Source organism: Brucella sp. LJL56 (assembly GCF_054871705.1).
The window spans coordinates 115,343-230,685 of record NZ_JBTXLQ010000003.1 but is presented as its reverse complement, the minus strand read 5'-3'; the positions used below and the strand labels follow the sequence as shown (position 1 = coordinate 230,685).

The following is a 115,343-nucleotide window of genomic DNA, read 5'->3' as shown; positions in this document are numbered from 1 at the left end:
TGCCGAGCGCACTGATCGTGACCAGTCAGGATCATTATACGCGTGCCATGATTTCCGCGCTGGAAACCACAGGCTATTATCGTTTCGACCACGTCGTGCAAAGTGCTGCGGAAGCCGAAGCCTTGATTGCCAACGGCACCGTTTCCTTCGTGGTGACGATACCATCGGATTTTGCAAGACGTGTCGATGCAGGGGAGCAGCCGCAGATATTGATCGAGGCCGATGCGACGGACCCGTCGGTGGCAAGCGGTGCGATTTCTACGCTTGGAACGGTCGCAAGTCAGGCGCTCCTGCGTGAACAGGGCAAGCAGGCTGAAGCTGCAGATGCTGCGCGAAGCCAGCTCCAGGTCGTCGTGCATCGCCGTTACAACCCGGAAGGCGTGTCGCAATATAATATCGTTCCCGGCCTGCTGGGCGTCATCCTGCAAATGACGATGGTGATGATGACGGCCATGGCACTGACCCGTGAGACCGAACGCGGCACGATGGAAAACCTGCTTGCGATGCCCGCCACACCTGCTGAAATCATGCTGGGCAAGGTTCTGCCATTTCTGGTCGTCGGCGGCGTGCAGGTTGTGGTCGTGCTGGTCGCGGCCAAGCTTTTGTTCGGGGTGCCCTTTGTCGGTTCGCTGGCGCTGCTTTTGACCTGCGTGCTGATCTTCGTCCTGTCGCTGGTCCTGCTCGGCTATACGATCTCGACGGCGTCGCGCACGCAGATGCAGGCCATGCAGCTTACCTTTTTCTTCTTCCTGCCGTCGCTGATGCTGTCCGGTTTCATGTTTCCGTTTCGGGGCATGCCCGACTGGGCGCAAGCACTGGGCGAGATTTTTCCGCTGACGCATTTTCTGCGGATCGTCCGCGCGGTCATGTTGAAAGGCGCCCATCTTTCCGACATTGCCGGAGAGGTGAACGCCCTCATATTTTTCGTAATCCTGTTCGCATCGCTGGCGCTTCTGCGATTCCGGAGAACGTTGGATTAGCTTGCCGCTACCTCAGCAGGCTGATGAGGCCAGCGCCGCTTTCGGGCGGCGGGACAGTGTGAACAACAGCCCGGCTGCTGCAAGAAGACCGCCCGCGACCGGAATGGCCGCATAGCCATAGCCCGCGCTGATGACACCGCCGCCAAGGGCTGCACCCACCGCATTGCCAAGGTTGAATGCGCCGATATTGATCGAGGATGCAAGTCCCGGCGCTTCCGATGCAGCCAACATCACGCGGGTCTGTACCGGCGGAACGACGGCGAATGCCGCAGCCCCCCAGGCGACAAGGCCGATTGCCGCGCCGATATGGCTGCCCAGCAGGAGCGGCAGTACCAGGCTGATGATTGCGAGCGCTGCGAGAAATATCCGCGTTGCGCCATTGAGTGACCAATCGGCCAGACGCCCGCCGAGCATATTGCCGATGGTGAAGCCCACGCCGATGAGAACGAGCGCCAGCGTTACGAACCCTTCCGAGGCGCTGGTAAGGTCAGCCAGCACGGGCGCCACATAGGTGTAGAGCGTGAACATGGCGCCCGCACCCATGACGGTTGTTGCGAGCGACATGAGCACGGTCGGGCGCATCAGGACGCCGACCTCCCGGCGGATGTCGGGCATCTTGCCGGCCTCGCCGCGCGGCAGCGAAAGCCAGAGCGCACTGATGGCGAGCAGACCCAGAACAGCAGTACCGGCGAACGACATGCGCCAGCCGATCTGCTGGCCGATCCAAGTCGCGGCCGGGACACCACCGATATTGGCAATCGTCAGGCCCATGAACATGGTGGCAACGGCGCTTGCCCGCTTTTCAGGCGGCACGACACTGGCCGCGACGACGGAACCGAGGCCGAAAAACGCCCCATGATTGAGGCTCGTCACCAGACGGGCTGCAAGCAGCGTCCAGTAATCCGGAGCAAGCGCCGAGAGGATGTTGCCCAGCGTGAAAATGCCCATCAGCAGCATCAAGGCCGTGCGCTTGCCGAAGCGCCCGAAGGCGAGCGTCATGATCGGAGCGCCGATCGTCACGCCGATGGCATAGGCGCTGACTAGAAGACCTGCCGTCGGGATAGACACATCGACACCGTCGGCAATGACCGGCAGCAGGCCCATAGGTGCAAATTCCGTGGTGCCGATACCGAAGGCACCGATTGCAAGCGCCAGAAGCGGCCAGTTGAAACCGGCCGCCTTCGCTGCGCTGTCGTGAGACGTCATCGTGCTCATCATAGTCTCCGTTATTTATCCCAGACGGGAGCCAGACCTTCGGGGCTGACGATGCGACCGTCGGGACGGGCAAGCTTTGCGATAGCGGCCATGTCTTCCGCATTCAGTTCAAAGTCGAACAGGTTGAAGTTTTCCGACACGCGCTCCGGCTTGGCCGTCTTGGAAAGAGCAATAAAGCCGCGTTCGATCAGCCAGCGCAGGCCGACCTGGGCAGCAGTCTTGCCGTATTTCGCACCAATGGCCTGCAAGACGGGATCGCGCGGCACTGCGCCATCAGCCATGCCGTAATAGGCGGTGATGGCAACACCTGCCGCTTTCGCAGCGTCGGCTACGGTATTTTGATCGATATACGGATGCACCTCGATCTGGTTGGTGACGATGGGCGCCGCACTGCGAAGAATAGACTCTTTCATTTGCGCGACATTCTGATTGCTCACACCGATGAAACGCGTCTTGCCCGCTGCCTTTACCGCGTTGAGCCTGTCGATCTGATCAGCAATCGCCACCTTGTCGGCAGGCCAATGCAGGAGCAGGAGGTCAATCTGATCGACTTTCAGCTTGTCGAGACTTTCATCGACGGATGCGCTGAATTTTTCGAGGTCATAATTATCGACCCAGACTTTCGTGGTGAGGAACAGGTCTTCGCGGCGTGCGCCTGCCTTTTCAAGAGCACGACCGAGGGCAGCCTCATTTTGATAGATCTGGGCCGTATCGAAATGGCGGAAGCCCGCTTCCAGCGCAGCCGGGATGACGCTTTCCACTTCCGCATCCGTCATGCGGAAAACACCGAAGCCGAGCGCGGGTATAGACGCACCGTGTGCGTTTACGATTTTCATATCATCTCCTGTCGATTGGCCCTCGGCGTTTTCGCGTCAGTTGCGCGAGCTTGGGAGGCTCATGCTTCGGGCCGTCAATTTATGGATTCTGATCCTGTTCCGGATAATCTTCGGTCAGGTTCGATCTCGTGATGCAGAAATAGGACAGTCGCGCGGGCTTGAAAATCCGCTGGGAATCCACATTATCTGTGAAACAGTTTCACAGATGGAGCAGGCGATGGATAATCGCGTCGGCGAAATGCAGGTCTTTCTGCGGGTTGTGGAAGCGGGCAGCTTTTCCGAAGCGGCCCGCCTCTTGCGCATGAACCCTTCGACTATCAGCAAGCTCATATCCCGTATCGAAGCAAGGCTCGGCGTGCGGCTTCTGGAGCGCTCGTCGCGGCGCCTGTCGCTGACAACCGAGGGGCAGATTTATTATGAGCGCAGTCAGGGACTGCTGCGCGATTTCGAGGAAGTCGAACGCGAGCTTTCACAAGGTTCTGCAAGTACGGGCGGTACCGTGCGCGTCAACGCTTCTGTGGCATTGGGCACGCTGGCGCTGGAGCCGCTATTACCTGAATTTTTGTCGGCCTATCCGAATATCGTAATCGATCTATCCCTGTCGGATGAACTGGTCGATCTTTATCTGGACCGCACCGACGTGGCTTTCCGTATCGGCACCTTGCCCAATTCCAGCATGATGGCGCGCAAGCTTGGGACCGCCCGGCGCAAGATCGTAGCGGCTCCCGCCTATCTTGAACGTCACGGCACACCGTTGACGGTCGACGATCTTGCCGATCACAATTGCATCGGGTTCAATTTCCGCCGCGCGGCACCTGTCTGGCCGCTCAAGGAAAGCGGGCGTATTGTGGATCGTGCCGTTTCCGGTTCGCTGCTGGCCAATAATGGGGAAACCGTTCGGCGCATGGCGGTCGCGGGGCTGGGGCTTGCCCGGATCGGCGATTATCACGCGCGGAACGATCTTGCATCCGGCGCATTGGTGGAGGTTCTGGCCACGGCGGTCGAGAACGATATAGAAGAGGTTCACGCCGTGTTCCTTGGTGGTGCGCGACTGCCGCAACGGGTACGGGTTTTCCTCGATTATGTGGTGCCCCGCTTGCAGAACTATCTCTCGACCCAATAAGGGGCGCGGTCGAATCAGCGGCAAGGTTCTTCCGAGAACACCGAATTTCCGGCGCGAAACGGGCGCTTCATCCAAAATAATTAGGTTTCCGATAGGCTAACGATTTCAGATTGTTGCTGACGCATACTCGTTCGATCACGACTTGGTGCTCCGCTTTTGTGTTGACTATTAACACTCCGTTAACCACAGTTTGTTGCAATATGTTACAAAGCGTTATCATCCTAATGCCAGAACGAGGTGTGTATTGAGCAAAAACCGGCAGACCAGACAGCAATCCTTGCAGGCAAGGGGGAGGTCTGCCGTGGCTGACATGACGTCGTTCTGGGGGCTGATGCGCGCCTATTGGGTTTCCGACCGTTGGAAGGAAGCCTGGGTTCTCACCATCGCAATCTTCCTGATGACGGCCTTTGTGAGCAAGACCACCGTATGGGTGGCCGAGGCTTCGGGCCTGCTGATGAATTCCATCGTCAACGTCAATACTGCTCCTGTTCAGCATCCTCTCATGACGATTGCCGCCAATGCGGGCATTCTTGTTCTGCTGATGCTGGCAAAGGACGTGATGCTGGTCGGGTCCCGCCATTTCCTGTCCACCACGCTGCATCGCAAATGGCGCAGGTGGCTGAATGACCAGTTCTCCACTGCGCTGCTGAATGGCAAGCACACGCATTTCCATCTGCAACAGGGCAGGGGCAAGGATCAGCCCGACAATATCGATCAGCGTTTGCAGGAATCAATCAAGGGCATGACCGGCGGCGCCATCGGCCTCGTCATGGGCATTGTCGGTGTGTTCCTGTCTGCTTTCTTCATCGGCCAGAAGCTGATCGAAATGTCCACGCATGTGGAGGGGCTGGATTTCCTCGGCAGCTATGGCAGCGCCGTCCTCGCCTTCATGGCAATCGTGGTCTATGTTCCGCTCGGAACGCTGGTCGCGATCAAGATCGGCAAGCGTCTGGAGCGTCTCAATCTCGGAATCCAGAAGGCCGAAGGCTCCTATCGTGGTGAATGGACTACGCTTCTGCGTCGCAGTTTCCAAATCTCGGCGTCCGGCGGCGAGGCCGTCCAGCGGTCGGTCAATGATAGACTGTACAAGGATGTCGACGGCACCTGGAACCGGCTCAATCGTTTCGATGCTGCCTATCTTGCCTTTTCCCAGGCCTATGGCTTTCTCTCTAACCGGATCGTTGCCTATATTCCTGGTCTTCTGCCCTATATGAGCGGTTCTGTCGGTTTCCGTAACTATGTGACGGGCGCGGAACTCGTTGCGGCGATGATCAACGATTGCTCGTGGTTCATTCAGGTTATGCCAGCGATTGCCAATCTGCGCGCCAATGCGGGCCGTGTGACCGGCCTCGCGCAGGCTATCGAGAATGTACAGGACCCCACGGATTTCTACAGCCGGTCGGGTATCAACCGCTTTGCTTTTGCTGAACAGCATCCACGCTTTGGCCTGTCGGTGCGCAATTTAACCCTCATGCAGGGACCGGATAGCGAAGCCCCGTTTCTGCGCTCGGGCGTGATCAATATTCGCTCCGGCGACTGGGTTTATATGCGCGGCGAATCCGGTTCGGGCAAAACATCTTTCGTGAAGGCGCTGAACGGCCTATGGCCTTATGGGACCGGCGATATCATCTATCCTCAGAATGCCACCTCGCTTTACGCGACCCAGGAGGCCAAATTCCCATCCGTCTCGCTGAAGCAGCTCGTCAGTCTGCCCGCCGATGAAAGTCTGTTCAGTGATCTCGCCGTTGCCGCCGTCCTGCACGAGGCGGGACTGGGCGAATTTATCGAGCGCATGAATGACGCCGATGCCGATGGCGCGCCATGGGACATGGTTCTCTCCGGCGGTCAGAAGCAGAAGATCGTGCTGGCACGTATTCTTCTGCACAAGCCGTCGATCATCTTCCTCGATGAGGCTACCGGTGCCCTCGATCCGGCCTCGAAAATGCGTTTCCACGAAGCGTTGAAGACGCGCTGCCCGCAAGCCATCGTCATCAGCATCATGCATGAGGACAAGCTGCCACTGCTCGAAAACGGCCACAACGTCTATTCGCATGTGCTGGATATACGCAACGGCTATGTCTCGCTGCGTCCGGTTCACTTCGATACAATGCCGGATGTGGCGGCTGAAACGCCTCTTATCGCCGCCGAGTGAAGCGTATTCTATTGGTCGAAACATCGTAGGGTTGCAAAAGTCCAAATTTGGACTATATTCTGATCTGGACGATCGGAGGCAATGATGGCCAGAAGCAATGCGGTGTTGAAGACAGTAGCAGGCAAGGGACCGGATATTCTCGATGCGACCCGTTTCTCTCCTCATTCGCGCAAGCGGCTGAGCGGGCCGGGCCTGCGCACCTTTCTGACCATCGCCGATCTGTGGGGGCTGGACGAACAGCAGCGTCTCATGGTGCTGGGACTGCCTTCAAGATCAACCTATTACAATTGGGTGAAGGCGGTGCGCGAACGCCGCGATATCACGCTGGATGTGGACGTGTTGATGCGCTTATCCGCTGTTCTTGGCATTCATCAGGCGCTGGGCGTGCTTTATCCCGATGAAAGAGCGGGCATCCGCTGGCTGCATACGCCCAATCGGGCAGGGGTCTTCGGCGGTCACCCACCATTGAAGCTGGTGACAAGCGGTCTGCAGGATGGCTTGTTGACCGTCCGCCGGTTTCTGGATGCGGCGCGCGGCGGCCTTTATATGGAGCCGAACGAACTGGATCGTGAGTTCCGGCCTTATCGCGATGAGGACGTGGTATTCTCGTGAAGCGCAACCCCGCTCCACAGCCAAGCTATCGCCTGATCCCGTCGCGCTTTCCGCCGATTGGTCTTTTTGACACGGTTGCCACGGCTGCCGATCTGGAAGCGGTGATGGAACTGGCAGGCTGGACGAATGATCGTCTTCTGACTGAGCGATTGCAGCGCCTTCCACATGAGGAATGGGTGTTCGGCAGGCCCAATTCCAGCATCGTCATGGCGACGTTTCTCCATGTGGCGCCGGGCGGCATGCGCTTCAACGGGCCGGAGCTTGGCGCGTGGTATGCAGCAGCGAGGTTGACTACATCCGTTATCGAGGTTGCCCATCACATGCGTCGCGAAACCGTCGCGACACATCAGGACAGCCTGGCGCGCACCTTTCGGGTCTATACGGCGAAACTGGAAGAGGATTTGATCGACATATGCGGGGAACAGGCAACGTTACCTGCCGTATACGATCCGATAGATTACGTCGCTTCACAGAAGTTCGGCGAGGAGATGCGCGAGAGCGGCGAATTCGGAATTCTGTTCGACAGCCTGCGTCACGAAGGCGGCATCAATGCCGTTGCTTTTCGCCCGAGCCGCATCGTGGAGGTGACGCAGAGCGATCATTACGAGATCACGGTTGAAAGAGCGTCTTCGCGCATTCAGGCGAAAAAGCTCAATACCTGAAGAGGCAGGCATTGCCGCCTGCCCCGGTTCGTCCGATCATGACCAGCCATATTCCTCATCGAGATCCTGAAACTTCTTCAGGTCAACGATTTCACAATATTGCTGATAGGTGATCATATCGCTGGCACGGGCCTTCGGTGTGCCGTCACGCTTGAGAACGGACAGCGTGTCGGTTACGGCCTTGACCGCCGAGAACAACGTTGAAAGGGCATAGAACACGACATTGAAACCCATCTGTTCGAGGTCGGCGGCTGTCAGAGCCACAGTTTCGTTGCCATCGACAATGCTGACGACCTTCGGCCCTTCAACGTGCCGCGCCACCGCTTCGACTTCCGCGATAGTCTTGATGCCATCGACAAAAACAAGATCGACACCCGTATCCTGATACATTTTCGCGCGGCGAATGGCTTCTTCCGCACCGGCTGCGGGCATGGCATCGGTGCGGGCGATGAGAAGGAGATCCTTGTCGCGTCGTGCCGCAATCGCGCATTTGAGACGACGCACATTTTCTTCAGCCGGGATCAGCCGGATACCGGCAAGCTGGCCGCAGCGCTTCGGGGCTAGCTGATCTTCCAGATGAATGGCGGCAACGCCTGACTGGATATACTCCTCCACAGTGCGCACGATATTGGCTGGGCCGCCGTAACCGGTATCGGCATCGGCGATGACCGGAATATCCACCACGCGCGTCATATCTCGCGCATGGGTTGTCATTTCGGTTTGTGTGAGAAGACCAAGATCGGGTGTGCCGAGACGACTTGCCGTTGCGCCAAACCCGGTCATGTAGATGGCCGGAAACCCTGCCTGCTGCACAAGGCGGGCGGTCAACGGATCGGGTGCGCCCGGTGCCTGAACGATGCGACCACTTTCGATGAGGTTTTTCAGGGCCTTTGCCTGTGTCATCATCATCTCCTTATCGTCCGCCTGAAACGTCAAGCACCACGCCGGTAATATAGGCGGCTCCCGGCGACAGCAGCCAGATCGCTGCGTCAGCAACCTCATCGGCAGTTCCCAGCCGCTTCAGCGGAATGAGGTCGGCCATTTTCGTAATATTGGCAGGGTCGGCAAAAACGTCTTTTTGGATTTCCGTGTCGATCACGCCTGGAGCCAACGCGTTGACGCGAATTTCCGGCGCTAGCTCCTTGGCAAGCGCATAGGTATAGGAAGCGATTGCTCCCTTGGTCGTCGCATAGGCGATATTGCCGACCATGCCGCCGGTACGACCGGCGATGGAGGACAGGCCGACGACGGATTTGTTGGGCTTCGCACCCAGATTGTTCAGATAGGCGCTGGAAACGTAGAACACGCTTTTCAGATTAACCGCCAGAACCCGGTCCAGTTCTTCGGCATCAAATTCCTTCACGGTCATGCGCTGGCCGATGATGCCTGCATTGTTGACGAGATGGTCGATACCGCCCCATTTTTCGGCAATATCCTGCGCTGCGCGATCAACCGCGGCCTTGTCTGAAACATCCACGATGGCTGTCAGAACCCGGTCACCATGCTTGTCCGCCATTTCCTGCAGGCGTGCGCCATTCACATCCCAAAGCACCACCTTGGCTTTAAGCGCGATCAGTTTCTCGGCAACGGCCTTGCCAATGCCCGATGCACCGCCGGTGACGAGCACTATCCGGTCTGCAAAAAAATCCGTTGGGAACGCGGTCGGAGCGTTGCTTGTGGTCATGAAATATTCCTCCTCGAAAATGAGCGCTGTGGCGCGCCCACGGGCTGCCGAAGAGAATCCGCAGACTCAACCATTCGGCAACATGGTTTTAAAAGCCACGTACGGGCACATCTGTCAATCTAAGGTACAAGATTTTGTATGCTACTTGTAAAGTAGTTGTTTGCACGCTAATCATTGCAATGGGAGAGAGACGATAACGGTCGGATCTGTGCTGATGGCCTGTCCGTGATCGGGATTGCCTATCTGTTGAAAGCGCGCCGGAATGGCCCCGGCTTTTTCCGCAGATAAAGCTCTGAGCGGGAGCACGCATTATCGTGTGACAGCTCCTGCAAAGATTATTGCATGCCGCTCATGCTGGAACGTGAGCGGAGACCTGGGAGGACAACGTGGTCAATTCCACTCTAACTGCGGTCGGCGCAACGCCCGACCTGCGCGACAGCACCATTCGCAAGCTTAATCTGCGGATCGTTCTGTTCTGCTTCATCTGCTTCATCGTCAACTATCTTGACCGTGTGAATATCGGCTACGCCGCGCTTCACATGAACAATGATATCGGCTTGACGCCTTATATGTTTGGCATCGGTGCAGGCATCTTCTTCATCGGTTACATGCTGTTCGAAGTGCCGAGCAACATGATGCTGCACAAACTGGGCTCACGTGTCTGGATTGCGCGCATCATGGTCACGTGGGGGCTCGTGTCATGCGCCATGGCTTTCGTGCAAGGCCCGGTTTCGTTCTACATCCTGCGCTTTCTGCTGGGCGTGGCGGAAGCCGGTTTTGCACCGGGCGTTCTGCTTTATCTCACCTATTGGTTCCCGGCCAAGGAGCGGGGTCGCGCAACGGCCCTCTTCATGACTGCAACCGTGCTGTCCATCGTCGTGGGTGCACCGTTTTCCGGCTGGCTGATGGATGCGGGCGAGGGGCTTTTCGGTTTGCATGGCTGGCAGGCGATGTTCATTCTCGAAGGGCTTCCCGCCGTGCTTCTCGGCGTCGTGACCTTCTTCTATCTGGTCGATAGTCCGGAAAAGGACAAGCGCTGGCTGACCGCCGACGAACGCGCATGGCTGATGGCCGAACTTGCCAAGGAAAATCAGGGCAAGCAGGCTGATACCCGTCATTCGCTGAAAGAAGTGTTCAGCGACTACCGCGTCTGGCTTCTGACGCTGGTCTATATGTTCAATGGTATCGCTGTTTACGGCGTCATCATGTGGCTGCCGCAGATCGTGAAGAGCCTCGGCGACTATACTGCGGCACAGACCGGGCTCATTTCGGCCATTCCGTTTGTGTTCGCAGCGATCGGGCTTGTCGTGATTTCGCGCAGTTCGGATCGGACCGGCGAGCGCAAGATCCACACGGCAATTGCCGGCCTGTTCGGTGGTATCTTCCTTGCCGCCAGCGCGCTGGCTCCGTCGCCGATCCTGAGCCTCGTGCTCCTGTCGGTCTGTGCGTTCTTCCTGTGGTCCTATCTCGGCGTGTTCTGGACGCTGCCGACGCAGTTCCTGTCGGGCGCGGCAGCGGCCGGCGGACTGGCCGCCATCAACGGTTTTGCGCAGCTTGGCGGTTTCACCGGGCCCTATCTCGTGGGCTGGGTTAAATCCACGACAGACAGTTTCTCGCTGTCGTTGCTGGCCCTGTCCGTGTTTCCGATTCTTGGCTTCTTCCTCTGCATGAGTCTGAAAGCCAAGCGGGACTGATCAAAATGACGGGCCCGGACTTCATCTGGGTCCGCCACCATTCACCGGTGCAATTTGAATGCGGTTTCAACCGCTCTATACGTCGCAGTAAGGCGTCTGTAAGATTCGGTCATGAGAGAGATTCGAGGCAAGAGCAAGAAGTCGCTGGCAAGCAGCATCGCCGAACGTATTCGCGGTGCGATTGTCGATGCAGAGTTTCAGTTCGGGGAGAATCTCTCCGAAGACATGCTCGCTGCGGCCTTTGATGTCAGCCGGACGCCGGTGCGCGAGGCGCTCAATATTCTCCAGATGCAGGAACTGGTTCACATCGTTCCGAAGTCCGGCACCTATGTTTTTACGCCGACGCAGGAAGACATTGCAGAGCTTTGCGATTTTCGGGTCGGCCTGGAAGATCAGGCCATGCGGCTTGCGCTTGGCAACAACCGCAAGAAACTTGTCTCGCAATTGAAAAAGCAGTTCGACCTCATGCGTGCGGCAATAGACGAAGACGACCTGCGCGCTTACGGGCGTTGCGATACAGAATTTCATCTGGCCTTCTTCCGTGTCTGCGGCAATCGTTATCTGGCGCGCGCCTATGACAGTATTCTAGGACGTGTCGCAGCCTTGCGAACGCATCTTGCTATCGGTGCGGAGGGCGAGCCTGCACGCTCCTTTGCCGACCATGCCGCCATTATCGGGCTTGCCGACGCCGAAAAACCAGAAGAATTGCGGGATATTCTGGAGGCGCATATCATGCGCACCAAGACCAATTATCTGAATGCTTTCAACCGGTTGCCTCGCCAACCAGGCGACAGTCGAACGATACGGCTGCGCCGACAGTTGTCGCTGACGAGCGAGTAAAGTTCCGGGCTAGACCGCCCACTCCACATCCGTGGTGAAGGCGATAGTCAGCCACCGGTCCGGTCCTTCACCGCCGAGTGCATCACCAACCTCGTCGCGCAACGCATCCCATTCTTCAAGCTTGCGTGGCGGAAGATCATGCGGAACGATGAAATAAAGCTCGATCTGCTTGCCACGCCCGACTTTGGCGACATAAGCGCGGTATGACAGAAAGCCGTGGCGCTTTACGACCCCTTCCGCAACCGTATCGACATGCTGTTTGAGATCAACGGGTGTAACCAGGAATATGTCGGCCAGAGCCTGTTTGATGGTGCCGATAGGCATGGGAATGATGACAAGACAAACGACCGCCAGAACTGCAGGATCAATATAGGGCGTCAGCCAGCCGAGTTCTGTTCCGTCAATGGCATAGCCGACGGAAAAGGCGACCAAAAGGGCGGCAGTGATACCGCCGGACATGATCCAGGCTTTGGCATCGAGTGCGACGAAGTCTGATTTCAACGTCCTATTTGCGCGCATTTCCAGCAGTGCCATGCCGAGACAAGCGATCAGCGCGACGACGGCATAAAAAATCGCATAACTGAATTCGAGATCGCGTCCGCCATCCATCAGGCTGCCGATTGCGTTGATGAGCGCGTAGATTGCAACGCCGGTGAGCATCATGCCGTTGAGGCCCAGCACCATCGGTTCCAGATGCCAGAAGCCCATTGTGAAGCGTTCGCGCAATTTTCCGCGCGGTTGTTCCGGCAAGGCAGAGAGTGCAATGAGACGTGAAACAAGGAGGGCAAGCCCGCTCATGGCAGCATCAGCCAGCATGTAAACGCCATCGAATACAATAGAGAATGAGCCGGATAAGAGGCCGAAAACAACACCGAAGCCAGCAACCAGAATAGTAACAGCTATTGAAATTTGAAGAATAGATTGTTCACTGCGCAATTTTTACTCCGATATAAACCGCATACAACGCGGTTTGGTTTCGGATGCGTTTCTTCAAGCATTGAACCAATTCCACGTTGCACGCCAAATCTACACTGACGGCGTGAAAGTGGCAAACAGGAACGATTTTTCTCTGCGAAGTTTGCGGCGCGAAGTCTACGGCTCAGGCCCATTCGGGTACGCGAGTTGCAGATTCCCGAAGGATCAGTTCCACGGGCCAGAGTTCGTGAATGTCGGTCGCGGCACGTCCGTCGAGTATATCCATCAAAAGATCGGCGCAACGTTGACCTGCGGCGCGCATCGAAGAGCGGGTCGCAGTCAGCGATGGAACCATATTGTCGGCGCTCAGGAACGAGATGACGTCATCATGGGCGATGACCGAAATATCCTTGCCGATTGTCAGGCCAGCAGAACGTGCGGCCCGATAGATACCCAGTGCCGTCATCATCGAACCGGCAACGAATGCTGTCGGGCGCGGGGCGCGCTCCAAAAGCTTGCGCGCAAGGCGATAACCGATCTCGTCGGTGAAATCGCCATGTTCCACCAGATCAGGGTCGAAAGGAATACCTCTGCTTTCGAGCGCCTTGCGATAGCCTTCGTCACGATGGAGCGAGAAAGTGAACCCGTATCGCCCGTTGATCATCGCAATACGCCGATGGCCGAGGTCGAGCAGATGGGCAGTCGAGCGGCAAACCGCTCCCTCATTATCGATATCGAGCCAGGCATGCGGAATGTCGGTTTCAGACCGCCCGTGCACGAGAAAGGGCATCCCCAATTCGTGCAGCATGCGGATGCGCTCGTCATTGGGCTTTGGAGATGTCACGATGATCGCGTCGACGCGATGGCTGGTGGCGAGGCGTCGGTAGAGTTGTACTTCGTCATCGGTGCCGTTGTTGGCAATCGGACTAACCAGAATATCGACCTCGTCCTGACTGAGCCGCTCCGCCATGCCGCGCATGAATTCGGCGAAATGAAATTCGCTGTTGCGACCCATCACGACGCCGATGGCACCCGCGCGCCCGGTAACCAGCCTGACTGCATTGACGTTAGGTCTGTAGCCGAGGCGCACAGCCTCATCCATGACACGTTTGCGCGTACTTTCCGCCACTTCGGGATAGCCGCTCAACGCCCGACTGACGGTCGTGGCAGAGAGGCCGAGATGTTGGGCGAATTCACGGAGTTTCATTTGGCTTTCGAGTTGTACAGGCAGGCAAGGTGGCGGAGTATAGCTGCTTCCTTGCGGTTAACAATTGGTTGGTTGCGTTCTCTGGTTTGCCGCAACACATAGTGTGCAATAAATCCAAACCGTTTTCAAGTTTGTTTGAAGTTTTGTGCGGGCATGGTTGAAACCATATGCCTCCGCAATGCTAATCAACAACCACCGTTAACTCTAAGTCATTGAATTATAGCGGTGTGAAGGCTGCAATTTTGTAAATAAAACAACGCGCTCAATCTGATGCTTGACAGAAATGCGGTCCTCTGCAACCTTTTTGTTATCCAAACCGTTTTCGATTTTAATAAACCGCATACAGAATGGATGGGAGGAGGGAACTATGAAGGCTTTTCAGGGTGTGCTCGCGGCTTGCGCGGCGTTTGGCCTGGCAACGGTGAGTGCTCATGCGGTGGAGATTTCCATCGCGGCCAATTCAACCGGCAATAATATCAAGTTTCTGCAGGAACAGATCGTCAAGTTCGAGAAAGATACTGGCAATAAGGTCAATATCGTTTCGATGCCACCGTCGAGTAGCGAGCAGTTCAGCCAGTATCGCCTGTGGCTTGCAGCCGGTAACGCCGATATCGACGTCTATCAGACGGACGTAGTCTGGGCACCGCAACTGTCCGATCAGTTTGTCGATCTCACGGAAGCCACCAAGGATGTCACGGGTACCCATTTCCCATCCATCATCGCGTCGCAGACCGTGAACGGAAAGCTGGTTGCGCTACCGTTCTATACCGACGCTCCCGCCCTTTTCTACCGCAAGGATCTTCTGGAAAAATACAACAAGCAGGTTCCGAAAACCTGGGATGAAATGACGGCGACCGCCAAGGAAATCATGGACAAGGAGCGGGCTGACGGTAAGTCCGATCTCTGGGGCTTTGTCTTTCAGGGTAACGCCTATGAAGGTTTGACCTGTAACGCACTTGAATGGGTCAAGTCGTCCGGTGGTGGTCAGATCGTCGAGGCGGACGGCGCGATCTCGATCAATAATGAGAAGGCAGCCGCTGCCATCGACCGTGCCAAAGGTTGGATCGGCTCGATTTCGCCACAGGGCGTGCTTGCCTATCAGGAAGAGGAGTCACGCGGCGTCTGGCAGACTGGCAATGCCGTCTTCATGCGCAACTGGCCCTATGCCTATGCGCTGGGCAACAGCGCGGATAGCGGCGTGAAGGGCAAGTTCGACGTGGCGCCATTGCCTGCCGGTGCCGATGGAGATGCGCCATCCTCGACGCTCGGTGGCTGGAACCTGGCCGTGTCCAAATATTCGACCAAACAGGATGCGGCCATCGCGCTCGTGAAATATCTGGCATCGCCGGAAGTGCAGAAGGTACAGGCGGTGGAGATTTCGCGCCTGCCGACCATTGAAGCGCTTTACGATGACAAGGAGATCACTGCCGCGCAGCCTTTCATGGCCAACTGGAAACCGATCTTCCAGAATGCCGTGCCGCGGCCATCGGCTGCAACGAAGGTCAAATATAACGAAGTGTCATCGAAATTCTGGACTGCGGTTCACAAGACCCTTTCGGGTAATGGAACGGCTGCAGAGAATCTCGAAATGCTTGAGGTCGAACTGACTGAGCTGGAAGGCTCTGGCTGGTAAGAACCGATCAAGCCGCGTTCGGGTTGTTCTCCCAAGCCCCCGCTGTCGGGCAATCCGAACGCTCAAATCCCTCTGAGCAGGACCAAGAGTGGGATCATGACGGAGACGTCTCTCGATATTTCGGGGAGCTCGGCCGGCAAACGCCGGGTTCAATCCGATCTGCGCGCGCAGCGAATGCGGTCGGCATGGGTATTCCTCGCACCGACACTGATCGTACTGGCGCTGGTGGCTGGCTGGCCGCTGCTTCGGACTATCTATTTCAGTTTCACCAATGCGTCCCTGACGAGCCTTGGCGCTGCGGAATTCGTTGGCTTCAACAATTATCTGTCGTGGGTGACGCTCAAGAGCGGACGCACAGTTTATCGCGGTCTTCTGGTTGATCCGGCCTGGTGGGGCGCGGTCTGGAACACGATCAGGTTCACTCTTCTGTCGGTCAGTCTGGAAACCATTTTCGGATTGATCGTCGCTCTGGTGCTGAACGCGAATTTCCGGGGGCGCGGACTTGTGCGCGCCGCAATCCTGATCCCATGGGCCATCCCAACGATTGTTTCGGCCAAGATGTGGGGTTGGATGCTCAACGACCAGTTCGGCATCCTCAACCATATCCTGCTCAATCTGGGTCTCATCAGCCAGAAGATCGCCTGGACGGCCAATCCCGACACCGCGATGGTTGCAATCCTGATCGTCGATGTCTGGAAGACGACGCCTTTTATGGCGCTGCTCATTCTGGCGGGCCTGCAAATGGTCCCATCCGACATTTATGAAGCGGCGAAGATCGATGGGGTGCATCCGGTCAGAGTATTCTGGCGGGTGACGCTGCCGTTGATCCGCCCGGCGCTGATGGTGGCGATCATTTTCCGTATGCTCGACGCATTGCGCATTTTCGATCTGATCTATGTGCTGACGCCGAATAACGCGCAGACCAAGACAATGTCGGTCTTTGCGCGTGAAAATCTCTTCGATTTTGACAAGTTTGCCTATGGTGCGGCGGCATCGACGATGTTGTTTCTCATCATTGCGGCCATCACCGTGCTCTACATGTTCTTCGGGCGCGTCAATGTCGGCAGCAGGGGAGAATAGCGCGATGCATTATGTGAAAACCCTGTGCTTTTATCTGCTGGTGGCACTGATCATTCTGATTGCAGTGTTCCCATTTTATTATGCGATCATCACCAGTCTCAAATCAGGAACTGCGCTGTTTCAGGTCGATTACTGGCCAAGCAGTTTCTCCCTCGAAAACTATACCGGTGTTCTCACACAGGGCAGCTTCCTGCGCAGCCTCGGCAATTCGCTGCTGGTGGCGACCGTAGTGGTGGCGATTTCGCTTCTGCTGGCGGTAACGGCGGCCTATGCGTTGGCGCGGGTGAATTTTCGCGGGCGGGGACTGTTGCTTCTCACCATTCTCTCGGTGTCCATGTTTCCACAGATTGCCGTTCTGGCGGGTCTGTTCGAGTTGATCCGCTTTCTAGGCATTTTCAATACGCCACTGGCGCTGATCTTCTCCTATATGATCTTCACGCTGCCGTTTACGGTGTGGGTGCTCACCACCTTCATGCGCGATCTGCCGGTCGAGATCGAAGAAGCGGCCATCGTGGATGGTGCTTCACCATGGGTCATCATCACGCGCGTTTTCATGCCGCTCATGTGGCCCGCACTGGTGACAACAGGTCTGCTTGCCTTCATCTCAGCATGGAACGAGTTCCTGTTCGCGCTCACTTTCACTTCGTCCGGCAGTCAGCGGACCGTGCCTGTGGCTATCGCGCTTCTGTCCGGCAGCAGTCAGTTTGAAATCCCCTGGGGCAACATCATGGCGGCTTCCGTCATCGTCACGGTTCCCCTCGTCATCCTCGTGCTCATCTTCCAGAGGCGGATCGTGTCCGGTCTGACGGCGGGTGGCGTAAAGGGCTAGGAGCCTTAACACATGGCAGAACTTCAGTTGCGCGATGTGCGCAAGTCTTTCGGCAATTTCGATGTCATCAAGGGCGTCGACATGGATATCCGTCCCGGCGAGTTCATGGTCTTTGTCGGCCCTTCCGGCTGTGGCAAGTCCACGCTGCTGCGCCTGATCGCGGGGCTGGAGGAAATTTCATCGGGTAGCCTCGCCATTGACGGAACCGTGGTCAACAGTTTCGCACCGTCGAAGCGCGGCATCGCAATGGTCTTCCAGTCCTATGCGCTTTACCCGCATATGACGGTCTATGAGAACATGGCCTTCGGTATGCAGCTTGCAGGCAAGAACAAGGATGAATGCAAGGCCCGCATTCATAAGGCTGCGGAGATGCTGCAACTGGTGCCCTATCTGGAGCGGCTGCCACGCCAGCTCTCCGGCGGTCAGCGCCAGCGCGTTGCGATTGGGCGCGCCATCGTGCGCGACCCCAAGGTTTTCCTGTTCGACGAACCCTTGTCCAACCTTGATGCGGCGCTACGTGTGGCTACAAGGCTTGAGATCGCCAGGCTCCACCAGAGCATGGAAGACACCACCATGATCTATGTGACGCACGATCAGGTGGAGGCGATGACACTGGCCGACCGCATCTGCGTGCTGCGCGATGGACGTGTGGAGCAGATCGGGACGCCGCTAGAGCTTTACGAAAAGCCGAATTCGCTTTTCGTCGCCGGGTTCATTGGGTCGCCGAAGATGAATTTCCTGACCGGCAAATATGCCGAGCCATACGGTGCTCATACAGTGGGTCTGCGTCCCGAACATCTCGCTATCGTTCCCGAAGGAGGCCACTGGACCGGTCACGTGATCCACACCGAAATTCTCGGTTCCGATACCTATGTCTATATCGATCTCGGCCTGGAGGAACCGCTGGTGGTCCGCGAAAGCGGCGTCGCGGTGCGCAAATCAGGCGAGACGCTCTCGGTTTCCCCGGCAGGGGACAGTGTTCATCGTTTCGATGAAAAGGGCCGCGCCGTTTGACGCCGACCTCCCAAGCTCAATGATACACGAGACAATCGGGCTTTGACGCCCGCAGCAAGGAGAATACCGTGCCTATTCGTACTATCGTCTGGGGTGAGAACATCCACGAACAGATCAACGAAACGGTGCGTTCGGTTTATCCGAACGGCATGCACAACACGATTGCCGACGCGCTGAATACCGACAGTGCCATTCAGGCGACGACCGCCACCTTGCAGGAACCCGAGCACGGCCTGACGGAAGCGCGCCTTGCCGAGACCGATGTGCTGGTCTGGTGGGGGCACAAGGATCATGGTGGCGTCAGCGACGAAGTCGTGGAGCGGGTGGCCAAGCGCGTCTTCGAAGGCATGGGGCTGATCGTGCTCCATTCAGGTCATTTCTCCAAAATCTTCAAGCGTGTGATGGGGACACCTTGCGCGCTCAAGTGGCGCGAGGCAGGCGAGCGGGAGCGTGTGTGGGTCGTCAATCGCGGCCACCCGATTGCCCAGGGGCTGGACGAGAATTTCGTGCTCGAGAATGAGGAAATGTATGGCGAACAGTTCTCCGTGCCGGAGCCGCTGGAAACCGTGTTCATTTCGTGGTTCGCGGGCGGCGAAGTGTTCCGCTCCGGCATGACCTGGCGACGCGGTGCGGGCAATGTGTTTTATTTCCGTCCCGGACATGAAACCTATCCGACCTATCACGATGCCAATGTGCAGACGGTTCTGCGTAATTCGGTCAAATGGGCCTACAATCCACAACCGGCATGGACGGGCATTCACACCGCGCCGAACGTTCCAGTCGAAAAGGCGCTGGAGCCGATTGTCGAGCGCGGGCCCAGGCTGCACAAGGCCGGTGAAGCCGGTTATCGCTGAGGTGCAAGATGCGTCTTCTTATTCTGGGTACTGGCGGCATGGCGAAAAACCATGCCGAAGCTTTCAAGGCGATCGACGGCGTCGAGGTGGTTGCAGCATGTGACGTCTCAGCGGAGCGTGTCGATGCTTTCTCTGAAAATCACGACATTCACAACCGCTTTACGCGGCTTGAGGACGCGCTGGAATGGGGCCGTTTCGATGCGGTCGCCAATGTCACGCCGGATGCCATCCACCACCCGACCACACTAGCGCTGATCGGCGCGGGCAAGCATGTGTTTTGCGAAAAGCCACTTGCTGAAAGCTATGAAAAAGCCGCCGAAATGGCGGAAGCGGCGGAGCAGGCGGGCATCATCAACATGGTCAATCTGACCTATCGCAATGTCGCGCCCCTGCAAAAGGCGCGCGAAATGGTGATGGCGGGCGAGATCGGCCAGGTGCGCCATTTCGAGGCATCCTATCTGCAAAGCTGGCTGGTGTCGAAGACGTGGGGTGACTGGAAGACCGAGAGCAAATGGCTCTGGCGTCTTTCCACCCGCCATGGTTCGAACGGCGTTCTGGGCGATGTCGGCATTCATATTCTCGATTTTGCCAGCTATGCCATCGGCAGCGATGTGGAACGGGCGTCTGCGCGCCTGAAAACTTTCGACAAGGCAGATAACAACCATATCGGTGAGTATGTGCTCGATGCGAATGACAGCTTCGTCATGATGGCGGAATATGCCAATGGCGCGCTGGGTGTCATTCATGCCAGCCGCTGGGCGACGGGTCACCTGAATGAGCTGCGGCTGCGCATCCATGGCGACAAGGGTGCACTGGAAATTCTTCATACGCCTACCGGTTCAAGCCTGCGCGGCTCTATTGGCGAAGATATTGAAACGCCGGTCTGGCGCGATATCGATGCCGGTACGGTGGAGACAAATTACCAGCGTTTCGCACGCGCTGTCGCCGACGGTGCGGAATTGGAGCCGAGTTTCCGTCATGCCGCCAATCTGCAGCGGGTGCTTGATCATGCTATGACCGTGGACAGGCCATTGCCGGAGGTCGTGAGCGGATAGAAAACCAGAAGCCCTCCCGGTCCTACCGGGAGGGCTATCGGTCAGTTGTCTTTGGTAAAGGTGTTGTCGACCTCGCCACGGAAGAAATCGCGGCCATATATCAAAAGGCAGAGGACGACGCCGGTCGCAAAAGCCCAGGCGGCGCCGCGCGTCGCAAGAACCGCTCCGACCACTCCGGCGATGCCGAGATCTCGCTGGGACCGTGCCTCAAGAATACCGACGCGAACCGAAACATATCCCTGAATGAGCAAGGTAAGTGCGAGTGCGACGCCGAGGATCGGCTGCACCAGCGTTACGATTGGCATCAGGAACAAGCCGGTGTTGGTTCCCCACCGGAAAGACCCCGCGCCACCGAAAAGCGAATGCATGGCCTTCTTGCCCTGCGAGAAACGCTCGGTAATGACTACATGCATGGCCGACCAGAGCGGGCCGCACATACATACGTCCGGCCCAAGGACACTCATGGCCGCGTTGCGTCCGCCAAAAATGAGATGAGCACGGTCAGGGCTGTAGTCTATCTTTTCGTCGGGGCGGGCTTCGTCGGCTTCCTTCAGGATTGCCCGGCTTTGCAAAACATCGCCGAAAAGAACGATATAGGCAGCGAACATGGTCGGAATAGCCGTAATGAACATCGACAGCGGCGGCAAGCCAAGTCCGAATACGGTATATTCACGCCAAAGCGTCGAGAAGTCGGGGCTGGTCAGCGACCATTCAAGCTTTGGCCAGGGTGCTTCGCCGAAGAGCGGAGCTATGATTACTGCGAGCAGGATAATCGGGAAAACACCCAGTTTCCCAATGAGGGCCAGTACCGGATTGCTATTTTTAATACGTGCGAACTGGCGCGAGAATATCACGTAGAAACCGAGGCCAACGGCAATGGTGATTGTGAACGGGAAGCTGTCGAAACGACCGCCAATCTGAAACACCGATATGACGGCGGCAAAGCCTGCACCAGCAATGATGCCAGCCTTGATCGCCGATGGGATCAGTTGCACGACGCGATGTGCAAGCCCTGACGCTCCTATGAAGATCGAGAATATGCCGAGCATCATCTGGAAGGCAACAAGTGCATGAACGCGCTCTGGCCCTTCTGGGAACGTGGCGCAATAGGCCATCAGAAGCGGAATGGCAGGTGTGATCCAGCCCGGAACGACGGGATCGCCGAGCAAATGGTGCGTCAGATAGAACAACCCGTTCAGGACGACCACGGCGAGCGCCACTTCGAAAGGCATGCCAAGGAGTTCAGTCATAAGCGGGATGGCGGACAGGTCCACCGCACACATCAGCAGGCCTTGAAAATAATCAGGCCATTCGAATTTATAGTGAACGAAAGGCAGGCGAATTTTGAACGGTCCGGCAGGCCAAAAAGGCTGCTCCTGACCGTCGATACGTTCAGTGCTCAATTTATTCTCCGCAGACATAGAGCCAAGCTGCGGAGAAGTGGCAGTCAGCTCACTTCTCCGGCGCTTGGTCCGTCAGTTCGTTATGTTTGATCAGAAAGCTTCGCGATAAAGCGCCAGAGCGTCGGCCTCAGTCACATCGACTGGATTGTTGCCCAGAAGCCGCGTTTGCAGCATCGCGTCGCGCGCCAGCATTTCAAGACTGTCTTCAGTCACGCCGACATCACGCAGGCGGCGCGGTGCGCCGGACTTGTTCATCAGTGCTTCCATATAGGTGACAAAGGCCGCTGAACGCTCTTCCGTCGTGCCTTCGGATTTCTCCAGCAGCAGATCGGCAAGCTCTGCATATAGCTTGGCTGCACCCGCCATATTGTAGCGCAGCACCGGACCAAGCATCAGCGCATTGGAAAGACCATGCGGCACATGGTAGTGGCCGCCAAGCGGGTAAGCCAGTGCATGAACAGCGCCGACTGGCGAGTTGGAAAAAGCCTGACCGGCATAGTTGGCACCAAGCAGCATGGCCTCGCGGGCATGGCGATCATTGCCGTTTTCGCAAGCCGCGATCAGGTTGGCCGAAAGAAGCTTCAGAGCTTCGCGAGCAAACGCGTCGGAGAGCGGGTTCTTCTTGATCCGGCTCGTATAGGCTTCGATGGCATGGACCATGGCGTCGATACCGGTCGCGGCCGTATGAAGCGCAGGCAGGCCGCAAGTCAGTTCCGCATCGAGGATCACGAAGTCGGCGTAAAGCTGACGGGCAACAACACCCATCTTCGTCGTCTCACCGGTGGTCAGAATGGTGATGTTGGTGACTTCCGACCCAGTTCCCGCCGTAGTCGGAATCTGGATCAGCGGCAGGCGGCTGCCCTGCACCTTGCCGATGCCGTACAGCTCGGAGAGTTCCTGTTCGGAGACAAGCAGTACGGCTGCAAGCTTGGCGATATCCATGGATGAACCGCCGCCCAGGCCAAGCACAAGGTTACAATCAGCAGCCTTGGCCTGTTCGACGCAGGCTAACAGCACGGATTCCGGTGGATCGGCCACCACATCATCGAAAACGCTGATGCCGAAACCGGCTTTTTCCAGCGAAGCCAGTGCATCATCGAGGACACCGGCCTTGTGCAGCCCCTTGTCCGTCACGATCAGAATCTTGCGTTCGGAAAACCGTTCGCCGAGGATTTCGCCGAGGCGCTTTGCGGCGCTCCATTCGACGAGCATCGAGCCGACCGTATCGAACGAAAATGGCTTGATCTTTGTTGTCATCATTCCACCCTTATCACTTTTACCAGCGCCGAGGTCTCTCATTTCCTCTCCGGCACACAACGCTGGGGCCTATTCCGGAAACGCTTCTGTCTTGGGAAGGAAGCGCCCCCTTATTCTCCGATGCAGCCGATGCATCGACAGCTCTGAATGGAAAGCCTTGGGAGAAGCCTTCGATCGTTCAATATACTGAACAATGTTCAAAACTGAACGATCGATACAGGATAAGAAGCTGAACTGTCAATTTCTCCCTTCGGCTAAGACGCTGAAAACATCTCCTGGAAGCTGACAGGTGAGACCTGCTGGAACATAAGCGGTTGAAAATGTTGCCAGTTATTCGTCGGTCACACGGTTTTGTGAATGCTTCATTCAAAGCAATTTACCGGGCTTCGCCTGATTGCCGTGCGTTATGGGCGAAGCGCATCGCCCGCGCCAGCGATAACACGTATCGCGGATCGACGGTCTGGTCATCGCCGTCATTCTATCGAGCAGGGTCTAAATCGCTGGACGTGCGGATTGTACAGCTTGTACCCTGCTTGTCTTATCGATAGGCAGGGAGGGCCTGGCATGGACGTGACGATCATAACGGGAGCATCAGATGGTATAGGCGCTGAAGCCGCACGGCAAATTGCCCGGCGCGACCGTACCAACGCTGCTCTTGTGCTTGCTGCGCGTAATGTCGAAAAGCTGGAAAATCTGGCCACCGAGTTACGACAACTGGGTAGTTCCGTTCTTGTGGTGCCGACCGATGTGAAAGATCGTGCTGCCTGTATCGCCCTGATCGGGAAGGCCGCTGCCGCTTTCGGTCGCATCGATACGCTGATCGTGAATGCGGGTATGTCAGCACATGCTAATTTCGCCGAGATCGAGCCGGATGACCTCAACTGGATGCATGAGTTGATGGAGTTGAACTACTGGGGCAGCGTCTGGCCCATTCATGCAGCGCTTCCCCATCTTGCCGCAAGCAAGGGGCGGATCGTGGCGGTGTCATCCGTCGCCGGATTGATCGGCGTGCCGGGTCGCACGGCCTATAGCGGAACGAAGTTCGCTCTTTCAGGTTTTTGTGAGGCGCTTCGCGCGGAACTACAGCCGAGCGGCATATCCGTCACCATCGTTTATCCGGGCGTCGTCAAAACCGACATTCGCAAGGTAGGTTACAGCGCAAGCGGCGGCGCACTGGCAACGAGCGGTGTGCGGGAAGATGACATGATGTCCGTCGAAGAAGCTGTACGGCTGATGCTGGAAGGTGTCCATGCGCGCAAGCGCGAAGTGCTGATGACCCGCCAGATGCGATTCGGACGCTGGCTCAAACTCATCGCTCCGGCGATGGTCGACCGTATGGCCCTGAAGGCCATCAAGCCGGAATTCAGACCAAAGCCTATTAGACCTGCAAATTAAGACTGCGCTGGTCCCAGCTAAGATGTTGCAGGCTGATTCAATCTACCTGTTGACCAGTTTTTAACTTAGACTACTATATATAGTGTTCTAGGTTCTTTCGATTCGTTGAGTCGAAAGCTAAGACGGGAATCCGGTGCGTTTCATCCATGACGGATGCGGCAATGCCGGAGCTGCCCCCGCAACTGTAAGCGGAGAGTTCTGTTCATCATGTCACTGGCATAGGCCGGGAAGGCGGGCAGAAACGTTGATCCGTGAGCCAGGAGACCTGCCTTGAACGAGTACGTCCACGGGCGGGGTGTCCGGTTGGCGCGCAATCTTGTGTGGCAAGCTATTGTCTTGCAGATTGCTGCCCCGAACTTCCCGCTCATAGCTTCGGGGTGAAGTCCATGTCCAGTCTGTTTAGTTTCGGTTCCGGTCCTCCCTTCGAGGCATAGTTTGTTGTGGTCAGACTGCTCGTCGTGGCGGCTGACCGGTTTCCTATCTTGTGCTTTTTGACGCGCATCTTGCGATGCGCGAACGGCTCTTTGCGTCTCCCAATCAGTGAGGAAGAAATGAACGTCACCGTTTACAGCAAGCCCGCCTGTGTCCAGTGCACCGCGACCACGCGTGCCCTCGATCGCCAGGGTATCGAATATGAAGTTATCGATATTTCCGCCAATGCCGGCGCTTTCGATCTCGTTCAGGGGATGGGCTATCGTCAGGTGCCGGTGGTCGTTGCCGGGGAATCCCATTGGGCGGGCTTCCGGCCCGATATGATCAGTGCTCTCGCCTGAGAGTTGCGATCTCATGAGCCTGATCGTCTATTTCTCCAGCCGGTCGGAAAATACGCACCGGTTTGTTGAGCGGCTTGGAATGCGGTCGAACCGTATCCCGATGGACGGTTCGGGCGGATGGCAGGTGCGCGAGCCATTTATACTGGTGACGCCCACATATGGCGGCGGCGGTTCCAAGGGCGCTGTTCCCAAGCCGGTAATCCGCTTCCTCAACGACGAGAACAATCGCTCTTTCATCCGCGGCGTCATCGCCGCGGGGAACAGCAATTTCGGCGAAGCCTTCTGTATCGCCGGCAATATTATCTCCGCCAAATGTCAGGTTCCCTATCTCTACCGCTTCGAGCTTCTGGGAACCGATGAGGACATTGGCAATGTCAAAAACGGGATGGAACGATTTTGGACACGGCAGACACGACCCTGATCCGGGAGCGCGAACCACGGCCAGTGGCGCAGGATGCGCCTCTAGCGGTGAATTCCAACAGCAACAAACCGTCAAAATTCTCGGACGGGCTGGATTATCACGCGCTCAACGCGATGTTGAACCTTTACGATGACGAGGGGAAAATCCAGCTTGATCGCGACCGGCAGGCCGCGCGGCAGTATTTCCTCCAGCACGTGAACCAGAACACTGTCTTTTTTCATAATCTGCGGGAAAAGCTCGATTATCTGGTGACGGAGGGATACTACGAACAGGAGGTGCTGGATCAGTATTCCTTCAATTTCGTGCGTGACCTTTTCGACGAAGCCTATGCGAGAAAATTTCGTTTTCCGACATTTCTAGGCGCGTTCAAGTATTATACCAGCTACACGCTGAAAACCTTCGACGGAAAGCGCTATCTGGAACGCTATGAAGACCGCGTCTGCATGGTGGCATTGGCGCTGGCGCGCGGTAGTGAACAGCTTGCGCGCGATCTGGTTGATGAGATCATTTCGGGCCGCTACCAGCCTGCGACACCCACATTCCTCAATGCAGGAAAGAAGCAGCGCGGCGAGCTTGTCTCCTGCTTTCTGCTGCGGGTCGAGGACAATATGGAGTCCATCGGCCGCTCCATCAATTCGGCCTTGCAATTGTCGAAGCGTGGCGGGGGTGTGGCGCTGAGCCTCACTAATATCCGTGAGACGGGCGCACCTATCAAGCAAATCCAGAACCAGTCATCCGGTATCATTCCGGTGATGAAACTTCTGGAGGATTCCTTTTCCTACGCCAATCAGCTTGGCGCGCGGCAGGGCGCTGGCGCAGTCTATCTGCACGCACATCACCCGGATATCATGCGATTTCTCGATACGAAACGCGAAAATGCAGACGAGAAAATTCGCATCAAAACCCTGTCTCTCGGCGTGGTCATACCGGACATTACCTTCGAGCTCGCGAAGAACAACGAGGATATGTACCTCTTCTCCCCCTATGATGTGGAGCGGGTTTACGGTGTGCCTCTCACAGAGGTTTCGGTCACGGAAAAATACCGCGAAATGGTCAACGATGCGCGGATTACCAAGAAGAAGATCAGCGCGCGAGAGTTCTTTCAGGTTCTGGCCGAAATCCAGTTCGAATCCGGCTACCCCTACATCATGTTCGAGGACACGGTGAACCGCGTCAATCCAATCGACGGGCGCATCACCATGAGCAACCTCTGTTCGGAAATCCTCCAGGTGAGCGAGGCGAGCATCTTCAGTGAAGATCTGTCCTACGATCATCTCGGCAAGGATATTTCGTGCAATCTGGGCTCACTCAACATTGCGGCAGCAATGGATTCCTCTGATTTCGGCAAGACCATCGAGGCCTCGATCCGTGCTCTTACCGCCGTTTCCGACATGAGCCACATCGGTTCCGTGCCATCGGTCGCCCGAGGCAATGATGAAAGCCATGCCATCGGTCTCGGCCAGATGAACCTGCATGGTTATCTTGCCCGCGAGCGGATTTACTATGGTTCGGACGAAGGTGTCGATTTCACGAATATCTATTTCTATACGGTGACCTATCATGCGATCCGCGCATCGAACCGGATCGCGGTGGAGATGGGGAAATCCTTCAAAGGTTTCGAGAAATCCAAATATGCGTCGGGCGAATATTTCGACAAATATACGGATCAGCTTTGGGAACCGGCGACAGAAAAGGTTCGCGAAATCTTTGAAAAGGCGGGCATTGCGATCCCGACACAGGACGACTGGCGCGATCTGAAGAATGCGGTGATGGAGGGGGGCCTTTATAACCAGAACCTTCAGGCCGTGCCGCCGACAGGTTCGATCTCCTACATCAATCATTCGACGTCATCGATTCATCCAATCGTGTCGAAGATTGAAATCCGCAAGGAGGGCAAGATCGGTCGCGTCTACTATCCGGCAGCTTTCATGACCAATGACAATCTCGATTACTATCAGGATGCCTATGAGATCGGCCCGGAGAAGATCATCGACACTTACGCGGCGGCAACGCAGCACGTCGATCAGGGCTTGTCTCTGACATTGTTCTTCCGCGATACCGCAACCACACGCGACATCAACCGCGCACAGATCTACGCGTGGAAGAAGGGCATCAAGACTATCTACTACATCCGCCTGCGCCAGATGGCGCTTTCCGGCACGGAAGTGCAGGGTTGCGTTTCCTGCGCCCTCTGACCACTGGTGATGACCATGAATACTCAAGTGAAGACCAAGAACCCGAAGCCTGCAGCCGTGCGCGCCATCAACTGGAACCGGATCGAAGATGAGAAAGACCTTGAGGTCTGGAATCGTCTGACCGGCAATTTCTGGCTGCCGGAGAAAGTACCGCTTTCCAATGACATTCAGTCATGGGAGACGCTGAAACCGCAGGAAAAGCAGCTGACGATCCGCGTTTTCACCGGACTGACGCTGCTCGATACGATCCAGAACGCGGTCGGTGCCGTGAAGCTGATGGATGATGCCGTGACGCCGCATGAAGAGGCGGTGCTGTCCAACATCTCCTTCATGGAAGCGGTTCACGCGCGCTCTTATTCGTCGATTTTCTCGACGCTGTGCCTGACGCCGGATGTTGACGATGCCTATCGTTGGTCGGAGGAAAACGAGTTTCTACAGCGCAAGTCTGTGCTGATCCTGGACCAGTATCGCGCGGATGATCCGCTGAAAAAGAAGATCGCCAGCGTCTTTCTGGAAAGCTTTTTGTTCTATTCTGGCTTTTATCTGCCCATGTACTGGTCGAGCCGGGCAAAGCTGACGAATACGGCCGATCTTATCCGGCTCATCATTCGGGATGAAGCCGTGCATGGCTATTACATTGGTTATAAATTCCAGCGCGGACTGGAGCGGCTGAACGAAGAGCAGAAGCAGACGATCAAGGATTTTGCTTTTGAGCTTCTGCTGGAACTTTACGACAATGAGGTTCGTTACACGGAAGCGCTCTACGACGGCGTTGGCCTGACCGAAGACGTCAAGAAGTTCCTGCACTACAACGCCAACAAGGCCCTCATGAACCTTGGCTATGAGGCACTCTTTCCGGCGGAGGCGTGTAAGGTCAATCCGGCGATCCTGTCCGCTCTTTCACCGAATGCAGACGAAAACCACGATTTCTTCTCCGGTTCCGGCTCGTCTTACGTCATCGGCAAGGCGGTCGCGACTGAGGATGAAGACTGGAGTTTCTGATGGCCTCTAGGCACCGCGTAACACTGGTGCCGACGTTTTCTGGTCTGGAGATGACGTTGACGTTGCGGTCTTGTTTTGCGACACATGAACGATGCAGACCGCTATCACAATCGATCAGGACTATCTTGTAACACGGCTCAAGGCGCTTCTTGCCATACCCAGCCCGACCGGGTTTACCGACGAAGCCGTCCGTTATGTTGCACGAGAGCTGGAGCATCTGGGGCTTGAGGTAATACTGACGCGCCGGGGTGCTATTCGTGCGCGCCGGGCAGGCGTAACGGAGCGACCAGCGCGCGGGATCGTATCGCATGTCGACACGCTGGGCGCGCAGGTAAAATATCTGAAGGAAAACGGGCGGCTGGAACTGGTTTCAATCGGTAACTGGTCCGCACGCTTCGCCGAAGGCGCCCGTGTTTCCATTTTCTCATCCAAGGGCATTTATCGTGGTTCGATTCTCCCGCTGAAGGCTTCCGGCCATACGTTCAATGAGGAAGTGGATACGCAGCCGGTTGGTTGGCCTTATGTTGAACTTCGCGTCGATGCGCTCGCGCGAAATCGAGATGATCTGCTGCAACTCGGTATCGATGTCGGCGACATCGTTGCCGTCGATCCGGCGCCAGAATTCATCGATAATGGCTTTATCGTATCGCGTCATCTAGATGACAAGGCAGGCGTCGCCATCATGCTTGCGGCTCTGGAAGCGATGCAGAGAGCAAATGTGGAAACGCCGGTCGACAGCTATTGGCTGTTTACCATCGGCGAGGAAGTGGGGGTCGGGGCTTCTGCGGTCGTCGTGCCCGATATTGCCTCGCTGGTCGCCATCGACAATGGCACGACTGCACCGGGCCAGAATTCATCGGAGTTCGGTGTCACACTTGCCATGGCGGATCAGACCGGGCCGTTCGATTATCATCTGACGAAGAAACTGTTCGAGCTTTGCGCAGAGCATGACATTCAGGTCCAGAAGGATGTTTTCCGCTATTACCGTTCTGATGCCGCGTCTGCGGTCGAGGCGGGGCATGACGTGCGTACGGCCTTGCTGACGTTCGGCGTCGATGCCTCGCATGGTTATGAGCGCATTCATCTGAGCGCGCTGACTTCTATTGCAAAACTTGCTGTTCACTACGCAATGAGCGAGGTCGAGATCAAGCGTGATGCCGAGGAAACTGCCAAGGGACTCAAGGGCTTCACGCATCAGAAATCGACCAAGGCCGAGCAGGACCTCAAGCCTGAAGATACACCTGCAGAATAAGCTTGGAACTTTCCGAAATCACAAGCGGGCTCAGGCCCGCTTTTTTTGTTTCGCTAAAATTAATTATGATAATTCATTGATGATCATAAATTTATGCCTATAAATTAGAGTCCGACGGATTTGACAAATGAAGGGGAACCCCATGAGAAGGTTATTCCGTGCCGTCCTGACTGCTATGGCGCTTTCGGTCGCCGGGGCGGGCACAGTCGCGCTGGCGCAAACGCCGCCCAATGTGCTGATTGTCGGACAGATTGCGGAGCCGCAATCGCTCGATCCGCATACAGTCACGGCCACCAACGATTTCCGCATTCTGGTCAACATTTACGATGGCTTGGTGCGTTACAAAGACGGGACGCTGGAAGTGGAGCCAGCTTTGGCCGAAAGCTGGACGATCTCGGATGACGGCAAGACCTATAGGTTCAAGCTGCGCCAGGGCGTGAAATTTCATGACGGATCGGATTTCAATGCCGAGGCGGTCAAATTCAACTTCGACAGAATGCTGAAGGAAGACCATCCGTTCTATAACACTGGCCCATTTCCGCTGTCGTTCAATTTCTCGTCTATCGATGCGGTGAATGTGCTTGACGAACACACTGTCGAATTCAAGCTGAAGGAGCCTTTTGCTCCGTTCCTGTCCAACCTGGCCTACCCAACAGGCCTGATCGTTTCACCGGAAGCGGTCAAGAAATACGGTAAGGAATTTGGCCGTCATCCATCGGGAACCGGTCCTTTCAAATTCGCAGAATGGCAATCCGGTCAGCGTGTGGTGGTGGAACGCAATCCCGATTATTGGGATAAGGCACCGGCACTGGAAGCAATCGTGTTCCGCCCAATCACAGATGCCAATACCCGCGTTGCGGAGATGATGGCGGGCGGGCTGGATGTCATGGTGGAAGTACCGCCGGACAATCTTGCCACATTCAAGCAGGACGCGAATTTCGCGGTCGCTGAACAGGCAGGTCCTCATGTCTGGTTCAGTATCCTGAATGCGAAGAGCGGTCCTTTTGCGGATAAGAAAGTGCGTCAGGCGGCGAATTATGCGGTCAACAAGCAGGGGCTTGTCGATAACGTACTGCAGGGTTCCGCAACCGTTGCTGCCGGACCTATCCCGCCCGCCTTCAACTGGGTCGAGAACAAGACCGAACCCTATCCATACGATCCCGAAAAGGCCAAGGCGCTTCTCACTGAGGCTGGAGCCAGCAACCCTGAAATCACCTTTTATGTAACGGAAGGCGGTTCGGGTATGCTCGATCCGATCACGATGGGGGCAGCAATCCAGGCCGATCTTCAAGCTGTGGGGTTCAAGGTCAAGATCGAAACCTACGAGTGGAACACGTTCTTGGGCAAGGTCAATCCGGGACTTGAGGGCAAGGCCGATATGGCCGAGATGGCATGGATGACCAATGATCCGGACACGGTGCCTTATCTGACACTGCGCAGTGACGCGCTGCCGGACAAGGGCGGCTTCAATTCCGGCTACTATTCCAATCCCAAAGTGGATGAGCTTCTGGAAAAGGCACGTTCGTCGACCGATCAGGCTGAACGCGGGAAGCTTTACGGTGAAGTGCAGGGTATCGTTCATGACGATGCGCCATGGCTTTTCGTGGCGAACTGGAAACAGAATGCGGTCACGACGGCCGGTGTCAAAGGGTTCAAGCTGCAGCCGTCCTTCCTGCTGCATTTGAAAGATGTAACCAAGGAATAAGCGAGGAGGGCTTTCATGCCAGCCTATATCCTCAAGCGACTTGTCGCCGTTGTTCCAGTGCTGCTCGGGATTTCGATCATCGTTTTTCTCGTTATGGCGATGATACCTGGCGATACGGCAACTGCATTGCTCGGATCGTATGCAACACCGGAAAATGTCGAACGGATCAATCGCGATCTCGGCCTCGACAAGCCGCTGGTGCAACAATATTTCGTCTGGATGGGCAACCTCCTGCACGGCGATTTCGGGCGCTCCTTCGTGCTCAATCGTCCGGTGCTGGATGAGGTTCTGGAACGTTTTCAGGCTACGCTCGTGCTTGCTGGTGTCGCACTGGTGCTCTGTTCTGTCTTCGGGCTGCTCGCAGGCATCGTTTCTGCAGTGCGCCAGTTCGGCTGGGCGGACAGGACGATCACTTTCATCGTGCTCGCGGGAATTTCAATCCCTTCATTCTGGTTGGGGCTGCTGCTGATTTATCTCTTCGCGGTCCATTGGCGCATCCTGCCAGCGTCCGGCATGTACGCCGTCTATGGTGGCGGCGACCTGAAGGACCTCCTCTGGCATCTGATCCTTCCCGCCACGACGCTCGCTGTGGTGGCAGCAGGCGTGATAGCGCGCCTGACTCGCAGCGCAATGCTGGAGGTCCTTCGTCAGGATTATATCCGGACTGCACGAGCCAAAGGCCTGAACGAACACCGCGTGATTTACGGCCACGCGTTTCGGGCCGCGCTTGTCAGCGTTATTCCAGTTATCGGTATTCAGGCGGGTTTCGTACTGGGCGGTGCTGTCTACATTGAGACGGTATTTCAGTGGCCTGGTATTGGCGCCATGCTGGTGAAGGCCATTTCCACCCGCGATATTCTGCTGGTGCAAGGCGGTGTGCTTGTGGTTGCCGCGAGTTACGTCCTCTTCAATCTGCTGGCTGATGTCATCCAGACCATGCTCGATCCAAGGATACGTTCATGAGCGCGCTTCCGGAACTGTCTGCCGCGCCAACGGCTGTCCGCATGTCTTCATGGCGTCTCCTGATGAGCAATCGCCTGGCTGCGTTCGGCTTATTTTTGCTCATCCTGATATGTCTCATTATTCTGCTGGCTCCCGTTCTTCCGCTTCCTGATCCCGACGCCACGTCGCCTGCAATGCGATTGAAGACCGTGTTCAGCGAGGGGCATCTTCTCGGCACAGATCAGCTCGGGCGCGATATATTGAGCCGTGTCATATGGGGCACGCGCGTTTCAGTGGCTGTTGGCTTTGCGGCGACACTGATTGCGGCAATTGTCGGTTCGGCTATCGGTCTTGTGGCTGGCTATGTGGGCGGACGAACCGACAATCTGATGATGCGCGGCATCGATATGCTGATGGCATTTCCCTATATTCTGCTCGCGTTGGCGATCGTGGCGGTACTTGGGCCGGGCCTGATGAACGCGCTCTATGCGATCGCGGTGGTCAATATTCCATTCTTCGCACGCAACGTTCGCGGCGTTACGCTTGGTCTCGCGCATCGCGAGTTCATCGACGCTGCCCGGCTTTCGGGAAAAAGCCCCGTTTCGATCCTGTTGAGCGAAGTGCTGCCCAATGTGCTGCCGGTTATCGTCATTACCATGTCGACGACGGCGGGCTGGATGATTCTCGAAACGGCAGGCTTGAGCTTCCTTGGCCTCGGCGCACAACCGCCACAGGCCGATCTTGGCTCCATGCTCGGTGAAGGCCGAGCGCAATTGTTCAATGCCCCGCATGTCTCCATCGTACCCGGATTGATGATCTTCCTGTTGGTCATCAGTCTCAACGTATTGGGAGACGGGGTGCGCGATGTCCTTGATCCGCGATTGCGATCCGGTGCATTGGGCCGACCGGGGGCAGTGACCGATATTGCCAAACAGCGGTCGTCGCCTGTGATCAAGGGCAGCGGAAAAGCGCTTTCCATTGCCGGGCTGGAAACAGGCTTTGTCAATGGTGGACGCTTCACACCCGCCGTCCGCAATGTTTCACTGGAACTGGAGCGTGGCGAATGCCTCGGCCTGATTGGGGAAAGCGGATCAGGCAAGAGCGTAACCGCCTTGTCGGTGATGGGGCTTGTGGCATCCCCGCCCGGTCTTATACGTAACGGCGCGATCTATCTGGGCGACCGGGATGTCCTTTCAATGTCTGAACCCGAGTTGACGGCGGTGCGGGGCGCGCGCGTTGCCTATGTGTTTCAGGATCCGTTGACGACCCTGCATCCGATGTATCCGGTCGGACGGCAAGTCGAGGAAGCGATTGCTGCCCATCGGCGGGTCGGAGCGACCGAACGGCGGCAACAGGCAATTGCCCTTCTCGACAAGGTTGGTATTCCGGATGTAGCGGAGCGGGCCAATCACTATCCGCACCAGCTTTCAGGTGGACAGCGGCAGCGCGTCGGCATCGCAATGGCTCTGGCCAACGATCCCGATATCATCATTGCTGATGAACCGACGACGGCGCTTGATGTCACCGTGCAGGCGCACATTCTCGAACTGCTGCGCGATCTTCAGCGCGAGCGTGGCATGGCACTCCTGTTCATCACGCATGATTTTGGAGTGGTTTCGGAGATTTGCGATCGTGTGGCGGTCATGAAAGATGGTGAAATAGTCGAGACAGGTACGACTGCGGAAGTTCTTTCCAATCCGCAGCATAGCTATACGAAGCGCTTGATCGCCTGTGTTCCCGAACTTGGGCAGGGAGCCGGCTTTCTGGACCGTGTGGCTGGTCTCTTCAGATACGAGAACGGGAAGGCGACAGGATGAGCGACAATGCGATCAGCGTGCGCGATCTCAGCAAAACCTTCGGTGGCGGGCGAACACTTCTGGGGAAGGAGCGTCACAAAGTCGAGGCCGTTAAACGTGTTTCGCTTGATCTCAGAAGCGGCGAGACGCTGGCTATTGTCGGCGAAAGCGGGTCGGGCAAAAGCACGCTCGCCAGAATGCTTGTCGGGTTGACCGAGCCGACGAACGGCACGATGACGATTGCGGGTCGGGATTCAAGCGAACTGCGGAATTCGGGCGCACAGGCATTCGGCAAGGTCATACAATATGTGTTTCAGGATCCTGTTGCTTCACTCAATCCCAGAAAGACGATCCGCCAGATACTGGAAACACCGCTCAAGCTTCTGGGCGGGCTGGATTCTGCACAACGCCGGCAGCGCATGATCCAATTGCTCGACGCCGTTCAGATGCCCAATGATACCTTGGAACGATATCCGCACGAGTTTTCCGGCGGACAGGCGCAACGCATCGCCATTGCCCGCACGCTGGCTGCGGAAGCGGAAATTGTCGTGCTCGATGAGCCGGTCAGCGCACTCGATGTGTCCGTTCAGGCGCAGGTTCTATTGCTTCTCGATCAACTGAAGAAGGAGTTTGGTCTCTCCTACCTCTTCATCAGCCACGATCTTGCTGTGGTGGAGGCCATCTCTGACAGGGTTGCCGTGATGTATTTCGGGGAAATAGTCGAGGAAGCGACCGCAAGCGATCTTTTTGCCAGGCCGGAACATGCCTATACACGACAACTCGTGGAAAGCGCTCCGCGCATCAGGAGAGAGTAACAGAGTATGGTCAGACCGGGCCGGAATTCCGATCACGAACCGCAACCGCGCGCGAGGGCGGTAAAAGCCCGTCGGCGGCCGGAGGAGATTGCCGATCGTATCAAGGATGTCATCCGTTCCGATGCATTGAAACCGGGAGACCGCTTGCCGCAGGAAAAGGAATTGATCGATCAGTTCAAAGCGGCCAAGGGCACCGTGCGCGAAGCGATGAAGGCGCTGGAAACACAAGGGCTGATTTTTACGCGCAGCGGCCCTGGCGGCGGCGCCTTTGTGGCCGAGCCTTCCGCTCAGCATGCAATGGAAATGCTTGGAAGCTATTTCTTTTTCGACCAGCCGAGCCTTGCCGAAGTCTATGCCATTCGCAAGCTTCTCGAACCGGAAGTCGCTACCTTGCTGTGCGGAAGACTGACCGGCGACGATATTGCGCGGCTGGAAAACACAATGCGGGTCTATGACCGTCCGCCGGTCGATCTTGATGATCAATACCACCAGCGCGTCGCGGAACTGGATTTCCATTCCTCGCTGGCGCAACTCTGTCCCGATCGGTTGCTGGGCTTCATCTGCGGGTTGACCCATAATCTGTTGCGAAGCCTGCCGATAGCGCGGGCGATCTATGCCGATCCGACACCGGCTTCGCGCGAAGAAGGACTTATTTTCCAGCACCGATTGCTTGCGGCGCTTGTTGAAGATCGTCGTGAAGATGCCCACCGCATTACGTATGAGCATATGGTTTCAGCCGAAAACTATATGCTTTCCAAGGCGAATACAGTCGGGAAAACCGCGTAACGAGAGCTAAAAAGTTGGGAACCATCCCGGCGCTCCCGCATTTGCAACTATGCAGGCCGCCGCCATAACAGATGCGACGGCCTCATTTTTTTATGAATGACAATGGAGGTTTCGACCCTTTTTATGTGTGGTATTTGCGGAGAAGTCAGGTTTGACGGCGGTTCGCCGTCAGTTTCGGCAGTCTCGAAAATGGCGGATGTACTCAGTCCTCGCGGACCGGATGCGTCCGGGATTGTGATCCGGGGCAATGTCGGCTTCGGGCACCGAAGACTAAGAATTCTCGATCTCTCCGAAAAATCGCAGCAGCCGATGATTGATGCGGACCTCGGTTTGACGCTGGTGTTCAACGGCTGCATCTACAATTTCCGAGAATTGCGCACTGAATTGGAACAGAAGGGCTACAAGTTCTTCTCCGATGGTGACACAGAAGTCATCCTCAAGGCATGGCACGCATGGGGCGAAAGCTGCGTATCGCGCTTCCTGGGTATGTTCGCCTTCGCCATTCACGAACGCGATACGGGCAGGATTATCCTCGCGCGTGACCGGTTCGGCATCAAGCCGCTCTATCTGGCCGAGGTGGACGGTGCATTGCGTTTTGCCTCGTCTTTGCCTGCTCTGGTCAAAGCGGGAGGTATCGACACGGCGATCGACCGTGCAGCCTTGCACAATTATATGAGCTTTCATGCTGTCGTGCCGCCGCCGCGCACGATTTACAAAGGTGTTCGAAAACTTCCTCCCGCGACGATGCGGGTTTACGAACCGAATGGCAGCTTTAGCGACCGTATCTACTGGCAGGCACCTTATCGCCGTCTGCCCGGTGATGGCGCCTTGAGCCGGGAGGAATGGCAGGAGCAATTGCTCGATATGCTTCGTGTAGCCGTCAAGCGCAGGATGATTTCTGACGTGCCGGTCGGTGTGCTTTTGTCCGGCGGTGTGGATTCGAGCCTGATCGTTGGATTGCTTGCCGAGGCTGGTCAATCGGGCCTGATGAGCTTTTCAGTCGGCTTTGAGGAAGCTAACGGGGAAAAAGGCGACGAGTTTGTCTATTCCGACCTGATCGCTAAACATTTCGGTACCGAGCATCATAAGATTTTTGTGCCCTCGGCAGACCTCATGGATGCCCTGCCGGGAACAATCGCCGCGATGTCGGAACCGATGGTGTCCTACGATAATGTCGGCTTCTATCTTCTTTCCAAGGAAGTTTCGAAACATATCAAGGTGGTCCAGTCGGGGCAGGGGGCTGATGAAGTCTTTGGCGGCTATCACTGGTATCCGCCACTGGTCGATTCCAACGATGTTGTCAGCGATTATGCCAAGGGATTTCGTGACCGCTCGCACAACGTGCTTGCCACGCAATTATCGCCGGAATGGATGCCGGAACGCGATTACAGTCAGGAGTTTCTGGAAGAGTACCTGTTGCAGGACGGTGCGGATACACCGGTCGACCGTGCATTGCGGCTCGACACGAATGTAATGCTGGTGGACGATCCGGTCAAACGCGTGGACAATATGACGATGGCCTGGGGACTTGAAGCGCGGGTGCCGTTTCTGGACCATGAACTGGTAGAGCTCGCGGCTCGCATTCCGCCGGAAGAGAAGCTGCGCGATGGCGGCAAAGGTATCCTCAAGGATGTGGCGAGGAAGGTCGTTCCAAGCGAAGTCATCGATCGCAAGAAGGGATACTTTCCGGTGCCACAGCTTAAATATATTGCAGGTCCCTATCTCGATATGTTGCGTGATGCTCTTTCGTCGCAAAAGGCGAGGGAACGCGGGCTTTTTCAACGCGACTACCTGGAAAGCCTGTTCGCGAAGCCGTCCGATCACATAACGCCATTACGTGGTTCGGAGCTATGGCAGGCTGGCCTTCTCGAAATGTGGCTGCAGGCGCAGGAGGCATGACATGAGGAAACCCGGTGAGGTGGATATGACCCGGCAGAAAGCGAGAGGTCGCAAGGCCTTTTCGCATCGTCTGACGCGCTTGCGCACGCCTGAAAGTGCAGGCTTTTATCAGGAACATATGTATGGCCATGACAGGGCGGGAACGGAAGGCCGCAAGCAGGATGTGGTCGTCGACTGTGGCTGGGGACGATTGCTCTTTGCACAGACCTTTGAAACCAATGAAGCCATTGTCGAGGCATTGCGGGCGGAAGCGCCGGCAAGCCGCGATATCGTCTTCTATGTAAGTGATCCTCATGTACTGCTGTCGCTTGCGCCACATGAAATATTTCTCGACCCGTCGCATACCTACCGCATCGAGCTTGCAACCTATCGTCCGGGCGGCCGGCGGACGCGTGGTGTCACCATTCGTCGCGCGGTATCGGAAGTAGACGCAGAAGGCATCAATGCCGTCTATGCGGCCTGCGGTATGGTTCAACTGCGGCCGGACTTTTTCTCGTCTGAGCGAGACAACCGGGCCGTTACCTATTTCGTGGCACAGGACGATGCCACAGGTGAAATCGTCGGCACGGTGACGGGTATCGACCATCAGCGTCTTTTCGATGATCCTGATTGCGGTGCTTCGCTCTGGTGCCTCGCCGTTCATCCGCAAGCACGGCAGCCGGGAATTGGCGAAAAACTGGTGCGAAAACTTGCCGAACATTTTCAGGCTCGCGGGCTAAGCCATATCGATCTTTCGGTTCTGCATGACAATGAGAACGCCATACGGCTCTATGAAAAATTGAAATTTCGCCGTGTCCCGCTTTTTGCGATTAAACGCAAGAATGCAATCAACGAGAAGTTTTTCGCCTCACATCTGGAATCCTTCGATGCACTGAATCCATATGCCCGCATCATCATCGATGAAGCAGTGCGCCGTGGTATTCAGGTTGATGTGACCGATGCCGAAGGCGGATTTTTCCGCCTCTCCTATGGCGGGCGTTCAGTTCATTGTCGCGAAAGTCTGTCTGAAATGACATCGGGCGTGGCGATGTCGATCTGTGACGACAAGGCCGTGACACGCCGTGTCGTTGAAACCGCTGGGCTGACGGTGCCGGAGCAGATCGCTGCCGAAGCGAGTGACGACGCGCTGGAAGCTTTTCTGAAACGCCATGGCAAGCTGGTTGTGAAACCGGCTCGGGGCGAACAGGGACGAGGAATTTCCGTCGGTATTTCGACCATCAAGGATCTGCGTGCTGCGATCAAACAGGCGCGATCCGTGTGCGACCGTGTGCTGCTGGAGGCGTGTTTTGAAGGCGAAGATCTCCGGCTGGTTATCATCGATTACCAGCTTGTCGCGGCTGCAGTTCGCCGTCCGCCGCGCGTGATCGGAGATGGGAAGTCAACGATCCGCAAACTTATTGAGACACAATCGCGCAGACGCGCTGCGGCGACCGGCGGAGAAAGCCGTATTCCGGTCGATGCGGAAACGAAAAGATGCCTTGAGGAACAGACTCTGTCACTCGACTCTGTTCTGGAGGACGGTCGCGAAATAACCGTGCGCAAGGCGGCCAATCTTCATGCGGGCGGCACGATCCATGACGTGACCGCCACGGTTCATGCAGACCTGGTCATTGCTGCCTGCAAGGCTGCCCAAGCAATTGGTATACCGGTTGTGGGCATTGACTTTATGGTCAAGCAGCCCGAAAAGCCGGACTATATCTTCGTTGAAGCCAACGAGCGTCCGGGGCTTGCCAATCATGAGCCGCAACCGACTGCCGCCAGATTTGTCGATTTGCTGTTCCCAGGTTCAAGATAGTATAAGTTAGCTATATCTAAATTACGAAATGTTCGCCGGATATTCTTTTCGGCGAACATGAAACTATGCAAGCTGCGAGCAATATGCTGTATTTTAGTTGTTGAGGAAATTTTAAGCAGAAATCGTATTCAACAAATCAATCATCGATTGTAACACGAATATTCATTTTTCATTTGGTTTCTGCCTCTATCCCTTTACGAGAGGGGGCTTGGGCGGAACAGGTTGATCGAACCGCATTCCTGCCTGAGCGGAAAAGGGCTGAAAATGGACACGCGGGGGCAGAACAACAAGGATGTGCCGCTTGCAGTCGATCTGGACGGAACTCTGGTTTCGACCGATCTGCTGTGGGAAGGTGTTTTTCTTCTTCTGAAGAAGAACATCCTGTTCGTCTTCATGCTGCCGGTGTGGTTATTTTCAGGCAAAGCATATCTCAAGCGACAGGTCGCAGAACGTGTAGCGCTGGATGCGTCGCGGCTTCCCTATCGAACAGAATTTCTGGAATTTCTGCGCGGCGAACATGCATCAGGGCGAGTATTGGTGCTGGCAACGGCTGCCGCTGAACCGATGGCCAAGGCCGTTGCGTCTGAGCTTGAGATTTTCAGCGCTGTCTATTCAACGTCCGGCACGACCAATCTTTCAGCAGAACGAAAGGCAAATTTGCTTGTCGAGCACTATGGACGACAGGGGTTCGACTATGCCGGAAACGATCGTGATGACCTGCCTGTTTTCGATGCAGCCCGACAGGCGATCGTTGTCGCACCTGATCGTGCAGCGGCACATTTCCAGCAACGGACCGGCTGTGAACTTTTCTGTGGCGAGAAACCTACCATCCGAACCTATGTTCGTATGCTGCGTGTTCATCAATGGTTGAAGAACCTACTTGTCTTCGTGCCTGCCATTCTGGCGCACGACATAATGAAACCCGACGTATTGATTGCGTCTTGTCTGGCATTCGTCGCCTTTTGTGCAACGGCGTCTGCGATCTATATCGTCAATGATATTGTCGACCTTCCGGTTGATCGAAAACATGTGCGAAAAAATCTGCGCCCCTTTGCGAGCGGACAGTTATCCATCCCTTTTGGGCTCAGCGTTACAGCTCTGCTGCTGCTTCTGGCGGGCCTGGTCTGTTTTTTTCTTCCACCGGCTTTCACGCTGGCAATTGTCACCTATCTGGTTTTCACGACCGCTTATACCTTTGCCATAAAGCGCATGTTGCTGGGTGACGTGATCTGCCTGGCGGGACTTTACAGCTTGCGGCTGTTGGGGGGCACGGCGGCATCTTACATTCCGCTATCGTTCTGGTTGATGGCCTTTGCCATGTTCTTTTTCCTCTCGCTCGCATTGGTGAAGCGTTATGTCGAGCTGCAGGGGGCGACAGTGACCGAAAAGGACCGGATCGCCGGACGCGGTTATCGTCCTGAAGATCGCGATGTTGTCGGGCAGTGCGGGGTGGCGGCGGCATTCACCGCGGCGTTGGTTCTGGCGCTCTATATCAATAGCGATGCCGTCAAGACGCTCTATACCTATCCATGGCTGATATGGCCACTTGGACCGATCGTCCTTTATATCAATGTGCGCGTGTGGATATTGGCCCATCGGGGCGATATGGATGACGATCCGGTCCTCTTCATTGCCAAGGATTGGCGCAGTCAGGTGGTTATTGCGCTCGGTGCGGTGCTGCTTCTTGTGGCTGGAATGCGCTGATGGAATACGCCTTCAACAGTTTCGGACGTATTGATCGGCGAAAGCGTCAGTTCCTTCCACTGGATGGGCTGGAGGCTGATTTCGCGCAGTTCCTGCCCAAAGACGCGAGCTTGTTGCCATTTGGAAATGGTCGTTCCTATGGGGATAGCTGTCATAACGATGCGGGCTTTCTTGTGCCTATGCAGGCGCGAAAGAGGATAGCGCACTTCAATCCCGATACGGGGTTGCTGACGGCTGAAAGCGGTATGCTTTTGAATGAAGTTATCGCCCATGTCGCGCCGCATGGTTATTTCCTTCCCGTCACACCAGGCACGCAGTTCGTGACTCTCGGCGGCGCCATTGCCAACGATGTGCATGGTAAAAACCACCACCGGCAGGGGACTTTCGGGTGTCACGTCGAAGGGCTGGATCTGCTTCGTTCGGATGGTGTTCATTACAAATGCTCCGATAAGGAGAACATCGATCTGTTCCGCGCCACAATCGGCGGATTAGGCCTGACGGGCTTGATCCTTCGCGCGACCATCCGGCTTATGCGGGTGGATGGTCTCGATGTGGAGGAGAAGGTTCTGCCATTCGCCAATCTCGATGAATATTTCGATATGGCCCAGGCCGAAGATCTTGAGAATGAATATGCCGTTGCCTGGGTCGACCAGCTCTCCGATGGCCGAGGTTTGCTGATTGTCGGCAATCATATTGCGGCGGCCCATAATTCTCATATGTCGGCGGTTGCGCGGTTTGGCGTGCCCTTTGAATTGCCGTTCTCCGTGTTGAACAAGGCAAGCCTGTCACTGTTTAATGCAGCTTATTTTCAGTGCAAAAAACTGCTGACGGCAGCACATAGAGTGCATTATCAAAAGTTCTTCTATCCACTTGATGGCCTCAGAAACTGGAACAGGCTTTACGGCACGTCAGGGCTTTACCAGCATCAAAGTGTCATGCCGTTCGATGCAGCCAGAGCGGTCATTCCCGCGATGCTTGAGGCGAGCCGAAACGCTGGGCAGGTTTCGTTCCTGACGGTGCTCAAACGTTTCGGAACAATGACATCTCCTGGCCTCATGTCATTCCCGATGCCTGGGTATACGCTGACCATGGATTTTCCCAATCGTGGCCGTGAGACGTTGAAATTGCTGGACCATCTGGATCGGATGACGGTGGAGGCCGGTGGCCGGGTCAATCCATATAAGGATCAGCGGATGAGCGCGGAAATATTTGCCGCTAGCTACCCGCACTGGCGCGATTTCGAACCTTTTCGCGACAAGGCTTTCAATTCGAATTTCTGGCGCCGAACGGCGTTGACGCTCGGTTCGGCAGGTTAGGAAAATGCGATGAAATATATTCCCTTCATCCTGTTTACGGTCATGACCAACGCTGCCGCGCAGTTGATGCTGAAATATGGCATGCTAACGCTCGGACCGATCAGCTTTTCAGCCGAAACATTGATCCAGCGCATGTTCCAGATTGTCTTCAATCCCTGGATTTTTGCCGGCTTGCTGACCTTCGTAATCTCCATGGCGTCACATCTTTACGTGTTGTCGAAAGTGGATCTTTCGTTTGCCTATCCGTTCCTCAGTCTCGCCTATGTAGCAGTCGCTCTGTTCGCATGGCTTTTGTTCAAGGAGGAGCTGGGTGCATACAAAATTGCAGGCATCGCGTTCATCTGCATTGGAACTGTGCTGATCGCGCAAAGCGGCAAGCCCTCCGAGCCGCAGGCGGATACGAACATGAACCAGCAGACACATCGTTAAACGGGGGACGCAATGAGACATATAATCTTCGGTGGCGATGGATTTGTCGGACGCTATCTCGCTCCAAAACTCCTTGCCGATGGTCACGAGGTCATTGTTGCAGATATCGTAAAAAGCGATCTGCCGCACTATGCCGACGCCGCCTTCATTGTGGCCGATGTAACCAATCCTGACGCAATCCGCAGACTTGGCATCCGCGCAGACGACATGATCTACAATTTGTCCGCCAAGATGCTTTCCCCAATTCAGGTCCGAGCGAAGCGGCACGATTTCTTCTTTCCCGTCAATTTCCACGGAACGGAGAACATCATCAAGGCTATGGATGCGGCTGGTGCCAACAAGCTCGTCCATTTCACCACCGATATGGTGTACGGGCACACGCATGTCTGGCCGCAGAAAGAGGAGCATCCGTGCAAACCGCTCGGGGAATACGGGCTATCCAAACTGAAAACCGAAGAACTCGCCATTGAATGGCGCGAGCGGGGCATGAATATTTCGCTGTTTCGCCCGCGTCTTATCATCGGTCCGGGACGTCTTGGTATTCTGGAAAAACTGTTCAAGCTGGTTGATCACAATCTACCGGTGCCAATGATCGGCTCGGGCAGAAATCCCTACCAGTTCATTTCGGTGTTCGACTGTGCGTCGGCGGCGCGTGCCGCTTTCAGCGCCGGTGTCCCCAACGAGGTCTACAACCTCGGTTCGCTCAACCCGCCTCCGGTTCGAAAACTGCTCGGTGATCTGATCAAGCATGCCGGATCAAAATCCGTCCTGTTGCCGACGCCCGCCTGGGCGGTGAAGCGCACGTTGGACCTGCTCGACTGGATGAACATGCCGATCATGGACCCGGAGCAATATCTTATAGCTGATGAAATGTGTGTACTCGATGTTTCGAAAGGCGAGCGCGAGCTTGGTTGGGTTCCCCAATACAGGGACGAGGACATGCTGATCGCGGCCTATAGCGAGTATCGCAGGAAGATTGGAGCCGCATCGCTGGATGCGCGGGCTTCGGAAGCGGCGTAGAGGCAGAAATGAACAAGATCAACACAACGCCAAAGCCGAAACTGCTCACCGTCAGCGAGGCGAAAGAGCTCGACCTGCCACGGATGACAGAGTTGTTCACCGCTCACCTCAATCCGGGTCAGCTTCACTTCATGAAGTTGCTCGGTTTTCACAAGGTGAAGATCGAACGTGCCGAAGGCATGTATTATTACGACCAGAACGGGCGCTCAATTCTCGACTTCTTCGGCGGTTTTGGATCGCTGGCTTTCGGTCACAATCATCCGCGTATTATCGAAGCACGGCGCCAATTCCAGGAAGAAATGCGTCACGAGATCGCAATCGCCTTCATGTCGCAATATGCGACCGCGCTCGCTTATGATATTGCGGCCTGCTCGCCGGGCGATCTCGACATGGTGTTTCTGGGATCTTCCGGTTCCGAGGCAATGGAGGCCGCTATCAAAGTGGCAGAGCGTGCTGCCGGTCCGAAAAAGCCCAAGATCGTCTATGCGGAAAATTCGTTCCACGGCAAGACCAAGGGCGTCCTGTCCATCACGGATGGTGGGCTATATCGTGGTGAATTCAAGCTTGTCGATAATACCCTGCGTGTGCCCTTCGGTGATATCGCGGCTATTGAGAACGCATTCCGCTCCGACCCTGAAATCGGGGTGATCGTGCTTGAAACGGTGCAAGGCGGTGGCGGCATCATTCAGGCTGATGCACAGTTCTGGCAGAAGCTGCGGAGCCTTTGCGACCAGTATGGTGTGATCTGGGTTGCCGATGAAGTGCAATGTGGATTGGGGCGAACCGGGAAATTCTATGCTTTCGAGCATTATGGTGTGATACCGGACGTTACCGCCTTGGCGAAGTCGCTGGGTGGTGGAAAGACGGCCATGGCTGCAATGATTGCCCGCCGCGATATCTATATAAAGGCCTACGGCACGCCCAAGACGGCAATGATACATGCCATGGCGACCTTTGGCGGTATCGGCGAGGCTTGTATCACGTCAATTGAAGCCTTGAATGTCCTTTATGATGAACACCTGATCGATAATGCAGCCGATGTTGGGGATTATCTTCTGGATAGGCTGCATGAGTTGCAGAGCCGGTATCCTGCGCTTTTGAAAGACGTGCGTGGCAAGGGAATGATGGTAGGGCTGGAGTTTCACGACTTCTCCCAAACCATGCCGATTGTGCTGAGGCCTGTCTTGGCGATGCTTGATGAAAAGCTGAAAGGCTCGCTTCCCGGTTTTATCGGCAGTCATCTGCTGCGCGATCACGGAGTTCTGGTCGCCTTTACCGAATATAATCGAAACGTCATCCGTCTTGAGCCGCCGCTGATCTGTGGACGCGAGCATGTGGATGCGTTCATCAAGGCGCTGGATGAGGTACTTTCACGCGGCATCGTCCGGATTGTGCGGGATTTCGTCAAGGCTCAGATCAAATGAGCCGTTTCTAATTACGGAACCAAGCCTGGACGAAGCAGCAAATCCCAACAGGGGTTCAAGGCGACGACGGCGCGACCCTCTAGTGCTTCGGCATATATTTTCTGCAAAGCGAGGCGGTTGGTCGTCGCCGGACATTTCGGGCGCAATATGCCGTCGGTTGCTTCCACAGCGGCTTTCGTTTCCTTGGACAGCGCCGGGACTGTGCGGAAGGGATCTGCGCCGATCTGGATATGCCGTGTCGCGTCGCGATCCAGTACCCACGCAAACGGATTGACGAAGTCGAGCGACATGATGCTTTGCAGGCGGATGTTGTTTCGTTTCTCGAAGGCTTGCAAATCCTCCACCATCTGTTCTGCAGAAACGAGCCAGTACACCTGGAAATCGATTTCTGAATAAAGCTGCCAGCTTGGGAGCTGACCCTTCGCCGCCAACGCGTCATAGGCTGCATTATTATCAGGGTAATGGGATTCGAAGAGCTCCGCTCGCTGCAGGAAATCACGCCGGGTCAACACCTGCCCCAAATTCTTCAATTCCGGCAAAGACGGTTGAATATAAGTCGGGGCGACAGCAACTGCACGCAAGGTCCGGTGCGCAACCTTGGTGAATGTCGGAATGACACAAAAGGCGGCCAACACAACGAAGGCGATCTTGATCCTCTCGTCACCTGCTTTCACGCGCTGAAAGATCATGAGCAGGATGGGCCAAAGGAATATGAATTCCTGGCTGCCGGTGTTCTGTGTTTCGAGGATGATGCCGCCGAGAAGCCCAATGGCAAGCCAGATCGAGCTTCGGTCGAAGAGACGACTTTGTTCGCCGAGTTGGTACTGTTCATTCCAGAAAAGAACAAGAATGAGGATCGCTGCCGGTAAAATGACATCGAGTTTCAGCGATATGACGGTAAGAAAACGCGAGAGCAGAGCCTCTTCGTTTAGCGCGATCAATGTCGTGATATCGCGAACATATGCGCTGATAATCCCGTTGTGCAGTTCGAGGAGGAGCAGAGCCCCGAGGGTCACGACGGTTGCCAGCGCGACATTGCGGATTGAGATACGTCCCGCCAGGAACGCCGCAAGACCGAATAAGCCGCCTGTAAGAAACCCGGTTACCTTCATCAAGAGCAGGGCGAGCATCGTTGCTGCGCAAAATAGTGCGAATTTCGTGCTGTTTCGCATGAACATCAGTCCACATGTCAACACGTACAGCAGGAGCGATGTATGGCGGTTATATATGCCGAACCCGTCCAGTCCAGGATAGGGATAAAAGCTTTGTGTGTTGGCTGGAGAGATCGCAAGAACCAGAAATGGAACGAGGAGAAGAAAGCCGATAGTCCTGTTATGAGACTGAAGTTCGGCTAATACGCATGCCATTAGAGGTGCTGCTATGGCCAGTATGGACCATTGGACGAGCAATAACGGTTGTGCGTTCGGGAATAATGAATGTCCCCATGCGAACAGATAATAACCAAGAGGCCCGACCGGCGTTGAAAAATCGACATTGGGAATCTGGCCTGTCTTGATGCGCTGTGCCGCATCGAAATAGATGTAGCTATCCCAATACATAGCCCCGATGGGGGCACTGAACCTGAAGGATAAAAGGGCGATCAGCAGAACGAGAACGCAAATCAGCCAGAACCAGGGAGAGCATAAGAGTGAAGATCTGACCGATCTGAAGATATTGCTAAAGAACATGGAACCCCGCTCCCTGCTGCGCTGTGCGCAAAAATACCCTGCAAAACCTAAAAACTACTGAAATAGCCGACAGGGTGCCGGGCTCGGTAAAAACTTGCAAAGCAACAAATGAGGATGAGGCGTGCCAGAAAAGAGAACGCCCACTGCACTGGGAGGAGGAGTGTGCAGTGGGCGGATCTGTAAAGCGCGATTGGGAGGAGGAGTATCGCGCTTTGTGCTCGGTTTTTGGGAGGAGGAGTAAAACCGAACAACGTGAAAATAGGAACACGAGCGGCCGCTTACAAGGGGCAATGCTGCAATGCAGATATGCATTTTTGGGTAGCTGAAAAAGAAACCGCCCCGCAGCGGTCTAGCGCGCTGGGGCGGTACTCCCTCCTCCAAGTGGGACGAACAATAACCGCGCTCATGTAGAAAGCAACCCCTTAATAAAACTACATAAATTTCAGAAATTACTGAAATTTATGTAGTTAACGAGGCAATGGTCTTTCAATTTCCACTTTCGGACAAGGCGTGGAAGAGCATATTGCGAGGCTGAAATGTACCAAATCTTTATCAATTCTCACAGAAAGGGCTGTGAACGCGTAAAGGTTTGATTGGTCAGAGAATTCTCAACCTTTGGACGATATTGTTCACCGGTTTTTCGAATGTTTGCGAACATTGTCTATTTATTTTCACTGAAGCTGTGAGTAAGTTCCATCATCTTCTTCGATTGGGGCTTTCGGAGGAGATATGCCGCCTCAGCGCGTTCATTCGCTGCGAGGCGGTTTCTATTTGGCTTGTTGAAACTGCATATCAGCAATGCAAGCTTGTAGATTGAGAGGGCAGGTCGGACGGAGTATTAAAAATGCGTCCGGTTTACTCCTCCTCCCAGGAACCGGACGCAAAGCGCGATACTCCTCCTCCCAATCGCGCTTACAGATTAAGCCCGCAATGCTCTCCTTCTCCCGAGCATTGCGGGCTTTTCTATATGTTGGTCACGTAATTTTTCAGACTGGAACGTATTGTTAGTTCCAGAATCGGAGCTAACGTTCCATTTTCCCTATGCGTGCACTCCTGAGAGCTCGCCCGCCTCGCGCCCCTAAGCCCCCCGCCCAAACGCGAGGCGGTTCCTTTGAGCGGAACCTCCCCAGATCCTGTATTCGAGTGATTCCAGCCGGAATTATTTCAACGCGAAACTGGCCGTGTTCGAAGAAGCAAGAAAGCGATTGAAATATAGCTGTCGCTTTGTTGGGGGTATATTCATCGTTTGCGCTGGTGAAGTTGCTCAATGTGATCTGGTGAATTTTTTAATGCACATTGTCTATCCAAATCTTGGGTTGGTGCAGATAAAGCCGCGGCAGTTTTCCAATTAATCTACGAAAGGGCGGTCATTACAATAAGCATACTTCAAAATGAATTATGATTAATCTCTCTATTTTCCTGACTCATCAAGATATTTTGTGTCTGTAAATAAATAAAAAAATATTATAAAATTATAATACATTACGTTGGGTCATATTTGATTGAAATTTAAGTTTATATTCTCTGCAGTGTCTTCTGTGGACGGATGAAGAAGCGACAATTTTCGATGGAAATATTCGTTTATAATCAAGGATAGGCTGAGTCGTTTCCGAACTGGAGGGACTTCGGTTATTCATGCGGGCACAATGTTGCGTTCTGTACCCGAAGGCTGATCCTGGGCCTGATAGTTGTGTCCTGATCGTCAAAAGGAACGGTTGTTCCAGCAATCGGGACTGCTCAGGCTCAGAAATTAACCATCTGTTAACCATTGCGCATATAGACCGGATAAACCGTTTTTTAACCAAGATGAATCAAGTGCTAACACAGTCCCGTCCAATCCGCTTGAAAGGGAGATCCTTTCTTGCGCTGGTGCTCTCGCCTGAACTGCCGCTCGATGGCTGGCTCGATAAGCTGGATGATCTCGCAGCACGTTCAGTAGGTTTTTTTCTGAATCGTCCGATCGTTCTCGATCTGGAGAACGTTTCGATTGAGCGCCCGCAACTGGTTCAGTTGCTTGAAGATCTGGTTAGTCGCGGCGTCTGGATTACGGGTTTCGAAAATGCGCGGCCTTCTCTGCTAGGCCCCGGCATGCCGCCGGCGATGCGTGGCGGACAGCCGGCCGCAGATTTCGACCCGGAAATTGCCGAGTCGAAACCGCAAGAGCGAACTCCGGCCGCGCCCACATCGGTGCAACTCGTCAAGGCCGTTCCTTCCATGATCGTTACCGAGCCCGTTCGGTCCGGCCAGTCCATCTATTTTCCTGATGGCGATGTAACGATCGTCGGTTCTGTTGCCTCTGGCGCAGAAGTGGTGGCTGGCGGCTCGATCCACGTCTACGGCGCATTGCGCGGTCGCGCGATGGCTGGGACCGCAGGAAATGCCGACGCACGCATTTTTTGTCGCAAGATGGAGGCAGAGCTTGTCGCTATCGACGGTCTCTACAAGACGGCCGAAGACATGGAGAGCAGATTGCGCGGGCAAGCCGTACAGCTTTGGCTCGATGGCGACTACATGATGGCCGAAACGCTGAATTAGAGCGCATCTCGAAAAGTGTGAAACGGTTTTCGGAACAAGATGTGTGTAAAAGCAAAAAGATAGAGCATTTCCAAATGATTCAAGCGAAACGGGAAATGCTCTAGTACGTCATTCTCAAAGGTTTCTGCCTTGAGAGAAACCAATATTGATCGAGATGTTAGGCACTTTTGAGTGCTGCGAAAGAAAAGCAGAGCATTTCAATTCCCGGGTAACGGATGCTCTGGAGGCGCGCGGGAGATACAGGAGACAAATATGGCAAAAGTAATTGTTGTAACTTCCGGCAAGGGTGGCGTTGGTAAAACGACATCAACTGCTGCAATCGGCGCTGCGCTGGCGCAACGCGGTGAGAAGACTGTCGTTATCGACTTCGATGTCGGTCTGCGTAACCTGGACCTCGTCATGGGGGCAGAGCGTCGCGTTGTGTTTGATCTGGTGAATGTCATTCAGGGCGACGCAAAGCTTCCGCAGGCTCTGATCCGCGACAAGCGCCTCGAGACGCTGTACCTGCTGCCTGCCTCCCAAACGCGCGATAAGGATAATCTGACTACCGACGGTGTCGACCGGGTCATGGAAGACCTCAAGAAAGAGTTCGACTGGATCATTTGCGATAGCCCGGCGGGAATCGAGCGCGGCGCTACGCTCGCCATGCGCCATGCGGATATGGCTGTGGTTGTGACGAACCCCGAAGTTTCGTCCGTGCGTGACTCCGATCGTATCATCGGCCTTTTGGACGCAAAAACGCTCAAGGCTGAGCGGGGCGAGCGCGTGGAAAAGCATCTCCTGCTCACTCGTTATGACCCTGTGCGTGCGGAGCGTGGCGATATGTTGAAGGTCGACGACGTGCTCGAAATTCTGTCCATCCCGCTTCTCGGCATCATTCCGGAAAGCCAGGACGTTCTGCGGGCATCCAATATTGGTTCGCCCGTGACACTTGCCGATCAGCGCAGTGCACCTGCATTGGCTTATCTCGACGCAGCCCGCCGCCTTGCCGGCGAAGAAGTGCCGATGACTGTTCCATCCGAAAAGCGCGGCCTTCTGGGTAAACTTTTCGGAAGGAGAGCGGCATGAGCCTGTTTCGTTTCTTCAGTAAGCCTGCCTCCGCGCCGCAAGCGCGTGAACGGTTGCAGGTTTTGCTTGCCCATGAAAGGGCGTCACACGAACATTCCGATCTTGTTGCGGTGCTGCGGGAGGAAATTCTCGCTGTCATAGCCAAGCATATCCAGATCGATCGCGACAAGGTCAGCGTGAAAATGGACCGGCGTGACCAGATGTCGACTCTCGAAGTCGATATCGAACTGCCGCTGAAAACCAAAGCGAAGGTGCGGGCAGCCTAATAAGAGCGCATCCCGAAAAGTGTGAAACGGTTTTCGGACAAGATGCGCGTCAAAACAAAAAGTTAGAGCGCTGATCTGATTCAATCAGATCGAAACAAGCTTTAACACCAATCTTGCGGATAGCCAGAAAGATGGAGGGAAAACCATGAACCGCGGTGCACTTCTCACCAGATTGAAGGAGCTTCAGGAGCTTCCAAAGTTCCAGAAGCGGGATATCTGTACCATAAGCGCTTTCCTGCAACTCGATGCACTGGCAGAGCATGTCAGGGTCTGTGAAGAGGCGGCAGGTGTTGCACAAACAGGGCAGGATCATTGATCCTGCCTTTCTTTCTATAAGGCTGCCTTTTCCTGCACTTGCCACGCCTGTTCATTTGCGGGCTGGCGGTGTGCTGATCAAAGTCATCATGCGTTCACGGTACGGCAAAAAACATCTGCAGATAGCAGCCGAGGACAACAAGGGCGACCAGCGCGGTGATCAGTAACAAGAGCTTCATTGTTCATGGATCGCTCAATCGCCGTTCACGTTCAAGAAAACAGATGGTGATTGACCGCAAGGGTAAAGAAAACTTTGCCCTAGCCTCTTGTTTTTACGAACTTTTGCGCGTTTATGGCGGTTTTATTTTTCCAGGAGGGGTGCAAGTTCCCGGCGCGCTGTTGTCAAGACCGTCTGTGTCAGGCCTGCAAGTGTGTCGGCTGCGAGGCGGTTAACTTGCCAGTACAAAGGAATATCGAGAGGCGCATCGGGTATCAGTTCAATAAGCTGCCCTGATTTCAAATGGTGGTCGACCAGTTGCACCGGATTCATGCCCCATCCCATACCCGACAAGCTCGCATCGACGAAAGCCTGTGTCGAAGGAAGCCAATGTGTTGGGCAAACTATGTCATTCCTCAGTGCGGCGCGTACCCATTGATCTTGTAATCTGTCTTTCTGGTTGAATGTCAGCGCTGGAGCCTTGGCAAGGGCATCACTAGTTATTCCGTTCGAAAAGTGCCGCGCGATAAAATCCGGAGAAGCTGTCGCCCGATATCGGAGAATGCCGAGCGGGGTCAGACGGCAGCCCTGAACGGGTTTGGACAGGGAGGTTACAGCGCCAACGACACGCCCGCGCCGCAGCCATTCGGCAGTATGATCTTGGTCGTCGACCGCTATATTGAAGAGATAATCCGATGTTGCACTGAAATGTGAGATCGCCTTGAGAAACCATGTGCCCAGACTGTCGGCGTTGGTTGCAATATGGAGCGTTACGCGCTGTACAGAGTTTTCACCACCGGATAGCGCGGGTAGTTCCGCCAAAAGTTCGCGCTCGAGCATGCCGACCTGCTCGATATGCCGGCATAACCAGTCACCCTTTTCGGTCGCTGTGCAGGGAGAGCCTCGCTCAATCAGGACAACTCCCAGCCTCTCCTCCAGATGCTTGACGCGTTGCGAGATCGCAGACGGGGTCACGTTCAGTGCCCGGGCGGCTTTCTCAAAACTGCCTGTCTGAACTACCATCGCCACTGCTCTCAGGGCAGAATAGTCGATCATTAGTTATCCTAAATTGGAATTATGAAGTTTAACTATTCTAACTCGCTGGATTTCAGTATCCAAGTGCTAACTTACTCCCAGACAGATAGCGACCACTCATGAATCCTTCAGTCTACGTAACCGGCCTAACTATGGGCCTCAGCCTTATTGTCGCCATTGGTGCGCAAAACGCTTTTGTTTTGCGGCAGGGTTTGCGCGATGAGCATGTGTTCGCCGTGAGCCTCGTTTGCGCCATATCGGATGCTATCCTTATTCTTGTCGGTGTAACGAGTTTCCAGAAAATCGCGACTATCATGCCAGCACTTGATCCCATCATGCGATATGGGGGTGCGGCATTTCTCATCTGGTATGGCGCGCGGAGCCTCTATTCTGCGTTCACTTCGTCTGCCGTTCTGGCGACGGCGAACGGCGCGTCTGTGAGTCTGACCAGGACACTCGCGACCTGTCTGGCGCTCACGTGGCTCAATCCGCATGTTTATCTGGATACTGTCATGCTGCTTGGAACAATCTCCACGCAGTTTCCAGGCTTCGAAACATCCTTCGCCGCGGGTGCAGTCACCGCCTCCTTTGTGTTTTTCTTTTCGCTTGGCTTTGGCGCCCGTTGGCTGCGCCCAATCTTTGTCCGCCCGTCGTCGTGGCGCATTCTTGAAGGCGTCATTGCCGTTACGATGTGGTCGATTGCACTGAAGCTCGTGGTCGGCATGTAACGATTTCAGGATAGCCAAACTAAAACGCCGGATGCGTTTGCTGCATTCGGCGTTTTAGTTTTTGAAAGTATGATACCTAAAGCCCCATGGCTTTCAGTTCCTGGAGCGGGGGGATCGTTTCATACATGACGGGATCGAGACGCTCCCAAATGATACCGCAAGTTGGCTTGTGCGGATCCTTTACCTCGATAGTACGGGTGGGCGTGAAGATGACGTCTGCAACCGTGTCATAGACATCCGGCGTGAGTTTTTCGCTCAACACCTGACAGTCGTGCACGACGGCCGCGGCTGGGGTTGCGGCCGTGATCCGGCCCAGACGATAGAGCATGCCCCATTCGGCATCGAAAAAGCCATGCCCCTTGCCGAAGCGGACGCCCTCGAGATTGATCGCGCCGGTACCGGTGACCATGTAGTCCACTACCGGCATGGCTGAAATGTCTTTCAGGGTTACCGGTTGTCCCACGCGCTCCATGCCGTCCAGCGTCGAGGCGTAAAGATAATAGTCCGGCGAAATCAACTTCGGATCGAGGACCCAGAAGCCGCGCTTTATCGAATAGGTGGTTATCAGAACGGTCTTTCCATCTTTCAATGCCTGCAGGCGCAGGCGGTCTAGACAGTTGTCAGGCGTAATGAAGATGAAGTCTGCATTCTGATAGTAATGGTGGTCGGTCAGACGGGCCACCGCATCCTCACCACCGTCGAAATCCGCGATGAATTCGCCGAAGTCGAAATGGAAACGACTGTCCGGTACAGCGACTTTGCGCAATTCGCTCCATACACGTTCGCGAACGGAAGCTTTGTGATCGGTGATTTCCATGGGGACTCCTTGCATTTTAGTCTGCCGGGCTCATGCCGCGGCGGGCGAGCACCTGACGCTCGCAGACGGCTACGATTTGATAGAAGAAAACAGACAGCATTACGGACACCACTGCGACGGCCCAGATCATGCCATAGTCGAGATATCCGCGTGATTGATTGAGCAGATTTCCGAGCCCTGTCCCCGTCGCCAGCCATTCTGCAATCATGACGCCGAGCAGAGCGCGGGGAACGGCAAGACGAATGGCTGCGAAGACGTAGGGCAGGGAGGCTGGCACTGACACTAGCCGGATCTGGGTCCAGACGCTCGCACCATATGCGCGGGGCACGTCGAGCGCTGCGCGCGGAACCAATGCCATGCCCTGCGCCATGGTCACGAAAGCAGGGAAGAATGTGACTGAAATCGTTATCCAGAGGATGACCGATGGTCCGCGTCCCAGCAACAGGACGAGCAGCGGCGTCAGGGCAACGAGCGGCATTGTCTGAGTGACAAGGGCGACAGGCATGAAGCCGCGTACGATGGCGGGTTTTGCAACGGAGGTAATGGCTAGGGCAAAGGCAAAGAGAATACCTGCAGCCATGCCGAGAAAAGTGAGCGGTAAAGTCTGCGAAAGAGCCGTCAGCAATTTTGCCTGCGCCGGGGCGGAGGATGGAGCGAGGAATAGATACTCGAACAATCCAACGGGGGTTTTGGCAATCATGGCTGGTGTTCCCATGGCGACAAGCAGCAGCCACCACAAGACGAAAGGAAGAGCTATCGAACAAATGACGAGAGCAATATTTAGGCCGCGGGACGCGCGGAATGCAGCGTTCGGAGCGCTGGCCGGGACGGTGATGGCCTTTGTGCTGCCTGTCAAAACCTTTGCAAGAATGGAAAAGAGTGCATAGGCCAGCCCTGCGAGCAGGGTGGCACATAACCCAATACCCCAGAGCCGGGCTGGTTCGGCTCTGCCAAGGGATCCGATCAGGTAAGCACCAAGACCGAAGCGGCCACCGCCACCAAACTCGGCCAGTATTGAGCCCAGAACCGCATTCGGAGCGGCAATGCGCAGACCGGCAAGGATGGACGGCAGAGCGGATCGAAACTGTGCCAGACACAGCACTTTCCATCGATTGCCTCCATAGGCGCGAACGATATCGACCATGCGGCGGTCTGTCTGGCTGATGCCGGTCACAGTAGCGGCCATGGTGATGAAATAGCAGCCAAGCGCCGCCAGCGTGATACGCGGCGTCATTCCTGAAAAAGTCAGAACCAGAATGGGAGAGATGGCAATCGGAGGCAGTGCGAAGATTGCAATATTGACGCCACGTCCCAGTTTCGCTGCGGTCGGAAACAACGCGAACAGGATACCGGCTGCAATGGCAATGAGATTGCCGATGATAAAGCCAGCACCCGCACCTTGAAGTGTCGCCAGTATATGGGGCGGATAGTCGGCGCGATCTGTCCAGAGGCGAGCGAGAATCGCCGAAGGTGCTGGCAAAGCACCTTCTGCGATCAGAGAAAAACGACCGCATATCTCCCAGACTGCCAGAAGGATGACCCAGTTGCGCAAGGTGGAGAGGTGGTCCGTTGGCGTGGTGTCAGCCATGCAGGGCCTCCGCGACGGCGTCCTCCAGCGCATGGAATTGCGACGTACTGAAGATTTCGGGGCTGCGTGGACGATCCAGCGGAATGTCGATGATCTGCGCGATGCGTCCGGGGCGGCTATGCATCACCACTATCCGGTCGGCGAGAAATACGGCCTCGTCAATTCCATGGGTAACAAGCAGGGTTGTCGCCTTGCTCTCAAGCCATATGCGTTGAAGTTCGATATTCATCTGACGACGCAATATCTGGTCGAGTGCGCCGAAAGGTTCATCGAGAAACAGAATGCGCGGATCTGTGACAAGAGAGCGGGCGATAGCGACACGCTGGCGCATGCCGCCGGAAAGCTCGCCGGGGAGTGCTTTCTCGAAGCCGGTGAGCCCGACAAGGGCGATTAGCTCGGCAATCCGGCCAGCTTTCGTGGAGCGCGAAAGGCCAAGAACATCCAGCGGCAACGCAATATTGTCTTCGACGCTGCGCCACGGCATGAGTGCTGCATCTTGAAAAGCCACGCCGGTCAGTCCGGCTTTCGCAGCCTCGACGGGGCTTTTGCCCATGACCGAAATTGATCCGCTATCAGGCTGGTCGAGACCGAGCGCCAGACGCAACATAGTGGACTTGCCGCAGCCGGACGGCCCGATGAGTGCCGTGAAGGAGCCTGTCGGGCATTCAAGCGAGACGTCGGAAAGTGCAATCACATTTGTGCCGCGCCCCGAAAAGGAGCGCGTCACATTTTCCAGTTTGATCCCGGACATATCAGGCATCAAATCTCTTCAAGAAGAGTTGTATCGAAATGATCGCGTTTGGCGGCGATGCCGATAGTGCCAAGGGCCTTGATTGTGTTCTCGATCGCTTCTTCGCTCATGGAAAATACACCGTTCGGCGACTCGATGAGTGGCTTCTGGGCTGTATTGAAATAGATTTCGTTTTCGATCGACCGACCTGTGCCCTTGAACCAGGTGTCGGCAAACTTTGGCGGATAGGCTGCCGGGTCCTTGAGGTTTTCGTCCCAGCCTTTGCGGCTTGCCCGAAGGAAAGCGACGATTTCCTTGCGTTTTGCCTTGAGTGTTTCTTCCGTCACGACAACCGTATCGTTGAAGATCGTAAAGCCGAAATCATAGAGCAGGAAGGAAACAGCGTCTTCGCCAGCCTGCTTGATGGTGAAAGGAACATTTGTAGTAAAATCGAGCGAAGCGTCGATCTCGCCTTTGATGAGCGGTGTCGGATCATAGGCGTAGGGAACGATATTGACCTGGGAAGGCTCAATGCCCGAAATCTTCAGCATGGCTTCGACCGAGATGACATTGACCGGCGGCACGGCGAGCGTCTTGCCGATCAGGTCCTTTGGCTCCTTGATCGGATTTTTGGCGAGCGAGATAATGCCGATAGGGTTCTTTTGGTATTGGGCGCCGATGATCTTGAAAGGCGCGCCCTGTTCGACGATGGCCTTTATCGTCGTATCGGGGGTGGTTAGGGTCAGGTCGGCCTTGCCCGCAATGATCGTGCTTTCGGGAATGACATCGGGTCCGCCAGATATGTAGTTCAGATCGACGCCTTCCTCGCGGTAGAAACCTTTATCGGCGGCGATGAAATAACCACTGAACTCCGCGTCATTGATCCATGAAGCCTGAAAGTTGAAAGGCGTATCCGCGGATGCAAAACGACTCATGGCGGGCAGGGCGGCTGCGGCGCTCATAAGTCCGAGAAAACGGCGGCGATCCAGGGCAATATTCATTGAAGCTTCCTTTTTGGTGCTGAATTGGTCAGGCAATGCCGCGTATGCGCGCAAGCTCACGCAGCGGCGGTATGGACTGGATTTCTTCGGCTGAAACGTCGCTCCAGCGAACACCGCGCGGTCGGCGACGGTTGCGCGTTATCTCGATCAGGCGGCTCGGCGTGGCAATGAAGTCGAGAGCAATGTCGCTCTCTGAAACGTTGAGGCGTTCTTCCACAATCTGCACGTCATGCACAGCAGCGGCAATCAGGGATTGCTCGTCCGCAAGTCCCAGATCGGTGAACATGCCCCATTCCAGATCGAAGAACGCATGGCCTTTGCCAAAGCGGACCCCGTCGATGGAAACAGCGGATGCGCCAGTCGCGATGACATCAAAACGACCGATATGGGTCAAGTCTTCGAGACTGACCGATCGGCCGAAATGTTCCATTCCGTCAAGCCAGGCTGCGGCTTTCTCCAGCCCCGGGGGAACGGATCCCGGTTCCAGCAGGAGAAAGCCGCGCTGCATGCCGTAGGTCGGCATGATGAATGGTGTACCCGACATGATCAGGCGACGGCGCAACTCGATCATGGAATTATCCGGTGTCACAAAAACCAATCTGGCTTTCGTTATCCCTTCCAGCGCCAGCAGACGATCCGTAGCTGCCTCGACACCTTCAAAATCCGGTATGAACTCCGAGAATTTGAAGTGGAAGCGTGCATCAGGGCGCGCGACATCTTTCAGTCGCTCCCAGATGCGCTGTCGTGTACTGCGGGAATACGCCATGGAGATTCCATGAATTTCAATGTTTCATTATCAATGAAACAAATGTTTCATTATTGCAAGAGCCGATGATAAGCTTTTTTAGTGCTAAGAGAGATTCGGAATAAACGCACATGGCTTCACGTCTGGTACTGCGCATACAGGAGCGCTACGCAAAGCTCACAGCAGGTGAGCAGAAAATCGCGCAGTTAATTCTTGAGCGGGAAGACGACATCCTGATCCATTCCGCTACCGAAATCGCGGAGATGGCAGGCGTATCCAAGGCGACCACGGCCCGCTTCTTTCAGCATCTGGGCTATGCCGATTTCAACGAAGCGAAACTTCAGGCGCGCGAAGAGCGCAACCGCACCGAACCTTACGATTACTCGAGTACCATGGACGAAGAAGTGCCGCTGGTGCGTACCATCAGTGCACATCTTGATCTGGAGATCGCCAATATAACCCGGACGTTCGAGGCGCTTCGCTCCGATAAGATGCGAGAAGCTGCCGAACTTATCGCAGAAGCGCCGCGTGTCTGGGTGGTGGGGATAGGCGACGAGGAAGGGTTCGCACGCTATGCACGGCTTTTGTTTTCGAGGCTGCGTCACAGCGTGATGATCCTTGGCATCAACCAGGGCTCGTGGGCTGAAGATCTGGCCATGACTGGCCCGAAGGATGTTTTGTTGCTGATAACGCTTCCGCCACACCGCGCTTTGCTGAAGCAAATTCTGGGTTACGCGGCGACGAGCCGGCTGAACATCGTAACCATTACAGATCGAGGATCCGTTCCGGAAGCACAGCGCTATGCGCGCGTCGTCCTGCCGTGTCATGTGGACAGTTTCGCGTTAGGTGTATCTTATACCGCTGTCAGTAGTGCAATCCGGCTTCTGGCATTGACCTATGCTTCGCATGCAGGAAAATCGGCGCAGCAGCGGTTGGAGATCGTCGCCGGTATTCACGACGAACTTGACGATATGGACTGAATCCGTCGTTCAGCGGTTGCGGATGTGTTCCGGGCGAAAGCCCATCCCGATCAGTCTGCCGGCCAGATGTGCGAGGACTGGCCATCGTGCGAGATGGCGCATGAATGCTGGTGGCCCATCGGGTTTAGAGTGTGTTTCGCGTTTGCGGCTATCACTTCGCATCATCAGTTGCAACTTCTGCGTTGCCTTTGCAGGAAAGCGGCGTCTTGCTTCGACGGCTGCAAGATACGGGGCTAAATTTTCGTTTCCCTTCAGCGGTACGGCCAGAATATTTGCTGCCGCAACGGCATCCTGAATTGCGAGATTGACTCCGAAGCCGCCGATGGGCGACATGGCGTGGGCAGCATCGCCGATGCACAGTAGCCCCGGCTTCCACCATGTTTTCAGCCGGTCGATGCGTACGCTCAGCAGGTGAACGTCATCCCATGTGCGTATTTCGTCCATCCGGTTCGCAGGCAATGGCGATACTTTTGCGACTGCTTCCCGGAATGCATCGAGCCCTCCTTCCTTCACATCGGCGAGAGTTTGTCGGCGAAGCACATAACCGCATTGCCAGTACTTGCCGCGATCGATCATGACGAAACCTTGTCGGGGCCCACCATGGCCCATCGTATAGGGCGGATCATCGGGAGCGTGAGACAATTTCATCCAGAGAATCTCGCTTGGCGAACCATAGCTTTCGACCTCCAGGCCAGCCTTCGTGCGCACCACAGAATTTCTTCCGTCCGCACCGACGACGAGTTTGGCATCAATTGTGATCGCCGTATCAGGTGTCGTTGCGAGGAGGCCGGTGACATTCCCATCCCGTTCGGTCAGCTCGGTCACGCTGGCTGACATAATGAGCCTGAAGTTTGGATACTTCGCGGCTTCGCGCGCGATATAGTCGAGAAATTCCCATTGCGGCATGAAAGCGATGAAGCGGCACTGAGCGGGAATTCTGGAAAAATCAGCTATCGTGATGTCCTTGCCGCCGATCTCCGCATTCAGCCGATGTGCCTTGGTATGAGGCAAGGCGAGGAGCCCGTCTAACAAGCCTAGTTCATGCATGATCTGCAGGGTGGATGGATGAATCGTGTCGCCGCGAAAATCACGCAGAAAATTGGAATGTTTTTCAAGAACGGTGACGTTCACGCCTGCGCGTGCCAGCAGAAGTCCCAGCATCAATCCTGCTGGACCTCCGCCCGCTATCACGCAATCGGTTTCGATATGGGTGCTATTCGATGTGACTGGCTGCGTCATGACATACCTGTTCGACCGCGCTTGTGTTTGCACAGGACATAAAAAGACCGGCGCTCTCGGTAGGTCAAGCGCCGGCTGGAAGTCTACGCGACCACTAGAGGTCGAAACATGAATTAAATTATCAAGATTAATCTGTCAAGTCAGTGCGCGCTGTTGTCTGACGAAGGCGACCACTCTCTTTGGTGAGCTGGCGGCTGAGACATGTTCTGCGGTATATTTCATGGAAACCCCGATCTGGATGGGCCGGGGTTTCTGGATAATAAAGACGTCGAAGATCATTCCCAGGCAGCTACTTCTGAATCTGTGCCGCCGATTGCTTGATCGCAGCCGTGATCTGCTGGCAGAACGGTTCCACACTCTTGCCTGATGTCTTGGCAAATTCTTCGACATCGGTTTCCTGACCCATCGACTGGACGACGCCTTTCTTTCCTGCTTCGAGGGTGGCGTCGAGCCCCGCCTTACCAGCCGGTGCCTGCATCAATTTCATGATCGACTGCTGGCCGTTAATGTCTTCCTGCGTGGCAAAACCCTTATCCTTACAGTATTCGACAATACCAAGCTGATTTGTTGCGGCCTTGTAAAGATCTTCAGGCGAAATTTGCGGCGAACTTTGGGCCATTGCGCCTCCGCTGGCAAGAACGGTCAGCATAAAGGTGCCTATGCCTGCATTTTTCATGATAAAAACCTTTCGATATTCGGTTAGGCCCCCGAATAGAAAGGCATAAAGATCATAAACCAAGACGTGAAATAAACTGGCGGAAAGCTCTTTAACATTTTTTGACTTATCCGCTCTTTCCATATCGAGTTTGTTACCTATCCAAGTGCTGGCGGCTTGCTTTTGCCGAGTTGCCGTTCGCGGAAGACCGAGAACAATCCGGCGCCAACGACGACAATCGCGCCAGCGACGATGTTCCATGTCAACTGTTCGTGGAAAACCGTGACCGCGATACATGCTCCGATAACAAGCTGCAGATAGGTGAGGGGCTGCACTTCTCCCGCCTCCAGAATGTTGTAGGCGCGGATGAGAAAGTAGTGGCTTGCGATACCACAGGCACAAAGAGCTGCCATCCAGAACCAGTCGCTTCGCACAATTGGCATCAGATAGAAACAGCCAACAAAGGTGAGGGCCACGGCTCCCGCTATGCCGGTGTAAAAGAAACTGGTCATGGCATCGTCACTCTTGCTGACGGCACGTGTCGCAACGGCATAAACGGCGAACATGACCATCGCGGCCACCGGCAGAAGTAGATTCGCGTCGAATTTCGCATTCACAGGATTGATAATCAGCAAAACGCCGATCAGTCCGACGACGATTGCCGTCCAACGTCGCCAGCCAACTTTTTCACCAAGGAACGGCACGGAGAGCATCGTCACTAATAAAGGTGCACCCTGAAAGATTGACTGCGCTGTTGCCATACCTGCGCGACTGAGAGCGAATATGAATGTAACGATTTCCGCAGCAAGCAAAATTCCGCGAAAAAGTTGCAGAAAGGGACGTTTCGTTGCTGCGGCTTTGGCGATGCCGCCGGAACGCATTGCAAGCAGAAGAACAAAGGCTGCAAAGACCCAATAGCGGATCATCGTTATCAGGATCGGCGAATAATGAGTGCCAAGGTATTTCGAAATACCGTCCTGCGTTGCAAAAATGGTAACTGCGAGAAGTGTGAAGAGGTAGCCTTGGCCTTTGCGTGTCATGGCGCACTCTTATCGATACAGCTTCGGAGGTGCCACCCAAAAAATCTGAAAAACGCGGATAGTATCGGCGTTCCCGCGTTCGTATGGTGAACATCAGGCTTGACGCGACGCTGGTGTTTCTGACCGCATCCGCCCCCTTTTGTCGAAACCGCCACTAAAGCCGAAAGCTAACGAAAGGCAAGCGTCCCTCGCGGCGCCTCTTACTTTTACCGCGCCGTATCTCCTTAATTTGGAAAGAGTTCCAATTTTATCGCCCGAAGAATTCCAGTCGAAGCTTTTTGAAGGATTGACACCCTGAAGTTCTCAGTTATTCTTTTATAAAAGGCTATATAACATAATTGTGGAACAAACTAAAAATGGGGATTATGCCTTGCGGATCAAATTAGCACTCCTTCTGGCTTCAGCCATGATTTTCAGTCCTGGCCTTTCGCTGGCGCAAGACAAGGGTGGCGTCATCAATGTCGCGACCATTGGCGAGCCGCCGACGCTCGACCCGATGGTATCCACTGCCGATCTTGTGGGCATTGTCACACAGCATATTTTTGAAACGCTCTATACGTTCGACAAGGAATGGAAACCGACGCCGCTACTGGCCGAGAGTCTGCCAGCAATCAGCGAAGACGGGAAAACCTATACGATAAAGCTGCGCTCTGGCATCAAATTCCATGACGGCAGTGACATGACATCGGAAGACGTCGTTGCGTCGTTGCAGCGTTGGACGAAGCTGGCATCACGCGGAAAGCAGGCGTCAGCCTTCATCGAAAATATTGCTGCGACTGATCCGGCTACAGTGACCATCACGCTCAAGCAGCCTTATGCGCCGCTGACTTCTCTGCTCGCTTTCAACAATTCTGCGGCGATCATCATCCCATCGGAAAAGCAGGCAGAGCCGATGAACGAGTTTATCGGTACCGGTCCCTACCTGCTCAAGGAACGCAAGGCGGATCAATACATTCAGCTCGTGCGTTTCGATGGTTACAAGTCGCGCGACGGCGAGAGTGACGGCTACGGTGGAGCGCGCCATCAATATCTCGACGAGATCCGGTTTGTTTCGGTTCCTGACGCAAATACCCGTGTTGAAGCGGCGGTTTCCGGACAATACGACTATGTCGATTCCATTCCGGTGGAATCATTTGACAAGATCAAGTCTTCGACTGCTTCACAGCCGCTGCTTCTGAAACCCTTCGGCTATCCTGTCTTTGTGTTCAACACCAAGGAAGGCGTGGCGTCAAGGCTGCCGGTGCGAAAGGCCGTGACGCAAGCACTGAGCATGGAAGACATGCTTGCGGCTGCATTTGGCAGTACGGAATTCTACGCCCTGGACGGTGCATTCTATCCCTCCAACTTTGTCTGGAATACGGAAGCTGGTGTCGAAGGAAACTATAATGTCGCCCAGCCCGAGGCGGCGGCAGAAGCATTGAAGGCTGCGGGCTACAACGGCGAACCGTTGCGTATCCTGACCAGCCGCCAATATGAGTTCCATTATAAGATGGCGCAGGTGGCTGCCGAATACCTTAAACTTGCTGGGTTCAAGGTGGACCTGCAGGTTGTCGACTGGGCGACACTGACGCAGCGCCGTGCTGATCCCAAGCTTTGGGATATTTACATAACGCACAGCCCTTTCCTGCCCGAACCTGCTTTGATCGGCTCTTTGTCGACCAGTTCGCCGGGTTGGTGGGATACGCCTGCGCGTAAAACCGTGGTCGATGCCTTCACATCCGAATCTAATCCAGAAAAGCGTGTTGCGCTGTGGGCAGATGTCCAGAAGACCATCTATGACGAACTGCCCTTGATCAAGATCGGTGACTTCAACGCTGTTGCGGCCATGTCGACCAAACTCGAGGGTGTCGATCCGGCTCCGTGGCCTTATTTCTGGAACGCTTCGCTGAAAAAGTAACTTCCTGCCATTGCGAATGCCGATCGGATGGTCGGCATTCGCTACAGCATCGGCCCAAAAATCGGAATCGATTTTTGGAAGGCACGATGCGTAGCTTCAATAAGCTGGAGCGACCTTTGTGCGTCCAAATGGACGCACGGCGCTCTAAACGGATCAATCTGGAGAATATGATCGCATGGTGCGCTACATCCTTCAGCGGTTTGTCGGCATGGCTGTCGTCATGTTTCTGGTCGTCACGATTGTATTCGTGATCGTTCGGGTGACACCCGGCGATCCTGCGGCCGTCATGCTTGGACCGGATGCATCGGCGCAGGACATTGCTGATCTGCGCGCCCGGCTCGGACTTGATCAATCGCTGGTCATTCAGTACTTCTACTATATCGGTCAGCTCTTGAAGGGTGATCTCGGTCAGTCGATTTTTCTCAACATGCCGGTTGGCGCAGCGTTGCTCGATCGAGCCGAACCGACATTCTTTCTGACTGTTCTTTCTCTTCTGATCGCCTGCATCATTGCTTTGCCGGTCGGGATCTACGCCGCTTACCGGCGCGGTTCCTTTGTCGATCAGGCGGCGACAACGGTTGCCATGCTCGCAGCAAGCATACCGAGCTTCTGGCTCGGGCTCATCCTCATGCAGTTTTTTGCAGTCCGGTTGAACCTATTTCCGGTATCCGGCTATGGCGGGCCTGGTTCGAGCTTTATGGACCGAATGTACCATCTGATCCTGCCAGCTTTCGCACTGGGACTGGTTTCCTCTGCCCTGATCCTGCGTTTCACGCGTGCCTCGATGCTCGACGTCCTTGGCGATGATTATATTCGCACAGCGCGCGCAAAAGGGTTGATCGAGCGGCGCGTGATTATGAAACATGCTTTGAAAAACGCTTTGATCCCGATCCTGACAGTCATCGGCCTGACCGCAGCCGTCCTGATCTCTGGCGCAGTGGTGACGGAAACTGTGTTTGGTGTGCCGGGGGTCGGAAATCTTGTCGTGTCTGCCGTCCTGCGACGGGACTATCCGGTAATTCAGGGGGCTCTGCTCGTCATTGCAGGACTCTATGTCCTGATCAATTTCATCATCGACATGCTTTATCTGTTCGTGGATCCGAGAGTTCGTTACTGATGGCCGATCTTGTTACGACCACACAAAAAGCACCTTCGGAACGCGCGTTGTTCATGCGTCGATTGTTCAAGCGTAAGACCGTGGCGGCAGGCATTATCGTTCTGATTGTCTTCGTTATCCTCGCGCTGCTCGCGCCCTGGATTGCGCCTTATTCACCGTCGAAGCTTTCCATCGTCAATCGTCTTAAGCCACCGAGCGAGATGTTCTGGTTCGGTACGGATGAGTTCGGACGCGATGTCTTTTCGCGCACGATCTATGCCGGACGGTTGTCACTGATGGTTGGAGCGGCGGTTGTTGTCCTGTCAACGATCATAGGGGTTACGCTCGGATTGCTCGCTGGTTTCTTTCAGCGTCTGGACACGCCGATTGCCCGCCTGATCGATGCGATGATGGCTTTCCCTGATATTCTTTTGGCCATTGCATTGGTTGCTGCGCTCGGCCCCTCGCTGGCGACGGTCATCGTCGCGCTGTCGGTGGTTTATTCACCAAGGCTGGCGCGTATCGTGCGTGCCTCGACATTGGTGATCCGTGAATTGCCCTATGTTGAAGCCGCTCAATCGCTTGGAATTTCGACATTCCACATCATGACGCGGCACGTGCTAAGGAACCTGATCTCGCCCATTATCGTGCAGTGCACTTTCCTGTTTGCGAGCGCAATGCTCGCCGAAGCGGGCCTCTCGTTCCTCGGTCTTGGCGTCAGCCCTGAAATTCCGACCTGGGGAACGATGATTGCCGCAGGACGCCAATATATCGGTCAGGCCGACTGGATGACCTATTTCCCCGGCTTCGCCATCATTCTTTCTGTCCTCTCGCTCCAGATGGTGGGGGACGGACTACGCGACATGCTCGACCCAAGACTGCGAAGGGATTTGTAATATGATTTCCGGTGAACAGGCGAAAACGCTCCTCATCACCAATGTCAAACCGGTAGCTTTCGGTGCGGAACACTCCGATGCGACAACCGATATTCTGGTGGGCAAAGACGGCAATATCAGCGCGATCGGCAAGTCGTTGAACACACCGGCTGATGCCGAGCGCATCGATGGCAAAGGCGCGTGGATTTCGCCAGGTTGGGTCGATCTGCATGTTCATATCTGGCATGGCGGTACGGACATCTCGATACGTCCCTCGGAGTGCGGCGCTGAACGTGGGGTGACGACGCTGGTCGATGCCGGTTCGGCGGGAGAGGCTAATTTCCATGGCTTCCGGGAATATATCATTGAGCCGGCAAAGGAACGGATCAAGGCTTTCCTCAATCTGGGTTCGATAGGTCTCGTCGCCTGCAACCGAGTTCCCGAACTGCGCGATATCAAGGACATTGATCTTGATCGCATTCTCGAATGCTACGCCGCCAACAGTCAGCATATTGTCGGGATCAAGGTCCGCGCCAGCCATGTTATCACCGGGTCTTGGGGTGTCACACCGGTCAAGCTTGGCAAGAAGATTGCCAAGATACTCAAAGTGCCGATGATGGTGCATGTGGGCGAGCCGCCTGCGCTTTATGACGAAGTTCTTGAAATCCTCGGCCCCGGCGATGTCGTCACACATTGCTTCAACGGCAAGTCCGGTTCCAGCATCATGGAAGACGAGGATCTCTTCAACCTCGCGGAACGCTGTGCGGGTGAGGGTATCCGGCTGGACATCGGCCATGGTGGGGCGTCTTTCTCATTCAAGGTCGCTGAAGCAGCAATTGAACGGGGCCTCCTTCCATTTTCGATATCGACGGACCTGCATGGCCATTCGATGAATTTCCCTGTCTGGGATCTGGCGACGACCATGTCCAAGCTGCTGTCGGTCAACATGCCGTTTGAAAATGTCATCGAAGCCGTCACGCATAATCCGGCGTCGGTGATCAAACTTTCGATGGAAAACCGGCTTTCCGTTGGCCAACGTGCCGATTTCACGATCTTTGATCTGGTTGACGCCGACTTGGAAGCGACGGATTCCAACGGTGATGTGTCTCGCCTGAGCCGGCTTTTTGAACCCCGCTACGCAGTCATCGGTGCCGAGGCCATTACGGCCAGCCGGTATATTCCACGTGCGCGCAAACTCGTTCGCCATAGCCATGGCTATTCGTGGCGCTGAAACTATCGGCACAACATTGAACTTACGGGAACGTCCCGTGACGAAATGATGAGGAAAATTCGTGACTCATTCTCCCCAAACGACCGAAATACAGCATTCTCCCTACGACCGGCTGGCATCGCTCGGCATAACCTTGCCACCGCCTCCGCCGCCGATCGCAAATTTTGTTACGCATGTTCGCGAGGGCAATATTCTCTATCTTTCGGGCCAGGGACCTCGAGAAGAGAGCGGCCATTTGCGCTCGGGTAAGGTCGGCAGCGATATTGGCGTCGATCAAGCATATCAGGATGCCCGTCTGACTGGTATCAATCTGCTGGCTGTCATGCATGAGGCGCTGGGCGACCTTTCCCGCGTGAAGCGTGTTGTGAAGCTTCTGGGCATGGTCAACGCAGTGCCGGATTTCGAACTGCATCCCAACGTTATCAATGGCTGCTCCGATCTGTTCATCGAAGTCTTTGGTGACGCCGGACAGCATGCACGTTCAGCCGTTGGCTTCGGTTCGTTGCCGGGCAATATCACGGTCGAAATCGAAGCGATCGTCGCTTTGAACGACTAGGATAATGTCAATGATTGCGCCAACCCATCAGCTTTTCGATCTTCGCTGCCGAGGTACGCACCTGATTGGTGTAGCGACCCTCGTCGGAAAGCACTTTCTGTTCGGGGAGCACGATGGAGATCGTCGCAACGCATTGCCCATCACGGTCGCAGATTGGCGAAGCAATACAGGCAACGGCATAGTCGGATTCCGCAATCTGGATCGAGAGCCGCTCGTCGAACGCTTTCGCGGCAGCTTCCGAAAGGCTTGTAGCGTCGATTTCGGCTCGGCCGGTCGGAGACGTTCGGGCGCAGCGCCTGAAAAGCTCGACCCGTTCACTAGCTGCCAAATGACCGACCAGAAGCCGGCCGGATGCCGTCCAGTTCAGCGGCACTCTGGTGCCAACGCGCGAGGCAACCTGAAATGGGCTCGGCCCGTCCGCCATGGCCAGAACAAGCATGTGATCGCCATCCCGACCGCACAATTGCACAGCTTCGTTCGCTTCACGGCAGAGATCGTGCATCTCATGCGTGGCGACGCTCATGAAATCGAGCGAGCGTGCATAGGCAAGACCGTAATGATAGAGCCGGGCACCAAGCCAGATTGCGCCGTCCGCGTTTCGGGCGAGCATGTTCTTTTCAACCAGATCATCGATGGTCACATAAACGGTCGACAAAGGCGCCTTGATGGCTTTCGCAATCGCATAAGGACCGGCTGGAGCGCCGGTTTCGTAAAGATAGTCAATCACCTGCAGCGCACGGTCGATGCCGCTCACGCGCGATCGACGCGTCGACTTCGTTTCTGTGTCGTCCGCAGGGGACGTTTCGGCAGGGATAGCGGTTGACGATACGCTCACTCAAGTGCTCCATGTGAAATTCGAGAAGCTATTACATTATTATGGCATAAATGTCGATACCTGAGACAGCGAAAGAAATGGGAGAATTGAAATGACCGATGATATCCGCCGCAAGATCGGGCTTCGACCGGTCATCAATGTTTCCGGTACGATGACATCACTCGGTGCATCTATCGTCGTTCCAGAGGCGGTAGAGGCGATGGCGGCGATCCTGCCGCAATTCGTCGAGATCAATGATCTGCAGCGCAAGGCGAGTGATGTGATCGCACGCTTGACGGGTGGCGAGGCTGGTTTCGTCACGGCTTCCTGCTCCTCGGGCATTACGCTTGCAGTTGCCGGTGTGATGACAGGTAACAACCTTCTTGCGATTGAGAAATTGCCGGATGTCACGCCGGAAAAGAACGAAATTCTTGTGCAGACGGGTCATGTGGTTAGCTACGGCGCTCCGGTCGATCAGGCAATTCGACTTGCCGGTGGCAGGGTTGTCCTGATCGGACAGGCAACGTCAACCCATCGGTACCATATGGAAAATGCGATTACCGAAAAGACGGCTGCGGCAGTTTACGTCATATCGCATCACGTCGTCGACTACGGCCTTCTGCATCTCAGCGAATTTATCGAGATCGCGCATACGAAGGGCGTTCCGGTGATCGTGGATGCCGCATCTGAATATGATCTGAAGTTGTTTCTGGAAAAGGGTGCCGACATCGTGATCTATTCGGGTCATAAGTTTCTGGGTGGCCCGACATCCGGCATCGTCGCGGGCAAGAAGGAACTTGTCCGCAATGCTTTCTTGCAAAATCTCGGCATCGGGCGAGGCATGAAAGTAGGCAAGGAGAGTATTTACGGCGTTATGGCGGCGCTGGAAGCATGGGAAAAGCGCGACCATGCTGGAATTCGCGCGCGAGAGACCGGCTATCTTGAACTGTGGAAGAAGACGCTGGACGGTCGCCCGGGCATTACGGCTCTGATCGAGCCGGACCCGACAAGCAATCCCCTCGACCGCCTGCGAGTTATCGTGACGGCTGCTGATGCCCATATCACGGCCTGGGATCTGGTAACGGCTCTAGCACGCGGAAATCCGCCTATCATCACGAGGGACCATGAGGTGGAGCACAATTATTTCTATCTCGATCCCTGCAATCTTCATCCCGGTCAGGAAACTATCGTTGCACAGCGTCTAGTCGAGGAACTTGACAAGGCCCGGGCATCGAACGAGCTCATCGCTACCCCTTTCGAAGATAGAAGCAGACATCGTTTCGATGGTTTGCTGCGCTGGCCGGATTGATTGGCGGAGCCTGAGTAAAGCGGAGGAACATTATGACGTCAGAAAAGATTGCGACGGTGAGAAGCGGTGACCCTGTACTATCCGTTCAAGGATTGACAACGTCCTTTCTGGTTGACGGCGCCTGGAAGCCGGTTGTCGATGATGTTTCCTTCGATGTCCGTCCTGGGGAAACTGTAGCAATCGTCGGGGAATCCGGCTCCGGTAAAAGCGTTACTTCGCTTTCGATCATGCGGCTGTTGCAGAACGATACGAGCCGTATCAAGGGCAGTATCAGGCTGGGTGATCGGGAGCTTCTGACGCTCCGGGAAGAGGAAATGCGCCGGATACGTGGCAATGAAATCGCCATGATCTTTCAGGAGCCGATGACCAGCCTCAATCCGCTCTTCACGATCGGAGACCAGATTTCGGAAGCGTTGCTCTGCCATTCGCAAATGTCGAAAGTTGATGCGCGCGCTGAAACGATCCGCTTGCTGGAAAAAGTTCGTATCCCGTCGGCATCGTCACGTTTCGATGAATATCCGCATCGCTTTTCAGGTGGCATGCGTCAGCGTGTGATAATTGCAATGGCATTGGCGTCCAAACCCAAACTGTTGATCGCCGACGAACCGACGACAGCCCTGGATGTGACCATTCAGGGACAAATCCTCGATCTGATCAAGACATTGCAGGAAGAAGAGGGCACATCAGTCCTTTTCATCACGCACGACATGGGCGTGGTGGCTGAAATATCGGACCGTACGGTTGTGATGTTTCGTGGCAAGCAGGTTGAGACAGGACAGACGCCCGATATTTTTCGGCAGAGTAAGCATCCCTATACCCGTGCGCTGCTTTCGGCAGTTCCGGTGCTCGGTTCCATGCAGGGCTATCAACGTCCGTTGCGATTTCCGGTCGTAGACAATGTGACGGGTCTTTCGGAGAAGCCGGTCGAGGTGGCGGATACGGTTGACAAGGCCGATGGACCGGTGCTGGAAGTCAAAGGGCTTACCAAGCGTTTCGAGATTTACTCGGGCTTCATGGCGCGTTTGAGTGGGCGTGTTCATGCCGTGGAGAATGTATCCTTTGATCTCCGCAAGGGGGAAACCCTGTCGCTGGTCGGCGAGAGCGGTTGCGGGAAGTCGACGACCGGGCGCGCCATCATGCGACTGACCGAACCGGATTCAGGTGAAGTTCTTGTCGAAGGCCGAAATATACTGGCTCTCGACAACCAAGCTATGCGCGAGATGCGACGGTCGGTTCAGATGATTTTCCAGGATCCTTATGCCTCGCTGAACCCGCGTATGACGGTGGGAGCCGCCATTGCTGAGCCTTACATTGAACACCGGCTGGGGAGCGTGCGGGATGCGAAAGATGTTGTTGCCGACACGTTGGAAAAGGTCGGCCTGACACCGGATATGGCCAAGCGCTATCCGCATGAATTCTCTGGCGGGCAGAGGCAGCGCGTTTGTATAGCGCGGGCGCTTGCCCTGAAGCCGAAAGTCATCGTTGCGGATGAAAGCGTATCGGCGCTTGATGTTTCGATCAAGGCACAGGTCATCAATCTCATGCTTGATCTTCAGCAGAGCCTTGACCTTGCATTCCTGTTTATCTCGCACGATATGGCCGTTGTTGAGCGCGTAAGCCACCGTGTCGCCGTCATGTATCTGGGTGAGATCGTGGAAATCGGGCCGAGGTCGGCTGTGTTTGAGAATCCGCAACACGATTATACCCGCAAGCTTATGGCGGCTGTTCCTGTTCCAGATCCCGATCGGCGACGGGCCAAGCTTTCAAGTGAAGCGGGGGAACTCAAGAGCCCAATCCGTCCAGCGGACTTCATCGTGCCTTTACGTGAATATCGCGAGGTGTCACCTCAGCACTTTGTGGCGCTATAAAGCAGCGTTACGGTGCGCCGAGGCGACTTAGTGCAGTCCGTAGTGGGGCTTCCGAAATATGTATCAGCCCGGCATATGGGCTCGCCATGTCCGAAATCACGAAAATTGCACCCGCAACAGACAATGAACACACCATTATTATCAATATAGCCGTGCCGTTTACTGGAGCCTGCAACCCGAAAGTAGCGAATAAGAGTGCCAGCCATGAAATCAGCACGATGAGAAATGGGAGCGGCAAACCCTCATCGGTGGTTTCTACCAATTGCCAGTGACCTTCGGCAATCATGTTGCTGACTTCAAGTGCTCGCGCTTGCAGAGAGCTTTGCGCTGCATCCGCCGGTTTCAAGGCGCGTAGACTGGCCTGAATATCCTCGATATCTTTAAACTCCGGTAGAGCTCCATCAGAGAGTTGGTCTGCCCTTTCAGCATTCCATGACCGATCAAGACGTTTTTGGATGATTTTTTTGAGCACAGCACGCGGCTGCTCGGTTTCGGGCCCATAGCGCGCCATAACTCGATCCAGAAGAACGATGCGTGCCGCCGATGTTTTCATCTCAGCCTGTGCATCGTCATAATCGGTTTTTGCTGAGGCGATAAGAAGTCCGAGCGCGAGAGCGGAAAGCGTTCCGACAACCGCAGTGGCCAGGCGAATGACATCCTTGGATTCGGAGCTGAGATGATGCTCAGGCAGTCGTGTTCGGCAAAACATGCCCAGCATGGTTGCCGCTATCAAGATGATGAATACCAGTGCGCCAAGCAATAAGGAATTCAACTTCGCCTTCCGCGACGTGCTCTCGGATAAATTGATTTTTGAAGCCTAGTATAACATCAGCAAGGTGGGACGCAGCTTCACCAAAAGGATATGCTTTCCCTCTCAATGGCTCATGTGATTGATCCGGAGCCGGTGCGTAGCTGAATAAGGTGCACCTTTGAGCATCGGCGTACGCATCGAGTGATGCAACAGACGAAAAAGGCCAGCACATAGGGCCGGCCTCTCCGTGTTGGAAAAATGTTCTATCAGTTCTCAATATGCTGCCGATTGGCGATTTCCTCGACACTCATGTCCGGTTCATTGCGTGTTTTATAGAGCGAATAAAATACACCGCTTGCGAGAATGCTAAGTGTCACGACAAGCGACAGCAGCGTGTTGATGTGAACACCCAGTGGCACAAGGAAAATCTTGATGCCGATCAGCACAAGAATGATTGCGAGAGACACCTGCAGATAGCGGAACCGGTTCATTGCCGCAGCAAGTGCGAAATAAAGCGCGCGCAAACCCAACACCGCAAAAATATTCGAGGTGTAGACAATGAACGTGTCCTGAGTGACGGCGAAGACGGCGGGAACAGAGTCGACGGCAAAGATCAGATCGACAGTTTCCACCATGATGAGAGCGACTGCCAGTGGTGTTAGCCAGGTGACCATCTTGCCGGTCTTCGGATGCGGTTGCTTAACAGTGAAATGCCGACCATGCAGTTCGTGGGTGATATTAAATCGCCGACGCAGAAACTTGAATACGGCGTTCTGTTCTATATCGGGCGTCTCGTCTTGATGCCCGAACATTTTGAAGCCGGTGAAGACAAGGAAAGCGCCGAAGAGAAAGAGAATCCAGTTAAACTCGTGCACGAGCGCAGCACCAAGTCCGATCAGGACCGCTCGAAAGGCGATAACGCCCAGAATCCCCCAAAACAGAACGCGATGCTGGTAAAGACGGGGGATGGCAAGGAAGCCGAAAATCGTCGCGATAACAAACATGTTGTCCATCGCAAGGCTCTGCTCAATCAAATAGCCGGTGTAAAATTCGAGGCCGGCTTGGGGGCCGCGCTGCCACCAAACCCAGCCACCGAACGCCAGCGCGATCAGGACATAGAAACCATAGAGCAGAAGGCTTTCCTTGGCTTCGATCTCGTGTTCGTCACGATGCAGAATGCCGAGGTCGAAAACAAGCAGGCCAACGACAACAACGATAAATGCTGCCCAGAAATATACAGGTGTGCCGAGAAAATCGCCCGAAAGGGCTACAATAAGCGAATCCATCGCCGGACCATCTCCATTTGAACAAGTGGAGCAGCCCCGACATCGCCATAGCGGAAACCATGACCAGAGGGGCCCGGCGCTGCACTTCTTCAAATGTGTATGCAGTTTCCGAGTTCAAGAGTGGAACCTGAATTTTTTGTAATGTTTCAATCCGGTACGTGTCTAGGGTTCGAAATGATTTGATGCAATGCCAATGGCACACAGTCATCTTTAGTGCGCAGGACGCGCAAGTCTCTAAAAGAGCCGAATGCCCGGAAGCTGTGTTTGGTTGAATACAACTCGGAAAAGCTGAGGTAAGACCTAACTTGTCGTTTTCGTCTAATTTTTTACTGAAAAAGAAAATTTGGCTGGGGAACCTGGATTCGAACCAAGACTAACGGAGTCAGAGTCCGTCGTTCTACCATTAAACTATTCCCCAGCAGGGCTCGCGTATCAGTCATATCCGGCTGAAGCGCGATTGCGACAGAAGCATGAGGCTTCGTTTGTCGACGGCCTCCATCTAGCGAACTCAAACAGCGAACGCAATACTTTTCTTAGAAAAAAATTTAAGCGATTTCAGTTATCCAGTGATTGCAGATGTCCTTCGGTTGAATCGTTGCAAATTGATACGCAGAGGCGTGCTCCCGGGAAGCCGGCGTATAAAAAAAAGCCCGGCCAGCGGAGGAGCGGCCGGGCAAGGGGCAGGCTGGCCGGGAGGGGACCCGGCATGTGAAGGTGGCGCCTGCCAGATGATCAGTTTGTGAGTTCAAAAAGAGCTATCGCCTTGCTGAACTGCAAAACGCTCCCCTTCAGCAGATTTGGCGCGTCGCTTTGATCCGAAGGCGGGCATCTGCGAGTTCACTGAGAACCTGGGTCGGGTCCTCCATGCCGCGATAATGAACCGCTGTGTAAATATCCTCTCGGCGGAGCCCAATGTCACGCAGCATGTGATCGTCAAAATCGCTCAGGTTCAGTAGTTGCCGCCGACCATTGGAAAACGTCCAGCGACGCATGATCGACGTAAATGTGGCCTTCACCATCTGCGCGAACGTGGAGGTCAATCCGCTCGTTGCCGGTAAACGCGTTGTCGTTATCTTGCTTGTCGCTGTCATGTCCGCTCTCCTTTGATCTAGCGGGGCTATGGGATCCTTATCGTCAGGGTCATTCGCTTTCGCGGCTCCTTTTCCTTTACGATGGAGGTTTTATCCAACAATCGGATTGATTGTTCCAACGAATGTTTTTAATGTAATTCTTCAATTATAATGATGGATGACGCCAATGAGTGCGCCTCTGGATCTCGATCAATTGCAGACTTTCATAGCCATAGCGGATATGGGCAGTTTTACGCGGGCAGCGGACGCAGTTTTCAAGACGCAGTCGGCTGTTTCGATGCAGATGCGCCGTCTGGAAGAGCGAATCGGTAAACCATTGTTCGAACGCGACGGACGAACCAATCGTCTTACTGAAGACGGAGAACGTCTTCTGCTGTATGCGCGCCGCATGATGCAGCTCAATGGTGAGACCGTCGCGGCCTTCGATGACACGCAACTGGAAGGTCACGTGCGTATCGGCACACCGGACGATTATGCCGATCGGTTTCTACCGGAAATCATGGCGCGGTTTGCGCGTTCAAATCCGCGGGTCGAATTATCGGTTGTCTGCGAACCGACCGTAAATCTGGATGAAATGATCCGCCGAGGAACGCTGGACATTGCCCTCGTCACCCAGTGCGACGACAAGCGCCGTTCTGAGGTGGTTCGTACAGAACCCTTGCTTTGGGTCACTTCTGCCAACCATGCAGTGCACGAAGAGGCCGTGTTGCCACTTGCTGTCGGACGCCCAACTTGTATCTGGCGGCATGCAGCTATCGATGTGTTGGAAGCAGCCAGACGCGATTATCGTATCATCATCACAAGCTGGTCAGCGACAGTTCTGGCGGCAGCAGTGCTTTCAGGGCTTGCGATCTCTGTTCTTCCGGAATGTGCACTTCGTCCCGGTATGCGGGTCCTTGGTGACGCTGATGGATTTGGAATGCTGCCGGAATTCGGCATCGGCATCATGCGTGGCCATACAAAACAGAACGCCGTTGTAGATGCACTTGCGCAGCACATTATCGAAAGTCTAGACAATATATCGTCACCGCAGCCCGGCGCGATGGCTTCGGCAGAAATTTCGCCGTTTCCGGCGGTTCGTACGAGGAGGGTGCGAGCCAACGAATTGCTGCCAGGCTGGTGATGAGACTGTGGAATGTGTTTCGATCTGGTGGAACCAGATCGATGTTCTTACGCGCATCTGGTCCGAAAACCGTTTCACACTTTTCGGGATGCGCTCTAAATCGCCACATGGCTTCTTGACCAGCCATGTCACCTGGTTGCCTATGATGGGATGAGCATGGGTTCCGATTCGAGTTTTACCGGCGCATCGTCCAATGTCGCTGAGTATAGCGTTTCCGAGATTTCCGGTGCGTTGAAGCGCACGGTCGAGGATACGTTCGGACACGTGCGTGTGCGTGGCGAAATTTCCGGCTATCGGGGCCCACATTCGTCAGGACATGCTTATTTTGCTTTGAAAGACGACCGCTCGCGGCTGGAAGCGGTGATCTGGCGCGGTTCAATGAGCCGCCTGCGCTTTCGCCCTGAGGAGGGGATGGAGGTCATTGCTACCGGTAAACTCACCACCTATCCCGGTTCTTCGAAATACCAGATTGTCATCGAACAAATGGAGCCAGCGGGAGCCGGTGCCCTTATGGCGCTTCTGGAGGACCGTAAGCGACGACTGGCTTCGGAAGGCTTGTTCGATCCTGCCGTAAAGCAACTCTTGCCCTTTATGCCCCGCGTGATCGGGGTAGTGACCTCTCCGACCGGGGCCGTCATTCGCGATATCATTCACCGGATTGCAGACCGTTATCCGCTGCATGTCATTGTCTGGCCTGTGCGTGTACAGGGCGAGACGAGCGGCCCGGAAGTGGCTGCCGCCGTGGATGGCTTCAACGCCTTACCTGGTAGTGGTCCTATTCCGAGGCCGGATGTTTTGATTGTGGCGCGTGGCGGCGGCAGTCTGGAAGACCTCTGGGGCTTCAATGATGAAATCGTCGTGCGTGCAGTTGCTGCGTCGCATATACCGGTTATCTCGGCGGTTGGCCACGAAACCGACTGGACATTAATTGACCTTGCTGCGGATGTTCGCGCACCGACGCCGACAGGTGCCGCCGAAATGGCGGTGCCGGTAAAGGCGGATTTGCAGGCTGCGCTGGCCGGACAATCCGCAAGGCTTTCGTCAGCCATGTCCCGATTTATCGACCTGAAACGACAAGCGCACCGTTCGGCATCACGTGCTCTTCCGTCCGCCGACCAGTTGCTGGCTTTACCGCGTCGCCGTTTCGATGAAGCAGCTTCGCGCCTTACGCGGGCTCTCTTCGTCAACACGCAGAAGAAGCGGGTTCACTTCGAAGGCCATGCTCGACAATTGTCGCCACGTCTCTTGCAGCGTCGGTTTCTGGAGCTGGGGCGCGGGGTGTCCGTTCTTGGACAAAGGTTGCCTCGGGCGCTGGAAGCATTCCTGCGTGAACGCCGTACAGTTTTCGCGCATCGAGCAGATCGCCTTTCGGCTGAGCCTATTTTGCGGCGAACGAAACTTACGACTATCGCTATAGAACAGCTCGATCGCCGTCGCGACCAAGCCGTGCAGATTCTAATAGAGCGAGCCAAACGTCGCGGGCAGGAGCTTGAACGTCTGATGCGCACGCTTTCGTATGAAAGTGTGCTCGATCGCGGTTTTGCGGTTGTTTTCGACGCAGATGGAAAACCAGTGAAACAGGCTGCATCCGTATTGGTCGGTGATGCATTGTCCATCCGGTTTCGTGATGGTGATATTGCCGTCATTGTGGGTGACGAAGACGCGAGCGATCCTGCACGGCGCGCACAAACGAAAACATCTACGTCGCCGGGCTCTGGAAATCAGGGATCGTTATTTTAGCAACACTTAGCTGCCGTTTTCGTCTTGTCCTGTTGGGATGAGGTGGCCTTAAGGCTGGCTTAAGCTTGGCCTTCTTTTTCTGGCGCATCTGTCATTGTTAGAGATTCAGGATGTCGCGAGAAAAATCCCAAGACGACCTTACACACGGCTTTGCGAAGGCTTCTTTCAGCCGTAGGGGCTTTCTTATAGGTGTCAGCGCTGTTGCGTTGTCGGGCTGCGTTTCGACGGCACAACCGCCCCAACCAGCCAAGAAATTGCCCGAACCTACGCCTTCGCGGCCCGTGCCGCTTATGTACCAGGCCATGCCGGAAGAGCAGTTTCCTATCCCCGCTGTCGATACGAGCAAGGTTGCCCCAAAGTTCTGGCGACAGGAAGTCGACTATCCGACGAGCGAAGTCAAAGGCACTGTTGTCGTCGATACGCCGAACAAATATCTCTATCATATTCTCGGCAATGGCCGGGCCATGCGCTACGGTATTGGCGTCGGACGTGATGGTTTTGCATGGGCCGGACGCGCGAAGATTGCTTATAAGCGCCAATGGCCGCGCTGGACGCCGCCGGACGAGATGGTCGCCCGTCAACCCTCACTGGAACCTTACAGCATCGCCAATGGCGGAATGCCTCCCGGGATCAAGAATCCACTCGGTGCGCGCGCGATGTACATTCACAAGGATGGGCGCGATACGCTTTACCGCATTCATGGATCGCCGGAAGCCTGGAGCATTGGAAAGTCCGTGTCATCAGGATGCATCCGCATGCTCAATCAGGATGTGATCGATCTTTACAACAACGTGCGGGATGGCAGTACGATTGTCGTGATCCCCGATCCGAGTAAAGGCCAGCAGGTTACGAGCTGACCAAAACAAAAAGGGCGCAAATAACGCGCCCTTTTTTGGATGTGTTTTGCAGCTCAATGCTCAATAAGCATATTCCAGAAAGATTGGATCGACCGATCCTGCCCAGACGCTGTTATATGCCTTCAGCATACGCTCAGCGTCTGTGACGCCAGCCGCAACAATTTCCTCAAGCGGTGCAAGGAAGTGCGTTTCGTCGTGGCCTTCGCTGTTAAGCTTATTACGGTTCAAAAGGCCGAGGCGGGAGATTTTCAAAGTCTCGCGAGCGACCTGTTCCAGCAGCTTGCCACGGAAGGTCGTGTTCAAAGCCTTGGCCGGAACTTCATTGCGAAGCGCGAGAACCTCTTCATAAGTCCAGTCCTTGGTCAGAAGCTCGGCGGCGGTCAGAGCCTCTTCGTCATAAAGCAACCCAACCCAATAGGCGGGGAGGGCACAAATGCGACGCCATGGGCCGCCATCGGCACCACGCATCTCGAGAAAGCGCTTCAAACGTACTTCGGGGAAAAGGGTAGAAAGATGATTGGTCCAGTCGCCCATATTGGGAACCGGGTCGCTCACTTCGCCTTTTAATGCGCCATTCATGAACTGGCGGAAAGTGACATGTGTGCAATCGTGGTAATGGCCGTTGCGCAGGATGAAATACATCGGCACATCGAGCGCCCATTCGACATAGTCGGCAAAACCGAAGTTTTCCGAGAAAACGAAAGGCAGAACGCCTGAACGCTGGTTGTCAGTATCGCGCCAGATACTCGAACGCCACGACAGAAGATGATTTGGCTTACCTTCAGTGAACGGGGAACTGGCGAAAAGTGCAGTGGCTACTGATTGCAGTTTCATCGAAACCTGCATCTTGCGACGCATGTCTCGTTCCGAGCTGAAGTCGAGATTAACCTGAATGGTCGAAGTGCGATACATCATGTCCAGACCTTCGTGCCCGACTTTCGGCATGTAGTTGGTCATGATCTTGTAGCGTGATTTCGGCATGACGGGTGTCTCAGCCAGGGTCCATTTCGGACTGCCACCAACACCCAGAAAACGAATGCCCAGAGGTTCGGCTATTTCTCGGACCTGAGATAGATGCGCATTTACTTCACGACATGTCTGATGGATCGTGGAAAGTGGCGCTCCGGAAAGCTCGAACTGGCCGCCGGGCTCCAGCGAAATTGCTCCCTGTCCGGTGGGTTCCACCAGGCCGATGATATTGCCTTCATCGATAATAGGCTCCCAGCCAAGTGTCGCCTGCATACCTTCCAGAATGGCTTTGATACCGCGCGGTCCATCGTAGGGAACTGGACTGTTGTCCGCCGTGTAGAATGGAAATTTCTCATGCTCTGTGCCGATGCGCCAGGCATCCTTGGGCTTGCACCCTTCAGCCAGATAATCTGCCAGTTGTTCAACGCCCGTCAGTGCCGTTTCATCAGTCGTATCGCGCGCCATGCAGCCTATCCCTAGTCATTTTTCGCTTTTCAGCGTGATTGGACAAATTTGTCAAATCACGCAAGTCAATTCCATTGAACATCAAATTTCGAGAATGTCATCCCGCGTTCTGCCAGTCTCCCAGGACAGATTGTACCAGAGCCATCGCAGCGACCGCAGCCGTATCGGCACGCAGGATTCGCGGTCCGAGTGGAATGGCAGTCACAAACGAGAGCTTGCGGAGCGTCTGGCGTTCGTCCTCTGAAAACCCACCTTCCGGACCGATCAATAATGCGGCAGGGCCGGGCTTCAATGCCTGCAAGATGGTTAGCGGATCATCCGACTCGTGTCCCTCGTCGCAGAAGATCAGGTGCCGTGGTCGGTCCCATTGCTCGATAAAGCGATCGAAGCGGATGGCCTCGCGACATTCAGGTATCGAAAGAACGCCGCACTGTTCCGCAGCTTCTATCGCATTAGCTTTGATACGGTCAGCTCCGAGCTTTGGTACCTGAGTGTGCTGCGTGATGACTGGCTGCAGAATGCCAGCGCCCATCTCGACTGCTTTCTGAACCATATAGTCCAGTCGTCCCTGTTTTAGTGGGGCGAAGCAGTAGACGAGATCGCTCGGCAACGGTTGCAGACGCGTCTGTTCTAAAGGCTCGAGGAGAAGCCGCTTTTTCCCCTCCGGCTTCAGTCGCGATTTCCATTCGCCGTCACGTCCGTTGAAGGCGAGAATTTCGTCACCGTCCTTCAATCGCAGCACATGGGTGAGATAATGTGCTGCCTGCGAGGCAACCTCTATCCGTCCCCCGGTTTGGAGGTCGTCTTCGATGTATAGTCTCTGCATTTTATAGTTTGCGCGCATGTCAGCATCGATGGCAGAGCTCAGGGGCGGCGGTCAAGCGCTTTGGCAACCTATCGTAAGACAATTAATTAGCATTCCTACACAAACAATTGATGGGGAATATCATGTCAGTTGCATTTAATTAGATTGTATCCATATAGGTATGAAGCTATCTATTTGAATGGAATTGATGTGATGAAACAAGCCTGGGTCGAATTCGCACCGCTTCTTGCGAGCACTGCCAGAGGATGGCGGAAAGCTTTCGATACTGCGATGGCGGAACATGGCCTTTCCGACGCGAAAGCCATACCGCTGATGACCCTGCTACGGCATGGAGATCGTATTCCTCAAGGTGTGCTGGCCGAACGGGTCGGTATCGAGGGAGCAACGATTGTCCGGGTTGTCGATGAGCTGGAAAAGGATGGCCTGATCCAGCGTGTTGCCGACGATGCTGATCGCCGCGTCAAGCTCATTCAACTGACAGAGGACGGCCGCGTCCTTGCCGCCAAGGTGGAAAAGTCTGCTGCCCGTCTTCGCGCTCTTTTCCTCGGTGATTTTGATTCCGATGCGGTCGATGTCGCCATGGAAGTGTTGCGCAAGCTGAATGAGAAATTTCAAACATAATCTTTCTGATCGGCCTTCTGGCCGGAAAGATGCAATGCATTCAACCGGTGTCTCTACAAGCCATGACGAAACCAGCCGAAACAACCCCGAAGTTCTGGGACGTAGTCTTTTCACTAAAGACTTTCGCCGCGGCCATGCTCGCCCTGTGGATCGGCCTGATGGCCAACCTGCCCAATCCTTACTGGTCAATCGCGGCTGTCTATATCGTTGCGCATCCATTGTCAGGTGCGACGACGTCAAAAGGGTTCTATCGTCTGATCGGCACGATCATTGGCGGGGCAGTGACCATTCTGTTTGTACCGCATCTGGTTAATTCACCCGAAATTCTGACGCTGGCGATTGGTCTTTGGATGGGCCTCTGCCTTGCCATCAGCCTCCTTGATGGTACGCCGCGCAGTTATCTCTTCATGCTTGCTGGCTATACGGTAGCAATCGCGAGTTTTGCGGTTGTTTCTGTGCCTGAAACGACATTCGACTATGCCGTGGGTCGTGTTGAAGAAATCGCGATAGGCATCATCTGCGCCGCCATTGTTAATCGTCTTGTTTTTCCGCGCCACAGCGGTCCGGTACTCGTTAGTCGTATTGATTACTGGTTGCGCGACGGTTCAAAACTTGCGCTGGCGAGTATGCGAGGCGAGGGCGCCACACCGGAGTTTTTGCGGGATCGCCAGCGTCTTGCCGCCGATGCTCTTGAGTTGCGCAATCTGACCACGCACGTTGCCTATGACACCTCGTCTATCAGGAATGTAGGAACGCTGCTTCAGGTATTGCAACAGCGCATGGTGGCTGTTCTCCCGATCATATCAAGCCTGCACGACGTGCTGGCACTGAAGCCCGATGAAAACGAAAGGTCCTGGCATCCGGCCGTGCAAAAGCTGTTGGAGGAGGCCTGTGACTGGATCGAGAGTGGCGAAAACCTGACGGAGGAACGCCGTGCCGTTCTGTTGCAGTTGATCGAAGAGATCGATCAGCATGGAAGGGATGCGACAAGCTGGGGCGAATTGTTGCCTTTCAATGTGGCCGCACGCGTTCGCGACCTGGTTCAGATTTGGAGTGATTGCATCACGCTGCGTCAGGATATCGTGTCCGGCTCCCGGCATTCGCTACGGTGGCGTCGTTATGATGCGCATCTGAAAAGCCGTCCAATGCACCGCGACTATGGCATGGCGTTTTTGTCGGGGTTCTCTGCCTTTCTGGCGACCTGTGTGGCAACCGCATTCTGGATTGCAACCGGCTGGGTGCAAGGAAGCGCTGCCGCCATGATGGCCGGCATCTTCTGCTGCATCTTCGCAACTATGGATGACCCTGTGCCTGTCATGCGCAAGTTCAACTGGCTGCTTTTGATCGTGATTGTCGCCGCTTTCATTTTCGAGTTCGCGTTGCTGCCGCTTGTCGATGGCTTCTTCCCGCTGGTTCTGGTGCTGGGGCTTTTCCTCATTCCAGCGGGGCTGCTGCTCGCTATTCCTTCGCAATTTCTGCTGGGGATGGTGCTCTGCGTGAATCTGCCGAACATGCTGATGTTGCAGGGACATCTGACGCATGATTTTGTCAGTTTTGCCAATGCCAATCTGGCCACGATTCTGGGCATCGTGATCGCCGCCGTTGTAACCTCGATTGTTCGATCGGTCGGTGCGGAATGGAGCGTGCGTCGCCTAATCAAGGCAGGTTGGAACGATATCGCGCTTGCTGCCGAACGCCGCCCGGGACGTCATCGCCGCCAGCGCATGAACCGCCTCTTGCTCCGCATGATAGATCGTATCGGCATGATGGCGCCACGCCTGGCACTGGTTCCAGCGGCTGATATTGCGAAAGTCGATCTGTTGCGCGATTTGCGGAACGGGATGAACACGATCGATCTTCAGCAATATCGTTCCAAGTTGCCCGAAGACTGTCGGTCTGCTGTTGACCAAGTGCTGGATGGCGTTGGTGCACATTACCGTGCCTTGGCGAACAAGCCGCATGAAACGGGTGAGATCGACAAAAACTTGCTCGCCTCTATCGATGCAGCGATCACCACGATCATCGAAAGCGGATCACCAGCAATAGCCAAACGCACAAGAATGGCGCTGGTCGCCCTTCGCTTCAATCTTTTTCCGAAGGCTGTGCCTTTTGCCTTGCCGCCGCGTCCGCCGATGGAACTTCCGCAAGCAGCCTAAAAGAACAATGTGATTTGTGATGCAACCTGAACTCGACATCTACGGAATCTACATTCCGACCCTCGGCGTGCTGGCGCTTGGCGCTTATTTCGCAAACACGATAATGCAGCGCCTTCTGGCACGCATACGCTTCTATCGTTTCGTATGGCATCGACCTTTGTTCGATGCTGCGATGTATTTTTGCATTCTCGGCGTTGCTGCCGTCATTCTAAATGGAATACCGCTATGAAAAAGCTCTTCGCACATTCAGGCCGTGTCTTTGTAACCGTCGTCATGGTCACAATGGCGGGGCTTCTTGGTTGGCATTTATGGGACTACTATATGAATGCGCCCTGGACGCGTGATGGCAAGATTCGCGCGGATGTCGTGCGTGTTGCGCCTGACGTCTCCGGCCTTGTTGGCGAAGTGCTTGTCCATGATAATGAGACTGTTCATGAGGGCGAAGTAATCTTCCGTATTGATCAGGCCCGCTACAAACTCGCCCTGCAAACAGCGGACGCAAAGGTTGATAGCAGCAAAGCCGCGCTCGATATGGCCAACAGGGATCTGGTCCGCTATCGCCAGCTCAACGACACCACGGTAACGCGCCAGAAACTGGAGCAGATCGAAACGACAGCCCAACAGGCGGAAGCTTCCTATCGCCAGGCGCAACTGGATCGTGATCTTGCTGCACTCAATCTGGATCGATCGTCGGTAAAGGCGCCCGTCAATGGTGTCATTACCAACTTCTCGCTTCAACCGGGTGATTATGTTTCCGCCGGTTCGGCTGTGACTGCTCTCGTTGATACGGACTCGTTCTACGTCTCCGGCTATTTCGAAGAAAATAAGCTGGAACGTATCCAGATTGGTGATCGGGTGGTGGTTGATCTTATGGGCAGCAAAGTACAGCTCAAGGGAAAGGTCGAAGGTATCGCCGGTGGGATCGAGGACCGCGAGCGCAGCGATTCTTCCAGCTTGCTTGCAAATGTTTCGCCGACCTTTAACTGGGTCCGTCTTGCGCAACGCGTGCCCGTTCGTGTGAAGCTTGAAGAGGTGCCTGACGGTGTTCATCTGGTTGCAGGCCGAACAGTCAGCGTATCAGTGGTGAATTGATGTAAAGGCCCGGCTGTCGCCCGGGCCTTTTCCATGTTAGCAAAGATTGAAAGCGGTCGGGGATTGTTTTATGAGCGTGCTGGTCGTTCAGAATTATGAGGGGTCTGGACTGGGGCAGATTGAGCCCATTGTGGTCAAGGCGGGCTTCGCAATTGATCTGCGTCATCCCTACCACGGTGATATACTGCCCGTTGACGATGATGGATATCAAGCCCTGATCGTTCTTGGCGGAGAGCAGAATGCGCTTGCCGATGCCGATTTTCCCTATTTCCCGCATTTACTCGAACTCATACGCAGGTTTGGCGGCAGAGATAAAGCTGTTCTCGGCATTTGTCTGGGTAGCCAGCTCATAGCGCGCGCTTACGGTGGCGAAAATATTCTGAACCGCCCGATGGAATTCGGTTGGCATGAAGTTCGACTTACCGAGGAAGGTAGAAGCGATCCGGTTCTGTCTACTGCAGGCGACTCCTTTCCAATCTTTCACTGGCACCGAGATACATTTTCGCTTCCGAAGAACGCTTTGCATATGGCGTTGAGCGATATGACCCCTCATCAGGCTTATCGCATCGGGCGTGCAGTCTACGGCACGCAGTTCCATTTCGAGGCAGACACGCAGCTCGTCGCCGAGTGGAACGGTCAGCTAAGCGAACTGATCTCGGGATTTGCACCGGATTGGGCAGTGCAGTTTCCTGAACTTGCAAAGAAATTCGGAACGCAGGCGGATGCTGCAGGTGCAGCAATTGCCAAAGCATGGATAAGCCAAGTCTAGAGGTTTTGTAATTCCTTCTTAACCTTAAGTCGAAGTGTCACGTTGCTGCTTTGCCACAGCGTACAGCCAATTCAACTTTTCCAGAAAAAACCGGTGATCGGATTGGAACCGTTCAGTTGCGGGTAACTTTTTTCGGGTGTAACTGAACGCCGTCTCCCCGGGCAGCGACCGAATGAGCAAGGCAGTTCGCCATGCTCCCGTGTGGCAGCTCGCCTAACGAACTTTATCCGGCCACCGTCGAAAGAGTTTCCGAATATGACCGCCAAGCATGCCGCTCTTCTCACCGTTCTGATGGTTTCCGCTATTGTATTCATGGCGGTCGGCATATTCACCGTAGATGCGGGCAACAACGCGATGTCTACTGACGGTTACGGCATTTCCAGCGCCCATTAAAAATTACTTCGTTTCAATAAAGCACTTTTCCATGCCGTCGATCACGATGGCCGAAAGCTGACCGCTTTTCCATGCATATGTATCGAGATTAACCCTGTTGGGCTGAACGTCGATAGCGCTTTGTGGCGTATGCCCGTGGACGATGACCTTTTCGAAAGGTTCAATCCATTTGAGGAAAGCTGTGCGGATCCAGATCAGTTCTTCAGGGTCTTGTGCATCGAGTGGCATTGCAGGGTTGATGCCTGCGTGACAGAAAAAGAAGTCACCGAAAGTGACCGAGCGCGGCATGGCATGAATGAAGTCGATGTGGTCTTGCGGGACGGCGCTGACAAGCGCGGTATGGCCTCGGCGGGCCGAATCCGGATCAGCAAAATCAATGTCTGCGCCATAAGAACGAGCTGTGTCGACACCGCCATGTAGTGCGAATACGCCTGCTACGTCGGCAGTTGCGAGATAGGTAAGAAAGCCGTCATCGTGATTGCCAAGCAGAGAAATTATGCGCTGATCCCGATGCGACGCATTAATCAGGAAATCCAGCACGTCCTTTGAGTTCGGGCCGCGATCAATATAGTCACCAAGGTGAATGATGCGCCAATCGTGAACGGGGCGATGGTCAAGGTCGGCACGGATGAGCCCATGCATGTCCTGCAGCAAGTCGAGACGGCCATGCACGTCCCCAATGGCATAAAGGCGGATATCGTCCGGCCCTTTTGCATCCTTGAAAACTACGCTCATTGGCTGTCATCTTCCTTTGTGTCTTTACCTGTCTTCACACCAATCCGCTGACGATAACGCAGGCGCGAGACACGTTCGCGTTCTTCGTGAAGCTCGCGATCATGCGTTGCCTGTTCCACGAAACGAATGTGCTTTTGGACAGCTTCGCGGGCAGCCTGCGGATTACCGGCCATGACGGCATCGTAAATGGCGCGATGTTGCGACAGGAACATGTCGGCGACGCCGGGATAGCTGTATATGAGGCTACGATTATAGAATACGCCATCCTTCAGAAGCTGGTAACAGGAGCGCAATGTATGCAGAAGCACGATGTTGTGAGCCGCTTCGCCGACTGCATTGTGCAATTCCACATCGAGGCGCGCCTCGGTGTCGAAGTCACTGACGCCGTGAGCTTTTTCCATAGCATCCATGATTTCGGTCAATAGCGCCTTGTCAGCCGGCGTGGCCCGAAGGGCGGCATATTCCGCTGCAATGCTTTCGATTTCGCGGCGATATTCGAGATAATCTGCGGTCGCCTTGCGGTGATCGGCAAAAAGCTTCACCACAGGGGCGCTGAATACCTGTCCGATGACATCTGCAACGAATGTGCCGCCACCGTGACGGGAGATCAGCAGTTCCGCTGTCTCAAGTCTCTTGAGGGCGTCACGCAATATCGGGCGGGAAATATCGAACTGGCGCGCCAATTCGCGCTCGCCGGGAAGCCGGTCGCCTCCGCGCAGAACGCCTTCCAGGATAAGCGTTTCGATCTGGTGCACGACGTCGTCTGCCGTGCGGCTTGCCTGTATGCGGGAAAAAATCGTTTCGGCCATGCCGTCTGAAGCCCTCTCCATAACGGCGGCAAAGTAGCCTTTAGCCCGATGCCCGGCAACGGAATATATTGGAAATGAAAGCCCGGTCGACGATGCAACCAGGCTTCCTGAACATATTTCTGATGAATGATCAGGCTTTTTTGCGCCTGCGTGTTGCAACGAGCACGAAAAGCCCAGCAACAACGCCGTACATCGCCCATTTGAACGGGAGTGCGTCAGCGGTCTCGCTGCGGATCGGGAGCACAGTCACCGTGCCGGGGCGGCTTTCGACGCCCGACTTGCCTTCGGCTTTGGCCTGTTCGATCTGCTGCGGAGATACAACCCATTCGGCGCCGCGCGATTTGTCATAAAACATGAAGCCGCAGCCGACGATAACGGCAACGATGATTGCTAGAATAAGGCGTACAGGTGTGTTCATCATTTTTCCTAGGAAATCGGAACAATAGGGAGGAGTCATCCGATTCGCTTGAATAGCGGATTGCGGGAGATCTAAGTCTTTTAGAATCAAAAGCTTAGTCAACTTTATATGCTGGCGCGCTAATATAACGTGCGTGGCTTATTAACTGACGAACGAAAGCCAGTCTATTTTCTTGTCGCTTCGTGTGGAGATGCGCCGCTCTCCCAATATGGAATCGGGCCATAGAGATCAGCCAGATAGTCTATGAACAGTCTGACTTTTGCCGGGAGAAACTGTTTTGATGGATAGACGGCATGAATTGCAACGTTGCGAGAAGCGGCATAGTCGGGAAGCACTTGCACCAGTTTGCCTGCTGCCAGTTCCGGGCCGATATCCCATGTCGAGCGTTGCGCGATACCGAGGCCTGCCAGGACTGCTTCGCGCACCATTTCGCTGGAATTGGTTTGCAGTGGACCCACCGGGCGTATGACAATTGGACCCTTCGGTCCTTCCAGTCGCCAGGGGTCGTTGTTGTGTGGTGCCAGACAAATATGGTCCTGCAGGTCCTCAATCGTCTGTGGTGTGCCGCGTTCCGCGATATATCCGGGTGAAGCGACGAGAATACGACGCACCGGTGCAAGACGGCGTGCGACGAGAGTTGAATCGGAAAGTTCTGCAATACGGATAGCAAGATCGTAACCGTCGCCGACAATGTCGACCATCTCGTCGATGAGTTGCATATTGACGGTAAGATCGGCATTAGCACGCATGAATGGCACGAGATAGGGCGCGATGTGCATCCGCCCAAAGGTGGTCGGAGCTGAAATTTTCAGGGTACCGCGCGCATCGGCGGAACGGCGGGCGACAAAGGCTTCCGCTTCTTCGATATTGGAGAGAATGGCTAGAACCCGCTCATGATAGCCTTGACCCGCCTCAGTTAGCGCGATCTGGCGGGTTGTGCGTTGAAGCAGCCGGGTTCCGAGACGTTCTTCCAACCGTCCCAGGCGCTTCGATACGACTGCTGGTGAGAGACTCAGATCGCGTGCGGCTGCTGACATGCTGCCCGTTGCCACGACGCGGGCAAAAATTTCCATATCCGCCAGACTGCTCATCATGTTCTGTTATCCCACTCCCTGCCGTGCTTTTGCTCAAGCGTTGGGTTTAAAGCATCTAGCCGAGCGCTGGGAAACTAGGCAAGCAATTATGCCGCAGTGTGGAAACTGTTTAACCTCCGGCTAAAGTGGTAAAAATGATTTACCACTTGACGGAAACGATCCTGAGTGCACTTTGATCATATAGTGGTGGAGGAAAAAATGAGCGGACTCATCATGCCTGAGCCGGACGCGTCCGTCATGCAGCGACGCGAGCAGATCGTGGATGATCTGCGCGGCATCGTGCCAGGCGAGGGCGTGGTCGATACAGTCAACGCAATGCGGGTGTTCGAGAGCGATGGTCTGACGGCGCACCGCTCACTGCCTCTGGTAGTCGTGCTGCCGGAAACGGTTGATCAAGTCTCGCAGGTTTTGCGCTATTGTTACGAGAACGGCATTCGTGTTGTGCCGCGTGGCGCTGGCACATCGCTGTCCGGCGGTTCCATGCCATTGCAGGATGCGGTCTTGCTTGGCTTGTCGCGTTTCAATCGTATTCTCGAAATCGATTATCCGAACCGCGTTGCCGTGGTGCAACCCGGTGTGACCAATCTCGGTATTACCAAAGCCGTGGAACATGAGGGCTTTTATTATGCGCCCGATCCGTCGTCGCAGATTGCCTGTTCTATTGGCGGTAATGTCGCCGAAAATGCCGGTGGTGTGCATTGTCTCAAATACGGTTTGACTGCGAATAATGTGCTCGGCATTGAAATGGTGCTTATCACCGGCGAGGTGCTGCGCCTTGGCGGCAAGCATCTCGACAGTGAAGGCTACGATCTTTTGGGACTGATGACAGGATCGGAAGGCCTGCTCGGCGTCGTGACGGAAATCACGGTGCGCATTTTGCAAAAGCCGGAAACGGCGCGCGCCGTCATGGTCGGTTTTCCATCCAGCGAACAGGCCGGCCAGTGCGTGGCCGATATTATCGGCGCAGGCATTATTCCTGGCGGGATGGAGATGATGGACCGACCTGCTATCAAAGCGGCAGAGGATTTTGTCCGCGTCGGCTATCCACTCGATGTCGAAGCGCTGTTGATCGTCGAACTCGACGGCCCTCCGGTGGAAGTCGATCACCTGATCGGCCGGGTCGAAGCACTGGCACTGCAAAATGGCTCCACCACCTGTATCCTTTCGCAGTCGGAAGAACAGCGTCTTGCTTTCTGGGCCGGGCGCAAAGCGGCATTCCCGGCGGTGGGGCGCATTTCGCCCGACTATTTGTGTATGGATGGCACTATTCCGCGCAAAGAGCTGCCACGTGTTCTGTCGGGCATGCGCGAACTTTCGGAAAAATACGGGCTGCGCGTCGCCAATGTGTTCCACGCGGGCGATGGCAATCTGCATCCGCTCATTCTTTACGATGCGAATATTCCGGGCGAATTGGAAGCCGCAGAAGATTTTGGCGCCGATATTTTGCGTCTTTGCGTAAAGGTTGGCGGGGTTCTCACCGGCGAGCACGGCGTCGGCATTGAAAAGCGGGATCTGATGCCGGAAATGTTCAACGACATCGATCTCGACCAGCAAATGCGCGTCAAATGTGCTTTCGATGCCAAACATCTGCTTAATCCTGGCAAGGTCTTTCCGCAATTGCGCCGCTGCGCCGAGCTTGGCCGTATGCATGTGCATCGCGGCGAGTTGGCGTTCCCGGATCTTCCCCGTTTCTAATCTGTGGTTATGATGATGAGTGATACAAATATCTTAAAGCCGCAGGACGAAGCAGGTGTTCTGGATGCCGTGCAGGACGCACTGGCCAGTTCTACGCCGCTTGAAATCATCGGTCACGGCTCTAAACGCGGTATCGGCCATCGCGTCGATGCGGGCCGCATACTGGACGTGTCGCGACTGGTGGGAGTGACATTGTATGAGCCGGATGAATTGGTGCTCTCGGCAAAGGCCGGAACGCCGATGGTCGAGATCGAAAAGCTCTTGGCCGATAACAATCAGTGCTTTCATTTTGAGCCCATGGATTACGGTCCGTTGCTGACGGGCGAGGGCGGTCGCGGTACGATCGGCGGCGCGCTTGCGGCCAATCTGTCTGGTCCGCGCCGCCTGAAGGCAGGTGCTGCGCGTGACCATGTGCTTGGCGTGCGGGTTGTGTCCGGACGTGGCGAATTGTTCAAATCCGGCGGCCGCGTGGTCAAGAACGTGACGGGTTACGACTTGTCCAAAGGCATGGCCAATTCCTGGGGCACACTGGGCGTTGCCACTGAAGTCACCTTCAAGGTTCTGCCGAAGCCGGAAACGGCCGCGACGCTTGCCGTGCGCGGGCTGACGGACGAGCAGGCGGCGCGCGTCATGGCCATGGCGATGGGATCGCGTGAGGAGGTCGCTTCCGCAGCACATCTGCCGCCGACGGTTGCCAACCGCTTTCTTGATGGAAAGCTCGGTTGGGAGGCGGCGACCGTGTTGCGGCTTGAGGGCTTTGCGCCTTCAGTCGAACATCGCAGTCGCCAATTGCAGGCGCTGTTGAGCCAGTCCGGCGCGGTTGAAGTGCTGGACGGGGCACAATCGCAACAGCTCTGGCGCGAGGTGCGTGATGTCCTGCCTTACGCTAGTGCGGGCGATAATCGCGCCGTCTGGCGCGTTTCGATGACGCCGATGCAGGGCTGGCGCATGGTGGATGAATTCCGCCGTCATGCGGGTGTCGACGCCTATTACGACTGGCAGGGTGGACTGATCTGGATGCGAATGGAAGCAGCCGCGGAAGCACAGAATCTGCGCAAGCTGATTGCCAAATATGGCGGCGGCCATGCCATGCTGGTACGTGCGCCGGAGACGATCCGCGCCAGCATCGAAGTGTTTGAGCCGCAGCCTGCGGCGCTAGCGGCATTGTCGCAGCGATTGAAGCAACAATTCGATCCGGAAAACATTCTCAATCCGGGACGTATGCATTCCCATCAGGTTGGAGCGTGACGCCATGCAGACCCATTTCAGCCCCGACCAGTTGCGCGATCCCGGCGTCAACGAAGCCGAAAAAATCCTGCGCAAATGCGTGCATTGCGGCTTTTGCACCGCCACATGCCCGACCTATGTGACGCTGGGCAATGAACTCGATAGCCCTCGTGGACGCATTTATCTGATCAAGGATATGCTGGAAAACGGTCGTCCGGCGGATGAGGAAATTGTGCGCCACGTCGACCGCTGCCTGTCGTGCCTCTCCTGCATGACGACCTGTCCTTCGGGCGTCAATTACATGCATCTGGTCGATCATGCCCGCGCGCATATCGAGAAAACCTACAAGCGTCCGTTTATGAACCGCTTTCTGCGTGGAGTGCTGGCGCAAGTACTGCCCTATCCGGGCCGTTTCCGTGCGGCGCTGAAATTGGCAAAGCTGGGCAAGCCGTTCGCGCCGCTCTTTCGTAAGAGCGTGGCTTTGAAACCCATGGCGGCCATGCTTGATTTGGCGCCGCAAAACCTGCCAGCCGCAGTTCCTATTGAAACCTTCAGCGCCGCCAAGGGCGAAAAGCGTGGTCGTGTGGCGATCCTCAACGGCTGCGCGCAGCCTGTGCTCAATCCGGGTATCAATGCCGCGACCTTGCGCCTTTTGAATCGCTTCGGCATCGAAGTGGTGACGCCGAAGGGCGAAGGTTGCTGCGGTTCGCTGGTTCACCATATGGGCCGCGAAGAACAGGCGCTTGAACAGGCGCGGCACAATGTCGATGTCTGGACGCGCGAGATCGAAGCGGGCGGTCTCGATGCGATCATCGTCACGGCGTCTGGCTGCGGTACGACGATCAAGGATTACGGCCATATGTTGCGGCTCGATCCGACCTATAAGGACAAGGCCGCGCGCGTGTCGTCGCTGGCAAAGGATATTACCGAGTATCTGGTCGGCATTGATTTGCCGGAACCGGATGCGCCGCAAGCGCTGACGGTCGCTTATCACTCGGCCTGCTCGATGCAACATGGGCAGAAAATCGTGCGACAGCCGAAAGACTTGCTTTCAAAGGCGGGTTTTACAGTAAAGGAGCCGTTGGAAGGGCATCTGTGTTGCGGATCGGCAGGCACCTACAACATCATGCAGCCTGAAATCGCCACCAAACTGCGTGACCGCAAGGTAAAGAATATCGAGGCAACGGGTGCCGCCCTCATCGCAACCGGCAATATCGGTTGCATGACCCAGATCGCCACCGGCAGCAAATTGCCGATTGTGCATACGGTGGAATTGATCGACTGGGCTTATGGCGGGCCGATGCCACAGGGACTGTCGCAAATCGCGGCCTGAAAACAGAGAAGCCGGGCAATTGCCCGGCTTCTCTGTTCATGTGTGTCGGTTCAACCTGCCGAGAAGGTCGCGGGGTTCGGGCCAATACGCCCGTCGGTTTTGTCCAGCTTGGTGATGGCATCGTGATCGGTGCCATTGAGGCTGAAATCGAAGACCTCAAAATTTTCCTTAATACGGGCAGGCGTGACCGATTTCGGAATGACGACATTGCCGGTCTCGATGTGCCAGCGCAGGATTATCTGCGCGACGGACTTGCCGTGCTTCGCAGCAATCGCCTTCAGTTTTTCATCTTCCAGAATCTTGCCTTGTCCCAGCGGGCTCCAGGCTTCGGTGGCGATGTCGTGCTTGCCATGGAACAGGCGCAGCTCGTCCTGCTGGAATTGCGGATGCAGCTCGATCTGATTGAGAACCGGCGTGACGCCGCTTTCATTGATAACGCGTTCAAGATCGGCGGTGCGGAAGTTCGACACGCCGATGGATTTCACGAGGCCATCTTCCTTCAGCTTGATAAAGGCGCGCCAGGTTTCCATGAACAGGTCTTTTGACGGCATAGGCCAGTGGATCAGATAAAGGTCCACATAGTCCGTGCCGAGCTTTTTCAGACTGGTGTCGAACGCCTTCAGCGTCGCTTCATAGCCTTGTTCACTGTTCCAGAGTTTTGTCGTCAGGAAGATGTCGCCGCGCGCAATGCCCGAATTGTTGATGGCTTTGCCTGTGCCTTCTTCATTGCCATAGATGGCGGCAGTGTCGATGTGCCGATAACCTGCTTTCAGCGCTTCGCTGACGGCTGTAACCGCTTCATCATTGCCCACCTGCCAGACACCGTAACCGAGCTGCGGAATGTGATTGCCGTCGTTCAGTTTAACCGTCGGTACGGTCATGATTTATCCTTTCCCTCCGAAGCATTCTGTACAGGGGCGACCCGTGACGCACAAAAATGCTATTGACCTGCGTGCCGGTTCCTTCTCCGGCGCAAACTGCCACCCGGCAGCCCTTCTCATCTCTCTTTGGACTTTGCCATGGTCAGCATATGGGTGTTCGGGGTAAAAGGAAAAGCCCTTTCAGCTATGTTTGTAAGTCTGCAATCATTCTTTCTGTGCAGAAATTTTGATCTTTTCAGATTTGTAAAAACAATACGACCGCCTGTCGAAGAAGACGGTCGCTAATATCATGGAAAGATGGCTCGATTAGCGGACAACTACTTTTGCACCAACAGGAACACGCTCATAGAGATCGGTGACGTCCTCGTTGCGCATGCGGATGCAGCCGGAAGACATCGCCTTGCCGATAGTCCATGGCTGGTTGGTGCCATGGATGCGGTAGAGCGTCGATCCGAGATAAAGCGCGCGTGCGCCAAGCGGATTGTTGATGCCGCCATCCATTCGAGCGGGCAGAATGCGGCCCTTTCGGCGCTCGCGCGCGATCATTTCCTTCGGAGGTGTCCAGGTCGGCCATTCCGCCTTGCGGCTGATGCGCTGCGAACCCTTCCAACTGAAACCCTGCTTGCCGACGCCGACACCATATCGCATTGCTTTGCCGCCGGATTGAACGAGATAAAGGAAGCGCCTGCCTGTGTCGATGACGATAGTCCCCGGCTTTTCACTACCGGAATAGGAAACTGTCTGCGGCAGGTAAGCAGGATCAATCTGGTTCTTCCGCACTGTATTGGCTGGGTTCGCTGCGGGACGCTGATACGAAACCTGGCGGTAGCTCGATTTAGCTTTTTGTTTCTGCTTACCGGCAACGCGTGGCGCTGGCTGTAGAGATTGCTGTGCAGCCCTCATGCGGGCAGGCTGTCCGTGCAATTGCGCCACCCATGGAGCGGAAAGATCAGGGCTTACACGTACTGGCGGCAGAGTTGCATAGCGATCATTGGCAAATGCCATGCCCGTGCTGACGATGGAAACAGCAATCGCTGCAAGCGATCCGATTAAAAGAAGATGACGTGGTTTCATAATCCAGATCCGTCTCTTTTGCGCCATCATCCCGATTGCTTTATCAGTCTGGGTCCATTGGCGCGGTTGCCCGACTGCGGCTCCTGACAGGCCGTGTCAGGAGAACAGCCCTCAATTTCATGATGGGATTGTGCGCCCCAATGGAATCGTAAAGGTAAATTTCGGTCGCGTGTTTCGTCTGATGACCCTTCCAATTAAAGTTGTGGTTAGTGTCAGGTTGCGCGACATAATTAAGAATGGATGAAGCCAGGGAGTTGGCACAATGAGCGATGTTGCTGAGGCAAGAACCGGTCTGATCATTGGCGCCGATGGAGCGACGCGCTGCTTCTGGCCGGGTGAATTACCCGATTATCTTGCCTATCATGACAATGAGTGGGGCGTGCCGGTCTCCAATGATCACCGGCTTTTCGAAAAGATCTGTCTGGAAGGGTTTCAGTCAGGCTTGTCGTGGCTTACGATCTTGCGCAAGCGCGAGAATTTTCGGGCGGCTTTCGACGGCTTCGATTTCCGTCGTGTCGCGCAATATGACGACAAGGACGTGGAGCGTCTTTTGGCCGATAAAGGCATTGTGCGCCATCGCGGCAAGATCGAATCTACAATCAACAATGCCAAACGCGCCATTGCGCTGGTTGAAGAGAAGGGGTCGCTGGCGACTTATTTCTGGTCTTTCGAGCCTGATGCAAAAGATCGCCCTCCAGTCGTGGACTACCCAACTCTGATTGCCAATCCGAAGACTGAGACGTCCATCCGCATCTCTAAGGATCTGAAGAAACGTGGCTGGTCATTCGTTGGACCGACGACGGTTTATGCATTCATGCAAGCCATGGGGCTGGTGAATGACCATATTGAAGGTTGTCACTGTCGGGGAACCATTGAAAAATTGCGACAGAGTTTCAAACGACCCAGCTAGAGCAGCGATTGCTAAGCCGCATCATTTCTGCCAGAAACATCCATCTTTGAGTATGGGAGACGATCATGGATTTGGTGTCGTTGATGGCATTTGCCGGTATTCTGGTTGTTGCGGCGGGCACGCCGGGCCCGAATGTCGGCGCATTGGTGGCGCGTGTCATCAGCCGTGGCCACAAGGGCGTCTTTCCATTCATGTTCGGTCTGTGGCTCGGTGATGCTATCTGGCTTTCACTCGCAGTCTGGGGACTGGCCGCGCTGGCCAATACTTTTCACACCGCGTTCCTTGTACTCAAATATGTGGGTGTTGCTTATCTAGTTTATCTTTCCTGGAAGATGTGGATCGCACCGGTAGACGAAGTTGCGGATGAAAACGCCATTCCTGGTCAAGGCGAAGCTGGAAGGCTTTTCCTGAGCGCGCTGGCGATTACACTCGGTAATCCGAAGATCATGGTTTTCTACCTCGCCATCCTGCCGACGGTGGTCGACATCACCCACGTTTCCCTTGTTGGCTGGGCCGAATTGCTGTTGGTTATGTTTGCCGTTCTTGCCGCAGTCGATACCGCATGGGTAGTGCTTGCAGCGCAGGCTCGACGCTTTCTTCGTAGTCCGCGTATGATGCGGATTGCCAACAGAACCAGCGCAGGAATGATGGCAGGCGCTGCCGTCGCCATTGCGACACGCTGAGCAGGCTTCCTGCACTTGCCGCAACGGGCTTGATCGGTTAGGAAACCGACAACGGGTTTGCAGCCGGTTTTTTCCGGCATGTATTGTACATATTTAGCGATCAGGCAGGGAAAATGGCCGATAAAGCGGACAAGATGAAGGCGCGGTTGCCGCGCGGGTTTGTCGATCGGGTTCCGGACGACTTGCGCGCCGCCGAAAAGATGATGGCGACCATCCGCGAAGTCTATGACCTCTATGGCTTTGAGCCGGTGGAAACGCCGCTTGTCGAATATACGGACGCGCTTGGTAAGTTTCTTCCCGATCAGGACCGTCCGAACGAAGGTGTGTTTTCGTTTCAGGACGACGATGAGCAGTGGCTGTCGCTGCGCTACGATTTGACTGCACCGCTGGCACGCTATTTCGCCGAGAATTTCGAACAGCTACCGAAGCCTTATCGCAGCTATCGCAATGGCTGGGTGTTCCGCAACGAGAAGCCCGGTCCGGGCCGCTTCCGTCAGTTCATGCAGTTCGACGCCGATACGGTCGGTGCACCGAACGTCTCCGCCGATGCTGAAATGTGCATGATGATGGCCGACACGCTGGAATGCCTTGGCATTAAACGCGGTGATTATGTTATCCGCGTTAACAACCGAAAAGTTCTGGACGGCGTGCTGGATGCCATCGGCCTTGAAGGTGACGGCAATGCCGCCAAGCGCCTCAATGTGCTGCGCGCCATCGACAAGCTCGACAAGTTTGGCCCGGAAGGCGTGCGTCTTCTGCTCGGCAAGGGTCGTCTCGACGAGAGCGGCGACTTTACCAAGGGGGCGGAACTCGCCGATGCTGCAATTGATAAGGTGCTGGCGTTCACCGCTGCAGGCGGTATGTCTGGAGCCGATACGATAGCCAATCTTCGTGCTGTCGTTGCAGGCAATGCCAAGGGTGAAGAAGGTGTCACCGAACTTGCCGACATGCAGGCGCTGTTCTCGGCAGGCGGTTATGATGGCCGTGTGAAGATCGACCCGTCTGTGGTGCGCGGCCTTGAATATTACACTGGCCCGGTGTTCGAAGCGGAGCTTCTGTTCGACGTGACCAATGAAGACGGCCAGAAGGTTGTGTTCGGTTCGGTCGGCGGCGGCGGTCGCTATGACGGTCTCGTGTCGCGTTTCCGCGGCGAGCCGGTTCCGGCCACGGGCTTCTCCATCGGAGTTTCGCGCCTGATGACGGCGCTGAAAAACCTCGGCAAGCTGGATGTATCCGATGTCGTCGGCCCGGTGGTCGTGCTTGTGATGGACAAGGACACGGAAAGTCTCGGTCGTTATCAGAAGATGGTCTCCGATCTGCGTCATCAGGGCATCCGCGCTGAAATGTATATCGGCGGTTCCGGGATGAAGGCGCAGATGAAATATGCCGACCGTCGCGATGCGCCATGTGTGATCATTCAGGGCTCGCAGGAGCGTGAAGCCGGTGAAGTGCAGATCAAGGATCTGGTCGAAGGCAAACGCCTTTCCGCCGAGATTGAGGACAATGTGACCTGGCGCGAGAGCCGTCCTGCGCAGATCACCGTCAAGGAAGACGGCCTGGTTGAAGCAGTTCGGGAAATTCTCAGCAGTCAGGCGCAGGACCGCGCTCAAGCCGCAAAGTGATCGGAACCATGGCCGCAACGCGCACACCGTCGGTTTTCAACGCGCTTCGCACAGAGCTTAATGCGCGCGATGCCGATCTGGTGGAAATACCGCTGATCCAGCCTGCCGATCCATTTCTGGATATGGCGGGCGAGGATCTACGCCGTCGTATTTTCCTGACCGAAAACGAAAATGGTGACAGCCTGTGCCTGCGGCCGGAATTCACCATTCCGGTCTGCCGCAACCATATCGCGCTCAATGCCGCAACGCCGAAGCGTTATGCCTATCTGGGTGAAGTGTTTCGGCAGCGTCGTGACGGCGCGGCTGAATTCCTTCAGGCTGGCATCGAGGATCTGGGGGCTGCCGATGAGGCGGCTTCGGATGCGCGCTCGATTGCCGATGCGCTGTCCTGCGTCCGTTCCGTCGCGCCGCAAGCCAGGCTTGATATCGTTCTGGGCGATCAGTCCGTCTTTGCCGGAATGCTCAAGGCGCTCGGTCTGCCACAAGGCTGGCGCAAGAAGCTGTTGCGTTCCTTCGGTGACGCGCATTCCATGCAACTGGCTCTGGCTGAACTGACGGGCGCTAAGCTGCGCGACGCGCTGCCAGAAACGCTTGCCGTTCTGGTCGCCGAAGGTGACGAAACAGGTCTCGCGCGCAAGCTTGAAACGGAAATGCTGGAAGCTGGCATTTCGCCGGGCGCCGGTCGTTCCCCTGCGGAAATCGCCCGCCGCCTGATCGAAAAGGAAGATCTGGCCGCCACACGGTTCCCCGCTTCGGCGCTCGATCTGCTCAAGCAGTTTCTGGAAACCCATGTCACGCTCGATTCCGCATCTGTGACGCTGCGTGCATTTGCCTCCGAAAATGCGCTTGATCTTGGTGCTGTGCTTCAGAAATTCGAAGCCCGAGCCGAGGCGATTGCCGCTGCTGGCATCAAGACGAGCGATATCGTCTATGATGCGTCGTTCGGGCGTCCGCTCGATTATTATACCGGCCTTGTCTACGAAATCCGCGCCGCTGGCGTGGAAAAGGATCCGGTTCTGGCTGGCGGTGGCCGCTACGATAGGCTTTTGACCATGCTTGGCGCTGCCGAAAACATTCCCGGCGTCGGCTTCTCCATCTGGCTGGACCGGCTTCAGGCATTGGCGGGAGCAACGAAATGAGCGTCACAATGGCATTGCCATCCAAGGGGCGGCTGAAAGAACAGACGCTCGCCGTTCTCCACAAGGCTGGGTACAAGGTTATCCTGCCGGATGACGACCGCAATTACCGCGCGCGCGTCGAAGGCGAAGACGATCTCGATATTCTCTTCCTGTCGGCTTCCGAGATTGCCCGCGAGCTGGGCTATGGCAGCGTCGATATGGGTGTCACGGGGGAAGACCTCGTGCGCGAAACACTGGCTCATGCCGATGAGCGTGTGGCCATTGAGGCGCAACTGGGTTTCGGTCACGCGGATGTCGTCGTCGCTGTGCCGGAAGTCTGGCGCGATGTGACCAGCATGGCCGATCTTGATGACGTTGCAGCCGATTTCCGCCAGCGTCATGGTCGCCGCCTGCGCATCGCCACCAAATACTGGCGCTTGACGCAGCAGTTCTTCTCGCAGAAGCATGGCATTCAGGTCTATCGCATCGTGGAAAGCCTCGGCGCGACTGAAGGCGCTCCGGCGGCGGGTTCTGCCGACATGATTGTCGATATTACGTCGACCGGTTCCACCTTGCGCGCCAATCGCCTCACGGTGCTGGAAGATGGCATTATCCTGCGTTCACAGGCCTGCCTCGTGTCTGCCCGCCGTAGTCATGACAATGCGCGTGTGGCAGAAATCGCAGCCCGTATCCGCGAAGGATTGGATGGCTGAACAGGCTTGCTGTTCGAAATCAAGTCATAAAAAGAACCGCGCCATGTGCATGGCGCGGTTTTTTGTTTCAGATGTTGCTTGCTCAGCCGCGCTTGGCGTCAATCGAAAGCGAACCTGCGCCGTGCAGGGCGAGGATGAAGAGGCCTCCGGCAATTGCGAGGTTCTTCTGAGCCATCATGGCATTCATACCTTGCGAGAAGTCCATATGGGCAACAAGTGTTGCGCCAATTGTGAAGAGACCGACAATGACCGCAGCAATGCGGGTCTGAAAGCCGACGAGAATTGCAAGGCCGCCGACAAATTCTACCAGACCGACGATAACAGCCGTAACGGTTGGAACCGGAAGGCCGATTCCGGCGAAATAACCTGCGGTGCCTGAAATGGCGGTCAGCTTGCCGTAGCCGGCGATGATGAAGAGAATCGAAAGAAAGATGCGGGCGATGAGCGTTACAGCGCCGTTGGACTGTGGAGTGATAGAGGACATGCGGGGCTATCTCCTGTTGAACTGAGGCATCAATTAACGATTGCTGACTGTCAAGGAAAGCCGTCTAATCCTCGACAGTTTGTTTACAGTATGAATACCAATTCACTCGGGTGCAATCATTCTCTCCGCGCGCACCAACCGTTCATAGTCTTCTTCCGACACCAGTCCACTTGCCAAGGCTTCTTCACGCAAGGTCGTTCCGTTCTTGTGAGCAGTCTTGGCAATCTTGGCTGCATTGTCATAACCGATAGCCGGAGCCAACGCGGTTACGAGCATCAACGAGCGATCCAGTAGTTCCTTGATGCGGTTCAAGTTCGGTTCGATGCCCTCTACACAATGATCGGCAAATGATACCATGGCATCGCTGAGAATGCGGATCGATTGCAGGACATTGTATGCGATCACCGGCTTGAACACATTCAGTTCGAAATGCCCTTGGCTTGCGGCAACCGTTACTGTCGTCTGGTTGCCGAATACCTGCGTTGCCACCATGGTCATCGCTTCGGCCTGGGTCGGGTTGACCTTGCCCGGCATGATGGAGGACCCAGGTTCGTTTTCGGGCAGTGACAGTTCGCCGAGCCCGGAACGCGGGCCGGAGCCGAGGAAACGGATGTCATTCGCGATCTTGAAAAGGTCTGCCGCTAAGGCATTCAGGCTGCCATGGAAGTTGAGAATGGCGCCGTGGCTGGCAAGAGCTTCGAATTTGTTGGGCGCCGTTTTGAAAGTGAGGCCTGTAATTTCGCTCACGGCTTCAGCAAAGCCCGTATCAAAGCCAATTGGCGCATTCAGACCTGTACCGACGGCGGTGCCGCCCTGTGCGAGCAGAAAGACGTCTGCGAGTGACTGTTCGATGCGAAGATGTGCATATTCCAAGGCGGCGCGATAACCGGAAAATTCCTGTCCGAGAGTAACTGGCGTTGCGTCCTGTGTATGGGTACGACCGATCTTGATAATATCCTTGAAGGATTCTTCCTTGGTCATGAGTGCCTTGGTCAGATGCTCCAGCGATGGATAAAGGCGATTAACCGTCTCGACTGCCGTGGCGATGTGGATTGCCGTTGGAAAGCTATCATTGGACGACTGGCTCATATTGACGTGGTCGTTCGGATGAACCGGCTTCTTCGAACCCTTCTCGCCACCAAGCAGTTCGATGGCGCGATTGGAGATCACTTCATTGGCGTTCATGTTCGACTGCGTGCCGGAACCTGTCTGCCAGACGACCAACGGAAAGTGATCGTCGAGTTTGCCCTCAATGACTTCGGACGCCGCCACTGCGATAACCTGACCGAGAACCGGATCAAGCTTATCCAGGGCGATATTGGTTTCCGCAGCCGCACGCTTTACAACACCCAATGCGTGAACCAACGGCAGCGGCATACGTTCGCCGCCGATCTTGAAATTTTGCAGTGAGCGTTGCGTCTGTGCGCCCCAATAGCGGTCTGCGGGAACATCAATCGGTCCGAAAGTATCTGTTTCGGTACGCGTAGCAGTCATTTCAGGTCTCCGGCTAACTTGGACTCGGAACCGAGCCTTTCAGATTGAATATAGCACCGCCAAAGCCTTGGGGGGCCAATGTTTCTCTGTGAAACATTTAGTAGCAATCATTTGATAAAATATGATTGAAAAAGTCAATTTTTGTTGACCGGGATTGCCCGGTCACGCATCGTCTTCTTCGTCGCCGTCATCCGTCTCGGAGATCCAGGCGGTAGGTTCTATTTTGCGCTGGGTTTTGCTGTCGGTGAAAGTCCACCAGCCAGTATCGGTTTCGTCCCATTGCCCGCCACCAGCCTGCAACTGAGCAAGCGTTCGATATTGAGCAATTGACTCGTTGCGCTGGTCGTCTTCATCGGTCCAGACGACTGTTATCTTGCGGCCATCTTTTGGGGCCGTGGCGATGGGAAGTTCTTTGCGCATATGATGATCCATTCCATTGTGACTGTGGATAATCATAGGGCGCACACTGGTAGCGGCAAGCCGGAATTCTAACGTTCCGGCTTGCACTATGTCATACGGCGCGAGCGGATTTAAGCGCCTTACCCCACCAGATCAACTGATCGAGCATGTTCTTGGCAGCCTCTGCCAGATGAGGGAGGTCGTCGAGCGTGTTCTCACCTTTAACGACAGAGAGATAATCGGGAAAAAGGATATGGACGCCGGTTTTGACCGACATCGAAGACATTTCGACAGCGATCATTCGCAATTGTTCGACAGCGCGAGCGCCACCGACGCCACCATAGCCGACAAATCCCATTGGCTTCTGAATCCAGTCACCATAGTCGATGGCGTTCTTCAAAACGGCAGTAGGAGCGTGGTTATACTCGGCCGCAGTGAGAATATAGGCATCGAATTCGCGAAGCTTGGTTTTCCATTTGTCGGCAGTTTCAGCTTGAGCCGTCGTGGTGGAGGGGGCGCCATAGAAGCTCATCGGATAGTCGGCGAGATCGAGAATCTCCACATTCAGTTCCGGCCGTTCCGCAACGAGTTTTGCAATCCACTGCGCAGGCACGGGGGCGAAACGCTGTTCGCGTGTGCTGCCGACAATAACGGCGACTTTGAGCTTAGACATTGAAAATACCTCTATCAGAGTGGTAACTGTTGGAAACCGACGCTATATAAGTGACCTATTCACGGCGCAAGGAGGCACTTTTATGAAACCCGGTGACTTCAAGGAAACCAATGCGTGCAGGACCGTAACGGAAATTCTGTCTCGTGTTGGCGATAAATGGACAGTCCTTGTGGTGAGTTACCTCGGCAATCACCCAATGCGTTTCAACGAATTGCGCCGAACCGTAGACGGTATTTCCCAGAAAATGCTGACGACGACATTGCGTAATCTGGAACGGGACGGGTTCGTCAAACGTACCATCTTCCCGACAATTCCGCCCAAGGTCGAATATGAACTGACAGAAATGGGGCGTGATCTTTTGCGGCCCGTGCGTGCGCTGGGTGAGTGGGCGATAGCCAATGAAGCAAAAGTAATGATGGCCCGTGCTCGTTATGATGCCTTGGCATCAGGCAAGGCACAGATCGACGCTGCGGAATAAGGGTTGAACCTTTAAAGGAGTGCAAGTGGAAAGACAGGCCGAAGCCTGCCTTTCCTGTTGCCTGAGACAGGACTTCCAAAGTGCGGGGGCAAACAGGAAGTCCATCTTTATGTCATTCGGGATTGACCATGATTGACGGCCGGGAGTCAATCAGAAGTTTCTAAAATACAAGCTTCGTTGCCGCAAAGCGTGAGCAGAGTAAATTTTACATAAATCACAAATGGTTACCTAACGTAAAAAGAAAGGCAGCCAAGGGCCGCCTTTCTTGTATTTTCATCGAAATGAGCTCCATGGATTTCTTGGAAATCCATGCTGCCACCCGCACCGCTTTGCAGTGCGGGCATTGTACTCATGGGCGAGCTTTATGGATTTCTTAGAAATCCATGCCGCCCATGCCACCCATGCCACCAGGCATGCCAGCAGGTGCGGCATCCTTCTTCGGCAGTTCAGCGATCATAGCTTCGGTGGTGATCAGAAGACCGGCGATCGATGCTGCGTTCTGCAGAGCGGTGCGAACAACCTTAACCGGATCGACAACGCCAGCCTTGATCAGGTCGCCGAATTCACCATTGGCTGTGTTGTAGCCGTAGGTATCCGAGCCGTTTTCAAGGATCTTGCCAACGATAACCGAAGCTTCTTCACCAGCATTGGTCGTGATCTGGCGAGCTGGAGCCTGCAGAGCGCGACGAACAATGTTGATGCCAGCTTCCTGATCAGGGTTTGCACCCTTGGCAGCAATCTGAGCCGAAGCGCGGAGCAGAGCGGTACCGCCACCGGCAACGATACCTTCTTCAACCGCAGCGCGGGTTGCGTTCAGGGCATCGTCAACGCGGTCCTTCTTTTCCTTAACTTCAACTTCCGTTGCGCCACCAACGCGGATCACGGCAACGCCGCCAGCGAGCTTGGCGAGACGTTCCTGAAGCTTTTCACGGTCGTAGTCAGAAGTGGTTTCTTCAACCTGCTGCTTGATCTGCGAAACGCGAGCGTCGATTTCAGCTTTCTGGCCTGCACCGTCAACGATCGTGGTGTTTTCCTTCGAGATCGAAACCTTCTTTGCACGGCCAAGCATGTCGAGCGTAACGGTTTCAAGCTTGATGCCGAGGTCTTCGGAGATAACCTGACCGCCGGTGAGGATCGCGATGTCTTCGAGCATTGCCTTACGGCGATCGCCGAAGCCAGGAGCCTTGACGGCAGCAATCTTCAGGCCGCCACGCAGCTTGTTGACGACGAGGGTTGCAAGAGCTTCACCTTCAACGTCTTCAGCGATAATGACGAGTGGCTTGGAAGTCTGAACAACAGCTTCGAGAACTGGCAAAAGGGCCTGAAGGTTCGAAAGCTTCTTTTCGTGCAGAAGGATGTATGCGTCTTCGAGGTCCGCAATCATCTTTTCCGGGTTGGTGACGAAGTAAGGCGACAGGTAACCACGGTCGAACTGCATGCCTTCAACGACTTCGAGTTCGGTTTCAGCGGTCTTGGCTTCTTCAACCGTGATGACGCCTTCGTTGCCGACTTTCTGCATCGCTTCAGCGATCATCTTGCCGATTTCAGCTTCGCCGTTAGCGGAGATCGTGCCAACCTGAGCAACTTCTTCCGAGGTGTTGATCTTCTTGGCTTTGCCGAGAAGGTTAGTAACAACTTCGGTCACTGCGAGGTCGATGCCGCGCTTCAGATCCATTGGGTTCATGCCGGCAGCAACAGCTTTTGCGCCTTCCTGAACGATAGCCTGACCGAGAACGGTCGCGGTGGTGGTGCCGTCACCGGCAGTGTCGTTGGTCTTCGAAGCCACTTCGCGCAGCATCTGTGCGCCCATGTTTTCGAACTTGTCTTCGAGTTCGATTTCCTTGGCAACCGATACGCCGTCCTTGGTGATGCGCGGAGCGCCGAAGGACTTGTCGATAACAACGTTACGACCCTTAGGGCCAAGCGTTACCTTAACAGCGTCAGCGAGGATGTCGACGCCGCGCAGCATCTTTTCGCGCGCAGTGCGACCGAATTTTACGTCTTTTGCAGCCATTTTACTCTCCTGGGAAATGTCCCGGTCAGATTATGGTGAATTGATATTCAGGTAGAAACTAATCTCTGGCTTCGCCTAACCGGCGCGAACCTGAAGGATTAGCCGACGATACCGAGAATGTCGGATTCCTTCATGATCAGCAGATCTTCGCCGCCGATCTTGACTTCGGTGCCCGACCACTTGCCGAACAGAACCTTGTCGCCAGCCTTGACTTCGAGAGCGATCAGCTTGCCTGCTTCGTCACGAGCGCCAGTGCCGACAGCGACGATTTCGCCTTCCTGCGGCTTTTCCTTGGCGGTGTCAGGGATAATGATCCCGCCAGCGGTCTTGGCTTCCGATTCAACGCGACGAACGACGACGCGGTCATGAAGCGGGCGGAACTTGATATCAGCCATGGTATAACCCTTGGTGTTATAGACGTTGAACCCTGTTAACGGATCGAGCCGATCCGCGCTTGTTAGCACTCATCACGCGAGAGTGCTAACGTGGCTCTGAGATAGAAGCCCGACCTGATCTTGTCAAGATTGCCTGAGAAATTTGACAGGCGAATGATGGTTAATTTGCACGGTTTTGGACGCGGAACAGCCAAGGTTGGCCATTGCCAACTCCGCATATGGTGGCACGGATTACGATATCAACCGACGATGCGAAGATTTGACAGCTCGTCGCCGATCTGACGAAAAGTTTCTGCTAGGTCCCCGCCGGTAGAGTTCCAGAAAAGCTTTGCAGGTTTACCGCTTTCCATACGAACGCGAGAGTCGGAGGAGCAGGATCGAAGTAGATCGATCTGTGCTTTCTCATCGCTCTTGTCGGCACTAAGATCGAGTGCCACGGTCATGATGATGACATTTGCAGCCTTTGCGTTGTTGCAGAGCGTTGCGAACTTCGCATTCATAGCTCTGCCATAGACCGTGTTGTCTTGGGCCTCATTTACGCTCGTCTCCTGAAATAGTCGGGTGTGCCCATATTCGGCAGGAACCTCTCGCGTATAACCGTAAGCGGAATAGTAGGATTGGTTGCCAGCTCGATCTGAGCCGTTGCTCCCCAACAAGGATTTATAAGTGTAGTAAGTGTTGGCGCCATCTGTCAGAACAATGACAACTTTATCATTTCCGCGCTCGTTTTCGGGTCTGCCTTCAGTAAAGGGAGCTGCGTGAGCAATGGTTCGCCATCCCCAAGCTAATCCCTCAGGTACGTTTGTGCCGCCGTCGGATTTCATGGTCTCGATCGCGTCCAGAATCGCTTTCTTACCTTCGTCTTGAGATACATCTGTAAGTAGCGTTAGAGGAGAGGTTGTGCAACTGTAGTTCGGCCCGCTTTTTTCATCGGGGCGAGCTCCTTTTTCCTTAAGATAATACTTCGTGATATCGCGCTGAAGTTTTTGATAGTTGCTGCCGGACAAATTTTCCTTCCACCAATAGTTCAGCCCTCGGTCTCTGCCGCTGTTGTAGTATTCATCGGGCGCGAACATCGGCACAAACATGGTGGCTGGATTACTGATTACAGGGGCGGAAACATCCAGTGCATACTTGCCACTGCGAGCCTCAACACACCCCCCCCATTTTAACCAGGGTGTGGCATCTTTTGCTGAAATGTCATTATAAAGTACGGTACGGGAGAACGGCTTTCCGTCGTCTTGTCCCCAGCCAGAGCCGGATTTGTAGAAACGCTTACTTCCAACAGGGTCTTCAATGATCTTGCGTTTGTTGTCGATTGTAACTGGGAGGTCGAAGTTTTCAAAGCTAACTTTATTAAACCCGGCCGTATCCACCCAGGGTGCATTCAAGTATTGCGGACCAACATTGACAGATCCTGCGAACGGGACGAGAGAAAACTGTACAGGTTTTTGGACGCGTGTGACGATGGAGGATTGGGCAGCCATGGTCTCTACAAGCTGTTTAGCGGCGCTCTTAAGCAGATCCATGCGCTTTTTGTTCGAGCCACTTCCCGAGTAATCCATCGAACCGGAATTATCGAGAACGAGCGCAACTTCGATTGTATTTTTGAGTCTTACGGCTGACCGAAGCGCATAGTTTTTATCATCCCAATCATTTCGTTCTGTTCCCAGCAGGCGGGATGCAATGACACCAAAAAGGGACTGGTACGTGAAATCGGCAGTAGCTTGTATTTGTTGATCGGCTTGCTTGCCTTCGGGAAAGGTGACCTGAAATTGAACTGCGTCCATGCTCAATGCTGTCAGGTTGGCGGTGAAAACTTGTGTACCATAAACTTGCATATCGGATTGGGTCGCACCGGTCGAAAATTTCTTGCCTACAGCAAGGGCGGCGGCATCAAGCGAGGCCTGCACATTGTTGCGCACGCGCATAAGATTGGCGGAGTCAACCGCGATCATGCCTGCCAGAAGCAGAGGCACCAGCATCAAAGCCGTTATCATCGCAAAATTGCCGCGCTCGTCCTTGATGAAATTTGGACCCATCAGTTGCGGCGAACAGTGAAAAATATGCTGCGCAAGCCTGCGGACTTGTGTAACCCAGTTTTTCAATTTGGCCCCCGCCGATGGTTGTGTTTGTGACACATGAAATGAAAAGTTGTATCCGCTCCTATCAGCATCTTTCTAACAGTCGGTCACGAAGCACGGTAAATGATCGGTGAAATGCACTATGGGATAATTGGACGCGCTTCGTCGCGCGGATATATCGGCCAAAAGCCGTGACAGATGTGGTGCTCTACGCTAGATGGAGCGCTGGCAGCCTTTCCGGCAGTCTTCCAGACACCCTATAGCGGTTCTCGCCTTACAGATGGATTATCAAGAGGAAACCATGAAGCAGCTCGAACGCCTCGACGATCTGACCGACCAGTACGATGTGCTCTTCTGTGATGTATGGGGTGTGGTGCATAATGGTGTGTCGGCATATCCGGCTGCAATTGATGCGCTAAAACTTGCGCGTGCCAAAGGCGTCACGGTTATTCTGGTAACCAATTCTCCAAGACCTCATCCAGATGTCGAAAAGCAGATGTTGGGGCTTGGTGTGCCTGTCGATACATATGATCGTGTTGTCACATCCGGCGATGTAACCCGTGATCTGATAGCGGAAGGTCCGCGAAAGGTGTTCCATATCGGCTGTGAACGCGAGCTGACCATCTATGATGGTCTCGACGTTGAGCTGGTTGAGGAGTTTGAAGCTTCAGGGGTTGTCTGTACCGGACTCTATGATGATGAAGTCGAAACGCCGGAAGATTACAAGGAACTGCTGGTCCGGTTGCGCTCGCGCAACCTTCCGTTCATTTGCGCCAATCCGGACATCATGGTTGAGCGCGGTACGCGGCTGATCTGGTGCGCCGGGGCACTAGCGCGCGAATATGGCCAGTTGGGCGGACGCACCCTCATAGCCGGAAAGCCGCATCGCCCGATTTACGAGGCGGCATTGCGGTTCGCCGAAGAAATTCGCGGCGAGAAAGTTGAGAAAAGCCGAATTCTTGGTATTGGAGATGGTGTTCTAACAGATGTGAAGGGCGCTGCCGATTTCGGACTGGATGTGCTTTACGTATCCGGTGGGGTTCATGCAGCGGACTATACAACCGATGGCACGGTTGATATCGCTCAAATGGAAGCCTTTCTCCAGAAGCACGGCAATCGACCGGTCGCTGCGCTTAACGCTCTTGTTTGAGTTCGAACAATCTCGTTACGACCAATCGAAGTTCAGATCAAAATGACTAAACCCAGCTTTCAGCGACTTTCTGGAACGGATTCCTTGCCGGAACGCCTGCAGAATTGTGTGGTGGCAATCGGTAATTTCGATGGTGTCCATCGCGGCCATCAGGCTGTGCTGGAGCGTGCGCTGGAGATCGCCGAAAAACGCGGTTTGCCTGCGGTGGTCCTCACATTCGAACCTCACCCCCGCAGTTTTTTCAAACCGGATGTGCCGATCGATCGTTTGACTGCGGCGATAAAGAAGGCTGAAATTCTACGTCTTATGGGGTTTGACGCTGTCGTTGAACAACCATTTACCGGCGAGTTCTCATCCCGTTCGGCGGAAGATTTCGTCGAGCACATTCTGGTTGAAAGATTACACGCAAGCTGTGTGGTTACTGGTTACGATTTTCATTTTGGTAAGGGGCGTCGTGGGACGCCGGAGTTTCTTCAAAAAGCAGGAGAAACGGCCGGGTTCACGGTAAAACTTGTTGAAGCCTTTACCGACGAAGGCGGTAATCTTGTTTCATCGACCCGCATAAGAAATTTGCTCTGCGAAGGTGACGTCGCTGAAGCCGCGGGACTTCTTGGTTACCGCTATATGGTGTGCGGCGAAGTCATTCACGGGAAAAAGCTCGGGCGAACCCTTGGATTTCCGACCGCCAACATGAGAATAGATGCGCAGGCAGGCCTGAAGCATGGAATCTATGCCGTCAGGTTCAGACGCGAGAATGGCGACCTTTATGACGGGGTTGCAAGTTTCGGTCGTCGTCCAACTGTCGATAGTGATGGTAGCCCTCTTCTTGAAACCTTTCTTTTTGATTTCTCGGGCGATCTTTATGGTGAGACCGCTTGCGTGTCGTTTTTCGGGTTCCTGCGTGGCGAGATTAAGTTTGACGGCCTTGATCCGTTGATCGAGCAAATGAAGCGCGATGATGCGGAGTCACGAACCTTGCTTGGAGGCGCGAAACCGCTTTCGGAACTGGACCGGTTGCTTTCTTTCGCGTGAGGCGAGTTTTAGTTTCATTTTCCACTTAAGATTTAAATCAAATTTTACTTATTCTCGACAAAAAGTGATAAATGCCTCAAAATTTATTGGGGTGCTTTTTGTTGGAGTTGAATGTGGCACGTATTGTTTCGCTGGCCCTCGTTGCAGGTGCTGCATTTTTTACAGGTGGTTCACTCGCGTTTTCGGCTGATATACAGCAAGCTGATATCTATGCGGCAGAAACGGGTCAGCCCGCACGCAAGCATTTCTGGTCCGGTGACTGGTATCTCAAGGTTGGCGCAGCGGGTCTCGTTGCCCCGAAGTTCGAAGGATCGAACAAATATCGCTTTTCCGCCCAGCCGTTGATCTCACTTGGCCGACAGGGGCAGGCGACACGCTTTTCGTCGCGAAATGACAACGTATCTTTCGCCTTGATCGACAATGATCGCTTTCGCGTCGGTCTTGCTGGCAAACTTCTTTTCGAACGAGATGACGATATTCATGGCCTCAAGAACACGAAATTTGGCGGCGAGGCGGGTGCGTTCGTTGATGTTTATCCAACCGACTGGCTGCGGGTGCGCGGCGAAGTCCGTCAAGGTATCCGTGCGCATAAAGGCGTTGTAGCTGATATTGCTGCTGATGCATTCTACGATGTGACGCCAGTCATTCGCGTGTCGGGCGGTCCACGTGCGACCTTCGCTTCGAAAGATTACTTCAAGACCTATTTCGGCGTCGATGCCGAGGAAGCAGTCGCCTCAGGACTTTCAGAGTATAATCCGGGCGGCGGTTTCAAGTCGGCTGGTGTTGGCGGCGCCATTACGTGGAAGGCGACCGACAAGATCGATACAAGCCTGTTCGGTGAATATAGTCGTCTCCAAGGGGCGGCAAAGGATTCAAGTATCGTCAAGGAGCGCGGGTCCCCGAACCAGTTTATGGTTGGTCTGTCTGCGACCTATCGTTTCGATTTCTCGTTGGATTGACCTCAGCGGCATCAATGTGAACCTTTTCAGGGGCAGGGATGCAGTTTTATTGCGTCTTTGCCCCTCTGGCCTCTTTATTCCTGCGAAGCTCATTGCTAAAAGCGTGCCCATGATGACGGATTTTCGGCTTATCATGACGGCCATACGAATTATTGGCCCGGCCTCCCGCTTTGCCTGAATGGCTGTGTTGCCAGGCAATATCTGGCGCGGAGGTCCGGGAACGACCGACTGTGCTCTACAGTCCCCTGTTTTCTTTGATCCACATGCCCGCCATTTCTGGTCAGGGCTTCACAGGCGAATACCCTCATGACTGAGACGACCAAAATCGATTACTCCAAAACCCTTTATCTGCCGCAGACCGAATTCCCCATGCGCGCGGGCTTGCCGCAGCGCGAGCCACTGTTTGTCGAACGCTGGGAGGGCATGAACCTTTACAAGAAGCTGCGCGAGCAGGCGAAGGATCGCCCGCTCTATGTGCTGCACGATGGTCCGCCCTATGCCAACGGCAATATCCATATCGGCCATGCGTTGAACAAGATCCTCAAGGACGTCATCACGCGCTCGTTCCAGATGCGTGGTTATAACTCGAACTACGTTCCGGGCTGGGATTGCCACGGCCTGCCGATCGAGTGGAAGATCGAGGAAAAATATCGCGCCGAGGGCAAGAACAAGGACGAAGTGCCGATCAACGAATTCCGCCGGGAATGTCGTGAATTCGCTGCCAAATGGATCAAGATTCAGTCGGAAGAGTTCAAGCGCCTTGCCATTCTTGGCGATTTTGAAAATCCGTACACCACGATGAACTTCCACGCTGAATCGCGTATCGCTGGCGAACTTCTCAAGTTCGCGGCTTCCGGTCAGCTTTATCGCGGTTCCAAGCCGGTGATGTGGTCGGTCGTCGAGCGCACGGCGCTTGCCGAAGCCGAAGTCGAATATCACGATGTCGAGTCGGATATGATCTGGGTCAAGTTCCCGGTCGCAGGCCAGAACGATCTCTCCGGCAGCGCCGTGGTGATCTGGACGACCACACCTTGGACCATCCCCGGCAACCGCGCTGTGTCCTATTCGTCGCGTATTGAATACGGGCTTTATGAAGTCACGGAAGCCGAAAACGATTTTGGTCCGCGTCCGGGCGAAAAGCTCGTCTTCGCCGACAAGCTGGCCGAAGAAAGCTTCGCCAAGGCGAAGCTCCAGTTCAAACGCTTGCGCGGTATCTCGGCGGACGAACTCGGCAAGATCGTGCTGGATCACCCACTGAAAGGTTTTGGCGGCGGTTATGAGTTCGTTGTGCCGATGCTCGACGGCGATCATGTGACCGACGATGCAGGTACGGGCTTCGTTCACACCGCGCCAAGCCACGGTCGTGAAGACTTTGAAGCCTGGATGAACAATGTTCGTGAACTGGAAGCGCGGGGTATCGATCCGAGCATCCCGTTCCCGGTCGGTGACGATGGCTACTATACCAAGGACGCGCCTGGCTTCGGTCCGGATCGCGAAGGCGGTGCTGCGCGCGTCATCGACGACAACGGCAAGAAGGGCGACGCCAATAAGTCGGTGATGGATGAGCTCATCGCCCGTGACAAGCTCTTCGCTCGCGGTCGCCTGAAGCACTCCTATCCGCATTCCTGGCGTTCCAAGAAGCAGGTCATCTTCCGCAATACGCCGCAATGGTTCGTCTATATGGACAAGAACCTCGGCGACGGTACCACGCTGCGCTCGCGCGCGCTGAAGGCCATCGACGATACGCGTTTCGTACCGGCTGCCGGCCAGACGCGCCTGCGCTCGATGATCGAAGGCCGTCCGGACTGGGTGCTTTCGCGTCAGCGCGCCTGGGGCGTGCCGATCTGCGTTTTCGTGGACGAAGGAGGCAACATCCTTCAGGACGACGCAGTCAACAAGCGTGTTCTCGATGCTTTCGAAGCCGAAGGCGCTGATGCATGGTTTGCCGAAGGTGCGCGCGAGCGTTTCCTTGGCAACCGCGCCGATGAGCCATGGGTGCAGGTGCGCGACATCCTGGACGTTTGGTTCGATTCCGGTTCGACCCACACCTTCACGCTGGAAGACCGCCCGGACATGAAGTGGCCGGCGGATGTCTATCTCGAAGGCTCGGACCAGCATCGTGGCTGGTTCCATTCGTCGCTTCTGGAAAGCTGCGGCACGCGCGGTCGGGCGCCTTATAATGCCGTCGTGACCCATGGCTTCACCATGGATGAGCACGGCAAGAAAATGTCGAAGTCGCTCGGTAATACAGTCACGCCACAGGACGTCATCAAGGAATCCGGCGCGGATATTCTGCGTCTGTGGGTCATGACGACCGATTATTGGGAAGATCAGCGCCTCGGCAAGAGCATCATCCAGACCAATATCGACGCCTATCGTAAGCTGCGCAACACCATCCGCTGGATGCTGGGTACGCTGGCGCATGACGAAGGCAAAAAAGTCGCTCATGCCGATCTGCCGGAACTCGAGCGCCTAATGCTGCACCGTCTGACGGAGCTGGATGAGCTTGTCCGCTCCGGCTATGACACGTTTGACTTCAAACGCATTGCGCGCTCTCTGATCGATTTCATGAATGTCGAGCTTTCGGCCTTCTATTTTGATATTCGCAAGGATGCGCTTTATTGCGATGCGCCATCGAGCGTTCGCCGCCAAGCCGCGTTGCAGACCGTGCGCGAAATCTTCGACCGCCTGACGACCTGGCTGGCGCCCATGCTGCCTTTCACCATGGAAGAAGCATGGCTCGACCGTTATCCGCAGTCGGTTTCGGTCCATGCCGAGCAGTTCCGCCCGACGCCTGCTGTATGGCGCGACGATGTGCTGGCCGAAAAGTGGCGCAAGGTGCGTGCGGTTCGCCGTGTCGTGACCGGCGCTCTCGAACTGGAACGCGCGGATAAGCGCATCGGCTCTTCGCTGGAAGCTTCGCCGGTGGTCCATATCTCCGAAAAGAGCCTGAGCGATTCGCTCGATGGTCTCGATTTCGCGGAAATCTGCATCACCAGCGGCATCTCGTTCAGCGATGCTGCGGCACCGGAAGGCGCTTTCACGCTTGGCGATGTGAAGGGTGTGGCCGTCGTGCCCGTCCGTGCCGAAGGCGAAAAATGCGCGCGGTCCTGGCGTTATACGACGGATGTGGGCTCTGATCCGGAATTCCCGGATGTGTCCGCCCGCGATGCCGAGGCACTGCGTGAGTTGAAGACACTCGGTAAGCTCGGGGTCTGATTTCGTCAATGGCAATCTGCCTCGGTTTCATCCGGGGCAGATTATTTGTTTGCATGACAGGGGTTGCGGGTCCGCGCGTGAACATGGTGAAATAGAGATTAACACCGGATTGCCGCATGGGTTCCTCTCATGTACAAGGCAGTCCTTGAATAAATTTACGATCTGCCTTGGAGTTGCCGGTTTCTTCAGTCAAGGCTTGCTTGAGCAAATTTTGGTGAAGATAAAATCGGCGAGCGTAAAAGAAGTGGCGCTAATGAAGATTGAAGGACGAGTTCTGGTGCTTATGGCGGCGATAGCGGGAGTTTCGCTATCCGGTTGCGTTTCTTCGCCGACCTATGGAACGGACAAAACGGCGGGCGCACAGCTCTTCGACGACGTTTCCAATATGGCGAGCTTTGGTCAGGGCAAGAACAAAAAAGAACGCATCGATTACAAGCCTCGTCCCGATCTGGTGCGTCCCGCTCCGGGCGACAAGGGGCAATTACCGGCGCCGCAGCAGAGCCTTGCAAGCGCCAACGATCCTAACTGGCCGGAATCACCGGAACAGCGCCGCAAGCGCCTGCG

At 55.1% G+C, this 115,343-nt stretch carries 105 protein-coding genes, 1 tRNA gene and 1 riboswitch (2 of these 107 running past the window's edge); of the genes, 68 read left to right on the top strand and 38 right to left on the bottom strand.

Features of this window, described 5'->3' with window-relative positions; translation table 11 throughout:
- Positions 1-980 carry the 3' portion of an ABC transporter permease gene (locus ACYSN1_RS13040; RefSeq protein WP_461726069.1) on the top strand. Its footprint begins 157 nt before the window's first position, so only the last 980 of its 1,137 coding nucleotides appear in the window; its start codon lies beyond the left edge, outside the window; the stop codon is at positions 978-980.
- A 12-nt stretch (positions 981-992) separates the two neighbouring features.
- On the opposite strand, the gene ACYSN1_RS13035 is transcribed toward ACYSN1_RS13040, so the two are convergent.
- Both ACYSN1_RS13035 and ACYSN1_RS13030 read right to left on the bottom strand, forming a co-directional pair.
- Positions 993-2,195: an MFS transporter gene (locus tag ACYSN1_RS13035; RefSeq protein WP_461726068.1), complete on the bottom strand. Its 1,203-nt coding sequence runs from the start codon at positions 2,193-2,195 to the stop codon at positions 993-995.
- Positions 2,196-2,206: 11 nt separating this feature from the next.
- On the bottom strand, positions 2,207-3,031 hold the full coding sequence (locus ACYSN1_RS13030) for an aldo/keto reductase (RefSeq protein WP_461726067.1): 825 nt from the start codon (positions 3,029-3,031) through the stop codon (positions 2,207-2,209).
- A 217-nt stretch (positions 3,032-3,248) separates the two neighbouring features.
- Here ACYSN1_RS13030 and ACYSN1_RS13025 point away from each other — a divergent pair, with 217 nt between their 5' ends.
- The 4 genes from ACYSN1_RS13025 (at position 3,249) to ACYSN1_RS13010 (ending at position 7,580) form a co-directional block, all read left to right on the top strand.
- Positions 3,249-4,154 (top strand): LysR family transcriptional regulator, encoded by a 906-nt coding sequence (locus ACYSN1_RS13025; protein WP_461726066.1) that lies wholly within the window; start codon positions 3,249-3,251, stop codon positions 4,152-4,154.
- Positions 4,155-4,455: 301 nt separating this feature from the next.
- Positions 4,456-6,306, top strand: coding sequence for an ABC transporter ATP-binding protein/permease (locus ACYSN1_RS13020; RefSeq protein WP_461726065.1), 1,851 nt, complete (start codon positions 4,456-4,458; stop codon positions 6,304-6,306).
- A gap of 84 nt (positions 6,307-6,390) precedes the next feature.
- Entirely contained in the window at positions 6,391-6,918 is a 528-nt protein-coding gene (locus tag ACYSN1_RS13015; protein ID WP_461726064.1) for an antitoxin Xre/MbcA/ParS toxin-binding domain-containing protein, read from the top strand.
- Complete coding sequence (locus ACYSN1_RS13010) at positions 6,915-7,580, top strand: RES family NAD+ phosphorylase (protein WP_461726063.1); 666 nt, start codon at positions 6,915-6,917, stop codon at positions 7,578-7,580. Before ACYSN1_RS13015 ends, ACYSN1_RS13010 begins: the two co-directional genes overlap by 4 nt.
- A gap of 36 nt (positions 7,581-7,616) precedes the next feature.
- On the opposite strand, the gene ACYSN1_RS13005 is transcribed toward ACYSN1_RS13010, so the two are convergent.
- On the bottom strand, positions 7,617-8,483 hold the full coding sequence (locus ACYSN1_RS13005) for an isocitrate lyase/PEP mutase family protein (RefSeq protein ID WP_461726062.1): 867 nt from the start codon (positions 8,481-8,483) through the stop codon (positions 7,617-7,619).
- 10 nt (positions 8,484-8,493) lie between these two features.
- Positions 8,494-9,264 (bottom strand): SDR family NAD(P)-dependent oxidoreductase, encoded by a 771-nt coding sequence (locus ACYSN1_RS13000; protein ID WP_461726061.1) that lies wholly within the window; start codon positions 9,262-9,264, stop codon positions 8,494-8,496.
- Between the two features lie 386 nt (positions 9,265-9,650).
- Here ACYSN1_RS13000 and ACYSN1_RS12995 point away from each other — a divergent pair, with 386 nt between their 5' ends.
- Together ACYSN1_RS12995 and ACYSN1_RS12990 are read left to right on the top strand one after the other, a co-directional pair.
- Complete coding sequence (locus ACYSN1_RS12995; RefSeq protein ID WP_461726060.1) at positions 9,651-10,958, top strand: MFS transporter; 1,308 nt, start codon at positions 9,651-9,653, stop codon at positions 10,956-10,958.
- Positions 10,959-11,069: 111 nt separating this feature from the next.
- Complete coding sequence (locus tag ACYSN1_RS12990; RefSeq protein ID WP_461726059.1) at positions 11,070-11,798, top strand: GntR family transcriptional regulator; 729 nt, start codon at positions 11,070-11,072, stop codon at positions 11,796-11,798.
- 9 nt (positions 11,799-11,807) lie between these two features.
- On the opposite strand, the gene ACYSN1_RS12985 is transcribed toward ACYSN1_RS12990, so the two are convergent.
- Positions 11,808-12,734, bottom strand: a complete 927-nt coding sequence (locus tag ACYSN1_RS12985; protein WP_461726058.1) for a cation diffusion facilitator family transporter — start codon at positions 12,732-12,734, stop codon at positions 11,808-11,810.
- Positions 12,735-12,897: 163 nt separating this feature from the next.
- Complete coding sequence (locus tag ACYSN1_RS12980; RefSeq protein ID WP_461726057.1) at positions 12,898-13,920, bottom strand: substrate-binding domain-containing protein; 1,023 nt, start codon at positions 13,918-13,920, stop codon at positions 12,898-12,900.
- Between the two features lie 367 nt (positions 13,921-14,287).
- Between ACYSN1_RS12980 and ACYSN1_RS12975 the strand changes: the two genes are divergently transcribed.
- From ACYSN1_RS12975 to ACYSN1_RS12950, 6 genes are all read left to right on the top strand, one after another.
- The gene (locus tag ACYSN1_RS12975) at positions 14,288-15,553 is read left to right on the top strand and encodes an ABC transporter substrate-binding protein (protein ID WP_461726056.1); all 1,266 of its coding nucleotides are present in this window, start codon (positions 14,288-14,290) and stop codon (positions 15,551-15,553) included.
- A gap of 96 nt (positions 15,554-15,649) precedes the next feature.
- Positions 15,650-16,633 carry a carbohydrate ABC transporter permease gene (locus ACYSN1_RS12970; protein ID WP_461726055.1) on the top strand — a complete coding sequence of 328 codons (984 nt, stop codon included), beginning with the start codon at positions 15,650-15,652 and terminating at the stop codon, positions 16,631-16,633.
- A 4-nt stretch (positions 16,634-16,637) separates the two neighbouring features.
- Positions 16,638-17,462, top strand: a complete 825-nt coding sequence (locus ACYSN1_RS12965) for a carbohydrate ABC transporter permease (RefSeq protein WP_461726054.1) — start codon at positions 16,638-16,640, stop codon at positions 17,460-17,462.
- A gap of 12 nt (positions 17,463-17,474) precedes the next feature.
- On the top strand, positions 17,475-18,476 hold the full coding sequence (locus ACYSN1_RS12960; protein WP_461726053.1) for an ABC transporter ATP-binding protein: 1,002 nt from the start codon (positions 17,475-17,477) through the stop codon (positions 18,474-18,476).
- A gap of 68 nt (positions 18,477-18,544) precedes the next feature.
- Positions 18,545-19,330, top strand: coding sequence for a ThuA domain-containing protein (locus tag ACYSN1_RS12955; RefSeq protein WP_461726052.1), 786 nt, complete (start codon positions 18,545-18,547; stop codon positions 19,328-19,330).
- Between the two features lie 8 nt (positions 19,331-19,338).
- Entirely contained in the window at positions 19,339-20,385 is a 1,047-nt protein-coding gene (locus ACYSN1_RS12950; protein WP_461726051.1) for a Gfo/Idh/MocA family protein, read from the top strand.
- Positions 20,386-20,426: 41 nt separating this feature from the next.
- On the opposite strand, the gene ACYSN1_RS12945 is transcribed toward ACYSN1_RS12950, so the two are convergent.
- Positions 20,427-21,788, bottom strand: a complete 1,362-nt coding sequence (locus ACYSN1_RS12945; RefSeq protein ID WP_461726050.1) for a hypothetical protein — start codon at positions 21,786-21,788, stop codon at positions 20,427-20,429.
- 90 nt (positions 21,789-21,878) lie between these two features.
- Positions 21,879-23,048 carry an iron-containing alcohol dehydrogenase gene (locus ACYSN1_RS12940; protein WP_461726296.1) on the bottom strand — a complete coding sequence of 390 codons (1,170 nt, stop codon included), beginning with the start codon at positions 23,046-23,048 and terminating at the stop codon, positions 21,879-21,881.
- A 561-nt stretch (positions 23,049-23,609) separates the two neighbouring features.
- Between ACYSN1_RS12940 and ACYSN1_RS12935 the strand changes: the two genes are divergently transcribed.
- The 18 genes from ACYSN1_RS12935 to ACYSN1_RS12850 all read left to right on the top strand — a co-directional run bounded on the left by ACYSN1_RS12935 (position 23,610) and on the right by ACYSN1_RS12850 (position 45,714).
- A complete protein-coding gene (locus ACYSN1_RS12935; protein WP_461726049.1) occupies positions 23,610-24,440 on the top strand; it encodes an SDR family oxidoreductase in 831 nt (276 codons plus the stop codon).
- A 72-nt stretch (positions 24,441-24,512) separates the two neighbouring features.
- A riboswitch (cobalamin riboswitch) is annotated at positions 24,513-24,727 on the top strand.
- 264 nt (positions 24,728-24,991) lie between these two features.
- Positions 24,992-25,213, top strand: coding sequence for a glutaredoxin-like protein NrdH (gene nrdH, locus ACYSN1_RS12930; protein WP_105544835.1), 222 nt, complete (start codon positions 24,992-24,994; stop codon positions 25,211-25,213).
- A gap of 13 nt (positions 25,214-25,226) precedes the next feature.
- Positions 25,227-25,634, top strand: coding sequence for a class Ib ribonucleoside-diphosphate reductase assembly flavoprotein NrdI (gene nrdI, locus ACYSN1_RS12925; RefSeq protein ID WP_461726048.1), 408 nt, complete (start codon positions 25,227-25,229; stop codon positions 25,632-25,634).
- Positions 25,610-27,829 carry a class 1b ribonucleoside-diphosphate reductase subunit alpha gene (nrdE, locus tag ACYSN1_RS12920; RefSeq protein WP_461726047.1) on the top strand — a complete coding sequence of 740 codons (2,220 nt, stop codon included), beginning with the start codon at positions 25,610-25,612 and terminating at the stop codon, positions 27,827-27,829. The genes nrdI and nrdE overlap by 25 nt, the downstream gene beginning before the upstream one ends.
- Positions 27,830-27,844: 15 nt before the next feature.
- The gene (nrdF, locus tag ACYSN1_RS12915) at positions 27,845-28,831 is read left to right on the top strand and encodes a class 1b ribonucleoside-diphosphate reductase subunit beta (protein WP_461726046.1); all 987 of its coding nucleotides are present in this window, start codon (positions 27,845-27,847) and stop codon (positions 28,829-28,831) included.
- A gap of 91 nt (positions 28,832-28,922) precedes the next feature.
- Entirely contained in the window at positions 28,923-30,083 is a 1,161-nt protein-coding gene (locus ACYSN1_RS12910) for an osmoprotectant NAGGN system M42 family peptidase (RefSeq protein ID WP_461726045.1), read from the top strand.
- A 142-nt stretch (positions 30,084-30,225) separates the two neighbouring features.
- On the top strand, positions 30,226-31,788 hold the full coding sequence (locus ACYSN1_RS12905) for an ABC transporter substrate-binding protein (RefSeq protein WP_461726044.1): 1,563 nt from the start codon (positions 30,226-30,228) through the stop codon (positions 31,786-31,788).
- Between the two features lie 15 nt (positions 31,789-31,803).
- Positions 31,804-32,751, top strand: a complete 948-nt coding sequence (locus ACYSN1_RS12900; protein ID WP_461726043.1) for an ABC transporter permease — start codon at positions 31,804-31,806, stop codon at positions 32,749-32,751.
- Positions 32,748-34,547 carry a dipeptide/oligopeptide/nickel ABC transporter permease/ATP-binding protein gene (locus ACYSN1_RS12895; protein WP_461726042.1) on the top strand — a complete coding sequence of 600 codons (1,800 nt, stop codon included), beginning with the start codon at positions 32,748-32,750 and terminating at the stop codon, positions 34,545-34,547. Before ACYSN1_RS12900 ends, ACYSN1_RS12895 begins: the two co-directional genes overlap by 4 nt.
- Positions 34,544-35,341 carry an ATP-binding cassette domain-containing protein gene (locus ACYSN1_RS12890; protein ID WP_461726041.1) on the top strand — a complete coding sequence of 266 codons (798 nt, stop codon included), beginning with the start codon at positions 34,544-34,546 and terminating at the stop codon, positions 35,339-35,341. The genes ACYSN1_RS12895 and ACYSN1_RS12890 overlap by 4 nt, the downstream gene beginning before the upstream one ends.
- A 6-nt stretch (positions 35,342-35,347) precedes the next feature.
- Entirely contained in the window at positions 35,348-36,127 is a 780-nt protein-coding gene (locus ACYSN1_RS12885; protein ID WP_461726040.1) for a FadR/GntR family transcriptional regulator, read from the top strand.
- A gap of 123 nt (positions 36,128-36,250) precedes the next feature.
- Positions 36,251-38,026 carry an N-acetylglutaminylglutamine amidotransferase gene (locus ACYSN1_RS12880; protein WP_461726039.1) on the top strand — a complete coding sequence of 592 codons (1,776 nt, stop codon included), beginning with the start codon at positions 36,251-36,253 and terminating at the stop codon, positions 38,024-38,026.
- Between the two features lies 1 nt (position 38,027).
- Positions 38,028-39,821, top strand: coding sequence for an N-acetylglutaminylglutamine synthetase (gene ngg / locus ACYSN1_RS12875; protein ID WP_461726038.1), 1,794 nt, complete (start codon positions 38,028-38,030; stop codon positions 39,819-39,821).
- A 264-nt stretch (positions 39,822-40,085) separates the two neighbouring features.
- Positions 40,086-41,525 (top strand): UbiA family prenyltransferase, encoded by a 1,440-nt coding sequence (locus ACYSN1_RS12870; RefSeq protein ID WP_461726037.1) that lies wholly within the window; start codon positions 40,086-40,088, stop codon positions 41,523-41,525.
- The gene (locus ACYSN1_RS12865; RefSeq protein WP_461726036.1) at positions 41,525-42,841 is read left to right on the top strand and encodes an FAD-binding oxidoreductase; all 1,317 of its coding nucleotides are present in this window, start codon (positions 41,525-41,527) and stop codon (positions 42,839-42,841) included. The genes ACYSN1_RS12870 and ACYSN1_RS12865 overlap by 1 nt, the downstream gene beginning before the upstream one ends.
- Before the next feature lie 9 nt (positions 42,842-42,850).
- Positions 42,851-43,270, top strand: coding sequence for an EamA family transporter (locus tag ACYSN1_RS12860; RefSeq protein ID WP_109986781.1), 420 nt, complete (start codon positions 42,851-42,853; stop codon positions 43,268-43,270).
- 12 nt (positions 43,271-43,282) lie between these two features.
- Positions 43,283-44,290 (top strand): NAD-dependent epimerase/dehydratase family protein, encoded by a 1,008-nt coding sequence (locus ACYSN1_RS12855; protein ID WP_461726035.1) that lies wholly within the window; start codon positions 43,283-43,285, stop codon positions 44,288-44,290.
- A gap of 8 nt (positions 44,291-44,298) precedes the next feature.
- Complete coding sequence (locus ACYSN1_RS12850; RefSeq protein WP_461726034.1) at positions 44,299-45,714, top strand: aspartate aminotransferase family protein; 1,416 nt, start codon at positions 44,299-44,301, stop codon at positions 45,712-45,714.
- A gap of 11 nt (positions 45,715-45,725) precedes the next feature.
- On the opposite strand, the gene ACYSN1_RS12845 is transcribed toward ACYSN1_RS12850, so the two are convergent.
- Positions 45,726-47,402, bottom strand: a complete 1,677-nt coding sequence (locus ACYSN1_RS12845; RefSeq protein WP_461726033.1) for a hypothetical protein — start codon at positions 47,400-47,402, stop codon at positions 45,726-45,728.
- 1,806 nt (positions 47,403-49,208) lie between these two features.
- Between ACYSN1_RS12845 and minC the strand changes: the two genes are divergently transcribed.
- The 5 genes from minC (at position 49,209) to ACYSN1_RS12820 (ending at position 51,753) form a co-directional block, all read left to right on the top strand.
- Positions 49,209-49,937, top strand: coding sequence for a septum site-determining protein MinC (gene minC, locus ACYSN1_RS12840; protein WP_461726032.1), 729 nt, complete (start codon positions 49,209-49,211; stop codon positions 49,935-49,937).
- Between the two features lie 252 nt (positions 49,938-50,189).
- Entirely contained in the window at positions 50,190-51,005 is an 816-nt protein-coding gene (gene minD / locus ACYSN1_RS12835; protein WP_010660936.1) for a septum site-determining protein MinD, read from the top strand.
- Entirely contained in the window at positions 51,002-51,271 is a 270-nt protein-coding gene (minE, locus tag ACYSN1_RS12830) for a cell division topological specificity factor MinE (RefSeq protein WP_140020966.1), read from the top strand. Before minD ends, minE begins: the two co-directional genes overlap by 4 nt.
- 145 nt (positions 51,272-51,416) lie before the next feature.
- The gene (locus tag ACYSN1_RS12825; protein ID WP_181153455.1) at positions 51,417-51,587 is read left to right on the top strand and encodes a hypothetical protein; all 171 of its coding nucleotides are present in this window, start codon (positions 51,417-51,419) and stop codon (positions 51,585-51,587) included.
- Positions 51,559-51,753: a hypothetical protein gene (locus ACYSN1_RS12820; protein ID WP_461726031.1), complete on the top strand. Its 195-nt coding sequence runs from the start codon at positions 51,559-51,561 to the stop codon at positions 51,751-51,753. The genes ACYSN1_RS12825 and ACYSN1_RS12820 overlap by 29 nt, the downstream gene beginning before the upstream one ends.
- A 134-nt stretch (positions 51,754-51,887) precedes the next feature.
- Here ACYSN1_RS12820 and ACYSN1_RS12815 read toward each other — a convergent pair whose 3' ends face one another.
- Positions 51,888-52,799, bottom strand: a complete 912-nt coding sequence (locus ACYSN1_RS12815) for a LysR family transcriptional regulator ArgP (RefSeq protein ID WP_461726030.1) — start codon at positions 52,797-52,799, stop codon at positions 51,888-51,890.
- A 98-nt stretch (positions 52,800-52,897) separates the two neighbouring features.
- Here ACYSN1_RS12815 and ACYSN1_RS12810 point away from each other — a divergent pair, with 98 nt between their 5' ends.
- Positions 52,898-53,506: a LysE/ArgO family amino acid transporter gene (locus ACYSN1_RS12810; RefSeq protein ID WP_140020969.1), complete on the top strand. Its 609-nt coding sequence runs from the start codon at positions 52,898-52,900 to the stop codon at positions 53,504-53,506.
- A 76-nt stretch (positions 53,507-53,582) separates the two neighbouring features.
- Here ACYSN1_RS12810 and ACYSN1_RS12805 read toward each other — a convergent pair whose 3' ends face one another.
- The 5 genes from ACYSN1_RS12805 to ACYSN1_RS12785 are packed head-to-tail and all read right to left on the bottom strand — an operon-like array spanning position 53,583 to position 58,408.
- On the bottom strand, positions 53,583-54,323 hold the full coding sequence (locus ACYSN1_RS12805) for a 5-formyltetrahydrofolate cyclo-ligase (protein WP_461726029.1): 741 nt from the start codon (positions 54,321-54,323) through the stop codon (positions 53,583-53,585).
- A gap of 16 nt (positions 54,324-54,339) precedes the next feature.
- Complete coding sequence (locus ACYSN1_RS12800; RefSeq protein WP_461726028.1) at positions 54,340-55,911, bottom strand: ABC transporter permease; 1,572 nt, start codon at positions 55,909-55,911, stop codon at positions 54,340-54,342.
- On the bottom strand, positions 55,904-56,671 hold the full coding sequence (locus ACYSN1_RS12795) for an ABC transporter ATP-binding protein (RefSeq protein WP_461726027.1): 768 nt from the start codon (positions 56,669-56,671) through the stop codon (positions 55,904-55,906). The genes ACYSN1_RS12800 and ACYSN1_RS12795 overlap by 8 nt, the downstream gene beginning before the upstream one ends.
- Positions 56,671-57,642 (bottom strand): ABC transporter substrate-binding protein, encoded by a 972-nt coding sequence (locus ACYSN1_RS12790; RefSeq protein WP_461726026.1) that lies wholly within the window; start codon positions 57,640-57,642, stop codon positions 56,671-56,673. The genes ACYSN1_RS12795 and ACYSN1_RS12790 overlap by 1 nt, the downstream gene beginning before the upstream one ends.
- A 28-nt stretch (positions 57,643-57,670) precedes the next feature.
- Positions 57,671-58,408, bottom strand: a complete 738-nt coding sequence (locus ACYSN1_RS12785; RefSeq protein WP_461726025.1) for a 5-formyltetrahydrofolate cyclo-ligase — start codon at positions 58,406-58,408, stop codon at positions 57,671-57,673.
- Positions 58,409-58,518: 110 nt separating this feature from the next.
- Between ACYSN1_RS12785 and ACYSN1_RS12780 the strand changes: the two genes are divergently transcribed.
- A complete protein-coding gene (locus ACYSN1_RS12780; RefSeq protein ID WP_461726024.1) occupies positions 58,519-59,367 on the top strand; it encodes a MurR/RpiR family transcriptional regulator in 849 nt (282 codons plus the stop codon).
- A 9-nt stretch (positions 59,368-59,376) separates the two neighbouring features.
- On the opposite strand, the gene ACYSN1_RS12775 is transcribed toward ACYSN1_RS12780, so the two are convergent.
- The 3 genes from ACYSN1_RS12775 to ACYSN1_RS12765 form a co-directional block, all read right to left on the bottom strand.
- The gene (locus ACYSN1_RS12775) at positions 59,377-60,606 is read right to left on the bottom strand and encodes an FAD-dependent oxidoreductase (protein ID WP_461726023.1); all 1,230 of its coding nucleotides are present in this window, start codon (positions 60,604-60,606) and stop codon (positions 59,377-59,379) included.
- Between the two features lie 289 nt (positions 60,607-60,895).
- Complete coding sequence (locus ACYSN1_RS12770; protein ID WP_461726022.1) at positions 60,896-61,405, bottom strand: hypothetical protein; 510 nt, start codon at positions 61,403-61,405, stop codon at positions 60,896-60,898.
- A gap of 14 nt (positions 61,406-61,419) precedes the next feature.
- Positions 61,420-62,301, bottom strand: coding sequence for a DMT family transporter (locus ACYSN1_RS12765; RefSeq protein ID WP_461726021.1), 882 nt, complete (start codon positions 62,299-62,301; stop codon positions 61,420-61,422).
- Positions 62,302-62,707: 406 nt separating this feature from the next.
- Here ACYSN1_RS12765 and ACYSN1_RS12760 point away from each other — a divergent pair, with 406 nt between their 5' ends.
- From ACYSN1_RS12760 to ACYSN1_RS12740, 5 genes are all read left to right on the top strand, one after another.
- Complete coding sequence (locus ACYSN1_RS12760) at positions 62,708-64,198, top strand: ABC transporter substrate-binding protein (RefSeq protein ID WP_461726020.1); 1,491 nt, start codon at positions 62,708-62,710, stop codon at positions 64,196-64,198.
- 175 nt (positions 64,199-64,373) lie between these two features.
- The gene (locus ACYSN1_RS12755; protein WP_174977420.1) at positions 64,374-65,315 is read left to right on the top strand and encodes an ABC transporter permease; all 942 of its coding nucleotides are present in this window, start codon (positions 64,374-64,376) and stop codon (positions 65,313-65,315) included.
- Positions 65,315-66,190: an ABC transporter permease gene (locus tag ACYSN1_RS12750; RefSeq protein ID WP_461726019.1), complete on the top strand. Its 876-nt coding sequence runs from the start codon at positions 65,315-65,317 to the stop codon at positions 66,188-66,190. Before ACYSN1_RS12755 ends, ACYSN1_RS12750 begins: the two co-directional genes overlap by 1 nt.
- Position 66,191: 1 nt before the next feature.
- Positions 66,192-67,400, top strand: coding sequence for an amidohydrolase/deacetylase family metallohydrolase (locus tag ACYSN1_RS12745; RefSeq protein WP_461726018.1), 1,209 nt, complete (start codon positions 66,192-66,194; stop codon positions 67,398-67,400).
- Positions 67,401-67,461: 61 nt separating this feature from the next.
- Positions 67,462-67,956, top strand: a complete 495-nt coding sequence (locus ACYSN1_RS12740; RefSeq protein ID WP_461726017.1) for a RidA family protein — start codon at positions 67,462-67,464, stop codon at positions 67,954-67,956.
- Between the two features lie 7 nt (positions 67,957-67,963).
- Here ACYSN1_RS12740 and ACYSN1_RS12735 read toward each other — a convergent pair whose 3' ends face one another.
- A complete protein-coding gene (locus ACYSN1_RS12735) occupies positions 67,964-68,791 on the bottom strand; it encodes an IclR family transcriptional regulator (RefSeq protein WP_461726016.1) in 828 nt (275 codons plus the stop codon).
- 91 nt (positions 68,792-68,882) lie between these two features.
- On the opposite strand from ACYSN1_RS12735, the gene ACYSN1_RS12730 reads away from it, so the two are divergent.
- Both ACYSN1_RS12730 and ACYSN1_RS12725 read left to right on the top strand, forming a co-directional pair.
- Entirely contained in the window at positions 68,883-70,079 is a 1,197-nt protein-coding gene (locus ACYSN1_RS12730; protein ID WP_461726015.1) for an aminotransferase class V-fold PLP-dependent enzyme, read from the top strand.
- 32 nt (positions 70,080-70,111) lie between these two features.
- Positions 70,112-71,947 (top strand): ABC transporter ATP-binding protein, encoded by a 1,836-nt coding sequence (locus ACYSN1_RS12725; RefSeq protein ID WP_461726014.1) that lies wholly within the window; start codon positions 70,112-70,114, stop codon positions 71,945-71,947.
- 7 nt (positions 71,948-71,954) lie between these two features.
- Here the strand turns inward: ACYSN1_RS12725 and ACYSN1_RS12720 are convergent, their stop codons facing one another.
- From ACYSN1_RS12720 to ACYSN1_RS12705, 4 genes are all read right to left on the bottom strand, one after another.
- Entirely contained in the window at positions 71,955-72,719 is a 765-nt protein-coding gene (locus tag ACYSN1_RS12720; protein WP_461726013.1) for a bestrophin-like domain, read from the bottom strand.
- A gap of 245 nt (positions 72,720-72,964) precedes the next feature.
- On the bottom strand, positions 72,965-73,984 hold the full coding sequence (locus ACYSN1_RS12715; protein ID WP_461726012.1) for a TerC family protein: 1,020 nt from the start codon (positions 73,982-73,984) through the stop codon (positions 72,965-72,967).
- 344 nt (positions 73,985-74,328) lie between these two features.
- Positions 74,329-74,402, bottom strand: a tRNA-Gln gene (locus tag ACYSN1_RS12710).
- Between the two features lie 370 nt (positions 74,403-74,772).
- Positions 74,773-75,075 (bottom strand): DUF1127 domain-containing protein, encoded by a 303-nt coding sequence (locus ACYSN1_RS12705; RefSeq protein WP_461726011.1) that lies wholly within the window; start codon positions 75,073-75,075, stop codon positions 74,773-74,775.
- Positions 75,076-75,241: 166 nt separating this feature from the next.
- Here ACYSN1_RS12705 and ACYSN1_RS12700 point away from each other — a divergent pair, with 166 nt between their 5' ends.
- The 3 genes from ACYSN1_RS12700 (at position 75,242) to ACYSN1_RS12690 (ending at position 78,795) form a co-directional block, all read left to right on the top strand.
- Complete coding sequence (locus ACYSN1_RS12700; RefSeq protein WP_461726010.1) at positions 75,242-76,198, top strand: LysR substrate-binding domain-containing protein; 957 nt, start codon at positions 75,242-75,244, stop codon at positions 76,196-76,198.
- Positions 76,199-76,354: 156 nt separating this feature from the next.
- The gene (xseA, locus tag ACYSN1_RS12695; RefSeq protein WP_461726009.1) at positions 76,355-77,938 is read left to right on the top strand and encodes an exodeoxyribonuclease VII large subunit; all 1,584 of its coding nucleotides are present in this window, start codon (positions 76,355-76,357) and stop codon (positions 77,936-77,938) included.
- 110 nt (positions 77,939-78,048) lie between these two features.
- The gene (locus ACYSN1_RS12690) at positions 78,049-78,795 is read left to right on the top strand and encodes a L,D-transpeptidase (RefSeq protein ID WP_461726008.1); all 747 of its coding nucleotides are present in this window, start codon (positions 78,049-78,051) and stop codon (positions 78,793-78,795) included.
- Between the two features lie 60 nt (positions 78,796-78,855).
- On the opposite strand, the gene ACYSN1_RS12685 is transcribed toward ACYSN1_RS12690, so the two are convergent.
- Both ACYSN1_RS12685 and ACYSN1_RS12680 read right to left on the bottom strand, forming a co-directional pair.
- A complete protein-coding gene (locus ACYSN1_RS12685) occupies positions 78,856-80,229 on the bottom strand; it encodes a glutamate--cysteine ligase (RefSeq protein ID WP_461726007.1) in 1,374 nt (457 codons plus the stop codon).
- Positions 80,230-80,326: 97 nt separating this feature from the next.
- A complete protein-coding gene (locus tag ACYSN1_RS12680; RefSeq protein WP_461726006.1) occupies positions 80,327-81,073 on the bottom strand; it encodes a 16S rRNA (uracil(1498)-N(3))-methyltransferase in 747 nt (248 codons plus the stop codon).
- A gap of 174 nt (positions 81,074-81,247) precedes the next feature.
- Here ACYSN1_RS12680 and ACYSN1_RS12675 point away from each other — a divergent pair, with 174 nt between their 5' ends.
- The 6 genes from ACYSN1_RS12675 to ACYSN1_RS12650 all read left to right on the top strand — a co-directional run bounded on the left by ACYSN1_RS12675 (position 81,248) and on the right by ACYSN1_RS12650 (position 86,086).
- Positions 81,248-81,676 carry a MarR family winged helix-turn-helix transcriptional regulator gene (locus ACYSN1_RS12675; protein ID WP_461726005.1) on the top strand — a complete coding sequence of 143 codons (429 nt, stop codon included), beginning with the start codon at positions 81,248-81,250 and terminating at the stop codon, positions 81,674-81,676.
- A gap of 62 nt (positions 81,677-81,738) precedes the next feature.
- Positions 81,739-83,832 (top strand): FUSC family protein, encoded by a 2,094-nt coding sequence (locus ACYSN1_RS12670; protein ID WP_461726004.1) that lies wholly within the window; start codon positions 81,739-81,741, stop codon positions 83,830-83,832.
- A gap of 19 nt (positions 83,833-83,851) precedes the next feature.
- Positions 83,852-84,061, top strand: coding sequence for a DUF1656 domain-containing protein (locus tag ACYSN1_RS12665; protein ID WP_105544794.1), 210 nt, complete (start codon positions 83,852-83,854; stop codon positions 84,059-84,061).
- Positions 84,058-84,924 carry an efflux RND transporter periplasmic adaptor subunit gene (locus ACYSN1_RS12660; protein ID WP_461726003.1) on the top strand — a complete coding sequence of 289 codons (867 nt, stop codon included), beginning with the start codon at positions 84,058-84,060 and terminating at the stop codon, positions 84,922-84,924. The genes ACYSN1_RS12665 and ACYSN1_RS12660 overlap by 4 nt, the downstream gene beginning before the upstream one ends.
- A 70-nt stretch (positions 84,925-84,994) precedes the next feature.
- Positions 84,995-85,693, top strand: coding sequence for a type 1 glutamine amidotransferase (locus ACYSN1_RS12655; RefSeq protein ID WP_461726002.1), 699 nt, complete (start codon positions 84,995-84,997; stop codon positions 85,691-85,693).
- A 255-nt stretch (positions 85,694-85,948) separates the two neighbouring features.
- Positions 85,949-86,086, top strand: coding sequence for a hypothetical protein (locus ACYSN1_RS12650; protein ID WP_010660970.1), 138 nt, complete (start codon positions 85,949-85,951; stop codon positions 86,084-86,086).
- Positions 86,087-86,089: 3 nt separating this feature from the next.
- On the opposite strand, the gene ACYSN1_RS12645 is transcribed toward ACYSN1_RS12650, so the two are convergent.
- From ACYSN1_RS12645 to ACYSN1_RS12630, 4 genes are all read right to left on the bottom strand, one after another.
- On the bottom strand, positions 86,090-86,821 hold the full coding sequence (locus ACYSN1_RS12645; RefSeq protein WP_461726001.1) for a metallophosphoesterase: 732 nt from the start codon (positions 86,819-86,821) through the stop codon (positions 86,090-86,092).
- Positions 86,818-87,630, bottom strand: a complete 813-nt coding sequence (locus ACYSN1_RS12640) for an FCD domain-containing protein (RefSeq protein ID WP_461726000.1) — start codon at positions 87,628-87,630, stop codon at positions 86,818-86,820. Before ACYSN1_RS12640 ends, ACYSN1_RS12645 begins: the two co-directional genes overlap by 4 nt.
- A 130-nt stretch (positions 87,631-87,760) precedes the next feature.
- Positions 87,761-88,048 carry a hypothetical protein gene (locus ACYSN1_RS12635; RefSeq protein ID WP_140021001.1) on the bottom strand — a complete coding sequence of 96 codons (288 nt, stop codon included), beginning with the start codon at positions 88,046-88,048 and terminating at the stop codon, positions 87,761-87,763.
- Positions 88,049-88,212: 164 nt separating this feature from the next.
- Entirely contained in the window at positions 88,213-89,142 is a 930-nt protein-coding gene (locus tag ACYSN1_RS12630; RefSeq protein ID WP_461725999.1) for a LysR family transcriptional regulator, read from the bottom strand.
- A 198-nt stretch (positions 89,143-89,340) separates the two neighbouring features.
- Here ACYSN1_RS12630 and ACYSN1_RS12625 point away from each other — a divergent pair, with 198 nt between their 5' ends.
- The 3 genes from ACYSN1_RS12625 to glcF are packed head-to-tail and all read left to right on the top strand — an operon-like array spanning position 89,341 to position 93,397.
- Complete coding sequence (locus tag ACYSN1_RS12625) at positions 89,341-90,837, top strand: FAD-linked oxidase C-terminal domain-containing protein (RefSeq protein WP_461725998.1); 1,497 nt, start codon at positions 89,341-89,343, stop codon at positions 90,835-90,837.
- A 15-nt stretch (positions 90,838-90,852) separates the two neighbouring features.
- Positions 90,853-92,085, top strand: coding sequence for a glycolate oxidase subunit GlcE (gene glcE / locus ACYSN1_RS12620; protein ID WP_461725997.1), 1,233 nt, complete (start codon positions 90,853-90,855; stop codon positions 92,083-92,085).
- A gap of 4 nt (positions 92,086-92,089) precedes the next feature.
- Positions 92,090-93,397: a glycolate oxidase subunit GlcF gene (glcF, locus tag ACYSN1_RS12615; RefSeq protein ID WP_461725996.1), complete on the top strand. Its 1,308-nt coding sequence runs from the start codon at positions 92,090-92,092 to the stop codon at positions 93,395-93,397.
- 50 nt (positions 93,398-93,447) lie between these two features.
- Here glcF and ACYSN1_RS12610 read toward each other — a convergent pair whose 3' ends face one another.
- Both ACYSN1_RS12610 and ACYSN1_RS12605 read right to left on the bottom strand, forming a co-directional pair.
- Entirely contained in the window at positions 93,448-94,278 is an 831-nt protein-coding gene (locus ACYSN1_RS12610) for an aldo/keto reductase (RefSeq protein ID WP_461725995.1), read from the bottom strand.
- Between the two features lie 306 nt (positions 94,279-94,584).
- On the bottom strand, positions 94,585-95,352 hold the full coding sequence (locus ACYSN1_RS12605; RefSeq protein ID WP_461725994.1) for a L,D-transpeptidase: 768 nt from the start codon (positions 95,350-95,352) through the stop codon (positions 94,585-94,587).
- Positions 95,353-95,614: 262 nt separating this feature from the next.
- Here ACYSN1_RS12605 and ACYSN1_RS12600 point away from each other — a divergent pair, with 262 nt between their 5' ends.
- From ACYSN1_RS12600 to hisG, 5 genes are all read left to right on the top strand, one after another.
- Complete coding sequence (locus tag ACYSN1_RS12600; RefSeq protein WP_140021008.1) at positions 95,615-96,262, top strand: DNA-3-methyladenine glycosylase I; 648 nt, start codon at positions 95,615-95,617, stop codon at positions 96,260-96,262.
- A gap of 65 nt (positions 96,263-96,327) precedes the next feature.
- Entirely contained in the window at positions 96,328-96,945 is a 618-nt protein-coding gene (locus ACYSN1_RS12595; protein WP_140021009.1) for a LysE family translocator, read from the top strand.
- A 113-nt stretch (positions 96,946-97,058) separates the two neighbouring features.
- Entirely contained in the window at positions 97,059-98,567 is a 1,509-nt protein-coding gene (gene hisS, locus ACYSN1_RS12590; RefSeq protein WP_461725993.1) for a histidine--tRNA ligase, read from the top strand.
- Positions 98,568-98,575: 8 nt separating this feature from the next.
- Positions 98,576-99,706, top strand: coding sequence for an ATP phosphoribosyltransferase regulatory subunit (locus tag ACYSN1_RS12585; RefSeq protein WP_461725992.1), 1,131 nt, complete (start codon positions 98,576-98,578; stop codon positions 99,704-99,706).
- Positions 99,703-100,398: an ATP phosphoribosyltransferase gene (gene hisG / locus ACYSN1_RS12580; RefSeq protein ID WP_461725991.1), complete on the top strand. Its 696-nt coding sequence runs from the start codon at positions 99,703-99,705 to the stop codon at positions 100,396-100,398. Before ACYSN1_RS12585 ends, hisG begins: the two co-directional genes overlap by 4 nt.
- A gap of 82 nt (positions 100,399-100,480) precedes the next feature.
- Here hisG and ACYSN1_RS12575 read toward each other — a convergent pair whose 3' ends face one another.
- From ACYSN1_RS12575 to ACYSN1_RS12560, 4 genes are all read right to left on the bottom strand, one after another.
- On the bottom strand, positions 100,481-100,882 hold the full coding sequence (locus tag ACYSN1_RS12575) for a DoxX family protein (RefSeq protein WP_461725990.1): 402 nt from the start codon (positions 100,880-100,882) through the stop codon (positions 100,481-100,483).
- A 102-nt stretch (positions 100,883-100,984) separates the two neighbouring features.
- Positions 100,985-102,376: a class II fumarate hydratase gene (gene fumC / locus ACYSN1_RS12570; RefSeq protein ID WP_461725989.1), complete on the bottom strand. Its 1,392-nt coding sequence runs from the start codon at positions 102,374-102,376 to the stop codon at positions 100,985-100,987.
- A 162-nt stretch (positions 102,377-102,538) separates the two neighbouring features.
- Positions 102,539-102,796 (bottom strand): hypothetical protein, encoded by a 258-nt coding sequence (locus ACYSN1_RS12565; protein ID WP_461725988.1) that lies wholly within the window; start codon positions 102,794-102,796, stop codon positions 102,539-102,541.
- A gap of 91 nt (positions 102,797-102,887) precedes the next feature.
- A complete protein-coding gene (locus ACYSN1_RS12560; RefSeq protein WP_461725987.1) occupies positions 102,888-103,448 on the bottom strand; it encodes an NADPH-dependent FMN reductase in 561 nt (186 codons plus the stop codon).
- A gap of 82 nt (positions 103,449-103,530) precedes the next feature.
- Here ACYSN1_RS12560 and ACYSN1_RS12555 point away from each other — a divergent pair, with 82 nt between their 5' ends.
- Positions 103,531-103,926 (top strand): winged helix-turn-helix transcriptional regulator, encoded by a 396-nt coding sequence (locus ACYSN1_RS12555; RefSeq protein ID WP_140022696.1) that lies wholly within the window; start codon positions 103,531-103,533, stop codon positions 103,924-103,926.
- A 373-nt stretch (positions 103,927-104,299) separates the two neighbouring features.
- Here ACYSN1_RS12555 and groL read toward each other — a convergent pair whose 3' ends face one another.
- The 3 genes from groL to ACYSN1_RS12540 all read right to left on the bottom strand — a co-directional run bounded on the left by groL (position 104,300) and on the right by ACYSN1_RS12540 (position 108,443).
- Complete coding sequence (groL, locus tag ACYSN1_RS12550) at positions 104,300-105,940, bottom strand: chaperonin GroEL (protein ID WP_461725986.1); 1,641 nt, start codon at positions 105,938-105,940, stop codon at positions 104,300-104,302.
- A gap of 98 nt (positions 105,941-106,038) precedes the next feature.
- The gene (gene groES, locus ACYSN1_RS12545) at positions 106,039-106,335 is read right to left on the bottom strand and encodes a co-chaperone GroES (protein WP_140022693.1); all 297 of its coding nucleotides are present in this window, start codon (positions 106,333-106,335) and stop codon (positions 106,039-106,041) included.
- A 239-nt stretch (positions 106,336-106,574) separates the two neighbouring features.
- Positions 106,575-108,443, bottom strand: coding sequence for a TadE/TadG family type IV pilus assembly protein (locus ACYSN1_RS12540; RefSeq protein ID WP_461725985.1), 1,869 nt, complete (start codon positions 108,441-108,443; stop codon positions 106,575-106,577).
- Positions 108,444-108,720: 277 nt separating this feature from the next.
- Between ACYSN1_RS12540 and ACYSN1_RS12535 the strand changes: the two genes are divergently transcribed.
- From ACYSN1_RS12535 to ACYSN1_RS12515, 5 genes are all read left to right on the top strand, one after another.
- The gene (locus ACYSN1_RS12535; RefSeq protein ID WP_461725984.1) at positions 108,721-109,569 is read left to right on the top strand and encodes a TIGR01459 family HAD-type hydrolase; all 849 of its coding nucleotides are present in this window, start codon (positions 108,721-108,723) and stop codon (positions 109,567-109,569) included.
- 42 nt (positions 109,570-109,611) lie between these two features.
- Complete coding sequence (locus tag ACYSN1_RS12530; RefSeq protein ID WP_461725983.1) at positions 109,612-110,601, top strand: bifunctional riboflavin kinase/FAD synthetase; 990 nt, start codon at positions 109,612-109,614, stop codon at positions 110,599-110,601.
- 98 nt (positions 110,602-110,699) lie between these two features.
- Entirely contained in the window at positions 110,700-111,560 is an 861-nt protein-coding gene (locus tag ACYSN1_RS12525; RefSeq protein ID WP_461725982.1) for a MipA/OmpV family protein, read from the top strand.
- 306 nt (positions 111,561-111,866) lie between these two features.
- Entirely contained in the window at positions 111,867-114,779 is a 2,913-nt protein-coding gene (gene ileS, locus ACYSN1_RS12520) for an isoleucine--tRNA ligase (protein ID WP_461725981.1), read from the top strand.
- A gap of 253 nt (positions 114,780-115,032) precedes the next feature.
- Positions 115,033-115,343, top strand: the 5' portion of a protein-coding gene (locus ACYSN1_RS12515) for a hypothetical protein (protein ID WP_461725980.1). It continues 364 nt past the right edge of the window; 311 of the gene's 675 nt are visible here — the first part of the coding sequence; the start codon lies at positions 115,033-115,035; the stop codon falls past the right edge of the window.

Excerpts from the sequence above, each read along its gene's own strand:
- ACYSN1_RS13035 (WP_461726068.1), bottom strand. The coding sequence starts at position 2,195 with ATGAGCACGATGACGTCTCACGACAGCGCAGCGAAGGCGGCCGGTTTC.
- ACYSN1_RS13030 (WP_461726067.1), bottom strand. The coding sequence starts at position 3,031 with ATGAAAATCGTAAACGCACACGGTGCGTCTATACCCGCGCTCGGCTTC.
- ACYSN1_RS13025 (WP_461726066.1), top strand. The coding sequence starts at position 3,249 with ATGGATAATCGCGTCGGCGAAATGCAGGTCTTTCTGCGGGTTGTGGAA.
- ACYSN1_RS13015 (WP_461726064.1), top strand. The coding sequence starts at position 6,391 with ATGGCCAGAAGCAATGCGGTGTTGAAGACAGTAGCAGGCAAGGGACCG.
- ACYSN1_RS13005 (WP_461726062.1), bottom strand. The coding sequence starts at position 8,483 with ATGACACAGGCAAAGGCCCTGAAAAACCTCATCGAAAGTGGTCGCATC.
- ACYSN1_RS13000 (WP_461726061.1), bottom strand. The coding sequence starts at position 9,264 with ATGACCACAAGCAACGCTCCGACCGCGTTCCCAACGGATTTTTTTGCA.
- ACYSN1_RS12990 (WP_461726059.1), top strand. The coding sequence starts at position 11,070 with ATGAGAGAGATTCGAGGCAAGAGCAAGAAGTCGCTGGCAAGCAGCATC.
- ACYSN1_RS12980 (WP_461726057.1), bottom strand. The coding sequence starts at position 13,920 with ATGAAACTCCGTGAATTCGCCCAACATCTCGGCCTCTCTGCCACGACC.
- ACYSN1_RS12975 (WP_461726056.1), top strand. The coding sequence starts at position 14,288 with ATGAAGGCTTTTCAGGGTGTGCTCGCGGCTTGCGCGGCGTTTGGCCTG.
- ACYSN1_RS12970 (WP_461726055.1), top strand. The coding sequence starts at position 15,650 with ATGACGGAGACGTCTCTCGATATTTCGGGGAGCTCGGCCGGCAAACGC.
- ACYSN1_RS12965 (WP_461726054.1), top strand. The coding sequence starts at position 16,638 with ATGCATTATGTGAAAACCCTGTGCTTTTATCTGCTGGTGGCACTGATC.
- ACYSN1_RS12960 (WP_461726053.1), top strand. The coding sequence starts at position 17,475 with ATGGCAGAACTTCAGTTGCGCGATGTGCGCAAGTCTTTCGGCAATTTC.
- ACYSN1_RS12950 (WP_461726051.1), top strand. The coding sequence starts at position 19,339 with ATGCGTCTTCTTATTCTGGGTACTGGCGGCATGGCGAAAAACCATGCC.
- ACYSN1_RS12940 (WP_461726296.1), bottom strand. The coding sequence starts at position 23,048 with ATGATGACAACAAAGATCAAGCCATTTTCGTTCGATACGGTCGGCTCG.
- ACYSN1_RS12935 (WP_461726049.1), top strand. The coding sequence starts at position 23,610 with ATGGACGTGACGATCATAACGGGAGCATCAGATGGTATAGGCGCTGAA.
- nrdH (WP_105544835.1), top strand. The coding sequence starts at position 24,992 with ATGAACGTCACCGTTTACAGCAAGCCCGCCTGTGTCCAGTGCACCGCG.
- nrdI (WP_461726048.1), top strand. The coding sequence starts at position 25,227 with ATGAGCCTGATCGTCTATTTCTCCAGCCGGTCGGAAAATACGCACCGG.
- nrdF (WP_461726046.1), top strand. The coding sequence starts at position 27,845 with ATGAATACTCAAGTGAAGACCAAGAACCCGAAGCCTGCAGCCGTGCGC.
- ACYSN1_RS12910 (WP_461726045.1), top strand. The coding sequence starts at position 28,923 with ATGCAGACCGCTATCACAATCGATCAGGACTATCTTGTAACACGGCTC.
- ACYSN1_RS12905 (WP_461726044.1), top strand. The coding sequence starts at position 30,226 with ATGAGAAGGTTATTCCGTGCCGTCCTGACTGCTATGGCGCTTTCGGTC.
- ACYSN1_RS12900 (WP_461726043.1), top strand. The coding sequence starts at position 31,804 with ATGCCAGCCTATATCCTCAAGCGACTTGTCGCCGTTGTTCCAGTGCTG.
- ACYSN1_RS12895 (WP_461726042.1), top strand. The coding sequence starts at position 32,748 with ATGAGCGCGCTTCCGGAACTGTCTGCCGCGCCAACGGCTGTCCGCATG.
- ACYSN1_RS12890 (WP_461726041.1), top strand. The coding sequence starts at position 34,544 with ATGAGCGACAATGCGATCAGCGTGCGCGATCTCAGCAAAACCTTCGGT.
- ACYSN1_RS12885 (WP_461726040.1), top strand. The coding sequence starts at position 35,348 with ATGGTCAGACCGGGCCGGAATTCCGATCACGAACCGCAACCGCGCGCG.
- ACYSN1_RS12880 (WP_461726039.1), top strand. The coding sequence starts at position 36,251 with ATGTGTGGTATTTGCGGAGAAGTCAGGTTTGACGGCGGTTCGCCGTCA.
- ngg (WP_461726038.1), top strand. The coding sequence starts at position 38,028 with ATGAGGAAACCCGGTGAGGTGGATATGACCCGGCAGAAAGCGAGAGGT.
- ACYSN1_RS12870 (WP_461726037.1), top strand. The coding sequence starts at position 40,086 with ATGGACACGCGGGGGCAGAACAACAAGGATGTGCCGCTTGCAGTCGAT.
- ACYSN1_RS12865 (WP_461726036.1), top strand. The coding sequence starts at position 41,525 with ATGGAATACGCCTTCAACAGTTTCGGACGTATTGATCGGCGAAAGCGT.
- ACYSN1_RS12860 (WP_109986781.1), top strand. The coding sequence starts at position 42,851 with ATGAAATATATTCCCTTCATCCTGTTTACGGTCATGACCAACGCTGCC.
- ACYSN1_RS12855 (WP_461726035.1), top strand. The coding sequence starts at position 43,283 with ATGAGACATATAATCTTCGGTGGCGATGGATTTGTCGGACGCTATCTC.
- ACYSN1_RS12850 (WP_461726034.1), top strand. The coding sequence starts at position 44,299 with ATGAACAAGATCAACACAACGCCAAAGCCGAAACTGCTCACCGTCAGC.
- ACYSN1_RS12845 (WP_461726033.1), bottom strand. The coding sequence starts at position 47,402 with ATGTTCTTTAGCAATATCTTCAGATCGGTCAGATCTTCACTCTTATGC.
- minC (WP_461726032.1), top strand. The coding sequence starts at position 49,209 with ATGAATCAAGTGCTAACACAGTCCCGTCCAATCCGCTTGAAAGGGAGA.
- minD (WP_010660936.1), top strand. The coding sequence starts at position 50,190 with ATGGCAAAAGTAATTGTTGTAACTTCCGGCAAGGGTGGCGTTGGTAAA.
- minE (WP_140020966.1), top strand. The coding sequence starts at position 51,002 with ATGAGCCTGTTTCGTTTCTTCAGTAAGCCTGCCTCCGCGCCGCAAGCG.
- ACYSN1_RS12825 (WP_181153455.1), top strand. The coding sequence starts at position 51,417 with ATGAACCGCGGTGCACTTCTCACCAGATTGAAGGAGCTTCAGGAGCTT.
- ACYSN1_RS12815 (WP_461726030.1), bottom strand. The coding sequence starts at position 52,799 with ATGATCGACTATTCTGCCCTGAGAGCAGTGGCGATGGTAGTTCAGACA.
- ACYSN1_RS12810 (WP_140020969.1), top strand. The coding sequence starts at position 52,898 with ATGAATCCTTCAGTCTACGTAACCGGCCTAACTATGGGCCTCAGCCTT.
- ACYSN1_RS12805 (WP_461726029.1), bottom strand. The coding sequence starts at position 54,323 with ATGGAAATCACCGATCACAAAGCTTCCGTTCGCGAACGTGTATGGAGC.
- ACYSN1_RS12800 (WP_461726028.1), bottom strand. The coding sequence starts at position 55,911 with ATGGCTGACACCACGCCAACGGACCACCTCTCCACCTTGCGCAACTGG.
- ACYSN1_RS12795 (WP_461726027.1), bottom strand. The coding sequence starts at position 56,671 with ATGCCTGATATGTCCGGGATCAAACTGGAAAATGTGACGCGCTCCTTT.
- ACYSN1_RS12790 (WP_461726026.1), bottom strand. The coding sequence starts at position 57,642 with ATGAATATTGCCCTGGATCGCCGCCGTTTTCTCGGACTTATGAGCGCC.
- ACYSN1_RS12785 (WP_461726025.1), bottom strand. The coding sequence starts at position 58,408 with ATGGCGTATTCCCGCAGTACACGACAGCGCATCTGGGAGCGACTGAAA.
- ACYSN1_RS12780 (WP_461726024.1), top strand. The coding sequence starts at position 58,519 with ATGGCTTCACGTCTGGTACTGCGCATACAGGAGCGCTACGCAAAGCTC.
- ACYSN1_RS12775 (WP_461726023.1), bottom strand. The coding sequence starts at position 60,606 with ATGACGCAGCCAGTCACATCGAATAGCACCCATATCGAAACCGATTGC.
- ACYSN1_RS12770 (WP_461726022.1), bottom strand. The coding sequence starts at position 61,405 with ATGGAAAGAGCGGATAAGTCAAAAAATGTTAAAGAGCTTTCCGCCAGT.
- ACYSN1_RS12765 (WP_461726021.1), bottom strand. The coding sequence starts at position 62,301 with ATGACACGCAAAGGCCAAGGCTACCTCTTCACACTTCTCGCAGTTACC.
- ACYSN1_RS12760 (WP_461726020.1), top strand. The coding sequence starts at position 62,708 with ATGATTTTCAGTCCTGGCCTTTCGCTGGCGCAAGACAAGGGTGGCGTC.
- ACYSN1_RS12755 (WP_174977420.1), top strand. The coding sequence starts at position 64,374 with ATGGTGCGCTACATCCTTCAGCGGTTTGTCGGCATGGCTGTCGTCATG.
- ACYSN1_RS12750 (WP_461726019.1), top strand. The coding sequence starts at position 65,315 with ATGGCCGATCTTGTTACGACCACACAAAAAGCACCTTCGGAACGCGCG.
- ACYSN1_RS12745 (WP_461726018.1), top strand. The coding sequence starts at position 66,192 with ATGATTTCCGGTGAACAGGCGAAAACGCTCCTCATCACCAATGTCAAA.
- ACYSN1_RS12730 (WP_461726015.1), top strand. The coding sequence starts at position 68,883 with ATGACCGATGATATCCGCCGCAAGATCGGGCTTCGACCGGTCATCAAT.
- ACYSN1_RS12725 (WP_461726014.1), top strand. The coding sequence starts at position 70,112 with ATGACGTCAGAAAAGATTGCGACGGTGAGAAGCGGTGACCCTGTACTA.
- ACYSN1_RS12715 (WP_461726012.1), bottom strand. The coding sequence starts at position 73,984 with ATGGATTCGCTTATTGTAGCCCTTTCGGGCGATTTTCTCGGCACACCT.
- ACYSN1_RS12705 (WP_461726011.1), bottom strand. The coding sequence starts at position 75,075 with ATGACAGCGACAAGCAAGATAACGACAACGCGTTTACCGGCAACGAGC.
- ACYSN1_RS12700 (WP_461726010.1), top strand. The coding sequence starts at position 75,242 with ATGAGTGCGCCTCTGGATCTCGATCAATTGCAGACTTTCATAGCCATA.
- xseA (WP_461726009.1), top strand. The coding sequence starts at position 76,355 with ATGGGTTCCGATTCGAGTTTTACCGGCGCATCGTCCAATGTCGCTGAG.
- ACYSN1_RS12690 (WP_461726008.1), top strand. The coding sequence starts at position 78,049 with ATGTCGCGAGAAAAATCCCAAGACGACCTTACACACGGCTTTGCGAAG.
- ACYSN1_RS12685 (WP_461726007.1), bottom strand. The coding sequence starts at position 80,229 with ATGGCGCGCGATACGACTGATGAAACGGCACTGACGGGCGTTGAACAA.
- ACYSN1_RS12680 (WP_461726006.1), bottom strand. The coding sequence starts at position 81,073 with ATGCGCGCAAACTATAAAATGCAGAGACTATACATCGAAGACGACCTC.
- ACYSN1_RS12675 (WP_461726005.1), top strand. The coding sequence starts at position 81,248 with ATGAAACAAGCCTGGGTCGAATTCGCACCGCTTCTTGCGAGCACTGCC.
- ACYSN1_RS12670 (WP_461726004.1), top strand. The coding sequence starts at position 81,739 with ATGACGAAACCAGCCGAAACAACCCCGAAGTTCTGGGACGTAGTCTTT.
- ACYSN1_RS12665 (WP_105544794.1), top strand. The coding sequence starts at position 83,852 with ATGCAACCTGAACTCGACATCTACGGAATCTACATTCCGACCCTCGGC.
- ACYSN1_RS12660 (WP_461726003.1), top strand. The coding sequence starts at position 84,058 with ATGAAAAAGCTCTTCGCACATTCAGGCCGTGTCTTTGTAACCGTCGTC.
- ACYSN1_RS12655 (WP_461726002.1), top strand. The coding sequence starts at position 84,995 with ATGAGCGTGCTGGTCGTTCAGAATTATGAGGGGTCTGGACTGGGGCAG.
- ACYSN1_RS12650 (WP_010660970.1), top strand. The coding sequence starts at position 85,949 with ATGACCGCCAAGCATGCCGCTCTTCTCACCGTTCTGATGGTTTCCGCT.
- ACYSN1_RS12645 (WP_461726001.1), bottom strand. The coding sequence starts at position 86,821 with ATGAGCGTAGTTTTCAAGGATGCAAAAGGGCCGGACGATATCCGCCTT.
- ACYSN1_RS12640 (WP_461726000.1), bottom strand. The coding sequence starts at position 87,630 with ATGGCCGAAACGATTTTTTCCCGCATACAGGCAAGCCGCACGGCAGAC.
- ACYSN1_RS12635 (WP_140021001.1), bottom strand. The coding sequence starts at position 88,048 with ATGAACACACCTGTACGCCTTATTCTAGCAATCATCGTTGCCGTTATC.
- ACYSN1_RS12630 (WP_461725999.1), bottom strand. The coding sequence starts at position 89,142 with ATGATGAGCAGTCTGGCGGATATGGAAATTTTTGCCCGCGTCGTGGCA.
- ACYSN1_RS12625 (WP_461725998.1), top strand. The coding sequence starts at position 89,341 with ATGAGCGGACTCATCATGCCTGAGCCGGACGCGTCCGTCATGCAGCGA.
- glcE (WP_461725997.1), top strand. The coding sequence starts at position 90,853 with ATGAGTGATACAAATATCTTAAAGCCGCAGGACGAAGCAGGTGTTCTG.
- glcF (WP_461725996.1), top strand. The coding sequence starts at position 92,090 with ATGCAGACCCATTTCAGCCCCGACCAGTTGCGCGATCCCGGCGTCAAC.
- ACYSN1_RS12610 (WP_461725995.1), bottom strand. The coding sequence starts at position 94,278 with ATGACCGTACCGACGGTTAAACTGAACGACGGCAATCACATTCCGCAG.
- ACYSN1_RS12605 (WP_461725994.1), bottom strand. The coding sequence starts at position 95,352 with ATGAAACCACGTCATCTTCTTTTAATCGGATCGCTTGCAGCGATTGCT.
- ACYSN1_RS12600 (WP_140021008.1), top strand. The coding sequence starts at position 95,615 with ATGAGCGATGTTGCTGAGGCAAGAACCGGTCTGATCATTGGCGCCGAT.
- ACYSN1_RS12595 (WP_140021009.1), top strand. The coding sequence starts at position 96,328 with ATGGATTTGGTGTCGTTGATGGCATTTGCCGGTATTCTGGTTGTTGCG.
- hisS (WP_461725993.1), top strand. The coding sequence starts at position 97,059 with ATGGCCGATAAAGCGGACAAGATGAAGGCGCGGTTGCCGCGCGGGTTT.
- ACYSN1_RS12585 (WP_461725992.1), top strand. The coding sequence starts at position 98,576 with ATGGCCGCAACGCGCACACCGTCGGTTTTCAACGCGCTTCGCACAGAG.
- hisG (WP_461725991.1), top strand. The coding sequence starts at position 99,703 with ATGAGCGTCACAATGGCATTGCCATCCAAGGGGCGGCTGAAAGAACAG.
- ACYSN1_RS12575 (WP_461725990.1), bottom strand. The coding sequence starts at position 100,882 with ATGTCCTCTATCACTCCACAGTCCAACGGCGCTGTAACGCTCATCGCC.
- fumC (WP_461725989.1), bottom strand. The coding sequence starts at position 102,376 with ATGACTGCTACGCGTACCGAAACAGATACTTTCGGACCGATTGATGTT.
- ACYSN1_RS12565 (WP_461725988.1), bottom strand. The coding sequence starts at position 102,796 with ATGCGCAAAGAACTTCCCATCGCCACGGCCCCAAAAGATGGCCGCAAG.
- ACYSN1_RS12560 (WP_461725987.1), bottom strand. The coding sequence starts at position 103,448 with ATGTCTAAGCTCAAAGTCGCCGTTATTGTCGGCAGCACACGCGAACAG.
- ACYSN1_RS12555 (WP_140022696.1), top strand. The coding sequence starts at position 103,531 with ATGAAACCCGGTGACTTCAAGGAAACCAATGCGTGCAGGACCGTAACG.
- groL (WP_461725986.1), bottom strand. The coding sequence starts at position 105,940 with ATGGCTGCAAAAGACGTAAAATTCGGTCGCACTGCGCGCGAAAAGATG.
- groES (WP_140022693.1), bottom strand. The coding sequence starts at position 106,335 with ATGGCTGATATCAAGTTCCGCCCGCTTCATGACCGCGTCGTCGTTCGT.
- ACYSN1_RS12535 (WP_461725984.1), top strand. The coding sequence starts at position 108,721 with ATGAAGCAGCTCGAACGCCTCGACGATCTGACCGACCAGTACGATGTG.
- ACYSN1_RS12530 (WP_461725983.1), top strand. The coding sequence starts at position 109,612 with ATGACTAAACCCAGCTTTCAGCGACTTTCTGGAACGGATTCCTTGCCG.
- ileS (WP_461725981.1), top strand. The coding sequence starts at position 111,867 with ATGACTGAGACGACCAAAATCGATTACTCCAAAACCCTTTATCTGCCG.